General features: G+C 60.9%; 103 protein-coding genes (2 of these 103 cut by a window edge). 42 read left to right on the forward strand and 61 right to left on the reverse strand.

Annotation, left to right across the window (positions count from 1 at the left end):
- From otnK to ACO08A_RS01415, 3 genes are all read left to right on the forward strand, one after another.
- Positions 1-620: the 3' end of a 3-oxo-tetronate kinase gene (gene otnK / locus ACO08A_RS01405; RefSeq protein WP_422039490.1), read on the forward strand. It extends 664 nt beyond the left edge of the window; only the last 620 of its 1284 coding nucleotides appear in the window; the start codon falls outside the window, past its left edge; its stop codon occupies positions 618-620.
- A gap of 166 nt (positions 621-786) precedes the next feature.
- Positions 787-1857, forward strand: a complete 1071-nt coding sequence (locus ACO08A_RS01410; RefSeq protein ID WP_422039491.1) for an AbrB family transcriptional regulator — start codon at positions 787-789, stop codon at positions 1855-1857.
- Positions 1858-2066: 209 nt separating this feature from the next.
- Positions 2067-2738, forward strand: coding sequence for a substrate-binding periplasmic protein (locus tag ACO08A_RS01415; protein ID WP_422039492.1), 672 nt, complete (start codon positions 2067-2069; stop codon positions 2736-2738).
- 51 nt (positions 2739-2789) lie between these two features.
- Here ACO08A_RS01415 and ACO08A_RS01420 read toward each other — a convergent pair whose 3' ends face one another.
- The 6 genes from ACO08A_RS01420 to ACO08A_RS01445 form a co-directional block, all read right to left on the reverse strand.
- The gene (locus ACO08A_RS01420; RefSeq protein ID WP_422039493.1) at positions 2790-4214 is read right to left on the reverse strand and encodes a M20 family metallopeptidase; all 1425 of its coding nucleotides are present in this window, start codon (positions 4212-4214) and stop codon (positions 2790-2792) included.
- A gap of 159 nt (positions 4215-4373) precedes the next feature.
- Positions 4374-5372, reverse strand: coding sequence for an ABC transporter ATP-binding protein (locus ACO08A_RS01425; RefSeq protein ID WP_422039494.1), 999 nt, complete (start codon positions 5370-5372; stop codon positions 4374-4376).
- Entirely contained in the window at positions 5369-6343 is a 975-nt protein-coding gene (locus tag ACO08A_RS01430) for an ABC transporter ATP-binding protein (RefSeq protein ID WP_422039495.1), read from the reverse strand. The genes ACO08A_RS01425 and ACO08A_RS01430 overlap by 4 nt, the downstream gene beginning before the upstream one ends.
- Positions 6340-7257, reverse strand: coding sequence for an ABC transporter permease (locus ACO08A_RS01435; RefSeq protein WP_422039496.1), 918 nt, complete (start codon positions 7255-7257; stop codon positions 6340-6342). Before ACO08A_RS01435 ends, ACO08A_RS01430 begins: the two co-directional genes overlap by 4 nt.
- On the reverse strand, positions 7254-8231 hold the full coding sequence (locus tag ACO08A_RS01440) for an ABC transporter permease (protein WP_422039497.1): 978 nt from the start codon (positions 8229-8231) through the stop codon (positions 7254-7256). The genes ACO08A_RS01435 and ACO08A_RS01440 overlap by 4 nt, the downstream gene beginning before the upstream one ends.
- A 61-nt stretch (positions 8232-8292) precedes the next feature.
- Entirely contained in the window at positions 8293-9876 is a 1584-nt protein-coding gene (locus ACO08A_RS01445; protein WP_422039498.1) for an ABC transporter substrate-binding protein, read from the reverse strand.
- Between the two features lie 164 nt (positions 9877-10040).
- On the opposite strand from ACO08A_RS01445, the gene ACO08A_RS01450 reads away from it, so the two are divergent.
- Positions 10041-10952: a LysR family transcriptional regulator gene (locus tag ACO08A_RS01450; protein WP_422039499.1), complete on the forward strand. Its 912-nt coding sequence runs from the start codon at positions 10041-10043 to the stop codon at positions 10950-10952.
- Here ACO08A_RS01450 and ACO08A_RS01455 read toward each other — a convergent pair.
- The gene (locus ACO08A_RS01455) at positions 10949-12487 is read right to left on the reverse strand and encodes a M81 family metallopeptidase (RefSeq protein ID WP_422039500.1); all 1539 of its coding nucleotides are present in this window, start codon (positions 12485-12487) and stop codon (positions 10949-10951) included. The two genes, ACO08A_RS01450 and ACO08A_RS01455, sit on opposite strands and share 4 nt — an antisense overlap.
- Before the next feature lie 47 nt (positions 12488-12534).
- Here ACO08A_RS01455 and ACO08A_RS01460 point away from each other — a divergent pair, with 47 nt between their 5' ends.
- Complete coding sequence (locus tag ACO08A_RS01460; RefSeq protein WP_422039501.1) at positions 12535-13494, forward strand: succinylglutamate desuccinylase; 960 nt, start codon at positions 12535-12537, stop codon at positions 13492-13494.
- Positions 13495-13814: 320 nt separating this feature from the next.
- Complete coding sequence (locus ACO08A_RS01465) at positions 13815-15539, forward strand: adenylate/guanylate cyclase domain-containing protein (protein WP_422039502.1); 1725 nt, start codon at positions 13815-13817, stop codon at positions 15537-15539.
- Here ACO08A_RS01465 and ACO08A_RS01470 read toward each other — a convergent pair.
- Genes ACO08A_RS01470 through ACO08A_RS01490 form a run of 5 tightly spaced genes read right to left on the reverse strand, consistent with a single transcriptional unit; the run spans position 15536 to position 20601 of the window.
- Positions 15536-16102 (reverse strand): hypothetical protein, encoded by a 567-nt coding sequence (locus tag ACO08A_RS01470; RefSeq protein WP_422039503.1) that lies wholly within the window; start codon positions 16100-16102, stop codon positions 15536-15538. The two genes, ACO08A_RS01465 and ACO08A_RS01470, sit on opposite strands and share 4 nt — an antisense overlap.
- 23 nt (positions 16103-16125) lie before the next feature.
- Positions 16126-16746, reverse strand: a complete 621-nt coding sequence (locus ACO08A_RS01475) for a hypothetical protein (RefSeq protein WP_422039504.1) — start codon at positions 16744-16746, stop codon at positions 16126-16128.
- A 53-nt stretch (positions 16747-16799) separates the two neighbouring features.
- Positions 16800-18092, reverse strand: coding sequence for a hypothetical protein (locus tag ACO08A_RS01480; protein ID WP_422039505.1), 1293 nt, complete (start codon positions 18090-18092; stop codon positions 16800-16802).
- Entirely contained in the window at positions 18089-19387 is a 1299-nt protein-coding gene (locus ACO08A_RS01485) for a TfuA-like protein (protein ID WP_422039506.1), read from the reverse strand. The genes ACO08A_RS01480 and ACO08A_RS01485 overlap by 4 nt, the downstream gene beginning before the upstream one ends.
- Positions 19384-20601 carry a YcaO-like family protein gene (locus tag ACO08A_RS01490; RefSeq protein ID WP_422039507.1) on the reverse strand — a complete coding sequence of 406 codons (1218 nt, stop codon included), beginning with the start codon at positions 20599-20601 and terminating at the stop codon, positions 19384-19386. Before ACO08A_RS01490 ends, ACO08A_RS01485 begins: the two co-directional genes overlap by 4 nt.
- Before the next feature lie 341 nt (positions 20602-20942).
- Here ACO08A_RS01490 and ACO08A_RS01495 point away from each other — a divergent pair, with 341 nt between their 5' ends.
- A complete protein-coding gene (locus tag ACO08A_RS01495; RefSeq protein ID WP_422039508.1) occupies positions 20943-22337 on the forward strand; it encodes a M20 family metallopeptidase in 1395 nt (464 codons plus the stop codon).
- A gap of 34 nt (positions 22338-22371) precedes the next feature.
- On the opposite strand, the gene ACO08A_RS01500 is transcribed toward ACO08A_RS01495, so the two are convergent.
- The 3 genes from ACO08A_RS01500 to pcaQ form a co-directional block, all read right to left on the reverse strand.
- Positions 22372-22980 carry a ferric reductase-like transmembrane domain-containing protein gene (locus tag ACO08A_RS01500; RefSeq protein WP_422039509.1) on the reverse strand — a complete coding sequence of 203 codons (609 nt, stop codon included), beginning with the start codon at positions 22978-22980 and terminating at the stop codon, positions 22372-22374.
- A 22-nt stretch (positions 22981-23002) separates the two neighbouring features.
- Positions 23003-23491, reverse strand: a complete 489-nt coding sequence (locus tag ACO08A_RS01505) for a twin-arginine translocation pathway signal (RefSeq protein ID WP_422039510.1) — start codon at positions 23489-23491, stop codon at positions 23003-23005.
- A gap of 216 nt (positions 23492-23707) precedes the next feature.
- Positions 23708-24628, reverse strand: a complete 921-nt coding sequence (gene pcaQ, locus ACO08A_RS01510) for a pca operon transcription factor PcaQ (RefSeq protein WP_422039511.1) — start codon at positions 24626-24628, stop codon at positions 23708-23710.
- Between the two features lie 92 nt (positions 24629-24720).
- On the opposite strand from pcaQ, the gene pobA reads away from it, so the two are divergent.
- Genes pobA through ACO08A_RS01545 form a run of 7 tightly spaced genes read left to right on the forward strand, consistent with a single transcriptional unit; the run spans position 24721 to position 30650 of the window.
- Positions 24721-25890, forward strand: a complete 1170-nt coding sequence (gene pobA, locus ACO08A_RS01515) for a 4-hydroxybenzoate 3-monooxygenase (RefSeq protein WP_422039512.1) — start codon at positions 24721-24723, stop codon at positions 25888-25890.
- The gene (pcaD, locus tag ACO08A_RS01520; protein WP_422039513.1) at positions 25890-26690 is read left to right on the forward strand and encodes a 3-oxoadipate enol-lactonase; all 801 of its coding nucleotides are present in this window, start codon (positions 25890-25892) and stop codon (positions 26688-26690) included. The genes pobA and pcaD overlap by 1 nt, the downstream gene beginning before the upstream one ends.
- Positions 26674-27051: a 4-carboxymuconolactone decarboxylase gene (pcaC, locus tag ACO08A_RS01525; protein WP_319386563.1), complete on the forward strand. Its 378-nt coding sequence runs from the start codon at positions 26674-26676 to the stop codon at positions 27049-27051. Before pcaD ends, pcaC begins: the two co-directional genes overlap by 17 nt.
- A gap of 29 nt (positions 27052-27080) precedes the next feature.
- On the forward strand, positions 27081-27809 hold the full coding sequence (pcaH, locus tag ACO08A_RS01530) for a protocatechuate 3,4-dioxygenase subunit beta (RefSeq protein ID WP_422039514.1): 729 nt from the start codon (positions 27081-27083) through the stop codon (positions 27807-27809).
- Between the two features lie 3 nt (positions 27810-27812).
- Positions 27813-28433 carry a protocatechuate 3,4-dioxygenase subunit alpha gene (pcaG, locus tag ACO08A_RS01535; RefSeq protein ID WP_422039515.1) on the forward strand — a complete coding sequence of 207 codons (621 nt, stop codon included), beginning with the start codon at positions 27813-27815 and terminating at the stop codon, positions 28431-28433.
- 10 nt (positions 28434-28443) lie between these two features.
- A complete protein-coding gene (locus tag ACO08A_RS01540) occupies positions 28444-29283 on the forward strand; it encodes a 3-keto-5-aminohexanoate cleavage protein (RefSeq protein WP_422039516.1) in 840 nt (279 codons plus the stop codon).
- Between the two features lie 53 nt (positions 29284-29336).
- Complete coding sequence (locus ACO08A_RS01545) at positions 29337-30650, forward strand: lyase family protein (protein WP_422039517.1); 1314 nt, start codon at positions 29337-29339, stop codon at positions 30648-30650.
- Positions 30651-30655: 5 nt separating this feature from the next.
- On the opposite strand, the gene ACO08A_RS01550 is transcribed toward ACO08A_RS01545, so the two are convergent.
- From ACO08A_RS01550 to ACO08A_RS01585, 8 genes are all read right to left on the reverse strand, one after another.
- Positions 30656-32011 carry a TRAP transporter large permease gene (locus ACO08A_RS01550; RefSeq protein WP_421982103.1) on the reverse strand — a complete coding sequence of 452 codons (1356 nt, stop codon included), beginning with the start codon at positions 32009-32011 and terminating at the stop codon, positions 30656-30658.
- Between the two features lie 7 nt (positions 32012-32018).
- Positions 32019-32528: a TRAP transporter small permease gene (locus ACO08A_RS01555; RefSeq protein ID WP_422039518.1), complete on the reverse strand. Its 510-nt coding sequence runs from the start codon at positions 32526-32528 to the stop codon at positions 32019-32021.
- Positions 32528-33562, reverse strand: a complete 1035-nt coding sequence (locus ACO08A_RS01560) for a TRAP transporter substrate-binding protein (protein WP_422039519.1) — start codon at positions 33560-33562, stop codon at positions 32528-32530. The genes ACO08A_RS01555 and ACO08A_RS01560 overlap by 1 nt, the downstream gene beginning before the upstream one ends.
- 350 nt (positions 33563-33912) lie before the next feature.
- Positions 33913-35151, reverse strand: a complete 1239-nt coding sequence (locus ACO08A_RS01565; RefSeq protein WP_422039520.1) for a Tm-1-like ATP-binding domain-containing protein — start codon at positions 35149-35151, stop codon at positions 33913-33915.
- A 70-nt stretch (positions 35152-35221) separates the two neighbouring features.
- A complete protein-coding gene (locus ACO08A_RS01570) occupies positions 35222-36709 on the reverse strand; it encodes an aldehyde dehydrogenase family protein (protein ID WP_422039521.1) in 1488 nt (495 codons plus the stop codon).
- Positions 36710-36715: 6 nt separating this feature from the next.
- On the reverse strand, positions 36716-38239 hold the full coding sequence (locus tag ACO08A_RS01575; protein WP_422039522.1) for a tripartite tricarboxylate transporter permease: 1524 nt from the start codon (positions 38237-38239) through the stop codon (positions 36716-36718).
- Positions 38240-38246: 7 nt separating this feature from the next.
- Positions 38247-38786, reverse strand: a complete 540-nt coding sequence (locus tag ACO08A_RS01580) for a tripartite tricarboxylate transporter TctB family protein (RefSeq protein ID WP_422039523.1) — start codon at positions 38784-38786, stop codon at positions 38247-38249.
- 68 nt (positions 38787-38854) lie between these two features.
- Positions 38855-39790 (reverse strand): tripartite tricarboxylate transporter substrate binding protein, encoded by a 936-nt coding sequence (locus ACO08A_RS01585; RefSeq protein ID WP_422039524.1) that lies wholly within the window; start codon positions 39788-39790, stop codon positions 38855-38857.
- A gap of 212 nt (positions 39791-40002) precedes the next feature.
- On the opposite strand from ACO08A_RS01585, the gene ACO08A_RS01590 reads away from it, so the two are divergent.
- Genes ACO08A_RS01590 through ACO08A_RS01600 form a run of 3 tightly spaced genes read left to right on the forward strand, consistent with a single transcriptional unit; the run spans position 40003 to position 42877 of the window.
- Positions 40003-40857 (forward strand): IclR family transcriptional regulator, encoded by an 855-nt coding sequence (locus ACO08A_RS01590; RefSeq protein WP_422039525.1) that lies wholly within the window; start codon positions 40003-40005, stop codon positions 40855-40857.
- A complete protein-coding gene (locus ACO08A_RS01595) occupies positions 40847-41509 on the forward strand; it encodes an HAD-IA family hydrolase (protein ID WP_422039526.1) in 663 nt (220 codons plus the stop codon). The genes ACO08A_RS01590 and ACO08A_RS01595 overlap by 11 nt, the downstream gene beginning before the upstream one ends.
- Positions 41510-41521: 12 nt before the next feature.
- Positions 41522-42877, forward strand: coding sequence for an aspartate aminotransferase family protein (locus tag ACO08A_RS01600; protein ID WP_422039527.1), 1356 nt, complete (start codon positions 41522-41524; stop codon positions 42875-42877).
- Between the two features lie 357 nt (positions 42878-43234).
- Here the strand turns inward: ACO08A_RS01600 and ACO08A_RS01605 are convergent, their stop codons facing one another.
- On the reverse strand, positions 43235-43813 hold the full coding sequence (locus ACO08A_RS01605) for a hypothetical protein (protein ID WP_422039528.1): 579 nt from the start codon (positions 43811-43813) through the stop codon (positions 43235-43237).
- Positions 43814-43947: 134 nt separating this feature from the next.
- Positions 43948-44400 (reverse strand): homoprotocatechuate degradation operon regulator HpaR, encoded by a 453-nt coding sequence (gene hpaR / locus ACO08A_RS01610; protein ID WP_422039529.1) that lies wholly within the window; start codon positions 44398-44400, stop codon positions 43948-43950.
- A 102-nt stretch (positions 44401-44502) separates the two neighbouring features.
- Between hpaR and ACO08A_RS01615 the strand changes: the two genes are divergently transcribed.
- The 6 genes from ACO08A_RS01615 (at position 44503) to hpaH (ending at position 50541) form a co-directional block, all read left to right on the forward strand.
- A complete protein-coding gene (locus tag ACO08A_RS01615) occupies positions 44503-44889 on the forward strand; it encodes a 5-carboxymethyl-2-hydroxymuconate Delta-isomerase (RefSeq protein WP_422039530.1) in 387 nt (128 codons plus the stop codon).
- Between the two features lie 3 nt (positions 44890-44892).
- Complete coding sequence (hpaE, locus tag ACO08A_RS01620; RefSeq protein WP_422039531.1) at positions 44893-46404, forward strand: 5-carboxymethyl-2-hydroxymuconate semialdehyde dehydrogenase; 1512 nt, start codon at positions 44893-44895, stop codon at positions 46402-46404.
- Positions 46405-46467: 63 nt separating this feature from the next.
- Complete coding sequence (hpaD, locus tag ACO08A_RS01625) at positions 46468-47448, forward strand: 3,4-dihydroxyphenylacetate 2,3-dioxygenase (protein WP_422039532.1); 981 nt, start codon at positions 46468-46470, stop codon at positions 47446-47448.
- A 50-nt stretch (positions 47449-47498) separates the two neighbouring features.
- Positions 47499-48896, forward strand: coding sequence for a pyridoxal phosphate-dependent decarboxylase family protein (locus tag ACO08A_RS01630; protein WP_422039533.1), 1398 nt, complete (start codon positions 47499-47501; stop codon positions 48894-48896).
- Positions 48893-49744, forward strand: a complete 852-nt coding sequence (locus ACO08A_RS01635; RefSeq protein WP_422039534.1) for a fumarylacetoacetate hydrolase family protein — start codon at positions 48893-48895, stop codon at positions 49742-49744. Before ACO08A_RS01630 ends, ACO08A_RS01635 begins: the two co-directional genes overlap by 4 nt.
- The gene (hpaH, locus tag ACO08A_RS01640; RefSeq protein ID WP_422039535.1) at positions 49741-50541 is read left to right on the forward strand and encodes a 2-oxo-hept-4-ene-1,7-dioate hydratase; all 801 of its coding nucleotides are present in this window, start codon (positions 49741-49743) and stop codon (positions 50539-50541) included. The genes ACO08A_RS01635 and hpaH overlap by 4 nt, the downstream gene beginning before the upstream one ends.
- Before the next feature lie 51 nt (positions 50542-50592).
- On the opposite strand, the gene ACO08A_RS01645 is transcribed toward hpaH, so the two are convergent.
- From ACO08A_RS01645 to hmgA, 7 genes are all read right to left on the reverse strand, one after another.
- Positions 50593-53037: a methyl-accepting chemotaxis protein gene (locus ACO08A_RS01645; protein ID WP_422039536.1), complete on the reverse strand. Its 2445-nt coding sequence runs from the start codon at positions 53035-53037 to the stop codon at positions 50593-50595.
- 293 nt (positions 53038-53330) lie between these two features.
- The gene (locus tag ACO08A_RS01650) at positions 53331-53522 is read right to left on the reverse strand and encodes a DUF2783 domain-containing protein (RefSeq protein WP_422039537.1); all 192 of its coding nucleotides are present in this window, start codon (positions 53520-53522) and stop codon (positions 53331-53333) included.
- Positions 53519-55132: an FAD-dependent oxidoreductase gene (locus tag ACO08A_RS01655; protein WP_422039538.1), complete on the reverse strand. Its 1614-nt coding sequence runs from the start codon at positions 55130-55132 to the stop codon at positions 53519-53521. Before ACO08A_RS01655 ends, ACO08A_RS01650 begins: the two co-directional genes overlap by 4 nt.
- A gap of 23 nt (positions 55133-55155) precedes the next feature.
- On the reverse strand, positions 55156-55680 hold the full coding sequence (locus ACO08A_RS01660) for a DinB family protein (protein ID WP_422039539.1): 525 nt from the start codon (positions 55678-55680) through the stop codon (positions 55156-55158).
- A gap of 3 nt (positions 55681-55683) precedes the next feature.
- Entirely contained in the window at positions 55684-56634 is a 951-nt protein-coding gene (locus ACO08A_RS01665; RefSeq protein ID WP_422039540.1) for an MBL fold metallo-hydrolase, read from the reverse strand.
- 87 nt (positions 56635-56721) lie between these two features.
- Entirely contained in the window at positions 56722-57729 is a 1008-nt protein-coding gene (locus ACO08A_RS01670) for a fumarylacetoacetate hydrolase family protein (protein WP_422039541.1), read from the reverse strand.
- Positions 57730-57858: 129 nt separating this feature from the next.
- The gene (gene hmgA, locus ACO08A_RS01675) at positions 57859-59232 is read right to left on the reverse strand and encodes a homogentisate 1,2-dioxygenase (protein ID WP_421982076.1); all 1374 of its coding nucleotides are present in this window, start codon (positions 59230-59232) and stop codon (positions 57859-57861) included.
- A 223-nt stretch (positions 59233-59455) separates the two neighbouring features.
- Between hmgA and ACO08A_RS01680 the strand changes: the two genes are divergently transcribed.
- Positions 59456-59773, forward strand: a complete 318-nt coding sequence (locus ACO08A_RS01680) for a hypothetical protein (protein ID WP_422039542.1) — start codon at positions 59456-59458, stop codon at positions 59771-59773.
- 27 nt (positions 59774-59800) lie between these two features.
- Here ACO08A_RS01680 and ACO08A_RS01685 read toward each other — a convergent pair whose 3' ends face one another.
- From ACO08A_RS01685 to ACO08A_RS01695, 3 genes are all read right to left on the reverse strand, one after another.
- Positions 59801-60271, reverse strand: coding sequence for a DM13 domain-containing protein (locus tag ACO08A_RS01685; RefSeq protein WP_422039543.1), 471 nt, complete (start codon positions 60269-60271; stop codon positions 59801-59803).
- Between the two features lie 120 nt (positions 60272-60391).
- Entirely contained in the window at positions 60392-61867 is a 1476-nt protein-coding gene (locus ACO08A_RS01690; RefSeq protein ID WP_422041842.1) for a helicase HerA domain-containing protein, read from the reverse strand.
- A gap of 173 nt (positions 61868-62040) precedes the next feature.
- Positions 62041-62577 carry a DUF2867 domain-containing protein gene (locus tag ACO08A_RS01695; RefSeq protein WP_422039544.1) on the reverse strand — a complete coding sequence of 179 codons (537 nt, stop codon included), beginning with the start codon at positions 62575-62577 and terminating at the stop codon, positions 62041-62043.
- Positions 62578-62832: 255 nt separating this feature from the next.
- Between ACO08A_RS01695 and ACO08A_RS01700 the strand changes: the two genes are divergently transcribed.
- A complete protein-coding gene (locus tag ACO08A_RS01700) occupies positions 62833-63936 on the forward strand; it encodes an efflux RND transporter periplasmic adaptor subunit (RefSeq protein WP_422039545.1) in 1104 nt (367 codons plus the stop codon).
- Positions 63937-63951: 15 nt separating this feature from the next.
- Complete coding sequence (locus ACO08A_RS01705; RefSeq protein ID WP_422039546.1) at positions 63952-67101, forward strand: efflux RND transporter permease subunit; 3150 nt, start codon at positions 63952-63954, stop codon at positions 67099-67101.
- A gap of 102 nt (positions 67102-67203) precedes the next feature.
- On the opposite strand, the gene ACO08A_RS01710 is transcribed toward ACO08A_RS01705, so the two are convergent.
- The gene (locus ACO08A_RS01710) at positions 67204-67788 is read right to left on the reverse strand and encodes a nitroreductase family protein (protein ID WP_422039547.1); all 585 of its coding nucleotides are present in this window, start codon (positions 67786-67788) and stop codon (positions 67204-67206) included.
- A 363-nt stretch (positions 67789-68151) separates the two neighbouring features.
- Positions 68152-69078, reverse strand: a complete 927-nt coding sequence (locus ACO08A_RS01715) for a DMT family transporter (RefSeq protein ID WP_422039548.1) — start codon at positions 69076-69078, stop codon at positions 68152-68154.
- Positions 69079-69156: 78 nt separating this feature from the next.
- On the opposite strand from ACO08A_RS01715, the gene ACO08A_RS01720 reads away from it, so the two are divergent.
- The 3 genes from ACO08A_RS01720 to trhA all read left to right on the forward strand — a co-directional run bounded on the left by ACO08A_RS01720 (position 69157) and on the right by trhA (position 72227).
- Entirely contained in the window at positions 69157-70110 is a 954-nt protein-coding gene (locus tag ACO08A_RS01720) for a LysR family transcriptional regulator (RefSeq protein ID WP_422039549.1), read from the forward strand.
- 104 nt (positions 70111-70214) lie between these two features.
- On the forward strand, positions 70215-71567 hold the full coding sequence (locus ACO08A_RS01725) for an MFS transporter (protein WP_422039550.1): 1353 nt from the start codon (positions 70215-70217) through the stop codon (positions 71565-71567).
- 15 nt (positions 71568-71582) lie between these two features.
- Complete coding sequence (gene trhA, locus ACO08A_RS01730) at positions 71583-72227, forward strand: PAQR family membrane homeostasis protein TrhA (RefSeq protein WP_421982066.1); 645 nt, start codon at positions 71583-71585, stop codon at positions 72225-72227.
- Positions 72228-72236: 9 nt separating this feature from the next.
- Here the strand turns inward: trhA and ACO08A_RS01735 are convergent, their stop codons facing one another.
- Positions 72237-72935, reverse strand: a complete 699-nt coding sequence (locus ACO08A_RS01735; protein ID WP_422039551.1) for a L,D-transpeptidase — start codon at positions 72933-72935, stop codon at positions 72237-72239.
- Between the two features lie 256 nt (positions 72936-73191).
- On the opposite strand from ACO08A_RS01735, the gene ACO08A_RS01740 reads away from it, so the two are divergent.
- Entirely contained in the window at positions 73192-74259 is a 1068-nt protein-coding gene (locus ACO08A_RS01740) for a dipeptidase (RefSeq protein WP_422039552.1), read from the forward strand.
- A 351-nt stretch (positions 74260-74610) separates the two neighbouring features.
- The gene (locus ACO08A_RS01745; RefSeq protein ID WP_422039553.1) at positions 74611-75366 is read left to right on the forward strand and encodes a GntR family transcriptional regulator; all 756 of its coding nucleotides are present in this window, start codon (positions 74611-74613) and stop codon (positions 75364-75366) included.
- Between the two features lie 124 nt (positions 75367-75490).
- Here ACO08A_RS01745 and ACO08A_RS01750 read toward each other — a convergent pair whose 3' ends face one another.
- The 5 genes from ACO08A_RS01750 to ACO08A_RS01770 form a co-directional block, all read right to left on the reverse strand.
- Complete coding sequence (locus ACO08A_RS01750) at positions 75491-77116, reverse strand: ABC transporter ATP-binding protein (RefSeq protein WP_422039554.1); 1626 nt, start codon at positions 77114-77116, stop codon at positions 75491-75493.
- Positions 77117-77126: 10 nt separating this feature from the next.
- A complete protein-coding gene (locus ACO08A_RS01755; protein ID WP_422039555.1) occupies positions 77127-78251 on the reverse strand; it encodes an ABC transporter permease subunit in 1125 nt (374 codons plus the stop codon).
- Between the two features lie 11 nt (positions 78252-78262).
- The gene (gene oppB / locus ACO08A_RS01760) at positions 78263-79186 is read right to left on the reverse strand and encodes an oligopeptide ABC transporter permease OppB (protein WP_319386515.1); all 924 of its coding nucleotides are present in this window, start codon (positions 79184-79186) and stop codon (positions 78263-78265) included.
- 91 nt (positions 79187-79277) lie between these two features.
- Complete coding sequence (locus ACO08A_RS01765; RefSeq protein ID WP_422039556.1) at positions 79278-80864, reverse strand: peptide ABC transporter substrate-binding protein; 1587 nt, start codon at positions 80862-80864, stop codon at positions 79278-79280.
- A gap of 220 nt (positions 80865-81084) precedes the next feature.
- Positions 81085-81627, reverse strand: coding sequence for a BA14K family protein (locus tag ACO08A_RS01770; protein ID WP_422039557.1), 543 nt, complete (start codon positions 81625-81627; stop codon positions 81085-81087).
- Positions 81628-82123: 496 nt separating this feature from the next.
- On the opposite strand from ACO08A_RS01770, the gene ACO08A_RS01775 reads away from it, so the two are divergent.
- Complete coding sequence (locus ACO08A_RS01775; RefSeq protein WP_422039558.1) at positions 82124-83929, forward strand: ABC-F family ATP-binding cassette domain-containing protein; 1806 nt, start codon at positions 82124-82126, stop codon at positions 83927-83929.
- A gap of 581 nt (positions 83930-84510) precedes the next feature.
- Here ACO08A_RS01775 and ACO08A_RS01780 read toward each other — a convergent pair.
- The 4 genes from ACO08A_RS01780 to ACO08A_RS01795 form a co-directional block, all read right to left on the reverse strand.
- A complete protein-coding gene (locus ACO08A_RS01780; RefSeq protein WP_422039559.1) occupies positions 84511-85047 on the reverse strand; it encodes a GNAT family N-acetyltransferase in 537 nt (178 codons plus the stop codon).
- Positions 85044-85601, reverse strand: a complete 558-nt coding sequence (locus tag ACO08A_RS01785) for a helix-turn-helix domain-containing protein (protein WP_422039560.1) — start codon at positions 85599-85601, stop codon at positions 85044-85046. Before ACO08A_RS01785 ends, ACO08A_RS01780 begins: the two co-directional genes overlap by 4 nt.
- Before the next feature lie 453 nt (positions 85602-86054).
- Complete coding sequence (fabF, locus tag ACO08A_RS01790; protein WP_422039561.1) at positions 86055-87317, reverse strand: beta-ketoacyl-ACP synthase II; 1263 nt, start codon at positions 87315-87317, stop codon at positions 86055-86057.
- Positions 87318-87413: 96 nt separating this feature from the next.
- A complete protein-coding gene (locus ACO08A_RS01795) occupies positions 87414-87833 on the reverse strand; it encodes a MarR family winged helix-turn-helix transcriptional regulator (RefSeq protein WP_422039562.1) in 420 nt (139 codons plus the stop codon).
- A 138-nt stretch (positions 87834-87971) separates the two neighbouring features.
- Between ACO08A_RS01795 and ACO08A_RS01800 the strand changes: the two genes are divergently transcribed.
- On the forward strand, positions 87972-88535 hold the full coding sequence (locus tag ACO08A_RS01800) for an HdeD family acid-resistance protein (protein ID WP_319386506.1): 564 nt from the start codon (positions 87972-87974) through the stop codon (positions 88533-88535).
- Between the two features lie 255 nt (positions 88536-88790).
- Positions 88791-89909: a TauD/TfdA family dioxygenase gene (locus ACO08A_RS01805; protein WP_422039563.1), complete on the forward strand. Its 1119-nt coding sequence runs from the start codon at positions 88791-88793 to the stop codon at positions 89907-89909.
- Between the two features lie 449 nt (positions 89910-90358).
- Here the strand turns inward: ACO08A_RS01805 and ACO08A_RS01810 are convergent, their stop codons facing one another.
- The 4 genes from ACO08A_RS01810 to ACO08A_RS01825 all read right to left on the reverse strand — a co-directional run bounded on the left by ACO08A_RS01810 (position 90359) and on the right by ACO08A_RS01825 (position 94099).
- On the reverse strand, positions 90359-91057 hold the full coding sequence (locus ACO08A_RS01810) for a pseudouridine synthase (protein ID WP_422039564.1): 699 nt from the start codon (positions 91055-91057) through the stop codon (positions 90359-90361).
- Position 91058: 1 nt separating this feature from the next.
- Positions 91059-92075, reverse strand: a complete 1017-nt coding sequence (locus tag ACO08A_RS01815; protein WP_422039565.1) for a class I SAM-dependent methyltransferase — start codon at positions 92073-92075, stop codon at positions 91059-91061.
- An 87-nt stretch (positions 92076-92162) separates the two neighbouring features.
- Positions 92163-92741, reverse strand: coding sequence for a GDYXXLXY domain-containing protein (locus ACO08A_RS01820; protein WP_422039566.1), 579 nt, complete (start codon positions 92739-92741; stop codon positions 92163-92165).
- On the reverse strand, positions 92738-94099 hold the full coding sequence (locus tag ACO08A_RS01825) for a DUF2157 domain-containing protein (protein WP_422039567.1): 1362 nt from the start codon (positions 94097-94099) through the stop codon (positions 92738-92740). The genes ACO08A_RS01820 and ACO08A_RS01825 overlap by 4 nt, the downstream gene beginning before the upstream one ends.
- A gap of 384 nt (positions 94100-94483) precedes the next feature.
- Between ACO08A_RS01825 and ACO08A_RS01830 the strand changes: the two genes are divergently transcribed.
- The 3 genes from ACO08A_RS01830 (at position 94484) to ACO08A_RS01840 (ending at position 97123) form a co-directional block, all read left to right on the forward strand.
- Positions 94484-95494 (forward strand): ABC transporter substrate-binding protein, encoded by a 1011-nt coding sequence (locus tag ACO08A_RS01830; protein WP_421982050.1) that lies wholly within the window; start codon positions 94484-94486, stop codon positions 95492-95494.
- Between the two features lie 76 nt (positions 95495-95570).
- Positions 95571-96362, forward strand: a complete 792-nt coding sequence (locus ACO08A_RS01835) for an ABC transporter ATP-binding protein (protein ID WP_421982049.1) — start codon at positions 95571-95573, stop codon at positions 96360-96362.
- Complete coding sequence (locus ACO08A_RS01840) at positions 96359-97123, forward strand: ABC transporter permease (RefSeq protein ID WP_421982048.1); 765 nt, start codon at positions 96359-96361, stop codon at positions 97121-97123. The genes ACO08A_RS01835 and ACO08A_RS01840 overlap by 4 nt, the downstream gene beginning before the upstream one ends.
- Positions 97124-97220: 97 nt before the next feature.
- On the opposite strand, the gene ACO08A_RS01845 is transcribed toward ACO08A_RS01840, so the two are convergent.
- Entirely contained in the window at positions 97221-99842 is a 2622-nt protein-coding gene (locus tag ACO08A_RS01845) for a DUF3141 domain-containing protein (RefSeq protein WP_422039568.1), read from the reverse strand.
- A 9-nt stretch (positions 99843-99851) separates the two neighbouring features.
- Positions 99852-100616 carry an enoyl-ACP reductase FabI gene (fabI, locus tag ACO08A_RS01850; RefSeq protein ID WP_422039569.1) on the reverse strand — a complete coding sequence of 255 codons (765 nt, stop codon included), beginning with the start codon at positions 100614-100616 and terminating at the stop codon, positions 99852-99854.
- Positions 100617-101087: 471 nt separating this feature from the next.
- On the opposite strand from fabI, the gene ACO08A_RS01855 reads away from it, so the two are divergent.
- Positions 101088-103130: a hypothetical protein gene (locus ACO08A_RS01855; protein ID WP_422039570.1), complete on the forward strand. Its 2043-nt coding sequence runs from the start codon at positions 101088-101090 to the stop codon at positions 103128-103130.
- Positions 103127-104443 carry a hypothetical protein gene (locus tag ACO08A_RS01860; protein ID WP_422039571.1) on the forward strand — a complete coding sequence of 439 codons (1317 nt, stop codon included), beginning with the start codon at positions 103127-103129 and terminating at the stop codon, positions 104441-104443. The genes ACO08A_RS01855 and ACO08A_RS01860 overlap by 4 nt, the downstream gene beginning before the upstream one ends.
- A 60-nt stretch (positions 104444-104503) precedes the next feature.
- Here ACO08A_RS01860 and katG read toward each other — a convergent pair whose 3' ends face one another.
- Positions 104504-106675 (reverse strand): catalase/peroxidase HPI, encoded by a 2172-nt coding sequence (katG, locus tag ACO08A_RS01865; RefSeq protein WP_422039572.1) that lies wholly within the window; start codon positions 106673-106675, stop codon positions 104504-104506.
- Between the two features lie 272 nt (positions 106676-106947).
- Here katG and ACO08A_RS01870 point away from each other — a divergent pair, with 272 nt between their 5' ends.
- A complete protein-coding gene (locus tag ACO08A_RS01870) occupies positions 106948-107832 on the forward strand; it encodes a LysR substrate-binding domain-containing protein (protein WP_422039573.1) in 885 nt (294 codons plus the stop codon).
- Positions 107833-107856: 24 nt separating this feature from the next.
- On the opposite strand, the gene ACO08A_RS01875 is transcribed toward ACO08A_RS01870, so the two are convergent.
- The 4 genes from ACO08A_RS01875 to ACO08A_RS01890 form a co-directional block, all read right to left on the reverse strand.
- Positions 107857-109131, reverse strand: coding sequence for a serine hydrolase domain-containing protein (locus ACO08A_RS01875; protein WP_422039574.1), 1275 nt, complete (start codon positions 109129-109131; stop codon positions 107857-107859).
- Between the two features lie 1045 nt (positions 109132-110176).
- Positions 110177-110839, reverse strand: coding sequence for a class I SAM-dependent methyltransferase (locus tag ACO08A_RS01880; protein WP_422039575.1), 663 nt, complete (start codon positions 110837-110839; stop codon positions 110177-110179).
- A gap of 27 nt (positions 110840-110866) precedes the next feature.
- Positions 110867-111631: a class I SAM-dependent methyltransferase gene (locus ACO08A_RS01885; RefSeq protein ID WP_422039576.1), complete on the reverse strand. Its 765-nt coding sequence runs from the start codon at positions 111629-111631 to the stop codon at positions 110867-110869.
- Between the two features lie 2 nt (positions 111632-111633).
- Entirely contained in the window at positions 111634-111774 is a 141-nt protein-coding gene (locus tag ACO08A_RS01890; RefSeq protein WP_422039577.1) for a hypothetical protein, read from the reverse strand.
- Between the two features lie 84 nt (positions 111775-111858).
- Between ACO08A_RS01890 and ACO08A_RS01895 the strand changes: the two genes are divergently transcribed.
- Positions 111859-112776, forward strand: a complete 918-nt coding sequence (locus tag ACO08A_RS01895; protein ID WP_422039578.1) for a LysR family transcriptional regulator — start codon at positions 111859-111861, stop codon at positions 112774-112776.
- Positions 112777-112780: 4 nt separating this feature from the next.
- Here the strand turns inward: ACO08A_RS01895 and ACO08A_RS01900 are convergent, their stop codons facing one another.
- Positions 112781-113236: a VOC family protein gene (locus ACO08A_RS01900; protein WP_422039579.1), complete on the reverse strand. Its 456-nt coding sequence runs from the start codon at positions 113234-113236 to the stop codon at positions 112781-112783.
- 122 nt (positions 113237-113358) lie between these two features.
- Here ACO08A_RS01900 and ACO08A_RS01905 point away from each other — a divergent pair, with 122 nt between their 5' ends.
- Positions 113359-113970, forward strand: coding sequence for a LysR family transcriptional regulator (locus ACO08A_RS01905; protein WP_422039580.1), 612 nt, complete (start codon positions 113359-113361; stop codon positions 113968-113970).
- 6 nt (positions 113971-113976) lie between these two features.
- On the opposite strand, the gene grxB is transcribed toward ACO08A_RS01905, so the two are convergent.
- Together grxB and ACO08A_RS01915 are read right to left on the reverse strand one after the other, a co-directional pair.
- Positions 113977-114615 (reverse strand): glutaredoxin 2, encoded by a 639-nt coding sequence (grxB, locus tag ACO08A_RS01910; protein ID WP_422039581.1) that lies wholly within the window; start codon positions 114613-114615, stop codon positions 113977-113979.
- A 42-nt stretch (positions 114616-114657) separates the two neighbouring features.
- Positions 114658-115343, reverse strand: partial view of a YHYH protein gene (locus ACO08A_RS01915; protein ID WP_422039582.1) — the 3' portion only. Its footprint extends 310 nt past the window's final position; 686 of the gene's 996 nt are visible here — the last part of the coding sequence; its start codon lies off the right edge, out of view; it ends in the stop codon at positions 114658-114660.

The raw sequence follows: 115343 nt of genomic DNA on the forward strand, positions 1-115343 counted from the left end.
TTACCGGCAGCTCCGGTATCGCACTCGGACTGCCGGGCAATCTGATCTCCCGCGGACTGGCGCGGCGGAGTTGTTTCGAAGCGCCTGCCGTCAATGGTCCCGGTGCCATTCTTGCCGGTTCCTGTTCGGGCGCCACGCTCGGGCAGATCGCGCATCACGAGACACGCCATCCCGTCTATCCGATCGATGTCCCCGCTGTGCTGTCGGGGCACATAACCGCCGACACGTTGGTCAGTTTCATCACCTCGCATGTGGACCGGGCACCACTGATCTACTCGTCCGGGCGTCCCGAGGCCGTGAAAGCACTTCAGGAATCCTTCGGGCGTGAGGCGATTGCCGCACGGCTGGACGATCTGTTCGCGCGCACCGCGCAAACCCTGCTGCAGAAAGGGTACCGCCGGCTGGTTGTCGCCGGCGGCGAAACGTCCGGGGCGGTCGCGCAGGCGATCGCCCGGTGCCTCGGACACCCGGCCATGATGATCGGTGCCGAAATCGATCCGGGTGTGCCCGTGTTGACCCTCGGGAAAACGGAACCGGTCGCACTTGCGCTCAAGTCCGGAAACTTCGGCGCCGGGAATTTCTTCGAAAAAGCGCTTGCAGTCATGGCGGGTGAGCGATGACGCGCGAAGCGCAGACGACGCGTCAAGAGATGGCAACGTCTCCAGTAAAAAGCGTAAGGGACGGTTGGCGGAAAGCAGGTTATGAACTCGGCATCGGAAGAACCGTTCTGAAACCTGGCGGATGGCTGTATGGTGATGCCGACGGTGTGCTCAACAGCGAGATCGAATGCCGCTGACACTTAACAAACATGCCTGGCTCCGGTCTGCCGCGACCTGCGTTCTTGCCGGGCTCGCAGGCTGGATCGTTTCCCTGACAGGCCTGCCGCTCGGCTGGATGATGGGGGCCATGCTGGCGGTGGCCGCCGCCTCCCTGCTCAAGTTACCGGCGGAGCAGCCCACCGCACTCATGCCATATGTCAGGGCGTCGGTCGGAACCATGCTCGGAGCGTCGGTAACTGCAGGACTGTTGCTGTCGTTCCCCGAGTGGTGGACATCCCTCGTTTTCCTGCTGATCGCCCTTCTCCTGTCCGGTTCAATCAATTTCTTGCTCCTCAGCAAGCTTCTGCGGTTCCAAAAACCGACTGCCGTGCTGTGTGCCGCTCCGGGCGGAATCGCAGAAATGATCCTGCTGAGCGAACAGGCAGGAGCCGATCAGGCCAAGGTTGCCATCGTCCATGCCCTGCGCATCGCGCTTTCAATTCTGATACTGCCGCTCCTGATCGCATGGTTCATGCATGTGGACGTTCAGCGCAGCGCGGCCGGAGCCACCCCGTCGCTCTCGCTGATCGACACCGGCTGGTTCCTTGCCTGCATCGCTGCGGGTGTTGCCGCTGACCGGTGGACACGTCTGCCCGCACGGGTCATTGTCGTGCCCCTGATCGTGAGTGCCGCGCTGCATATATCCGGGGTGACGCATTTCGTCGTTCCCGAATGGGTGACCAACATCGTCCAGGTCTTCATCGGCATCAATGTGGGCGGACGCTTTCTGGGGATCTCGGCCCGCCAGCTCTCCCACGTGGTTGGTGCCGCGTTTCTCGTGATCAGCGTGCAGATCGCGATCGCGTTTTCGGCGGCCATCCTCGTTGCGCGAAACTCGGATCTTGATCCGCTTGCGCTCATGCTGGCCTATGCCCCAGGCGGCCTGGCCGAAATGTCGCTGATCGCGATCGCGATGGGCCGGGAAGTCGCCTTCGTCGGACTGCATCACCTGTTCCGGGTGATGGTTTCACTGGCCCTCGGCCCCTTGCTGTTGTCCCGACTGAAGAGACCGGCAGACAAAGTCGATAGGGACAACTGAGGGCAAAAGGCAATCGCTTCTGCAGGTTCCGGGAAGTGCGATATTCGTTGAAGCGACCGCACGTATTGCAGGAGGCCCGTTGCAGGCCGTCCCTGTCAAATCTTACAGTTGTGTTAGCACGTAAATCAAAATCGGCCTATTTCAGCTAGATTTCCGTTATGTCAGGTGCAACGCAAATCAGGGTTGGCCGAGAGCACAGGCGGCTGCAGATGATTGCCGTGGCGCTCTGCACCTGTCTGGTCTCTTCACAGGCAAGTGCCGAGAGGACCATCGTGCTCGCCCTTTCCGAAAACGTTCTGCCCGTCGAAGAAAGTGCGGAAATCGTGACGTCGGCCTACGCAGCGCTCGGCATTCGCGTCGAGCTCGTGCGCGCACCCAGATCAAGAACGCTGGTCCTGTCCTCGACCGGACAGGTGGATGGGGAAGTTGTCGCAGGCAGCGCGATCGAGGCGAGATATCCGTCTCTCAAGCGAGTCGACGTTCCGCTGATGACAGTCGAAGTGATGGTGTTTACCTGCAGCGAAGGCCTGTCTTCCAGCCCGGGAGCCGGCCTTGCCTCGAAACGGGTTGGCCGCCTTGCCGGTGCCGTTGTCCTTGAAAACCTCACGGAACGTTTTCAGGACGTCTGGGAAGGTGAAACCTTCGAGGAACTGTTCGACATGCTGAAACTCGGACGGCTGGACGCGGTTCTGGGTGCCCGGCAAGTGCTGGAGGCATACAGGGCTGAAAACGAGATCGGCTGCATCCGGGTGAGCGACGAACCGCTCCACAGCTTGCGGCTGTTTCATTACCTGCACGAAAAAAACGCCGACCTTATCCCGTCGGTCCGTTCCGCGCTGATGGAACATTCCGCCGAAAACGGCACAGGTCCGGGCCATTGAAACGCGGGCAGCGGCGATTTCAGGGCCGCATGCCCGCTTGTCGATGTGCCGCTACTGGTTGCTCATCGCCTTGAGCGGAGGCGTCACGTCGTCCGGGATCGGACAGGCATAGGGATCCCGTCCCAGCCTGGCATGGTGTGCGTCGATCGCGTTTTGAAGAACATCCTGATCCTCGAACAGGTCAATGGCGGTGCCGGCCATGATCTTTGCCGCATGGGTCATTCCCTTGTGCGCGGCCGGAGCCTTGCCCTGGGCCGTCAGTTGCCAGGTGTGAAAAGGCGTTCCCACGGCGCAGGTCGCGACACGTGCCTGCACGGTCGGTACCGCCCAGCTGACGTCACCGACATCGGTGGAGCCTTCCCCGCCCTCGCTGTGGCGGTCGAGCGGTGCAATGAAGTCGCAGAGGGCCAGATCCGGATTCACCTCCGCGCCGATCCGGCGGAACGAGACGGTGATGTTGTCCTTGCTCAAGGTGGCGCGGATTTTCTCGGCGAATTCCCGATCGTGATCGTCGAAATCGGGGGGGCCGAGCCGTTCCATGTTCCGTTGCATGGTCTCTTCCAGGGGCCGGTTGCCGATCAGGTTGGAAACGCCGCTCACCACGTGGGTCTCGACTTCGGTTTCCGTCATCAGGGCAGCGCCCTCGGCGATCTTGCGGACACGCGCGATCAGCCCGCGCAGTTCCGAAAGATCGCGCGCCCTGACGAGTTGGCGCACCGTCGCCTTGGATTGAACGACGTTCGGGGCAATGCCGCCTGCATCCAGATAGGCATAATGCACCCTCGCCTCGTCCGGCATGTGCTCACGCATGTAGTTGACGCCGACATTCATCAGCTCAATGGCATCGAGCGCGCTGCGGCCGAGTTCAGGCGCTCCCGCGGCATGCGCCGCTCGGCCGTGAAAGGTGAAATCAATGCGGGTGTTGGCCAGCGACCGCGCTTCGTTGACGGCGGTGAAGGTTGCCGGATGCCAGGAAATCGCAGCATCGACATCGTCAAAGACGCCCTCCCGCACCATGAAGGTCTTGGCGGCACCGCCCTCCTCGGCCGGGCAACCATAGTAGCGCACACGGCCCTTGAGACCCCGCTCCGCGAGATAGTCTTTCACGGCAGAGGCGGCCATGAGTGCCGCCGAGCCGAGCAGGTTGTGACCGCACCCGTGGCCCGGCCCGCCGGATTCGACCGGCTGATGTTCCGCAACGCCTGCCACCTGCCCCAACTCGGGAAGCGCATCAAACTCGCCCAGAATGGCGATCACAGGTCCCTCGTCGCCGGCCTCTCCGACAATCGCGGTCGGAATCCCGGCAATGCCTTCCTTGATCCGGAAACCTTCCTGTTCCAGCATCTTCTTGTGTTCGGCGACCGACTTGAACTCGGTATAGGCAATCTCCGGCTGATCGAAGACTCGATCGGAAAGTCCGACATAGTCGTCCCGGCGCGCATCGACCAAATCCCAGACCCGATCCGTGTTTTTCATTCTTTCCTCCAAATTCTGCCGATGCTTGTTGCAACGGTTTCAGGCCGTTCGATCGCTTAGGAAAAAGCTGTTCGAGTGCCGTTTATTCACTTCAGTGTGGGCGGACGCCCGACAAGCCGCAGCAGGTTTCTGTCCTGGCCAGCGCGGCGACCCGCGTGGTCAAATGTCTTTCCAGTAGTGGCACGCGACCTTGTGTCCCGCGTCTATGGCCTCCAGCATCGGCTGATCGGCACGGCACAGGTCTTGCGCATGCGGGCAGCGCGGGTTGAAGAAGCATCCGTCGGGCGGGTTAAGGGGCGAGGGAATTTCACCTTCAATGGGAGCGAAATCCCGCTTGCGCTGGTCCAGCCGTGGCGCTTCGGCCAGAAGCGCCCTCGTATAGGGATGCCGCGGCGCGTTGAAGATCTCCTCGGTCGACGCGCTTTCAACAATGCGGCCGAGATACATGATGGCCACCCTGTCGGCGATGTGTTCGACGACGCTCAGGTCATGGCTGATGAAGAGATAGGTCAGGCCGAACTCCTCGCGAAGATCCATGAACAGGTTGATCACCTGTGCCTGGATCGATACGTCCAGCGCCGCAATCGCCTCGTCACAGACGAGAAACTTCGGCTTCACGGCGAGTGCCCGTGCAATGCCGATCCGCTGCCGCTGCCCGCCGGAAAACTGGTGGGCGTAACGCCGCTTTAGAGACGGATCCAGCCCGACCTTGCGCATGATGTCGTCGACGTAGTCCGGCGCTTCGGACCCGGAGACAATACCATGGACCCGCGGGGCTTCCCCGATGATGTCTTCAACGCGCATTCTCGGATTCAGGCTCGCAAACGGGTCCTGAAAGATCATCTGAATGGCAAGGGTCGCCGCACGGCGGTCCGCCCCCGACATGGAAGCAACATCGTTTCCCTGGTAGAGCAGTTGTCCGGACGTCGGCGCGTGAATGCCGGCGACCACGCGGCCGAGCGTGGATTTGCCGCAACCGGATTCGCCGACGAGACCGAGCACCTCGCCCTCCCTGACCTCGAGATTGACCTCGTCAACCGCATGGACCACTTCTTCGCGTACGCCTGCGCCCAGCTTCTGTGCGATCTTTCCGGCAACATCGAGACGCTTGGCGAAGCGTTTGGAAACATCGCGGATTTCTACCAAAGGCGCCGTCATTCAGCTGCCACCTGTGACTGGGGGTGATAACAACGAAGCTCCCGTTCCGCCACGTGCTCGACGGCTGGCGGAACCTTGCAGGCCGCGCTGGCAAAACCGCAGCGCGGCGAGAAGGCGCAGCCTTCAGGCAGAGCCAGCATGTTGGGTGTCATGCCCTCGATCTGGAACAGACGCTCACCGCGTTTGTTGGCGGTCGGCACCGAGCCCAGCAGGCCAACGGTATAGGGATGGAGCGGATGATCGATGACATTGTCCGTCTGGCCCTGTTCGACGATCCGGCCCGCATACATGACCGAAATCCGGTCGGCCAGACCGGCGACCACCGCAAGATCGTGCGTGATCCAGATCATCGCGGTGCCTGTCTGCCGGGTGAGTTTCTGGGCCTCGTGGATGATCTGTGCCTGAATGGTGACATCGAGCGCCGTTGTCGGTTCGTCGGCGATGATCAGATCCGGTTTGTTCAGAAAAGCGATCGCGATGGATACACGCTGCCGCATTCCGCCCGAAAGCTGATGCGGATAGGCCTTGAGGCGTTCTTCGGGAGACGGAATACCGACGAGGCCAAGGGCATCCCGGCACCGCTCCCAGGCTTCCTTTTTAGGCACCTTTTCGTGGGCGAGGATCGCTTCCATCATCTGGCAATCGATACGCAGCACCGGGTTGAGCGTCATCATCGGATCCTGGAAGATCATGGATATCCGGTTCCCGCGGATCGCCTTGAGCTTTTCCTCAGGTGCATTGGCGATGTCCTCGCCGTTGAACCTGATCGCGCCTTCGACGATCCGGCCGGGCGGATCGATGAGCCCCAGAATGGAAAACCCGGTTATGGACTTGCCCGATCCGGATTCCCCGACAAGGCCCATGACTTCACCCTTGCTGACGGTGAAGTCGACCCCGTCGACCGCCTTGACCACGCCGGCATGGGTGAAGAAATGCGTTTTGAGCCCGCTCACTTCCAGAACAGCGGTCATTTTTTCAGCCTCGGATTGAGCACGTCGCGCAACTGGTCGCCGACAAGATTGATCGACGCGACGGTCATGAGCAGCGCGATCCCGGGAAAGACCGAGATCCAGTATCTGCCCGACAGCATGTATTCAAAGCCGTTGGCGATCAAAACGCCCAGCGACGGTTCGGTCTGCGGCAGCCCGACCCCCAGGAACGAGAGGGTCGCCTCGAGGGAAACGGCATGGGCCGTCTGCACGGTGCCGACCACGATCAGGGGCGCCAGGCAATTCGGCAGGATATGGCGGAACACCACCCGCGAACGAGACAGACCGAGGCATTGCGCCGCCTCGACATATTCCTTGCCGCGTTCGACAAGAGCGGTCGCGCGCACCGTCCGGGCATAATACGCCCATTGCGCCACGACGAGCGCGAGGATGATCTTGTCGACCCCCTTGCCCAGCGCCGCGACGAGCATGAGGGCGACGAGCGATGCCAGAAAAGACAGTTGCAGGTCGACAACACGCATGATGATCGCCTCCGTCCGGCCACCTGCATATGCTGCGATCAGCCCCACCGTCATGCCGATGAAAAGAGCGATCACCCCGGACGCCAGTCCGACGGAAATCGAGATCCTCAACCCGTAGAGGATCGCGGAGTAAAGGTCGCGCCCCGCGCCGTCGGAGCCGAGCCACATCGTATATCCGGCAAAAGCTTCCGACCCGGGGGGCAAACGGCCATCCAATACATCGACCTGCGCAAGATCGTAAGGGTTTTGGGGCGTGATCCAGGGGGCGAGGATCGCCAGCAAGACGATGACGACCAGAACAACGAAGGCGGTCGCAGCAATGCGGCTTTCGAAGAATTCGGCACGAAAGCGCTGGAAAGGCGTTTCGACCTTGGCGGCGGCCGGGCCTGCGGACTGGATTGCTGTGTCGGTCATGCGCCCTGGTCCTGAATGCGGACCCGCGGGTCCAGGATGGAATAGAGGATGTCGACGATCAGATTGATCAGGACAAAGAACAGGACCATGATCATCAGGTAGGCCACGACAACCGGACGGTCGAGCTGCAGGATTGCGTCGATCAGAAGCTTGCCCATGCCCGGCCAGGCAAAGATCGTTTCCGTGACAACGGAGAAGCCGATCAGGCTGCCGAACTCGAGCCCCATCACCGTGATCACCGGGATCATGATGTTCTTCATGACATGGACGAAAATGATGCGTTTGGTCGAAATGCCCTTGGCGCGTGCGTATTTGACATAGTCCTGCCCCATCGCTTCGCGGACACCGGCGCGGGTCAGGCGGATCGCAAGCGAAATTTTCAGCAGCGACAGGTTCAGCGCCGGAAGGAAGATGTGCCGGATACCGTCCCAGGTCGCCAGGCTGGTCTCGATCCCGAATATGGATGCCGTGTCCCCCCTCCCGGTGGAGGGCAGCCAGCCGAGTTCGACGGCGAAAAGGAGGATCAGCATCAGGCCGACCCAGAATGTTGGCAGCGAGAAGCCCAGTATGGACCCCGCCATGATGCCTTTCGACACCGGGTTATCCGGGTAGAGCCCCGAAAACAGTCCCAGCGGAATTCCGAGCACGATGGACAGGAAGAGCGCGCTGAACGCCAGTTCCAGCGTTGCCGGCATGTGGTGCAGGATCAGTTTTAGCGCCGGTTCGCCGAAGACGAAGCTGTCCCCGAGATTGCCCTGTGCCGCCCCCTTCAGAAACAGGAGGTATTGTTCCCAAATGGGCCGGTCGAGCCCGAGACGGCGGATGGCGGCTTCGATGTCGGCCTGATCGGCATCGGGGCTGACCAGCATGTACACCGGATCGCCGACGATGTTCACGCCGAAGAAGACAATCACCGACATCAGAAAGACGACGAAGAACGCCTGCATCAACCGCCGGATGACGAAAACAGTCATGGGATTTTCTCGGTTGGAAGAAGAACCGGGCCGCCGATGACGGCGACCCGGCAGGGAGGAATCATTCCTTCACGACACCCATCGCAAGGGTGTACTCGTCGGTCCTGGGCGTATATTTCAGGCCTTTCTTGGCCGCCCACGTGTTGACCTGGAAGTGCGTCGGGATGATCGCAACGTTCTCGATCGCCATTTCCGTCGATTGAGCGAGCAGGTCCTGACGTTTCTCGTCATCGACGGTCCTGAGTGCTTCCTCGATCAGAGCATCGATCTCGGCGTTGGAGTGACGGCCGCGGTTCGAGGACCCGAAACCCTTGTCCTTGTCGTAGGTGTGGATCAGGGACTTCAGAGGCGACGAAGCCTCGCCGGAACCGGCACCCCATCCAACCAGGATGAAGCTGAACTCGGGAAGACCATCGGCGCCGCCGCGCGATGCACGTCCGAAATAGACCGACCTCGGCATTGTCTCGACCGCGGTCTTGATGCCGATCCGGGTGAGCATCTGACCGATTGCCTCGGCAATCTTGGCGTCGTTGATGTACCGGTCATTCGGGCCGTGAATGGTCATCTGGAACCCGTCCGGGTAACCGGCTTCGGCGAGCAGCGCCTTGGCGGCTTCCGGATCATAGCCTTCAGGCTGCAGTTTGTCGGAGACACCGAAGAAGCCTTCCGGCAGCAGCTGTCCGGCAGGGATCGCGACCCCTTCCATGACACGTTCGACGATGGCGTCACGGTTGATGGCCTTGGAGATTGCCAGACGGACACGCTGATCCATCAGCGGATTCTTGATGTCGCTGCCGTCATTGCCTTTCACGAAGGGAGAGTTCTCGCGGAACTGGTCCATGTGAAGATAGATGACGCGGTTCGAAACACCCTGGCTGAGCTGGATATCGTCCTTGCCTTCAAGCGTCGAAATGTCCGTCGTCGGAACACCGGCGATCATGTCGACATCGCCGGCCAGCAGGGCCGCGACGCGGCTCGGGCCGGACTTGATCGGCCGGAATTCGACCTCGCTCCAGGTCGGGGCATCGCCCCAGTAGTCGTCGTTGCGCACGAGCGTGATGCTCTCACCGGGCTTGTAGTCGGAGAACTTGAACGGTCCCGTGCCGACGGCGGCGGTTCCTGCGTTGAAGTCTTCCGTTGCAGCCCCGCAACCGGCGCTGTCGGAAATGACCGGGATCGTGGAGATGTCGTTCGCCATCAGCGGGTAAGGCGCCTCGGTGATGGCATGAACGGTATAGTCATCGATCTTCTTGAAGGTCTTGCCCTTCAGATAGGTGCCGTAGCCGGAGGGCGAGTTGGGCACCTCCGGTGCGCGCTCCATCGTACAGATGACATCATCTGCATTGAAATCGCTGCCGTCGTGAAACTTCACGCCCTCGCGCAGCTTGAATTCCCAGGTCAGATCGTCGATCGGTTCCCAGGACACGGCGAGGCCCGGCGACAGGCGCTGCTTTTCATCCTGCGCGATGAGACGATCAAACAAATGGACCGACATGGCGTTGTTCGGTCCAAGGTTGTGAAAATGGGGGTCCATCGATGTCGGCTCCGAAGCCAGACCGATGGTCAGTTTTTCTGCTTGGGCTGCTCCGGTCGCGAGTGCCAGAGCACTCACCGTGACAGCGGCTAAAATCCTGAATCTTCTCATGGTTTCCTAACTCCCTCGGAAGGTGCGGTGTCCTTTTCCGGATATTTTGCCGCACGATGGAAAAGATGTTAGCTTGCAGAAAACTCATTGCCAATATTAAAATGTATCCATTTTTGCATAGGATAATTCAACTTTAGGACCTCCAACATCCGGAAACGCAATTCATGGCAGGCCATCGACACAGACTCCGCGAAATGGAAGCCCTGCGCGCCCTGGTGACAACAGGTACCACGCTCGCCGCCGCGCGCAGGCTTGGCGTTTCCCAATCCTCCGTCAGCCGCGCCCTCGGGCAGCTGGAACAGCGGGTCGGACGGAAGCTGTTCTTGCGCACATCCGGGCGGATCGAACCGCTGGCATCTGCCCTTCGGCTCAATGCGCAACTGGATCCGCTCTTTGAGACACTGGCCCGGATCGAAGGCGCCGAGTGGGCGGCGGCCGACGAAGAACCACTGCGATTGATCGTGCCGCCGACACTCGCCCACAACTTCATCATCCAGAGGGTGGCGGCCTTCCTCAAACAGAACCCGGGCAAGAGCCTGCAACTCGATATCCAGGCGACAGACGTCCTGGTGTCGGGCATTCTCGACCTGCGCTACGATCTCGGACTGACCAGCGCGATGATCCAGCGCTCAGGTGTCACGCTGGTGCCCTGGCGTCGTTCTCAAGTCGTCTGCGCGATGCCGAGCGGCCACCCCCTTGCGAAGAAGGACATCATCAGACCGGCGGATCTCGAGGACGTGGAGCTGATCGAGTTCCTGCGCAGGCTTGGAACCCGCGCGATTACCGAGCAGGTGTTCGCGCGCGCAGGCGTGCGCCCCAGAACGGTTGCCGAAACCGCCACGAACATGGCCGCGATCGAACTCGTCCGGGAAGGCCTCGGTGTCACCTTGCTAAACCCGTTCCCGGTCCTGTCCGGCGGCATGCCGAACATCACGGTCCGGCCATTCGACGCCCCGATCACCTACAACACCAGCTTCGTGCTCCCTTCGGGCCGTCAGCCTTCAGAACTCGCGCAGCAGTTCATGGAATACGTCAAGGTCACCACGCCACCGGATGAATATTCGGAGATTGTCTAGCCTTCGCCGCTATCGTTCCAGACCGTATCCGGATCCAGCGGGAAGCTGGGCCGGGGTATGAATTCGAAGGGCCAGCGCTCCAGCACCGGGCTCGTCAGCCCCGCCGTATCGATCTCGAAGACCTGCTCGGGTGCGAACCATCCGGAGAACCCTGCACGAAAATGTCCGCGGGACTTCACGACGACACACCTGGCGCGCTCGATTTCGAGCCCCAGCATATGGAAGAAAACCGGGTCGGCTGTCTGCGCCCGGTCAGAAATCACGACGACCCGAATGCCCCCAAGCTCAAGCGCGGCGCAGGGTCCGAGATGCATCTGCCGTCCGGCGGTCATGCCGCGTTCTCCGACAACATTTCCGTCGTGCAGCGCAAGAACCTTTGCCGGAGCCAAGAACCTTCGATCCCATTGCTCCCAGGCGGCCTTGCCGGCGTTGCGATTGAAGCAGGCGGTGAACTTGGCCCCCACCCCCAGCTTGTGGGCTTCCGCAGCAAGGTCTGGGTCGAAAAAAGACCCGTAGAGAACATTCCCGGCGCCACCGGCATGGAGCGCAGCAAGCAGTTCGGTGGTTCTGCCGGACCCGCCTCCGCCCGGATTGTCGCCTGCGTCCGAAAAGATGACCGGCGGCCCATCCGGATCGCAGGCCATCGAAACGGCCCGGTCCACGGTGCTCAGGGTTCTGACAAAGCTCTCGCGCTGCGACCAGGCGTGGTCCGCGATCTCGGCGGCCAGCTTTTGCGCCGTCTCCAGGTCATCGCGCGCCGTGACAACCACGCTCACGCCATTGTCCGGTGTGTCGGAGAAAATGAAATTGCCGAATACGGAGACATTCAGAATTGCGCCGCCCAGTTCCGCCTGACGCCGCTGGCCGTAGTCGATCAGCGCGCCGTAGGGCGCTTCAGCCGTCAGAAGGGCAACGGATGCCGGAACGATCGGCGGCTTTGCAAGTGCAATCTTCGGACGCCGGCCGGAGGCAAGGCAGCGCCTCAAGGAGAATGCGGCCTCTTCTCCGCGCTCGATCATGTCGACATGGGGATTGGTCCGGTAGCCGACGATCAGATCACAGGCCTCCGTCATCTTTTCCGAGATGTTTCCGTGCAGGTCCAGCGTGCTGATGATCAGGGTCCCGGGACCGACCAGGGCCCGAACCCGCGCCATCAGGTCTCCGTCCGGATCATGATTGTGTTCGGCAACCATGGCGCCGTGATTGCAGACATAGACCGCGTCGAGCGGCCCGGCGGCGGCAAGCTGGCTCTCGATGTTGCCCGCAATCGTCTCGAAGACGTTCTTGTCGACAGGCCCCGCCGGATGACTGGCCGCCAGGGTGCAAGGAACGGGATGCCAGGGGCCGGTGGCGTCCATCGCCCGGACGAATGCGGCAAATTCGGCGGCCAGCGACGGCGTCGCAGACCGGGCCTCGTCAAGAAGCGCCTTTCCGCCAAGCCAGGTCAGGGAACGGAAATCATGCTCATTTGCCGGGCGTGCAAACCTGTTCGATTCCAGTATCATGCCCAACAGCGCAACCTTGGGTTCCCTCACCGAAATTCCTCCGCGTATGGTTATCATCGCAAAAGGAGCACGATCCGATGGCCGAAATCAACATTCCGAACGAATACAAGGTTGAACTGACCCCGCCCGATCTGTCCCCTTACAAGACCGGCAATACCGGCATTCCCTATGTCTGGCGTTTCGAGAGCGGTGCTCCGGGGCCGAATGTGATGCTCAGCGCCATCGTCCACGGCAACGAGCCCTGCGGTGCGATCGCGCTTGACTGGCTGATGCAGCGAGACACGCGGCCCTTGGCGGGATCGCTGACGATGGCATTCATGAACATAGCCGCCTACGAGGCGTTCGATCCCGGGGACCCGAATGCGACGCGATGGATCGACGAGGACTTCAACCGTGTCTGGGACAAGGACGTGCTTGAAGGAGACCGCGACAGCGTCGAGCTTCGCCGCGCACGCGAGGTCCGTCCTTCGCTGGAAGACATCGATTTTCTTCTGGACATTCACAGCATGCAGCACCTGGCACCGCCGCTCATGATGTCGGGACGCCATGCACGGGCAAAAGCACTGGCGGCTGCCGTCGGCGTGCCGGAGAGGGTTGTCGGAGATGCGGGTCACGCGGCGGGCCGGCGCATGCGGGACTACGGCGCCTTCGATGATCCAGATGCCACGCAAACGGCGCTGCTGATCGAATGCGGCCAGCACTGGGAGGCACCCGCTGGTCTTCTTGCCCGCGAATCCGCGGCACGGTTTCTCGTGGCAACCGGTACCCTTCCGCAAGACATACTGAGTGAGTTTGCTCCCCCTTCGACGCCGCAAACGGCCTACACGGTCATCGAGGCGATCACCATCAAGAACGCAGAATTCGTTTTTGAAAGACCGTTTTCGGGTGGTGAAATCATCGCCGACAAGGGAACGGTGCTCGGATATGACGGCGGCAGACCCGTCTGCACGCCGGAGGACAATCTCATGCTCGTCATGCCGTCGAAACGCCTGTGGCAGGGACAAACGGCTGTCAGACTTGCACGGCGCGACCGCTAGTTTCGGGGCGCGCGCTCCGACAACAGCCGGTCAATCAACCTTGAATATTTCATCTATCAGTATTCACGCAATAGTAGCGCCTGCCAACCACAAATAGATACACGCAAAAGCAGACAACGCCTTCCAAAACAAAGTCTTTACCGATTTTTTCGTTGACTATGCGCCATTTTAAAATACGAAAATTCCGCCAAACATTACGTGATGCCGGACAAGTCAACGCTCTCTTTGCTTGCTGCCCGCAGTTTAATCTGGCCTGCTTTCCGGGATAGTGTTAGTTTTTATTGCATTTAAGAATTCATTGCTCTGGAGATGCGCCGCAGATGAAGCCTGTCTTGACTGCGATCCTATATGCGGATGCGGTGGGATATAGTGCACTGATCCGTCGTGACGAAATGCTCGGCATCAAGAGCATTCGCCATCACCTGCGAGAAATTGCAGATCTCATCAAGAGACATGGCGGTGAGCGCCGTGGTGGCGCGGGCGACAGCGTGCTCGCCACCTTTCCCAGCGCGCGGGCAGCCATGTCATGCGCGGTGGATATCCAGGAAAGAAAGCACAACCAGACGGACCTGCAGGACATACGCTTCCGGATCGGGATCCACACGGGTGATACGGTCGAGGCTGACGGTCAGCTGCACGGTGACAGCGTCAATATCGCAGCCCGGCTTGAACCGCTCGCACAACCCGGCGGTATCTGTGTCTCCGACACCGTGAGCAGCGAACTGCGCGGGCTGACGGACTTTCAGTTCGTCTCGCTGGGGCACCCGGAACTCAAGAACATGGGGCGGGATCTGGAGGTCTTCCGCGTGGTCGGCTTCGGCGACACGGATGCTTCAATCATCGTGCAATCAGACAGCCCGGACCAGACACTAGCCACCAGTAGCTTCCGGCCATCGGTTGCCGTGCTGCCATTCACCTGCGTAAGCGCGCGCGAAGACCTGGCTGCGCTTGCGGACGGCTTCGCCTCCGAGATCATCGGTTTCCTGACACGGTTCAGGGGTCTGGATGTCATCGCGCCGGGTTCTTCCGCGCTTGGGATCGTGACGCTGCCCGGCGACCTAATGCAGCGCCTGAAAGTGCGTTACACGGTCAACGGCAAGGTTCAGCTCACGGAACGGCGGATACGGGTCAAGGTGCATCTTTACGACGCCGAGCAGGACAAGGCCATCTGGACCGAGAGCTACGACCGGACATTCGACGATATCTTCGATGTGCAGGAAGAGATTGCCGAATGCGGAGCTGCCTCCATGGCCGTGCAGATCGAGGAAGCCGAACGCTGGCTTGCGCGGGCCCGCAATCCCGATTCCCTGAACGCTTACGCCCTGCAACTCCGGGCCAGCTCGGAAATTTTTCTGAACGAGCGGGAAACCTGCCAGGCGGGCATGAACCTGATCGGGCGCGCCCTTGAAATCAGCCCGAACTACGCCCGGTCCTATGCCGTGCTGTCGCGCGCCCATCACCTGGACTGGAAATACAGCTGGAGCAAGGATCCGGAAAAGAGTTTCCACGCGGCACACGAAGCCGCGGTGAAGGCGACGGTGGTCGACGGGTCCGACGCCAGGGGGCAGGCGGAGGTCGGCTCTGTGTCCCTTTACCGCCGGGAGCATGACCGGTCCCTTGCCGCCTATAAACGCGCGCTCGATCTCAATCCCTCCGACGCGGATATCATCGGGGAATATGCCGACACGCTGAAGCACGCCGGCGAAAAGGAAAAGGCGATCAAGCTCTTCGACCGCGCCATTCGCCTGAACCCCCTCCACGCCGATCGCTACAGGCGGGATCTGGCACACGCCCACCTCGTCAACCGCGACTTCGAAGCCGCGATCAAGACGGTCATGGAAATGTCGGACCCGACACAGGCTCTGCGCGTCCTGACCGCAAGCTCAGCCTATTTGGGCCGAATGGAAGACGCCAGGCACTGGGCCGAGGTTCTGCGCAAGAAATATCCCGGCTTCTCGGCCCGCGCCTGGGCGCATATCGTCCCCGACCGAGACCCCGCCGACACGGAAATATTTGTCGAGGGGCTGGAGCGGGCGGGGCTTTAGTCGACTCTTTTCGGGCAATCTGCGACCAACGTAAATTCGCAGTCATCTACAAATTCGTACGCACCGCTCTGTGTCTTTCTCCACGAACGCGCAACAGGGTTACTCAGGTTTCCATCATCATCTTTTGTCTTGTATGCTTCGAAAAACTTATCACCAAATCTAGTGCCACTACCAATTGCATCAATCGTAATCGGGAAAACGTATATCAGCGGATAATCCGGCGATCTTTCAGATGCAATTATTTCGAATTCGTCCATCTCTAGCGGACACGTACTGTCTTCCTGATCGCTTCTGCGCAAAATTCTTATGTACAATGTAGAGTTCGTTAACTTTGGCTCCTCGTTGATAGGCTCCTCAGGAACATGGAGCAACAGGACCATGTCGGATCCCCCTGTCTTTTTGGTAGGGTCCTCGGGGCAATCATAGATGTCATCCTCAACTGTGACCGATACAAACTCGTGGTCAGTTTCGGCAAGACACGTTTCTTCCGCAGGTGGATCCTCTTGCTGGTCCGCCTGACCCGCGTTGGCTCCATCAGGATTTTGGATGTTCTCTTCACACATTGCGACCTCCAAAAGTGTTTATTTTAATCTCCAGAACCTCGCCAACGGCGGCGTCGCGGCGGTGGCGGAGGTGGTGGTACATCGTCGCCGTCGCCCGCACCCATCGAACCGGAACGGATACTACCCAGTTCAGCTTCGAGCAAAACGCGCTCGAAAGTACCTGTTTCAGTGTCGAGGCGGATTGTGAAGTCAGCCCGATCATACAACCAAACCTTGATGTACGGCCCAAAGGAGGCTGTTTGACTGACCACACCTGAGCGGTCCGTGTAAGTCGGCATACGGCGTAAGAAGGGGTTTTCTCGACCATCAGCCCCCTCTCTGGTGAACTCAACAGGAGCACCTTTGCCATGAACCAAGAAGATTGCAGGGCGTACAAGGTTATAAAGTTGGTTTTGATACGAAAAGGCCATGATCCGAGCGAGACGTGCTTTGTTGCTGCTAAGCTGATTCACTAGGAAATCGTTTTCGCTCAGTCTCGGAGGGATAGGCCCACTCGGCAATCGGCCACCGTATGGTTTGATGCGCTTGCTCTTCGGTTTCCGCAAGACGATGTCCCACATTGGCCGACCAAAAAGCCGAATAGAGCTCTCACCAACGAGTGTGTCGTATTCACCTGACAATGGACCAGGTTTTTCATCAGCCATGTGTTACCTCCTTGCGAAGTGGCCCTAAGCGCCACGAGTTAAGTTTTTTCACCTCATTGATTCCGCACCGGGGCCAGCATGCGCGCCGAGTAGGCGTGGCTGTTCTCGTCGGGGGCGCGCAGTCTTGCGCCGACGCGGCTTTGTCCGATCCGGCGAAACAGGAAACTGTTGTCCAGCAGCCGTGACAGGCGTCCGCCCGTTCTTTCCCGGTCGATGTCGACCGTGATCCGGCGCAGATCGGAGAACGTGAAACTTTCCTTTTCAATGCGTTCCCAGATCGCGATCAGGTATTCGGCCGAAAGATCACGCACTTCCTCAAGCGCCTCTCGGAAGGCGTCAGGCGCGCGCTCGTAGGCGCGGTCGAAGCCGCGCTGCACGTGCGGTCGCAGGCCGGAATCACGCTCGGCGCGGTCGGCCAGATCCTCCAGCGCGGGCGGCACGGCGCCCATCTCCAGCAGGATCTCATGGTAGGTGTCGACGAAGATATCGAAAAAGGCCCCGATCAGCGGCTGCGCCAGCTGGTGCTCGTTTTCCCAGCCGTCGGTGAATTCGTCCAGCGTCCGGCTGTTGTTGGCAAGGCGGATCTGGGCCGAGGACGAGACTTCGCCGAACCGGCTGAACCGGTTGAACGTGTCGAGGTTGCCGCTGGTGTTTTCCAGAAGCTCGTCGATGACACTGTCGAAATGAAGCGATGCGATCAGCGCGACCCAGTCGGACGACATCTCGTGGAACGCTTCGAAGGCTTCGGGCACCGTGCCTGGCACGAACGGGCCGGTCATGGCGACCAGAATGGCGTGGCCGATCTCGTGGGCGATGATGTCGAAATTAAGCGCGTAGGGCAGCAGATGCCCGGTTTCGTCCCGCCGCGCACCGGTCTCCAGATAGCCGTACCCCATGTGGGCGTTCGCCCAGGTCTCGATCATCGAAAGCTCCAGCCTCTCGTAGTCGGACTGGAAGTGCCAGGGAATTTCCTCGCCGAGATACGCCTCCCAGACATCCAGCGTGAAGCGCACGGCGCCGAACAGATGCACGGCGGCGAAGGCAGGATCGTCTGGCGGGATGTGATCGAAGTGTCCGCCCGGCCCAGGGCGCGGCGGCGGCACGACAGGCCCGTCCCACGGCGGCAGGTACAGCGTTTCGCCGATCGGACCGGGAACAAGGCCGTAAGGCATCTCCTTGCCGACCGGATTGACGGCATACATGCGGTGATCCGACGGCCCAGGGCCCAAACTGCCCGCGGGGCTCGAAACCCTCACCGTCACCAGCCGGCCCGGCTCACCGTCGAGCGGGGGATGAGTATAAAGACGGAAGCGTGTTCCCTCTCGCTGACGCAACGTCGGTCTCATGCGGCGTCCTCCCGGGCACGGGCACGCTCGAATTCGCGCCTGAGAAGCCGATGCAGCGCCGCACGGTCCGGAAGGCCGAGGCTGCGCGCAAGGTTGTCCGCGTCGTCCGTCGGCAGGGCGAGCTTGCGCGTCTGGCAGAACCAGTCGAGAAGGTCACGCAGGTCGAAATCGGCGAAGGCTGCCGGAACGCTCATGCGCCGGTCACCGAGAAGTTCCGCCTTGGTTTCGGCGCGCTCAAGATAGTCTTCAAAGAGGCTGTCCGCCCGGAGTTCATCCAGCACGGCGGGCGCCAGCTCACGGGCAGCCCTGTCGAGCGCTTCCTCGAGTGCCTCGTCGGCGGACAGAAAGGCCGCAAGCCTTGCTTCGCAAGCGTCGTTTGCCTCAAGCCAGCCGTGGAACTGCGCCGCCGTGCCAAGGCCGAGGTCGGAGCGCAGCGCCTCGATCAGCTGGCCGTCCCGGTCCGAAGAGACGGTGTCGGCCGCCCTGCGTGCAAACGCCCGCAGCAGGCGCTCCCGATAGCGCACGGGATCCAGACGCAATTCGTCCAGCACGGCACGCTCGGTTTCGCTCAACCCGTCTTCAGTGTTCTCGTGGCGGGCTTCAAGGGATTTCCAGTGATGGGTTCGCTGCAGCTCGAATTCGGCGCGGAAAGGCGGCAGACCGGCGTCCATCGCCTCACCGAGGGCAGCAATCAGTTCTGCCGCGTCCGCCTTCTTTGCATCAACACGCCTGCGGCCAAGCGCCGAGACTTTCTCGCCAAGCGCCCCGGCACCCAAGGCATCACGAAGTGATTTCCAGGTGAGCTGCGCATAGGGAATTTCCCTTGCGGCGACCAGGATCTCCGCCGCCTCCCCTGCGGAAATGTCGCCTTCGCCCTGCGCAACCTTCAAGGTTTCGCGGATGTTCACCAGCGGCTCGTTCAACGCCGGATAACCGAGTTCCGCAGGCCCGTGCTGCACGGCAACCTCGTGATCGTCAACGAGCAAACCATCCCGGTACGCACGATAAATCCCGCCGATGCCGCGCATGCCGAACCGATCGCATTCCGCTGCACGAAGCGCTCCCATGCTGGCCGCTCCCCAGACATGCACGCCCTGCTCCAGTGCAAAGAGGATCTCCTTGTGCTGCACGGTCTGGAATTCCTGGAATCCGGCGTCCACGAGCGCGATGAGCTCAGCCCCGCGCCTAACGGCCCTGTAGACGTCGCCCGCAACTGCGGGCGGGCATTGTTCAACACCCTCCGGCAGGGCGACGTCGGCCGGCAAACTCGGCCCGATGAACATCACCACCTTCATTGGGCCACCTCGTATCCGAGCAGTCCCGGCGCAATCACCCTCACGACGGAAAATCGGGGATCATCCGACAAATCAACGGCCACGACCGGCCGGTGCCCGGCCCCGGACACGGCGGCAACCAGCAGATCGAGATCCTGATCGAGGCTGTCGGTCGCCAGATCCGGAAGATCAGCGAAGGATGTCTTGTCGCCCTGAACAGGTTCGGTCAGCCAGCGCGCCCGGATACCCTCGGCTGTGCCGAACTGCCCGCTCTTCAGGTCATCGCGCGCGCCCGAAATCCGCGTCAGCCGCGCCTGGGCCGCCTCGGTCAAAGCACGGCAGAGCGCAACAGACCGGCTGGCGTGGCAACCTGCGCCAAACCCGGGCGGGATCGACGTATTGCGGCTGTCGGCTATGGCTGCGACACAGGTGGCAATTCCGGTCTCGCCGGTTGCGTTCCAGACACGCACCGCGATCTCCGCGTCGCGGAACTGCTCCAGCAGACGTTGCGCGGACGGATCCTGCACGGACTGAAGATCGATTATGCGCGCCGCACGGACTTCCGGTGCAACCCTCGCAAGTGTTGCCGTGTCGTGCCGCTCAACGATTTCGCACACGCCGTGGATCAGGGCCTCTGTCCGGGTGCCCCCGGACGCCAGCCCATTCGTGGAAACGGGAAACTTGGTCCCGCGCACCTGCGCGTCGTCCGTGAAACACGTATGGACGAGATCGAAGGGAACGGCGACCGGTTCTTTCGTGGCCAGATCGGTTCCTTCGCACCAGAATATCGAGGCAGCGCCCAGCGGCCGGCCAAGGAACCCATCAAGTGCCGAAGGGTCCATGGCATTCGGAACCCTGTCCCGTGCTCCGAACAGAAGCGGCGCCATTGGATTTTCGGCATGCCAGAGTTCGATCGCCTCCATCACTCCGGACAGTTCAGCAGCCTCCCGGGTACATCCTTTTCCCTGCGCGACCGAGAGGCCCTTTGCATTCGGACGAATGACCGCAAAAACCTCAACGCCGATCCGATCGAGGCCGGTGATCCGCGCAACCCGGGTGATCCCATACTTGCCGAGTTCGCCTTCAAGCGACTTCAGCAGGTGACCGGGGTGATGGGCACGATGCGTACCTTGAAGGAAACCCTTGGAATCGTCGTGATCAAGGTTGCACTCGGGGTGAACGGACGGCTCTGCGCCCGTTGCAAGTGTCGCGATGCTGAGACTGTCACTCGCCATTCGACCCCCCGATCCGAAAACAGTATGACTTCCACTCCTGTAAACTTCAAGTTGAATGTAAATTTTAGATAAATCTGTTCCAGAACATATCTAATTTACAAATAGATAGAGACTCGTTCGGAAGCGTTTTTTGCCTCGACTCCTCGATTTTTTTCCTCTTCAGTTGCGAAAGGAATTTTTCAAACTCTAGGGAAAATTCAATTGCAACTGGCTTGTTCCGCTACTGCATCGATCTTGATGATCTGCTGTAATTGAATGACTTGGATATGACCCCTAATACGTGTATTTCAAATTGTTCGCAGGTCCTTAGAATTCATCGCATTGCCCGGAGGTTTTCATTTATGCCAACACGTGAGGCCGCGATCGAAGCGGCGGTGACCTATTTCGACGCGGGAGGGTTCAAGGCCGACCTGGCCGAGCAGGTGGCGATCCCGACTTCCAGCCGCGAAGAAGACCATCGGCACGATGTCCTGCGGTATCTGGACCTGATGCGCGCACGTTTCGAAGCAATGGGGTTTGGCGTTGAAATCCATCCCAATCCGGCCCTCGAACGCGCCCCCTTCCTGGTGGCAAAGCGCATCGAGGATCCGGCTCTGCCCACCCTGTTCTGTTACGGTCACGGCGACACCGTGCCCGGCGAGGAAGGGCGCTGGAGTGAGGACCGCGATCCATGGACGCTCGATGTCGCTGAAACAGCATCCGGCGAGCGCTGGTACGGCCGCGGCACTGCCGACAACAAGTCCCAGCATGCCATCAACATGGAAGCCATGCGCCACGTCATCGAAACGCGGGGCCATCTTGGATACAACGTCACGTTCCTCATCGAGACGGCAGAGGAAATGGGATCTGCCGGACTGTCCGACTTCTGCCGGGAAAACCGTGACATGCTCGCGGCCGATCTCCTGATCGCTTCAGACGGACCGCGCTTTTCAACCGACGGCCCGGATATCAAGCTGGGTACGCGCGGCGGTCTGAACATCCGCTTTCGACTGGAGTACCGCGAAGGTGGCCACCATTCCGGGAACTGGGGCGGACTGCTGGCAAATCCGGCGATCGTGCTGATGCATGCGCTCACCACCCTGGTCAGCCGGAACGGCCAGATCCTGCACCCCGGCCTGAAACCGGACCGCATCAAGAATTCCGTGCGCGAAGCGCTCGGCAGCATCACGGTCAGTTCCGGCCCCGGCGATCCGGAGATCGATCCGTGGTGGGGCGAACCGGGGCTCAGCAGCGCCGAGAAAGTTTTCGGCTGGAACACGTTCGAAGTTCTGTCTTTCATCACGGGCGATCCGGAAAGCCCTCAAAACGCCGTCCCGCCCTTCGCGGAAGCCATCTGCCAGATCCGCTTTGTTGTCGACACCGATCCGGATACCGTTCTGCCCCTGATCCGCAAGCATCTCGAAGACGAGGGATTTGAAGGCATCACCGTGGAACCGGCCCGGATGTTCATGCTGCGTGCCTCACGACTGGACCCGGAACACCCGGCGGTCGGCTGGGCGGTCAAATCCATGGAGCGCACGACCGGGAAACCGGTCACGGTCATTCCCAATGCAGGCGGTTCCCTGCCCAACGGCGTGTTTCTCAACATCATCGGCATGCCGACGCTGTGGGTGCCGCACAGCTACACCGGCTGCTCCCAGCACGCTCCCGACGAGCATGTCCTGCCGCACCTGATGAAGGAAGGGCTCGAGATGATGACCGGTCTCTTCTGGGATCTCGGCGACGGCTTTCCGTGACCATCCGCAGCGACGTCCCCCGCCGCGCGCGGTCTCAAGCACTTCGTTTCAGACGAAGCGGAAAAAGCTTCAGGTCGGCAACAACCTTGAGGAAGGCCACTATGGCGAGGGCGCAAAGCGCGACCTTGCTTGTCGTCTCCATCGTGCCCTCGATCAAAAGAGCATGGATCACCGTGCCGGCGACAATCACGAGCGCGAACGCTGTATGGGCCAACCGCCATGTGCGTGGCCGCACCCGCAGCTTCCGGCGAAACAGCGCGAGGAGCGCACTCAGGAACACTGCCCACATGGCGAGCACGCCCCATACGGAAAACGGTGTCGGTGAACGGAACAGCAAGGCGTCAACAACATCCGGCGGGCTGGTGATCCACAGGCCGGCAACATGGACGATCACGACGAAAACCAGAAGCACGCCGGTCCAGCGGTGAAGAACACGGCCGCGCGGTGCGGCAAGCCCGGGCAGATAACCACCGGCCAAAAGCGGCTGTAGGAGCAGAAGAATGAGCGCGACAATGCCTGCGAACCCGGCGGCGATATAGACCGGCTGGCGCCATTGCAACAGCGGGCTTTGCGCCGCTGCCACAAGCGGGACAAGCACGATCCCTGCAAGGGCAATCCAGATCAGGATCGCACGCAGCCGCATCGAGCTTCGCGTTCCCGATCGATCAGGCAGGCCGAAGCACGAAATGTGCTTCGAGACTGGTGTCTTTCGCGCTCGGCATGACGGGTCTCAGAAACACGGTCTCGAACTCGTCGCTGTCATAGGCCAGATGGGCATGGGGCTGTCCGAACGCCGGCACGATCTGGGGCATTTCGAGACGAAACACGCCGTTTTCGTCGGTCAGGGTCGCCCCGTGAGAGCGTGCATCGCGCTCATGTCCCTCGGTCGTGTGCGCCCAAATCTGGATACGCTGACCGGCAAGCGGTGCGCCGTCACCGGCGCGGCGCACCGTTCCGGACATCCAGAAACCGCCGCCGCCGATCCGGTCGACGATCGGTGCACCGGGCCGATAGTTGTTGGACCCACCGCGCATCGATCGTGTCGGCGCGAGGCCCTGGGCACGGGCAGGAACAATGAGGCCGGACATCCCGGTCACCGCAACAGCGCTACCTGCGGCAAGCAGCTTCCGGCGGGTGAACAGGTCGTTGGTCATCTGTGGTCTCCTATCGGACAGAAATTGCACCGCCGAAGTCTCTAAGGCGGTCTGTTCTCAGTGCTCAGATATAGTGCGATTGTGTCGATTTCCGAGACCGGGCCAACGGAACGTGCGGCACTGGGCTCACGGTTTCGTGAAGTCGCTTTGCAAGTCCCCGGCGCACGGCGCGTTTCCACTCGGGTTCGGTCAGCGCGCCGCCACCCGGATGCCGGTTCACGACGACAGAGACAACTCCTTGATGACCGTTTGCACCGCAAGCATGAAAATCTGCACCTCCGGCGTTTGCGGCGCGTTCGGCCGGGTCATGAGGCCCACTGGCCCCTTGGTGATATCGCTGTCGAAGGGCAGGCGGACCAGAGAGCCGTCCTCGGTCTCGGTCTGAACCACACCGGACGAAATGATCCAGACAGCGTCGGTCTGGCGGGTATAGAGCCGCCCGAATGCGCCCGAAACGCTTTCGATCCGGTGGGGGATCTCGCCAACGCCGTTTGCAATCATGAAGCGTTCGACCAACGGGCGGATTGCAGCCCCTTCGGGAGGATAGATCACGGGCCAGTCGACGATGCGCTTCACATCCGGGCTGTCAAGCAGCGGGTGCCCCTTGCGCACGACGAGATCGACCCGCTCGGAGTAGAGCTGTGTGAAGGAGACGCCCTCCATCGAATCGGGACGGCCCAGGCGCCCGATCACCAGATCAAGCTCACCCAGTTTCAGTCTTTCAATGAGAAAGCCGTGCGGCCCGTCCATGATCTTGACCAGGACGTTCGGCGCAAGCTCCGTGAATTCGCGGATCAGCGGCGGAATGAAGCTCGCGGCAACGCTCGGCAGCGCGCCCACCTTCAAGGTTGCACGTGCCTGCTCGCCCTCCTTCTCGACGCCATCCAGACCCTGCTGAAGGCTCGCGAGCGAAATCTGCGCGAAATGCAGAAAGACCTTTCCCTGCTTCGTGAGTGCGATGCCGGCCCTGTTCCGCGTCATGAGCGAGGCGCCGATGATTTCCTCCAATTCCTTCAGCGTCTTGGATATGGCCGGTTGCGTGAGCGACAGCTTGTCGGCGGCCAGCTTCAGGCTGCGTTCATGCGCGATCTCCACGAAACACTGGATGTGGCGGAACTTGATGCGGCGATCGATCATTTAGTTTCCAATTCGAGAAACAAAAAGGCGTGTTATCTCATTTTACTTCTCAATTTCGGACATTCAATATAGGAGGAACAGAGGAGGAAAGCATGCGCACTCAGGTTGTCATTGTAGGCGGCGGGCCGTCCGGTCTGCTGCTCGGACAGCTGCTCCACAAGCACGGCATCGAGACGGTCATTCTTGAGCGCAAAACGCGGGAGTACGTCCTTGCGCGCATCCGGGCCGGCATTCTTGAAACCGGGCTGGTCAACATGATGCGCGAAGCGGGCGTCGCGGAGCGTATGGACCGCGAGTGCTTCGTTCATCACGGGACGTGCATTTCCTACGAAAACGAGATGTTCGACATCAACTTTCAGAAGCTGATCGGGCAAAACGTCATCGTCTACGGCCAGACGGAGGTGACGCATGATCTTTACGATGCGCGGGCGGCGGTCGGCGCGAAGACCATTTTCGAAGTCGAGAATGTGCGGATTTGCGATGCGGACCGGGACGCGCCTTATGTCACGTTTCATGCAGACGGCGCCGAGCAGCGCCTCGACTGCGATTTCGTCGCCGGTTGCGACGGGTTTCATGGCGTCAGCCGGAAAACGATCCCAGAGACGGTGCGCAGGGAATACGAAAAGATCTTTCCGTTCGGCTGGCTCGGTATCCTGTCCGAGACGCCGCCCGTCCACGAGGAGCTGATTTACGCCAATTCCACGCGGGGATTTGCGCTCTGTTCCATGCGAAACGAGAACCTGTCGCGCTACTACGTCCAGTGCGAGCTCACCGACAAGGCCGAGAACTGGAGTGATGAGGCCTTCTGGGACGAGCTGAAACGCCGTCTGCCGGAAGCGATCGCGGAAAAGCTCGTCACCGGACCTTCCATCGAGAAATCGATCGCGCCGCTGCGTTCATTCGTGACGGAACCGATGCGCTGGGGACGCCTGTTCCTGTGCGGCGATGCTGCCCATATCGTTCCGCCGACCGGGGCGAAGGGACTGAACACTGCGGCATCGGACGTGCACTATCTCTCCGAAGCCCTGGTTCGGCACTATCGCGACAACGAAGACGAGGGCATCGAGCATTATTCCGAGAAGGCGCTGGCGCGGGTCTGGAAGGCGGAGCGCTTCAGTTGGGCGACGACCAATCTGCTGCACCGTTTTCCGGACCAGACGCCGTTTGACCTCAAGATGCAACGGGCGGAAATCGAGTCCCTTCACTACAACGAAATCGCGCAGAGATGGTTTGCGCAGAATTATGTGGGACTGCCCTACTGATGAACATCGCGCGGCTCAAGTCTGTCGACCTTCACTGGCGGGAGGATGGAGATCCGGCCGGTGTTCCGGTTGTCTTCGGCAATTCCCTGGGAACCGATCTGCGCCTCTGGGACAAGATCATCCCGCTGTTGCCGGCCTCGGGGCTGCGCCTGATCCGTTTCGACAAGAGAGGCCATGGTCTTTCCTCGTGTCCAAAACCGCCCTATTCGATGGAAGCACTTTGTGAAGACGCGGAAGAGTTATTGCAGCAGATCGGGATAACAAGCTGTATTTTCGTGGGTCTTTCCATTGGCGGCTGCATCGGACAACTCCTGGCCAGCCGCCGGCCGGACCTTGTGAAAGGCCTGGTTCTTTCCAACAGCGCGGCAAAAATGGGGACCACGCAAATGTGGGAAGAGCGGATCGAGCGCATTCACACAGGCGGCATGGAATCGATTGCGGACGCCGTGCTTCAACGCTGGTTTGGAGACGCGTTCCGCCGGACGGACGAGGCCATCTTGTGGCGTAACATGATGACCCGGACCCCGGCGGACGGCTACACGGGCTGCAGCGCGGCGCTTGCAGCAAGCGACCTCACCGCGTCCACGTCAAAGCTCACCTTGCCGGTTCTCGGGATCGGCGGCGAATACGACCTGGCAAGCCCGCCGGACATCGTCAGGGCGACGACGCAACTCATTCCGGGCAGCCGGTATGTCGAAATCGCCGATGCCGGGCATCTGCCTTGCGTGGAACACCCGCAGGATTACGCGGGCCATCTGATGACTTTTCTGAAGGAGGATCTCCATGTCGGAACGCTATGACCGCGGCATGGACGTACGCCGCGCCGTCCTGGGCGACGATCATGTCGACCGCGCGGAAAGCTGCAAGACGGAGCTGGACCGTCCCTTCCAGACCCTGATCACCGAGAGCGCATGGGGGAACGTCTGGTCATCCGACGGCATCAGCCCGCGCGAACGCTCCATGCTCACGCTTGCACTGCTGGCAGCACTCGGTAACTTCGAGGAAATTCCGATGCATATCCGGGCAACGCAGCGCACCGGAGCAAGCAAGCAGGATGTCCTGGAGGCCTTTCAACATGTGGCAATCTACGCCGGCGTGCCGCGGGCGAACCAGGCCCTTAAACTTGCCAAACAGACATATGCCGAGATGGAAGCCGAGTAGGCTCCGCCGGCATCTCAGGAGAGGAACCGATGCTCAAACCGGGTGAATACCACCAGCGCGACCGAGACCGCCAGCCGCCCGCCCTGACGCCGGACTACAAGACGTCCGTGTCGCGGTCGCCGCAATATGCCCTGATCAGCCTGGAGAACACGGTCTCGGAAATCACCGGGCCCGTTTTCGGACACAACGACATCGATCCGCTCGACAGGGATCTGCTGCACAACTACGCCAAGCCGGGGGAAAGCGCGATCGGGGAACGTATCATCCTGCACGGACGCGTCCTCGACGAGAACGCCAGACCGGTACCGAACACCCTGGTGGAAATCTGGCAGGCCAATGCCGGTGGACGCTACCGACACCGGAAGGACACTTACCTTGCCCCGATCGACCCGAATTTCGGCGGCTGCGGCCGGACGCTGACCGACGAAAACGGCTATTTTTGCTTCCGCACCGTGAAACCGGGAGCCTACCCCTGGCGGAACCGGGTGAACAACTGGCGGCCGGCGCATGTGCATGTGTCGATCTTCGGATCCGCATTCTGTCAGCGTCTCATCACCCAGTGCTACTTCGAGGGCGACCCCCTGATACCGATCTGCCCGATCGTCAACACCATTCCCGACCCGGACGCGATCGAGCAGCTCACGGCGAAACTGGACCTCAATGCGACCATCCCGCTCGACACGATTGCCTACAAGTTCGACATCGTCCTGCGCGGGCGCCGGTCGACCCTGTTCGAGAACCGCCTGGAAGGGAACTGAGACATGCCGCAGGAACTCTCCTATCTGAAGGAATCGGCGTCGCAAACGGCAGGTCCCTACGTCCATATCGGTCTCGCTCCGGGTGCGGCCGGTTTCGATATCTACGCGCATGAACTCGGCTGGGACATCGCCGGTCCGAATGCCAAGGGCGAACGCATCCGCGTCGAAGGCGTGGTGACAGACGGCATGGGCTCGCCCATCAAGGATGTTCTGCTGGAAGTCTGGCAGGCCAATGCGGACGGGAACTTTGCCCATCCCGAAGGCGGCGGTCCCGTTGAAGACGGGTTCCGTGGCTGGGGCCGTGTCATCACCGATTTCGACACGGGCGAATGGGGCTTCGACACCGTCAAACCAGGCCTCTGCCCTGGCCGCAGTGGAAGCGTTCAGGCACCGCATCTGAACCTTTGGCTGGTCTCGCGCGGGATCAACATCGGTTTGAACACGCGCATGTATTTTGACGACGAAACGGACGCAAACGCCAAGGACCCGGTGCTGAACCTGATTGAATGGGAGCGCCGCCGGGCGACCCTGATCGCAAAAAGAAGTGTACGGGACGGGAAAATCGTTTACCGGTTTGATATCAAGCTCCAGGGCGAGGACGAGACGGTCTTTTTCGACATCTGAGACAAGAACAATGACAAAACCCTGCATCATCTGCGCAGCCATCACCGGATCGGTGGCAAGAAAGGAAAACAATCCCGCCGTGCCGATCACGGTCGCGGAACAGCTGGAGAGCACGCACGAGGCCTTCGAGGCCGGAGCTGCCATCGTTCACGCACATGTGCGGAACGACGATCAGTCGCCGAGCTCGGATCCAGAGAAATTCGCGCGTTTGAAGGAAGGCCTGGAGAAGCATTGCCCCGGCATGATCATCCAGTTCTCGACAGGCGGGCGCTCCGGCGCGGGAGAGGCGCGCGGCGGCATGCTGCCGCTCAGGCCGGACATGGCGTCGCTGTCGGTCGGATCCAACAATTTCCCGACACGGGTCTACGAGAACCCGCCGGATCTTGTTGACTGGCTGGCCGGCGAGATGCGGACCAACAGCGTCAAACCCGAGATCGAGGCCTTCGATCTCAGCCACATCCATCAGGCGGCGGCGATGAACAGGGACGGCCGGATACCGGGCAGGCTCTACGTGCAGTTCGTCATGGGTGTGAAAAACGCCATGCCCGTCGACCGCGACGTCTTCGACTATTACATCAAGACGGTTGAGCGGTTGGTCCCTGATGCGGACTGGTGCGCAGCGGGCATCGGCGCCAATCAGCTGACTGTCAACGAGTGGTGCATCGCGGCCGGTGGCCACACCCGGACCGGGCTTGAGGACAACGTGCGCCTGGACCGGGAAACGCTTGCGCCGTCGAATGCAGCGCTGGTGAAGCGCGCCGCGGACCTTTGCGAAAAATACGAGCGTCCGGTCGCGACCTGGCGCCAAGCCCGCGAGATCCTGGACCTGCCACTCAGGGCCGCGGCTTGACGCTGCGCTCCGCCTGGCTCTCAATTGAGGGCAAATCCCAGTAGTTGAGAGCCATGCCCGTTTCCCTTTTTTCCAGCCAAATCCATTCCGGTCTCTTTGCGGACGCAGATCTCGCGCAAGTGTTCGGCGATGCCGGTGATATCGCGCAGATGGTCCGTTTCGAACAGGCGCTTGCCGTGGTCCAGGGGCGGCTCGGGATCATTCCCGCAGATGCGGCAGCAGGGATCGCCGAAAGCCTCCAGGAGGCCGCGCCGGACCCTGCCAGCTTGCGTGAGGGAACCACGGCTGCAGGCGTCCCCGTGCCTGCGCTCGTCGCCGAGTTACGCAAGACAGCCGGAGATGAAGCCGGGACGTGGCTCCACTGGGGCGCGACCAGCCAGGACGTCATGGATACGGTGCAGATGCTGCAGGCCAAGACCGCGCTCGATATCTTGCAGGCCCGGCTCGACCGCCTGATCGATACGCTGGAAGCGCAAAGCAACCTGCATGCGGACCGGTTGCTGGCCGGACGGACGCGCAGCCAGGTGTCAACACCGGTGACCCTCGGCTACAGGATCGCGCAGTGGGCTCATCCGCTGATCGATGCGCGCAACGAGATGGCCGCGCTCCGCCAAAATGCCCTCAAGGTCCAGTTCGGCGGCGCGTCCGGGGTGAATAGCGCCATTGCACCGGATGGCACGCGCGTTGCGGAGGCCCTGGCATCCGAACTCGGGCTCGGCGACGCACCTTCGTGGCACACCGACCGGACGCCGGTCCTGCTCCTGTCCGGCTGGCTGCAGCGCATTTGCGTTGCGCTTGCCAAGATGGCTGGCGACCTGATCCTGATGGGCCGCTCGGACATCAGCGAATTGGCCAGCGGAACAGGTGGCGGCTCGTCCACCATGCCGCAGAAATCGAACCCTGTTCAGGCGGAAACCATCCAGGTTCTTGGCCAGATCGCCAATCATGCGCACAGCGCTCTGGCCGCCGCCGCAGATCCGCTGGAGGAACGCGACGGAACGAAGTGGCCGCTGGAATGGATGATGCTGCCGCAGATGTTTCTGGCAGCGGGCTCGGCCCTCAATCATGCGCAGGGACTGTCGGACAGCCTGCGGCCGAACGAAACGGGCCTCGACGCGAGCCTGGCCGACAACCCGGAGATCATGGCCGAAGCGGCGAGCTTCGCACTCGCCAGGGCGGGCGTTTCACGATCCGAGGCGAAGGATCTGGTCGCCAGGGCCGCTGCTGAAAATGCTCCCTTCCCCGAAGCACTTGCCAAGCTCAGTTCCGCCGGGATCGACTGGACCGCGGTGCTGGACCCCCGCTCCGCGATAGACCCTTGCAAGGAAATGTCCCGCAGGATTTTCGCGAAACGTTCCGAACCCTAAAGCAACTATCTCAAGACTTGCGGCAGCCAGAGCGTGATCGCCGGGAAACTGACCAGCAGGATCACCCGGAGAACCTCCGCGCCGAAGAACGGCACGACGCCCTTGAAGGTCTCGATCATCGGCGTGTCGCGCGCGAGTGAGGAGATCACGAACACATTCATACCGACCGGCGGCGTGATCAGGCCGAGTTCCACGACGATAAGGGCCAGAATGCCGAACCAGATCTTCAGATCCTCGGTGCTCATGCCGAAGCCCGCACCATCCGCGCCCTGATAGATGCCGCCGTTGATCTCGACCAGTACCGGCCAGAAGAACGGGATCACGAGGAGGATCATGGAGAGGCTGTCCATCAGGCAGCCGAGGAAGATCAGCGCGATCAGCAAGATGATCAGAACCGTCATCGGTTCTAGACCGGAGCCCGCGATCCAGGCAGCCGTCTCCTGCGGCAGTCCCACGCGGGACATGAAGATCTTCAGGAGTTCTGCGCCCAGAATGATCAGGTAGATCATTCCGGACGTGCCGGCCGTTTCCTTGAGTGCCGCAACGAAGTCCGGACGGGATAGCTTGCGCTGCACCAGCCCGAAGAAAAGAACGAGAAACACACCGACCGCCGCCGCCGGAGTCGGATTGAAGAAGCCGAAATAGATGCCGCCGATGACAAGTCCGAAAATGACCAGGACGGGGATCATGCCGATGGTCGCCTCGACGAACTCGCTGCTGCTGGCGACGCCTCCCTTTGGACCGGACGCCGGTTTGATGGCGACATAGACCGCGATCGTCAGGAGAAAAAGGACAACGGCCAGAAGGCCCGGCAGGAACGCTGCCATGAACATGGTGACAATGTTCGCCTCGACGATGACCGCGTAGATGATCAGGACGACGGATGGCGGAATGAGGATGCCCAGCACGCCGCCGGCCGCCAGGGTGCCGGTCGCCAGTGCGCCGGAATAGTTGTAGCGGCGCAGTTCGGGAAGCGCGACCTTGCCCATGGTGGAGGCGGTCGCGAGCGAGGAACCGCAAACGGCGCCGAACCCGGCGCATCCGGCGATGGCGGCCATGGCCGTTCCGCCGCGCATCCAGCCGAGCCAGGCATTCGCTCCCCTGAAGAGGGCCTGGCTCAGGCCGATCTTGGAGGCAATCGCCCCCATCAGGACGAACATCGGGACGACCGACAGATCGTAAATGGAGAACTGGCCGTAGGCCAGGGTCTTGAGCTGGCTGAGCACGAGGGCCGGACCGTTCAGCATCATCGTGCCGACACCGCCGACCAGGATCATCGCATAGGCGATCGGTATCCGGATCGCGATCAGGAAGACGAGTACGGCCAGCGCACCGAGGCCGAGGACAAGAGCGTCCGTCATGCTGTGATCATCCTTTCGACAGAGCGCTTGCGTCTCGCAGCAGGGTCACAATCGCCGCGACGGCGAGCAGCGCGAGCGAGACGAGGATCGGAATGAAGGCGATCCAGTGCGGGATCTGCAGAATGGTGGTCGTGTAGTCGTATTCTTTCTGGTCGAGCATGCCGAAATACATGCGCCAGATCAGCAGGCTTGCGAACCCGAGCGCGACCAGAGATCCGAGCAGCGTGAAAAACGCGATCGTTCTCTTGGAAGCCCCAGAGGTGAAAATGTCCGCGGATACATTCGCTCCGACCAGCTGGCAATAGGGCAGGAAGGTGAACACCGCGACCGCCACGCCCATCTCGGTTAGCTCGAAATCGCCGGGAAACGGCTTTCCGAAAACCGATCCGATGATCGATACCATGTTCACGCCAACAACGGCCAGAAGCAGCAATCCCCCCAGGAGCGCCCAAACCGTGATCAGCCGGCTGGCAGCCCCGACAAGTCCGGAGCTGCCCTGTTGAATGTCATCCGTCATCAGTTGGACGCGTTGTTGGCAACAGCCGCCCTGGCTTTTCCAACCAGCGCGGTTCCGTCGATTCCCTTTTCGCCAACTTCCGCGACCCAGCGATCGACGACAGGTGCCAGGACTTCGTTGAAGGCGGCGGTTTCTTCAGGCGACAGCGTGATATGCGTGTTGCCGGCCTTGGTTGCGAGCCCGATGCCGAAATCATCGGCGCCGGCCCAGATGTTGCCGACTTCCTTGGCCCAGACCTCGTCGGACGCATCGCGGAACGCCTGTTTCACATCATCGGGCAACGCGTCCCAGCGGGCCTTGTTCATGGACACCTGGAAAACAGTCGTCCCGAAGCGTTCCTTGTCCGCGCCCTCGATCTGGTATTCCGTCTGTTCCTGGATCTTGAGCGGCGGAATGATCTCCCAGGGGATCATGGCCCCGTCGATGACGCCCTTCTGAAGGGCCGTCGGCAGTTCGGGAACCGGCATGGCCACCGGCGACGCGCCGAGCGCCTCGATCACCCAGGCACCCGTCCGTGTCGGAATGCGGATTTTCTTGCCTTCAAGGTCGGTGGGTTTGCGAACCTCGGTATCCGTCATGTGAATGCCCTGGCCTGCGTGAACATGCAGGAACATGACCTCGACACCCTTGTAGTCGTCCTTCAGATCGCTTTCGAAAAGTTCCTTCAGGGCAAGGTTCGTCGCGGCCGTATCGTTCTTGTGAACGCCGGGCAGTTCAAACACCTCCGAGCGCGGAAAGAGACCGGGCGTATACCCGTTCACCGTCCAGACAAGGTCAACGACACCATCGCGGACCTGGTTGATCAGTTCCGGCGGACGGCCACCGAGCGTCATGGCGGGATAGATCTCGATGGACACCTTGCCGCCGGAGTTCTCTTCGACCCGCTTTGCCCACGGCACCAGCATCTGCGCGTGCGCGGGCGCTTTTTCACCGATGAAGTGATGCAGCTTGAATTCGTGATCCGCAGCCGCTCCGGGCGTTGCACCCAGTGCCAGCAGGGCGGCGCCCAGAACCAGTTTCTTGAGATGTCTCATGTTCTCTCCTCCACTCGGATACCGGTTACGGATCCGTATTCTTATTCCTGCGTTGTTCTTGCGGCGAACCCTGACCTGAATTCACCTGGCTGCGCAACCGGACATCTTGTCCTTGATTTCCGGTCCGCCCCTCCCCTTCGCGGACGTCACGTTTTCATTTCGTGTGACTTTTCAACCAGACGAGAGGTATCACGGCCGCACCCGACCGCGTTAGCGCTTCAAAACATTCTCACTAATAGATTTCGGAATGTAAATTAAGATCTGAGCCCATATAGTTTCCGTTTTTGGAAACAAACACTACGATCTAGCTGTTCGGTGTCAACCCGGTCAAGGAACGCTCATGCGCCGGCTTAGCTTGGCTTCGCATCGATGACACCGCTTTCCACCCACCTGTCGAAGATCTCAAGTGCCGTTTCGCTGAACGCGGCGTCGTTGATATGTGCGTCGATCTCGACGAGATGAACACGCCCCGGAAGCACGGTGCGCGCTTCGTCAATGAAGGCCGCAAGCCCTTCCGGGTCATGGGCCTCCTGCCCGGGCCGATCCCATTCCTCGATGCCTCCAAGCGGAAGCAGGAACCGCGTTTCACCGGTGGCCTTTTCGAGCCGTTCTGCAAGGTCATGAACCCAGCGCCGGCGCTCCTCGGCATTGAACACCGAACTCTTGATAAGCCTGTTGTGCTCATGGAAGGGCCGGTCCGAATACTCCGGCGGGATGTCCTGCCAGCCGGCAAAGTCGACCAGATCGAGGGCACCGGGTGCAACCATCTGAGGCGTTCCGTTCCCGCCAGCGCTGGTCAGGCGGTCCGCTCCGCTGCTGACAAGCGATCCGGCCAGCAGGTTGCCGAATTCCTGCAGGCAGAAGTCCATCACGCAACAGAAGGCGCCTTCCTTCGCCAGCTTCTCAAACGCCATGCCGCCCATGCCGGTGGAGTGAAACACCGCAACTTCAAAGCCGCGTTGTTCGAGCGCAGGCTTCAACGTTTTCATGTAACTCAGGCAACTCGATCCGAGCGAGGTCATGCCGACAAGCGGCTTGGAATTGTCCGGCGGCTGCGCCGCCTTCGCGGCCCCGAGAACAGCTCCGGCAGCCTGTGCCAGCGACGACTTGCAGATCGAATTAAGGCCGTAAAGCCCGCCCGCCCAGAGAATCATCTGGATATCGGGCGTCAGGCGATCCGGCGGGATCAGCGGCGAAAAGCTGACGGTCGATACGATGAACTTGGGCACGCCGAGCGGCAGCGCCTGCGCGCAATCGAGCGCCAGATCGGTTCCCATGGTGCCGCCAAGCGCGATCATTCCGTCGATCCGCCCTTCGCGCCAGGCCTGCGTCACAAGATCGGCAGCGCCTTGAGACATGACACGGAAGGCCCTGTTTTCGTCACCCTGTGCGATCACCTCTTCGATCGTCATGCCACCGGCGCGTGCAACATCGTGCTTGGATATGTCCGTCGGCTTTTCCGGGTCTCCCAGGACGCTCACATCCATCGTGAGAACCCTGCCGCCCTGCGCTTCGATGCAGGACTGGATGAACTCCAGTTCCGCATTCTTGGTGTCGTAGGTTCCAATCGAAAGGATGGTCTTGGTCATGCTGACACCTCCTATTGCAGAACGGATGATTTGCGGGGAGAAAACCCGCGCTTCCAAGAGGCGCAGTTCCTCACAACTGGATCCAGGCGGTCTTGAGGTCGTGATACTTGTCGAGCGCGTGCAGCGACTTGTCGTGTCCGTTGCCAGATTGCTTGACGCCGCCCAGGGGTACGGTGAGGTCCGCTCCCCCATAGGTGTTCACATGGACGACACCGGCGCGAACGGCCGAAATCATGCGGTGGGCACGGCCGAGGTTCTGCGTCCAGATCCCGGCTGCCAAACCGAATTCGGTGCCGTTTGCGATGCGGATCGCTTCCGCTTCGTCCTTGAACGGCGTCACGGCCAGAACGGGACCGAACACTTCCTTTGTGGCGAGCGTATCGGTCGGTTTCACATTGGTCATGACAGTCGGCTGCATGTAGTAGCCGCCGCTCTCCTCCAAAATCCTGTCTCCGCCCGTCCGGCGGAGCGCACCTTCCCGTTCCGCGGTCCCGACGAATTTCAGATCAGCCTCCAGCTGAGGCAGGCTGTGCACGGCCCCGATCTGAGAGGCCAGATCAAGCGGATCACCGACGCGAAACGCCTCGGCATGCCCGCAGATCTCGGACACGAAGTCGTCGTGAATGTCTTCCTGCACGAGCAGCCGGGAGCCGGCGACGCAAACCTGCCCGGAATTGCGGAAGATCCCAGCAGCGGACACTTTTGCCGCCTTGGCAAGGTCCGGTGCATCGTTGAAGACGATGTTCGGTGACTTGCCACCCAGTTCCAGGTAGCAGCGTTTCAAGTTGGACTGGGCCGAATAGGTCAGGAGGCGGCGGCCCGTCGCACCTGAACCTGTGAACGCGAGCACGTCGACCTCCATCGACAGCGCGAGCGCCTCACCCGTCACGGCACCGGCACCCGTTACCACGTTGAAGACGCCTTCCGGAACGCCCGCTTCAACAGCCAGTGCCGCGATCCTGAGCAGGGACAGGGACGCGGTCTCCGCCGGCTTCAGCACGACTGCGTTCGCGGCGGCAAGCGCCGGGGCGACTTTCCATGCTCCGATCATTAGCGGGAAGTTCCAGGGAACGATGGCGCCGACGACACCAACCGGTGCGCGATGCACAAGCCCGAGAACGTTTTCTGCGGTCGGCGCGATCTCGCCGTAGACCTTGTCGACGAGTTCGGCGTAATAGCGGAACGTTGCGGCCGCAGACAGCGCCTCGGCCTTGTAGGCCATGTTGATTTCCGTGCCGTTGTCCCGGACCCCGAGCACGGTCAGCGCGAGCGCGTCTCTCTCGATCAGGTCGGCAAGCCGGTGAAGGATTTTCTTGCGGTGTGCCGGTGCTGTTTTCGACCAGCGCCCGTCCTCGAATGCAGCGCGCGCGGAGCTGATGGCGCGGTCCATGTCGGCGGCGGAACCGGCGGCAAGGCCGCAGATGCGCGTGCCGTCGATCGGGGAAATGACGTCCATCGTTTCACCGGACCGAGCGGGCTCCTTCCGGCCGTCAATGAAATGGCCCTGATCGGGGATGCCTGCCCGCCGCAGGGAATCGATCGCGCTCTGATCCAGCATTGAACCCTACCCTTGCTGCGTGGATGCTTCTGAATTCCTTGACGTTTCGTGTTCCCGCCGCGACTTGTGTTCCCTGATCACGGTCCTGACGTGCAGGATCAGGATGAGCAGGATCATCGCGAACAGGATGGCGGCGATGGGCCGGTCGACAAAATCGAGCGGCGATTTCACCCGCGCCATGGCGCTGCGCAGTTTCACTTCCATGATGCCGCCGAGCACCATGCCGAGGATGATCGGCACGATCGGGAGATTGAGACGTTTCAGAATGAGACCGAAGACGCCGAACGCGGAGGCAACGGCGCAGTCGGTGATCGAGTTGCGGAGCGAATAGACGCCGACAAAGGACAGCGTCAGGATCATCACGCCCAGGAAACGCGTCGGGATCTGAATGATCCTCAGAAGCAGGTTCGTGGACGACAGCAGGAAGGCCAGAACGATGACATTGAGAAGGATCAGCGCAATGTAGATCGCGATCACGAAATCGAGCTGGCCCTGAAAGAGCTGGGGTCCGGGAATGACGTTGTGGACGTAGAAGACCGACAGCATCATGGCGGTCAGGGCTTCACCTGGAATGCCGAGCGCCAGCAGCGGGATCATGGCCGCTCCGGGCACCGCGTTGTTGGCAGCTTCGGACGCGACCAGGCCTTCAGGCGAGCCATTGCCGAAGTCGTCCGGCTTTTTCGATGTCTTCTGGGCATAGGTGTAGGACAGGAACTGCGCCGTGAACTCGCCGACACCGGGGATCATGCCCATCAGCACCCCGAGACTGGAGGAGACGGAGGCGATGCGCTTGAAGCGGAACAGTTCGCTAAGCCCGGAAAAGAGGTTGCCGTCGACATGCGCCTTGCCGGGCTTGTGGTCCTTGTCGACCAGAAGCAGCAGCGCCTGCGAGATCGCGAAAAGACCGAGCACGACGACGATCAGGTTGATGCCGGAGGTCAGCCAGGTCATGTCGAAGGTGAAGCGCTTGGTGTATTTCACCGGCTCCAGCCCGATCGTGCTCAGGAAAATGCCGAAGGAGGCAAGCATCCCGGCCGCAAAGACCTGGCCGCGATGCGCGAGCACCACGAGGATGATCCCCAGAAGGGCTGCCAGGAAAATCTCCCGGCTGCCGAAATGCGGGGCGATCATCGCCAGAAGCGGCGACAGCAGGATGAGGCAGAGGACCGAAAAGATGCCACCGAAGAACGAGGCGGAATAGGCGAGCGACAGGGCGCGGTGGCCCTCGCCGCGCTTGGTCATCGGGTAACCGTCATAGGTTGTCAGCGCGTTGACGGCTGTACCGGGCGTATTGATCAGGATCGCCGGAATGGCTCCGCCATACATGGACGAGCCGTAGACGCCGAGCATCAGCGTCAGGCCGACGATCGGCTCGAAAGCGAAGGTTGCCGGCAGAAGGATGGCGATGGCAACCGCTGCACCCACGCCGGGCAGCGCGCCGATGATGACGCCGCCGATCGATCCGAGAAGCAGGGCGGCCAGAACCTGCCACTGGGACAGGATGGTGAGGCTTGAAAGAACCGTTTCCATCATCACCTCACAGGTAGGTCAGCGCGAAGGCTTTGAGGGGATCGGGGAAAGCCTCGTAGAGCTGTCCGGCGGGTATCTTGACCTGGAGAACGGCGCGGAAAATCACGGCAACGCACACGGCAAATGCGCTCGAAGCCAGCAGAAACCGGGGTGTCGCCAATCCGACGCGCACGGTCAGGAAACACGTGAACAGCACCGTTGACGGCAGGTAGCCGAGCAACGGCACGACGGCGACGTAGAGCAGAAAATAGAGCACGAATTCCAGCGACCGCAGCCAGAAGACAACTTCGAGCCACCTGCCGAGGATACGCGGAGAGCACAGAGAGCCGATGAAGTGGAGCAGCGCAAAAAGCGTCATGAAGATCAGTGACACGGCCGGCCAGAAACGCGGCTGCGCGAACCATTTCGTGCGCTTGACCCAGGAGGTCTCACCATAGATCTGCGACAGCAGAAAGATGGAAAACGCCAGAAACACGAGTGCAAAGACGATGTCTCCGGGGCGTCTGTGCCGCCGGAAAAGCTCCTGAAGTGTCTTGATATGCGCCATCGATCCCGACCCCTTGCCATGCAATTGCCGGGCGGCCGCAAGAAGCGCCGCCCGGACGAAGGAGTGGCTTATTCGCCGAGCAGTTCGGAGATCTTGCCGTTGACCTCCTTGTCGGAGGCAATCTGGGCGTTGGACGCGTCTGCATCCTGCCAGTAGATCAGAACACCCGTTTCACCGATCAGCTTCTGCGCCTCCGGCTTCTCGAGCGCCGCCTTTGCAGCGGTTTCGATCTTTGCACGGGCGTCCGCCGGTACGTCCTTGTGCACGAACAGACCGTTCCAGAGCGCGACGTCCAGATCGGGATTGAGTTCCGACACCCGCGGAACGTCAGGAATGATCGAAATGCGCTCGGTGCCGATGCTTGCGAGGATTTTCAGATCATCCTTGCACGGCAGGATCTGCTGCAGGGTCGTGTTGATCACGTCGACATCGCCCGAAGCGAGCGTGTTGCAGTTCAGCTCATCGAAAGCCGCGTCGCTGCCGAAATCGAAATCGGACGATGCGGCGAGCGCCAGCGTGATGCGCGTGGGCGGCAGCACCGAGCCGAAGTGACCGAGCGCGACATCGTTCTCCTTGGCATAGGCAACCAGCTCTTCCCACGTGGAATAAGGTGCGTCGCTGCCTGCGGCAATCACGAAGGGATAGGTCATGAAGATGCCGACCGGCTCGAACGGGTTGGGCGTCAGTTCCGGAATCCCGATGAGTTCACCGGCAATCGGAACGGCAGGGACGAAAGAACCGATGGTGTACCCGTCCGCCGGTGCCGTTGCGACCTCGACAGCCCCAGGGAACGGGCCGCCGCCACCGCCCGGCTTGTTCACGACAGCTGCAGGAACGCCGTACATTTCCTGGAACTCGTCTGCAATCAGCCGTGTCAAAACGTCCTCCAAGTCACCCGGAGGCCAGGGAACGATGAATGAAACGGGTTTTTCCGGATAGTCGGCCAACGCGGCGGTGATGCTCATTAGGCCGGCTGCAGTCAGGGCAATCGCATGCTTTCTCATTTGCTGGTCCCTCATCTGGTTTTTCTGCCGATCTTGCCGATCGGTCTTGATGATTTTTATTTGCTTTGTTAAAAGTTGTCATATTAAATAAATATATGTCAACCTCTAATCACGCAGCAACAGGGAGTTTCTCACGTCGACCGAAGGTTCAAATAATGAACCACAGGTCTCAAAATAATTATTGTTTCATTTGTAACTATCTGTCAAGATAAATGCATCACCGCACCATCGGCACAGCCGCAAAGCATGCCGATCAGGACAGGAAACAGACCGGAAATTCGATGGGCACCATCACCAAAGCACTCAACCTGCTGAACCATTTCTGCCCGGGCCGGGCGGAGATCGGACTGACGGAATTCAGAACGCTGAGCGGACAGGACAAGGCAACCGTCCACCGGCATCTGAACGAGCTCGCTGCAAACGGTTTCCTGGAGCAGAACCCGGTCACGCGCGGATACCGGCTTGGTCCGGCGATCCTGCGGCTGGCTGCCGTGCGTGAGCGTCTCTTTCCCGCACGAACCATCGTCGCCCCGATTGTGGAGAAATTGTCGTCAGACCTCGGCGAACTGGTGCACGTGTCGCTGCGGGACGGACTGCATCTCTCGCCGCTCATCCACCATGATGCCCTGATCCACGGCACGCGCGTCTATTTCGATGAGGCTGAACTGCTGCCGCTCCACGCAACCGCATCCGGCCATGCGATGCTTGCGTTCGGCCCGGAAGAGCTGCTGCCCGACGTCCTGAATGGCGACCTCCGGCCGTCAACCGCACACACGATCACTGATCCCGTCCGGCTGAAGGAAATTGTCGACGGCGTTCGGCTTGAGGGCATTGCTTTTGTCGACCAGGGCTTCGAGACGGACGTTTCCTCGTTTGCCGCACCACTGTTCGCGGATCAGCCGGAGGCTATCGGGACAATCGCGGTCGCCGTACCGACCATCCGGATGACGGACGATATGAAGCGCAGGATCAGGGACGCGCTGCCGGCAAGCGCAGCCGAGGTGACGGACAAGCTCGGCGGCGTCGTGCCTGCGCATCTGCAGAGGATCTGGGCCGATGCCGCCTGAAGCCGAAGCCCTTGTTCTGGATTTCGGCGGCGTGGTCACGCGGACGCTGTTCGAGACCCATGACCTGACCGAGGAGGCGCTCGGCCTGCCTGCCGGCACGCTCACCTGGAAAGGCCCCTTCGATCCTGGAAACGATCCTCTTTGGCGATCGATGCAGGTCGACGAGATTTCCGAGCGCGATTACTGGCACAGGCGCACCGAAGACGTTGCCAGGCTGACCGGACGGCCCTTCACGGAGATGTCGGATTTCGTCAAGGCGGCCCGCGGCGCCGACCCGGAGGCCGTGATGCGCCCGGAAGCCCTGGAAGCCATCGACCGCGCCCGGATGGCCGGCAAGAAACTCGCCATCCTGTCCAATGAACTGGACCTCTTTTACGGTGCGGATTTCCGCGAAAGGCTGCCTTTTCTGAAAGACTTCGACGTGATCGTCGATGCCACCTATACCAAGATCCTCAAGCCGGATCCACGCGCCTACGCGCTCTGCATTGAGGAGCTGAACGTTCCCGCGCGGGCCTGTGTCTTCGTCGATGATCAGCGCCGCAACATCACCGGTGCCGCCACCGCCGGCATGCAGACCGTGCATTTCGACGTGCTCGACCCCGGCGCCTCTTTCGCAGACGCGCTGCGCCTGCTCGCCCTGCCATCCAGTTAAAGGAGTTCCGCAATGAAGGAAGCCAATTTCCTGAAGGAAAACAATGCCCGCCACCTGTGGCATCCGATGGCGCATCCGGCTGACAGCCTTGCGAACCCGCCCGACATCATTGTCGGCGGCGATGGCGTTGAGATCGTGGATGTGGACGGCAAGAAGGTCGTCGATGCGGTCGGCGGGCTCTGGAACGTCAATCTCGGCTATTCCTGCGAGCCGGTCAAACAGGCCATTTCCGAGCAACTGGACAAGCTGCCCTACTACTCGATCTTCCGCGGCACCACCAATGACGCGGTGATCGAACTGAGCATGATGCTGAAGGATTTCTTCGAACCCGACGGCCTGAGCCGGGCCTTCTTCACATCGGGTGGATCGGACAGTGTCGAGGTCTCGCTGCGGCTGGCGCGCCAGTACCACAAGCTTCGCGGCGAGGCCGGCCGCGTCAAGTTTCTCAGCCTCAAGAAAGGCTATCACGGCACCCACACGATGGGTGCCTCGGTCAACGGGAATGCCAATTTCCGCACGGCCTACGAGCCGCTGATGCCGGGTTGCTATCACATCCCCTCGCCTTACACGTACCGCAATCCCTTCAACGAGACGGATCCGGAAAAACTGGCCCAGCTTTGCCTGTCGGCGCTTGAAGACGAAATCAGGTTCCAGGACCCGGGCACGATCGCCGCGTTCATCATGGAACCGGTGCTCGGGGCCGGCGGGGTCATCCCGCCGCATGAGAGCTTCATGCCCGGCGTTCGCGAGATCTGTTCGAAACACGGGATTCTGCTGATATCCGACGAGGTCATCACAGCCTTCGGGCGAACAGGCAGCTGGACAGGCGCCCGGCACTGGGGTGTGCAGCCGGATCTTCTGTGCTGCGCCAAGGCGATCACCAACGGCTATTTCCCGTTCGGGGCCGTCATGGTCTCGGACAGCGTGGCCGAGGCATTCGAAAACGATGCGTCCGGCAAGGGCGCGATCGGCTCCGGTTACACCTATTCCGGACACCCGGTCGGTGCGGCGGCTGCGATCGCCTGCCTGAAGGAGACCGAACGCCTCAACGTCAAGGACAACGCCGCAGCGCGCGGCAAGCAGCTTTTCGAAGGCCTTCGAAAGCTGTTCATGAAACACGAGCTGGTCGGCGACGTCCGCGGCGGCCACGGGCTGATGTGCGCGCTGGAACTCGTTTCCGACCGGGCGAGCAAGGCCCCGATCGACAAGGCCACCATCGGCAAGGTGCACCGCACCGCCTATGACAACGGCGCCATGATCCGCGTTTCGGGAAACAACATCATCCTGTCACCTCCCCTCGTTCTGAGCGAAGCGCACGTAGAGACGATCTTGACGGCACTCGACAGGGGACTGGCGGCGGCTGGCTGATCCTGATTACCCGGGACACTCCTATGGCCAGCCAGCTTTATTTAAGGCTGGCTGACCTGGAAAGTGCGTTAAACTTATGTGCTTGAGAAAGCGGCACAAACCCGTTCTTCCCCAAGTTGGAAACCCGAATTGTTTTCCGGATTTGTCGTCCCGGTTTGTCGCGCAAGCGGCAAGACCGGGACCCAGTACTCCGTGCGACCGGCGGCGTAGCAAAACAGCAAAACAAGCGCTTACCGGGTTCCGGCCTTCCGCTGCGCTTCAGCCGGAATGACAATAGAATTGATTTGAAACCGCCCAACAGGACTCATTTCGCGCTACGCCAGATAGCAGCGATCGCCTCTGCGAAAGCCATCGCACTCACGTTTCATTCGAATAAATCAGAGCGAAGTCGAGGGACCGGGAATAAAGAAACACCTTGTCCATTCCTCGTGTACTATAGGCGACCCAGGACCCTGGCTCTTGCATGGCCTGAAGGGCTTTGTCCACAACTCCGTCGGAAAAGCCGCAGTTTCGCATTCGCCGGGCATGATGTAGCGCCCGTTCTTCGGAGAGGGGTGTGCGGCGCCATGCCTCCTGTCCATTTGGCTGCATCTCGGGCGATCCATCGACTTCAGGCTGCCAATCTTTGTCGCCGGGCAATTGTGAAAAGGGCTGCGCCTGGGCATCTGGCTCCAAAGCGACAGCCATATGATCGCACCACCCGAAGACCGAAGATCTTTCAATTGTCGAGCGGTAGCTGACATGATTGTCAAGTTCTCTTGCGACTTCAAATGGCCATGCAAAGAGTTGTGCGTAGACGATCGCAAGGAGCGCAAATGGTGCACGCCCCCAAAAAAGGCTCATGATTGACGCAAGAAAGATGGGAAGAGAGAAAGCCAGGGCAATCAGTCCTGAAAAGCACATCAGGGCCTTTTTCGTAAGAGCAAGAATGTACATCTGGAAAGTGTTTCCTCACTGAGATCCAGCTCGGATACAAACATCCCCGATTGCATTTTTGTCCTAGAATTCGAGCATTTTCCGGTGCTCTTGCCGGCCTTTCGCAGCGACAATCGCGTGCCAGAAGGCCGTTCTCACAGCTTCTGGAAATCGTCCAGAATATCCAGAAGCTCGGACAGGCGCTTCCTGCCGATGACGTCCTCGATCCGCGCAGCGATCGCCTGCGCCTCGTCCAGCTTGTCGAGGATGATCTGCCGTCCGGCCTCGGTGATGGCGACGGTCTGTTTGCGCCGGTCCTTTTCGTCCGCCTGACGGGTGACGAGACCTTTTTCAAGAAGTGTCTGCACGATCCGTGTCTGGCTCGGAAGCAACAGGCACGCACGCTCTGCCAGCGAGGAGGCATCCTGCGGGCCGAATTCCTCAAGGACGCGCAAAATCCGCCATTGCTGCTCGGTGATGCCGCAGTCGGACAGCATCTCGCGAATGGGCCCCATGACCTTTTCACGCGCACGGATGAGCGCAATCGGGACGGAGCGTTTTGTCGACGGCAGCGCGCGGCCACCCTTCTTGTCCATGTCTTCGGTCATGTCCGGCTCATAACGATTTCTGGCTTAAATAGACACAAAAAGTTTGACATTTTCGACTTCATATATTTAACATCGCAACTATTATCTTGTTAAGGAACTGCGATGCCGCACATATCCATCGAATATTCCGCCAATCTGGAACAGCGCACGGATATTCAGGCCTTGTGCGATGTCCTGAGGTCCGAGGCGGCCGGCATCGAAGCCTTTCCGACACCGGGCATTCGCGTTCGTGCCTTGAGGGCCGACCATTTCAGCATTGCGGACGGCGATCCGAAACATGCCTTTGTCGACATTTCCGTTCGTCTGCGCGCCGGAAGACCCGACGACGTCAAAAAGGATGCGGTCAAGCGGTTGTTCGACGCCGCACAAACCTTTCTGAAACCCGTTCTTGAAACAAGTTCGCTCGCGCTTTCCCTGGAAATGCGTGACATCGACCCGGACCTGTCGCCCAAAACGGGCAGCATCCGCGAACATTTGGGGACCGCTTGAACCATGTCTGGCCTTAGTGAGAACATCGACAAGCTGAACGGATATCTTGCCCGTTTCACGGAGACAGGGATCCTCAACCAGATCGGCGGAAAAGCATGTCCAGCGCATTCCGGCGAAACCTTCGAAACGCATTCTCCGGTCGATGAGAGCCTGATCTGCAGCGTTGCCAAGGGCGGTGCTGCCGATATCGACGCCGCCGCAAGGGCAGCCAGGGCAGCCTTCCCGGCCTGGCGGGATATGGCGGCCGGTGAACGCAGGAAGATCCTTCACAGGATCGCGGACAAGATCGTCGAACGGGCGGAGGAAATCGCGCTGTGCGAATGCTGGGACACCGGCCAGGCCCTTCGTTTCATGTCGAAAGCCGCCCTGCGCGGTGCGGAAAACTTCCGGTTTTTTGCCGACAAGGCTCCGAGCGCACGGGATGGGCAGTCCCTGCCCTCGCCCACCCTCATGAACGTCACGACACGTGTCCCCATCGGTCCGGTCGGGGTCATCACGCCCTGGAACACGCCGTTCATGCTGTCCACCTGGAAGATCGCGCCGGCGCTTGCCGCCGGATGCACGGTGGTTCACAAGCCGGCGGAATTCTCGCCGCTGACCGCGCGCATCCTGATGGAGATTGCGGAAGAGGCCGGGTTGCCAGAAGGCGTCTGGAACCTTGTCAACGGTTTCGGGGAAGATGCCGGCAAGGCATTGACCGAACATCCTGATATCAAGGCGATCGCCTTTGTCGGTGAAAGCCGAACCGGGTCGATGATCATGAAACAGGGTGCGGACACCCTGAAACGCGTGCATTTCGAACTCGGCGGCAAGAACCCCGTCGTTGTATTCGACGATGCCGATCTCGACCGCGCACTCGATGCGGTGATCTTCATGATCTATTCGCTCAACGGCGAACGCTGTACGTCTTCGTCGCGGCTGCTGGTGCAGGAGAATATCGCCGACGCCTTCGAAGCGAAGTTGATCGAACGGGTCAATGCGATCCGCGTCGGTCATCCGCTTGATCCGCAAACGGAAGTCGGCCCGCTGATCCACAAGACCCATTTCGACAAGGTCACCGGCTATTTCAACCTTGCCCGGGAGAACGGCGCAACTGTCGCTGCCGGAGGTTCGCGGGTGGGCGGCACCGGCTATTTCGTCCGGCCGACCCTCTTCACCCGCGCGCACAACGAGATGGGCATCGCCCAGCAGGAGATTTTCGGGCCGGTGCTGACCAGCATCCGCTTCAAGGACGAGGACGATGCGCTGAAGCTTGCCAATGACGTGCAATACGGCCTGACCGGTTATGTCTGGACAAATGACCTGACCCGCGCGCTCCGCTTCACCGACGCCCTGGAAGCGGGCATGATCTGGGTGAACTCAGAAAACGTGCGTCACCTGCCGACCCCGTTCGGCGGCGTCAAGGCAAGCGGCATCGGCCGGGATGGCGGAGACTGGTCGTTCGAGTTCTACATGGAACAGAAGAACGTTGCCTTTGCCACCGGTCACCACAAGATCCCGCGCCTCGGCGCTTGAGGCATCACAGCCCAAACCAACAAACCCTATGCACCACCAACCGACACCCGACAGGACAGGAACATGCCGATCCCAGCCCCGAACCTTTACCCGCCCTTCAACATCGTGCGCCTGAGCCATGTGGAACTGGCGGTCACGGATCTCGCGAAAAGCCGGGCTTTCTATGTCGATACGCTCGGATTGCAGGTCACCGACGAAAGCGCCGACGCCATCTATTTGCGCGCGATGGAAGAGCGCGGCCACCACTGCATTGTCCTGCGCAGGTCATCCGCAGCCTGCGCCCGAGATCTCGGGTTCAAGGTCTACGATGAAGACAGCCTCGACAAGGCGGCGCATTTCTTTCAGGGCAAAGGCCTGCCAGTCGACTGGGTGGAGCGGCCGTTTCAGTCCCGGACGTTCAGGACCCGCGATCCGCACGGTGTTCCGCTGGAGTTCTACGCCAAGATGGACCGCCTGCCCCCAATCCATCAGCAATACGCGCTTTATCGCGGCGTGAAACCGCTGCGTATCGATCACTTCAACTGCTTCTCGCCGAATGTCGACGAGTCGGTCGCCTTCTACAACGAGTTGGGATTTCGGGTGACGGAATACACGGAAGACGAGGAAACCGGCCGGCTCTGGGCGGCATGGACACATCGCAAGGGCGGCGTTCACGACCTCGCCTTCACCAATGGCAAGGGGCCGCGCCTGCATCACACCGCGTTCTGGGTTCCGACACCGCTGAACATCATCGATCTCCTGGATCTCATGTCGACGACCGGCTGGGTTGACAACATCGAGCGCGGCCCGGGACGGCACGGCATATCCAACGCGTTTTTTCTCTACATCCGGGACCCGGACGGCCACAGGATCGAAATCTACTGTTCCGACTATCAGACCGTCGACCCGGATCTGGAACCCATCAAATGGGACCTGAAGGACTCGCAGCGCCAGACGCTCTGGGGCGCACCGGCGCCGAAAAGCTGGTTCGAGGAAGGCTCCGTTTTCGAAGGCACAGAGATCCAGGTCTCCAGTCTTGCCGCCCAACCGATTGTCGCGCCCTGATTTAGGCTCATAATCGCCCGATCGATTCACTGGTCGCCGAGGAGGAATTCATGGACTGGGACGCGTTCGCCCACTGGAGCAAGCATATCTCGGACTGGGCAGCGGATTATCACAAGACCCTGCCGGACCGCCCCGTGCGTGCGCAAACCTCTCCAGGTGACATAGCGGCGCAATTGCCCTCAATGCCACCCGAGACGGCCGAGGCCATGGAAGACGTCCTGTCCGATTTCGAGCGTATCGTCATGCCGGGGATAACCCACTGGCAGCATCCGCGCTTCTTTGCCTATTTCGCCGCAAATGCCGCACCTCCCTCCATGCTTGCCGAGATGCTGGTTACGACGATCGCCGCCCAGTGCATGCTCTGGCAGACCTCGCCCGCAGCAACGGAAATGGAGGGCGTCATGGTCGACTGGCTGCGACAGGCCCTCGGGCTGCCGGAGGGCTATACGGGTGTCATCCAGGACAGCGCGTCCTCCGCAACTCTGTCGGCGGTTCTGACGATGCGGGAACGCGCGACGGGCTATACCGGCAACAGGGACGGTCTGTCGGCTAAGGGCAACCTGCGCATCTACTGTTCCGATCAGGTGCACAGCTCGATCGACCGTGCCTGCTGGGTTGCCGGCATCGGCCAGGAAAACCTGGTCAAGCTGCCGGTATCCGGCCCGCGCTATGCGCTTGACGTGGATGCGTTGCGCGTGGCCATCGCCGACGATCTCGAGGCAGGCCAAAAACCCGCGGGAATCATCGCGATCACGGGCGGCACCGGTGTCGGAGCGTCGGATACACTCGGTCCCGTTCTGGATGTTGCGCGCGAATACGATCTCTACACGCATCTGGATGCGGCCTGGGCCGGCGCGGCCATGATCTGCCCGGAACTGCGCGAAGACTTCTGGAAGGGCGTGGACGGCTATGACAGCATCGTCTTCAATCCGCACAAGTGGCTCGGCGCCCAGTTCGACTGTTCCATCCAGTTTCTCGCCGACCCGCAGCCGCAGCTCAACACGCTGAAGATCGAGCCCGAATACCTCAAGACCTCGGGCGATGCGGTCACTAACTACTCGGAGTGGACGATCCCCCTCGGCCGCAGGTTCCGGGCGTTGAAGATCTGGTTCCTGATCCGCTCCTACGGACTCGAAGGGCTGCGCGCACGTATCCGCAATCACGTCAGATGGTCGGGCGAACTCTGTGAGCACATTCGGGGCCTGGAAGGGTTCGAGATTGTTACGGAGCCCATCCTGAGCCTGTTTTCCTTCCGGTGCCCAGGCGATGACAATGACCAGCAGCGCCTCGTCGACGCTCTCAATGATGACGGCCGCATCTACATCACCCAGGGTGCCTTTGAAGGCCGCAAGGTGATCCGGTTCCAGGTGGGCCAGTTCGATACGACGCGGGAGGATGTCATGATGGCCGGAGACGTCATTGAAGATGTCTGGAGGAAACTAGCGTGAATTTTGCGACCTATTCGGCAAACGGCAATACCTATTACGGGGCGGTCGCTCCGGAGGGCATGATCGCGCTGTCGCCGCACTTTCCGCACTGGCCGACGCTCCATGACGTCGTTGCCGGCGGCGGTCTGACAGCCCTTGCCGAGGCAGCGAACGCGCACCCCGTTACCCATACCGACTACACTCACGAAATGGTCCTGCCGAACGCTCCGCGCATCCTTTGCGTCGGCGTGAATTTTCCCGACCGGAATGCCGAATACAAGGATGGCAGCGCGCAGCCGAAATACATGTCGCTGTTTCCGCGTTTTGCGAGCGGTTTCACAGGCCACGAGCGCCCGCTGATCCGCCCGCCGGAGAACCACACGCTCGACTATGAAGGCGAAGTCGCGATCGTGATCGGAAAGAAAGGCCGGCGCATCCGGCCCGAGGACGCGTATGATCACATAGCGGCGCTAACTCTGTGCAACGAAGGCACCATCCGCGACTGGGTGCGGCACGCAAAGTTCAATGTCACCCAGGGCAAGAACTGGGACAGGTCCGGCGCGATGGGACCCTGGCTGGTCCCATTTACAGATGCCGCACAGCTGGACGAAGCCCGGATCCTCACCCGGGTCAACGGCGAGGTTCGCCAGGACGACTATCTGAAGCGCATGATGTTCCCGATCCGCGAGGAGATCGCCTACATCTCGACCTTCATGACCCTGCAGCCCGGAGACATCATCGTCACGGGCACGCCAACGGGTGCCGGCGCGCGCTTTGATCCGCCGCGCTATCTGAAGCCGGGGGACGTCGTTGAAATCGAGGTCGAGGGGATCGGGACTTTGCGGAACGGTGTCGAGGACGAGCAATGACACCTGAAGACCATGCCCGCGCAGCAGCTGATCTCCTCGAAGCAGAAAGAACAGGACGGCAGATCGGCCTCCTCTCCCTTCGTCATCCTGACATCGGCATGGATGATGCCTATGCAATCCAGAATGCCATCCATGTGCAGAAACTTGCCGAGGGGCGGCATGTCATCGGCTGGAAGATCGGCCTGACTTCGAAAGCGATGCAGTCCGCCTTGAAAATCGATATCCCGGACAGCGGCATCCTGTTCGACGACATGGCATTCGACAGTGGCGCGACCGTGAGGCAAGGTCGGTTCATTCAGCCGCGTATCGAGGCCGAAATCGCGTTTGTCATGACTTCGGAGCTTGGCGGTGAAGATGTGACGCGCGACGACGTTCTTGCCGCGACCGGCCATGTCGTCCCGGCTATCGAAATTCTGGACACCCGCATTCTGCGTTCCGATCCTGACACCGGCAAGGTGCGAACCGTCCATGACACGATCAGCGACAACGCCGCAAACGCGGGTATCGTTCTCGGAAAAGAACGGCACGCCCCTGATGCGTTTGATCTGCGCTGGGTCGGGGCGCTTGTGTTCCGTAACGGCGAGATCGAGGAAACCGGACTCGGTGCCGGGGTGTTGAACGACCCGGCTGAAAGCGTTGCCTGGCTTGCCCGGCGCATGGCCGGATACGGTCAGAAAATCGAACCCGGTCACGTTGTCCTCTCCGGCAGCTTCGTCAGACCCGTCGAGTGCCCGCCCGGGTCCGAGATCCATGCCGACTTCGGTGTGTTCGGATCCGTGGATATCCACTTCGGCTGAACAAAAAAAAGGCGGCCCGGAGGCCGCCTTGAGTCGAGTTGGAGGCCCGCGTCACGCGGAGGCGACGCGTTCCAGGAAGGTTTCAATGCCCTTCTTCAAATCAGTGCTGCGATTGCTGAGATCGCCGGAGGCGGCAAGCACGTTGCCGGACACCTGCCTGGTCTCCTCGACCGCATCGGAAAGACGGGAAATGTTGCTTCTCACGGCCAGCGTGCTTTCGGCAGCGCGCTGAACGTTGCCCGAGATCTCGTTGGTTGCCGCTCCCTGCTGGGAAACGGACGACGAGATGCCCTGCGTGTAGCCGTTGACCTCTTCCATGGTGTCGGAGATGGAAGCGATCGCGGTCGCGGCATCCGTCGTGGAATCCTGAATGGTCTGGATCTGCGACGAGATTTCCTCGGTTGCCCTTGATGTCTGCGTTGCCAGTTCCTTGACCTCGGCCGCCACAACCGCAAAGCCCTTGCCGGCTTCGCCGGCCCTGGCCGCTTCGATCGTTGCGTTGAGCGCGAGAAGGTTGGTCTGTTCTGCGATCGCCTGAATGAGGCTGACCACTTCGCCGATCTTCGTCGCCGCTTCGGCAAGGTTCTGCACCTTGCCGTTGGTCTCGTGCACGGCACCGGTCGCCTTGGTGACGATCTCGGAGGAGCGGGTGACCTGATCGCCGATTTCCGCGATCGAAGCGGACAATTCCTCCGCCGCGCTTGCGACGTTTTCAACGCTGTTGGACGCATCGTCACTGATCCGGGACGTATCGCTTGCCTGCTCTGCGCTGCTCTCGGCAATCCCGCCAAGCGCGGCCGCCGTTTCGGACATGCCTGCGGCTGTCTCATCCATGGCTCCGAGGAGCTCCTGCACTTCCTGTCGGAAGCCGTCGATCAGGTTCTCGATTTCAGATTGCCGCGCATTTTGCTCCTGCTGATGCGCCCTGGTCTCGTGTTCCAGCCGGACGCGATCCTTCGCATTTTCCTGGAAAATCTTAACGGTCCGGCTCATGTCGCCGAGTTCATCGCGTTGGTCGGATGCGGGAATGACCACATCGGTGTCACCGTCCGCGAGCCGCGCCATGGCAGAGGTCAAGGCGCGCGTCGGCCTGGTGATGACAAGCGAGACGACATAGGCCAGCAGTCCGCCGACAACGACCGCTGTCACGAGGGCGAGCGCAATGAACCAGAGTGCGCTGTTCGCCCTCGCATATGCGCTCGACGACTGCGCCTCGGCCAGTCCGGTGATCACATTGCGGACGTCGGCGGAAATCGCAATCAGCGCTTCCCGCTTAAGCTCAAAAGCATCTGTCGCTGCGACCATACCTGCGAATTCGGTTTCGAACGCGTCGACCTCCTGATCGATCCTGGCAACCGTGTCGCCGATCTCGGGAAATGCCGCACTGTCGGCCTTGAGGGTGTTGGCGAGGTTTCTGATGATGCCGATCCGCGTGTTGACCGCGTCGGCGCTCATCGATTCAAACCCTGCAAAGAACTCCATTGTTGCCGATCTGATTTCAAGAGAAGCACTCAGGAACTTCGACGCGTTTACATTCACGAGATCGACGATGCCGAGTTTCGATTGAGCGGTCGCAGCCGTTTTCTTGGCCGTGTCGGCGGCTTCATAAACGGCCTTCCTGAGTTCCGACGCCTGAAGATGCAGGGTCGCAAGATCAGCAGCGATCTTCTTGGCGACATCCTTCGCAACCGCACCTGCCGCGCCGTCCGCACCTTCGGTACTAGGCAATTGGTCCGCGATCGCGCCCGTGGCGGCGGACAACCCTTTCAAACTCGCGGGATCAACACCGTCCACCTTGAGTTTGGCCGACTTCTTCGCAGTCTTGACGAGCGTTGCAAGTTCCTCGCGCGCCATCTGCGCGTCTTTTTCCGGCAGGTCTCCGAAGAGCGCGGCCTTCTTGATCGACGCGCTCAGCTCCGTCGATGTGTCTTCTATGTGAGACAACATGCGTCCGACCTTGTCGGCGCGGTTGCGCGTTCCGGACGCCTTCTTGGCCGCGGCTCCAGCCTCGCGTTTGATTTTTGACATCTGCTCGGAGATCTCAACGGCGAGCGTTTCAAGCCCAAGCGCGGACTGCAGCAGCTTGTCGACCTGTACCTGGCGGCCATCCACTGCGGATACCACCCCCTCGAATTCCGTTCCAAGGCGGCCGACCAGTGATATGGCCTGCGTTGTCGGGTTCTGCGCCGTGCTGTTGCCGTACGCTTTGTTCAGGACCTGCAGGGATGCCTCGAGATTTTCGATCTGGCCGTTGGCCGCAACCGCCAACGCCGCGCTCCCGCCGGAGAGATACGCTTCCTGCGCCTGCGCCACCTGCTGCAACCCGGCCATGGAGGCGGTTGCCTTTGCGCTGATATCCGACTGGGTCCGCAAACCCAGGATCGCCACCGTTCCGACGGCACCGACAGCCGCTGCCACCAATATCATCGTGAGAAATCCGCCACCGACCTTGGTCGCGAAGCGCGCGTTCTTGAGTGGTGTAAGTAACCTGGACATCGTATCCCCCAACACTTTCAACGAGTAAGTGTCGGAGCAGATAAACAATTGATGAAGATAAGGAATTTACTGCGAGGGCTATGAGGGTAAATTAAATGGAGCCCGAAAATCCATTTCTTTGCAATCGGATACTCGGTAAAATTGTTTAAGGCGTTCGCCCCCAAAATAAATAGCAGCGCCTAAAAATGCGGTTGATGAAACACGCATTGCCACCATTGGTTTTGATTATCCGCCCAGTGTGCGATTCGCTTGCCGCAGCCCGGGCCGTCCGGGAGCGAAAAGAGACAAAATGCCTATTTCCGTTTCGCCGCGTCGAGCAGTTCCCTCAGAACATTTGCGTCCGCGATATGATTGGCCATCAGGAGAATGAGACGTGCGTTGTAAGCATCGCTCTCCGCCTTGCTGAGATCTTCATGCGCTGCGAGCAAATCGGCGTAGAACGCGTCCGGGGTTTCCAGTTTCGGTGCGGTTAAGTCAGGTGTCATTGTCCTTGCCATCCCGTTGCAATTCTCAAAGCGGTCGCGACGTCTTTTTCGGAATATTCTAGCCAGCGTGCGGCAACATGCTGATCCGGACGGATCAGGTAGACCGCTCTTTCAGATGTGCCCAGGTAACGGTTGTTTAGTTCCGGACCGACGGCGTCCTCCGGGATCGACAGGCCTTCAATGACGATCCCGCCCGTTTCCAGACGTTCCGGGACATCGATACCGATCCCGAGGAGCAAGAACGCGCCGCCGAGATCCTCAAGAAGCCAGCCGTCGCCGATGGGGGCGTCCACGGCGGGACTTCCGGGCCGGGTGCGTTCGGGAAGCGTGGCCGCGTCGGGACCGTTCAGGGGCGACCCGTCGTAGACGCACGGAACCGACAGCCGCCCGGAATTGACCAGCGGGCGCGCGAATGCGTAGTGCTCGGACAGATCCAGGACGGCGTCCCTGAAGATCCGGCTCATCTCTGATTTCGGCGTGATGAAATCCGTCGAGCGGGAGCTTTGCAGGATGTTCTCGTCCGCGCCGTGCTCACGTTCGAACGTGTAGCTGTCGAGCAGCGTTTCGGGCGCCTTGCCGTTAAGAACCAGTTTGAGCTTCCAGCCGAGATTGTCGACATCCTGAAAACCGGAATTGGCTCCGCGTGCGCCGAACGGCGAGACCTGGTGCGCACTGTCACCGGCGAAGATGACCCGCCCATGCCGGAACTCCTCCATGCGGCGGCACTGGAACGTGTAGATCGACACCCATTCCAGATCGAACTCCACGTCCTCGCCGAGCATCTGCTTCAGCCTGGGAATGACGTTTTCGGGCTTCTTTTCTTTTTCCTTGTCGATGTCCCATCCGAGCTGCAGGTCGATGCGCCAGACGCCGTCCGGCTGTTTGTGCAGCAGCGCCGACTGGTCCTTGTTGAACGGCGGGTCGAACCAGAACCAGCGTTCGGTCGGAAAATCCGCCTTCATGACGACATCGGCAATCAGGAAATTGTCCTCGAACACCCGGCCGACAAAGTCGAGGTCGAGCATGCGGCGTGCCGGTGAATTGGCGCCATCGCAGGCAATCAGCCAGTCGGCTTCCAGATTGTAGGCGCCCTCGGCCGTCTCGATGGTGACAAGCGTGTGGTCGTCATATTGGTGCAGGTTCTCGACACGGTTGCCGCCCCGGATCTCGACCGGCTTGCCTTCAGCCTGCAGCGCCCTGATGCGTTCGACCAGATAGAGCTCGCAGTAATATTGCTGCAGATTGATGAAGGCCGGACGCCTGTGACCGGCTTCCGGGAGCAGATCGAAATTATAGACCTGGCGGTCGCCGAAATAGACCTTGCCAAGGTTCCAGACGACCCCTTTTTCGACCATTTCATCGCCGCAGCCGAGCCGGTCGAATATCTCGAGAGACCGTTTGGCGAAGCAGATCGCGCGCGAGCCGACGCTCACCTTGTCGTTGTCGTCGAGGACGAGTACCGGCACATCCGCCTGCGCAAGATCAATCGCCATGGCCAGACCGACAGGCCCGGCACCGATGATGACGACCGGATGGCGAACGGGCGCAGGCGCATCCTGATCAGGGCTGTGCCTGTAGGGGTAAAGCGGCACTTCGAAAAGCTTGGTCACAGATGAACCTCCCAGTTCACGCGTCACATGAGTTTGGCCGCCACCGGATGGCGGCCAAACTCAAGAAAGAAGTCGTCAAGCTGCGGCGCCTTCACGCTCGTTCCGGCCAGCATGGCGTGCACCTGGCCGCGGTGGTGGACCTGGTGCTGAAAGAGATGCAGAAGCGTCGCGCCGATCGTTTCCCGATGCACACCGTTGGCACCTCTTTCATGCAGAACCGTTCTTTTCAGATCCGCTTCCGTGAGAGCGTCGCAGAACCGGATCAGCTTCCGGTCTTCGAGCGCCTGCGCCGTCATGAGCGCGTCCGCCGTTTCCAGATGCGGTGTCTCGTAGACCGTCAGTCCCCTGCCTTCTTCGCAAAGCGCATCGAGATAGTAGCGGTCGACCTCCCAGATGTGATTGAGGGTCTCGCGAATGGACGGAAAGAAGTTCGTCCGTTCCGCCTCGAATTCGCTCTGCGAAAGGCTGCAACAGGCGTCATGGAGCCGTTCATTGGCATAGGCATTGTTGCGGGCCATCAGCCTGAGGTGTTCAGGAAACGCGCTCACGGGTCAGCCCTGCAGATCCGCCCACATCTTTGCATCGCGCTCCGCCGTCCAGATACGCGGCGTGTCGATGTCCTGGGCTTCGTCATAGGCGCGGGCGACATTGAACGGCAGGCAATGCTCGTAGATGGCGTAGTCCTTGAACTTGGCATCGCAGGCGGCACGGCAGGCGTCCCAGGCTTCCTTCAGAGACCCGCCGCGCTTGGCAACCTTCGCCACCGGCTCATAGGTCGAGCGGACGAAATCCGCCGTTGAATCGAGCGCCGCATTGACCATGTCGGATCCGACGAGGGCATCGCCCCTTCCCGGCGCGATGGCGTCGAGATCGAACTTGCGGATCTGTTCCAGTGTTCCCGGCCAGTCGCCGAAGTGACCGTCGCCGCAATAACAGGCCGAGTGATACTCCACGATATCGCCGGTAAACATGACATTGGCGTCCGGCACATAGGCGACGATATCGCCCGCTGTGTGCGCACGGCCGAGGAACATCAGGTCGACCCGGCGCTTGCCGAGATAGACCGTCATGCGGTCATTGAAGGTCGTGGTCGGCCATGTCAGACCCGGAATGCTCTCGTGGCCCTGGAAGAGACGCGGAAAGCGCTCGAATTCGCTCGCCCAGTCCTCCTTGCCGCGCTCGGCGACCATGGAGCGCGCCTTCTCGCTCATGATGACGGTTTGAGCGCCATAGGCGGACGCTCCCAGGACGCGCACGGCGTGATAGTGGGTCAAAACGAGATGGGTGATCGGCTTGTCGGTGACGGAACGCACCTTCTCGATCACCTTTTCGGCCAGGCGCGGGGTCGCCTGCGCCTCGATGATCATGACACTGTCATCGCCGATGATGACGCCGGAATTCGGGTCGCCCTCGGCGGTGAAAGCCCAGAGATCCCGGCCGATTTCGGTAAAGGAGATTTCCTTTTCCGCCATGTCTCCGGCGGATGCGAATTGCTTGCTCATGTGACCTCCCGGGGCCAATTTCCGTTTGTGTGCGGCACCGGTGTGGCACCGGCGTCTCATATGAAATCCAGTCGCAGGGTTCCTGCGTCAGCCTTTTTCAACTGTCTGTTCGATCGCTCCAAAGATCGAATGCCCGTCCGCGTCCAGCATCTCGATGCGGACCGTGTCGCCGAACTTCATGAAAGGTGTCTTTGCCTGACCGTCATTGATGGTTTCGATCATTCGGATCTCGGCAATGCAGGAATAGCCGACACCGCCTTCAGATACCGGTTTGCCGGGTCCGCCATCAAGCTTGTTGGAAACGGTGCCGGAGCCGATGATCGTGCCGGCGCCGAGGTTGCGCGACTTGGCGGCATGGGCAATCAGCTGGCCGAAATCGAAGGTCATGTCGACACCGGCCTGAGCCCGGCCGAACGGCGCACCGTTCAGATCGACGTTGAGCGGCAGATGCAGCTTGCCGTCCTGCCAGGCATCGCCAAGCTCCTCAGGCGTGACGGCGACGGGCGAAAACGCGGAAGACGGTTTCGACTGGAAGAAGCCGAAGCCCTTGCCGAGTTCGGCCGGGATCAGTCCGCGCAGCGACACGTCGTTGACGATCATCACCAGTTGGATCGAATTCCTGGCCTCCTCTGGGCTGATGCCCATGGGAACGTCACCGGTGACAACGGCAATCTCGCCCTCCATGTCGATGCCCCAGGCCTCGTCGCGCATGCGGATCGGATCGCGCGGCGCGAGAAACGTGTCGGACCCGCCCTGATACATCAGCGGATCGGTCCAGAAACTGTCCGGCATCTGCGCACCCCTGGCCTTGCGGACCAGTTCGACGTGATTGACATAGGCGGAGCCGTCCGCCCACTGGTAGGCACGCGGCAGGGGCGACAGGGCGTCATGCTCGTGAAACCGGATGGTCGGCACGGCGTCATGCGACAGGCTTTCGGCGAGCAGCGCCAGCTTGGGTGCAACGGCATCCCAGTCATCCAGTGCGGCCTGCAATGTCGGTGCGATGTGGCTTGCGTCCGTGCAATAGGTCAGCCTCTCGTTGACCACCACCAGCTTGCCGTCCCGGCTGCCATCCTTGAGCGTCGCCAGTTTCATGAATTTCTGCTCCTTGTGCGTGTCGGCCCCCTCCGGCCAACAGAATTTTCGCCTTCCAGGGCCCCGGCGGCACACCGCCGCTTTCGTGTTTCAAGGCCCGTGCCCCGGCCAAAGGGCCGGACCGGTTTTTCAACCCTTGTTCCAGGTTCCTTCCGGGGTCCCGTCGAATTTTTTCTCCAGGCTGTCCCAGCAGTCAATGTAATCGTCCTGCAGCGGCGCTTCGCTTGCGGCGAATTCCGTTAGGTGTTGCGGGAACCGTGTTTCGAACATGAACGACATGGTGTTGTCGAGTTTTTCGGCCTTCAGATCCGCGTTGGACGCGCCTTCAAAGGCATTCTTGTCCGGCCCGTGCGGGATCATCATGTTGTGCAGGCTCATGCCGCCCGGAACGAAGCCCTGCGGCTTGGCATCGTACTGCCCATAGATGTTGCCCATCAGCTCCGACATGATGTTCTTGTGGTACCAGGGCGGGCGGAACGTATCTTCCATCACCATCCAGCGCTCCCGGAACAGGACGAAATCGATATTGGCGGTACCCGGCACTCCGGACGGCGCCGTCAGAACGGTGAAGATCGACGGGTCCGGGTGATCGAACAGGATCGCGCCAATCGGGCAATAGTTCCTGAGATCATACTTGCAGGGCGCATAGTTGCCGTGCCAGGCAACGACGTCGAGCGGCGAGTGCCCGATCTTTGTCTGGTGAAACTGGCCGCACCACTTCACGGTCAATACGGAGGCAACCTCGCGGTCCTCGAAGCAGGCGACCGGCGTCTTGAAATCGCGGCGGTTCGCCATGCAGTTGGCCCCGATCGGTCCCCTGCCCGGCAGCTCGAATTTCTGGCCGTAGTTCTCGCAGACGAAACCGCGCGCCGGGCCTTTCACGACCTCGACCCTGTAGACAAGGCCACGCGGAATAATGGCGATTTCCTTGGGCTCCAGCTCGATCACGCCGAGTTCCGTACAAAAGCGCAGAACACCTTCCTGCGGCACGACCAGAAGTTCGCTGTCCGCGGAAAAGAAGTACTCGTCTTCCATGGATTTCGTGACGAGATAGATGTGGCTCGCCATGCCGACCTGGGTGTTGACGTCGCCCGCCGTGGTCATGGTGCGCATGCCCGTCAGCCAGGAAAGCTCCTCCTCGGCATGCGGAACCGGGTCCCAGCGATACTGGCCAAGCGAGATCACGTCCTCGTTGATGTTCGGCGCGCTTTTCCAATAGGGCAGCTCAATCTTTTCAAACCGGCTGGTGTGCTTCACCGACGGACGGATGCGGTAACACCAGGTTCTCTCGTTCTGATGGCTCGGGGCGGTGAACGCGGTGCCGGATAGCTGTTCGCCGTATAGCCCGTAGGCGCATTTTTGCGGGCTGTTCATGCCCTGCGGCAGGGACCCCGGCAGCGCTTCGGTTTCAAAGTCGTTGCCGAAGCCCGGCATGTAGTCGAAGGCTCCGGAATTGTGCCCGTTTCCAGTCAAATCCCGCGTGCTGTCCGTTCTCTGATCCATGATGTCCTCCCGGTCCGGGGCCAAATTAGTTACATATGTAACCAATTTGATATGCAAGTTCAAGAACCATCGGATAGGAATTTTCAGGCCACTGATTTTGCTGAGATTTCCCGCTCGCCGCCGCATCCCCCGTCCCAATCGTCGCGGAATCTGAGGCGCGCCGTCTTGATCAAAAATCGCATTTGAGTTAAATAGAACAAATCAAGAACATTTGAGGTGAGCAATGCAGTTTGTCAGCCCCTTGCAAGGTCAGTATTCCGCTATCCTGCGATCTGAGGCAGCCAGCCGGGAATTGCCGCCGACGACCGATGTCACCCGGTCGGAGGTCACGCAGATGATCGCCTACCTGCGCAAGGCGAAGGACCGAGCGGTTGAGATCCGCGACCGCGCACCGGCGGGCAGCTACATGGAAAACGTTCTGGCCCGGACCATCGACGGCATCACCCTGGAGCTTTCACAGCTGGAATACCTTCTTGCGCTCAAACCTGTCGAAGTGGACCCGTCTGCAGATGCCAAGCGCCGCATGAGGCCGGCGATCTGATCCTTTTGGTTCTTGGCGTAAGGCGTCTCAGCGGTATTTTGCGGCGGTGATGAACTCGCCGAATGCCTCGCACCAGACAAGGACGGTCGTATAGTCGTCGATGCTCACATCCGGCGGAACATCAACGATGAAGCCGTCGAAGGTCTTGATGTCGCCAAGTTGCACCGCCGTATCCTTGAGATCAAGGAAACCTGCTTCGTCCTCAACGAACTCCTTGACGAGATAAAGCTTGTAATCGGGACCGGGAGACAGTTCTCCCGTGTGCACGATCCGATCCGGCGAGAGACTGACCGTGCCCTCGCCCCAGTGCAGGAAGTCGCTGCCTGCAAGGTCCCTTGTCAGGCTCACCTCATATTGCGCGCCCTGGGCCGCCTCCGCCAGAACAGCTTCGTCCGGCCCCTGCGGTTCTGTCAGGATCGGCAGGAAATAGACGCCGAGAGCGAAACCCGCGGCCAGCATGGCGCCATGGGAGCACAGAAGCAGAATCAGCCGGATCATCCTGGGTCCTCTTGATCAATTGCACGTGACTTAGCTGGGAAACACGACGGCCGGTTCAACACAAGGCTGAATGACATTTTCGTGGCTTCCGGTTTATTGCAAACCTCGCAAGAGGTCAGTCTAGGCTGCTGCCTCGTCGCCCGGGGCCGTCTGCCAGCCGAGATCGGTCAGAGTCACGATCCGATTGCCGCGCAGATCCGTCGCGCAGACGAGAAATCCGCGTTCTTCCATGTGGCTCAGGAGCCAGCGGGCCCGTCCCGGGGACCGCGTTCCGTAGGCGGTGGCGATCTCGATGTTGCCGGGGCACGGCGCCTTGGCCAGTGCGGCCTTGGCAAGAAGCAGGTAGACGCCGCGCATGTCGTCGGGCAGTTCGCCCGCGATCAGTTCCGCCTGTGACCAGGCACCGTCATCCATCTCGCCCTTCTCGATGCCCGCACGGGCAACCGAGAGCTTTTCCCGGAAAGCCTGCAGATCGGGCGGTCCGCCTGCGAGCTTGGCAATCCGGCAGCGGACCTGAAAGTCCTGGTAGAGCGTTGCGATCGGCTGAAAGGCCGCCTCCTCGTCTTCCAGAATACCGGCGATGATCTCGGCGATCTTTTCTTCCCGTTCGCCGAAGTCCAGCAGGCTGTCCGCCTGCGGTTCGGCGTCGTCATTCGCCTGTTCGGCACTGGAAAGCCTGTCCAGAACCTCGCCGGTGGAGACGGTGGGTTCCAGGAAGCGGGGTCGTGACGGTGGTGCCTCGCCCACTGCGGGGGTGAAGATCAGATCCTTGGCATCTTCCTTCGGCTGCTCCGGCAACGGCATCAGCTTCGGACTGCCGCCGCGCCCCATGGTCTCCACCGGACCGATCCTGATGGGAACGGGACGCCGCGACAGGGCCGGGCCGAGCGCGATGAAATTGCCCCTGTCGAGATTGCGGAAGCTCTCCGCCTGCCGCCGCTCCATTCCGAGAAGATCGGCCGCACGTGCCATGTCGATATCGAGAAAGGTTCTGCCCATCAGGAAGTTGGACGCTTCGGCGGCGACGTTCTTGGCAAGCTTGGCGAGGCGCTGCGTGGCGATGATGCCGGCCAGCCCGCGCTTCCGGCCCCGGCACATGAGGTTGGTCATGGCTCCGAGCGAGCGCCGGCGCGCTTCTTCCGTCACCTCTCCGGCGGCTGCCGGGGCGAACAGCTGCGCCTCGTCGACGACGACGACCATCGGGTACCAGAGATCCCTTTCCGCATCGAACAGGCCGTCGAGAAAGGTCGCGGCCGCCTTCATCTGGCGGTCCGCGTCGAGGCCTTCCAGGTTGAGAACGACGGAAACGCGGTGCTGGCGGACCCTTCCCGCGATCATCTGCAGATCCTTTTCGGTGCCGACCGCGTCGACGACGACATGACCGAACTTCTCGGCCAGCGACACGAAATCGCCTTCCGGATCGATGATGGCCTGCTGGACCCAGCTTGCGGACTGTTCGAGCAGACGGCGGAGCAGATGCGACTTTCCCGACCCGGAATTGCCCTGAACGAGAAGGCGCGTTGCCAGCAACTCTTCCAGATCGAGCCCGGCGCGCGCGCCGCTCGTCATTTCCCCGATATCGATCTCGACCGTCATGCACACATGATCAGCGCGTTGAAGCGCTGCAATCACTCCGCTCCTGCTCAGCTACTGTCCGCGAGTCAGCACGATTCCGAAATCATTGCAAAGACCGCAGGGGCGAAAACCGGCGTTTTCCCGTACTTCCTCGGTCCGGCAAGAAAAGCCGGCACAATGGCGCGCGGGGATGTTCAGGCTGCCTCGGACAATTCCTGGCGAACCGCGTTATCCAGCACCGAGGAAGCGATTTTCTTGTGAAACGGCAGGATCAACGCAAGGTAGGCGTGGCCGAAGAGATTGTGCCGCTTGCAGCAGGTCGAGGCATAAACGCGCGGCGTCGGCCATTCGCTGCGGAAGATCGACAGCCTGAAATCCTGGTGCCAGTCATCCTCGCCGAGAACGATCTCGTTGTCGCTGACCTGGTAGATCCTGAAGAAGCCGATCCTGTCTCCAGGCTCCCGCTCCGCGACCGGTTTGCCGGACTGTTCGAGCGCGAGTGTCGTCGTGGTCTTCAGCCCGAGCGGCTTCACCAGTGTGTCCCGAAGCGACAGCAGCGCGTTCATCCAGCCAATATCGGCCATCAGCATGTGATCGGCCAGAACACGTATGTCTGCGTTGACGAGATCCTCGCGCCCCTTGAGCGACACGGAAAAGACATCCATGAAATCCCGCGACGAATAATAGGTGTTCAGGCTGCTTTCCGCCGGCAGCTTGTCGGACATGCTCATGACGAATACCCCACTTGTTTCATCGGTGTGGTCTAGCAGATCCGGCGCCCTGTTTCGCCGCGCCGATTGACACACCCGGCGCACCATCGTAACCGGCTGCGATTGTGGATACGCGCAGCCTCAACCCGGCACATCCTAAAATTGTGGATCAGGCCTCAGCCCCACGAAAAATTAAAGTTATTTCAATCGCCCCACCGCGCTTTCCGGTTATGATGCCTTCAAACGACAGAAGACAAGACTTCGGCAGGAGGCGTCATGAAAGCTGCGAAGGTGATGTTGGGGATGGCTGTTGCGCTTGCAGGCGCGCTTCCGGCCGCCGCGCAGGAGAGCGGCTCCGCCGCGCAGAAAGTCACGGTCGCGAAGGTTCAGATGATCACGCCGAACAACAGTTCGCGCTATGTCGGACGGGTCGAGGCGACCAAGACAGTCGATATCGTCGCGCGGGTGGAAGGTTACCTCACGGAGCGCAAGTTCACCGAAGGCGGTTTCGTCAAGCAGGGAGACCTGCTCTACGTCATCGAGAAGGATCTCTACCAGGCAAGCGTAGACCAGTCCAAGGCGACGCTCGAAGGCGCGCAGGCGACGCTGAAGAATTCCCAGATCGAGCTGGAGCGCCAGCGCCAGCTGCTCGCCAAGGGCGATGTTTCCCAGGCCACCTATGACAGCGCCAAGGCGACCATGGACGTCGATCAGGCCAATGTCGACGAGGCGCAGGCCAACCTTGAGACCGCGGACATCAATCTCAGCTACACCGACATCAACAGCCCGATCGACGGACGCATCAGCAAGACCAACGTGAATGTCGGCAATCTGGTGGATTCCAACACCGGAACGCTCGCGACTGTCACGAGCGTCGATCCGATCTATGTCAGCTTCTACATGGGTGAAAAGGACCTGATCAAGGACCGCGAAGCCGGTCTCATCGGCAACGACTCCTCGACCCTTCAGGTCGGCCTGACCCTGACCGATGGCACAAAATATCCCAGTGACGGAAAGATCACCTATGTGGGGACGTCGGTCGAGGAAGGCAGCGATTCCATCGAGCTGCGCGCGACGTTCGACAATCCGAAAAACATCCTGATCCCCGGACAGTTCGTCAATGTCACGGTCGACAGCAAGAACCAGACGGCGGTGGCGGCGATCCCGCAACCGGCGATCCAACTCGATTCCAAGGGCCACTATGTGTACGTCGTCGGCCCGGACAACAAGGTGGAGCGCCGGGACGTGGTTCTGGGCCGCCAGTCCGGCACGCTCTGGGAAGTCACGTCCGGCCTCAAGGACGGTGAACAGGTTGTCGTCTCAGGTCTGCAGCGGATCGGTCCGGACATGACCGTCGATCCCGTCGAAGCCAAAAGCTAAAAGAGACGATCGATCATGCTGTCCAGATTCTTCATCGACCGTCCGAATTTCGCGCTGGTTCTGTCCCTGATCGCCTCGCTGATCGGGGTGATCGCCATCATCCTGATCCCGATTGCGGAATATCCTGATGTCACCCCGCCGCAGGTGGTGGTGAACGCCCAGTATCCGGGGGCCGATTCCGAACTGATCGAAAAATCGGTGGCGATCCCGATCGAGGAACAGGTCAACGGCGTCGACGACATGATCTACATGTCCTCGACAAGCTCCAATGCCGGCACCTACCAGCTCACGATCACGTTCGAGGTCGGCACGGACCCGGATATCGCCGCGGTGAACGTCCAGAACCGGGTCGCGCTGGCGGAGCCGACATTGCCGACAGCGGTCAAGACCCTCGGCGTTGCCACGCAGAAGCAGTCCGCCAACATGCTTCAGGTGATCAACCTCGTCTCCCCGGACGAGAGCCGCGACGCCATCTTCCTGAGCAACTACGCGACGATCAACATGCAGGACCGCCTGTCGCGCCTGCCCGGCGTCGGCAGCGTCTCCCAGTTCGGCCCGCTGGACTACAGCATGCGGGTGTGGATGAACCCGGACCAGATGTCCGCGCTCAATCTGACGGCCGCCGACCTTTCCAACGCGATCCAGGCCCAGAACACGGAGGCGACCGCCGGCCAGATCGGCGGCGCGCCGTTCGCAGGTCCGACCGACCTGCAGTTCACGCTGAAATCCCAGGGGCTTCTGGAGACGACCGAGCAGTTCGGCGATATCGTCGTTTCGGGCGACGCCTCGGGACAGCTGGTGCGGCTGCGCGACGTGGCCCGGGTGGAACTCGGCTCCAGTTCCTATTCGGCCTATTCGGCGCTCAACAACAAGCCGGCCACCTCCATCGCGATCTACCAGAGCCCGGGGGCCAACGCGCTCGACGTGGCGACTGCCGTTGCCGCCGAACTGGAAAAGATGAAGGCGGGTTTCCCGGAAGGCGTCGACTACGAGCTTCTCTACGACATCACCAAGGCTGTGAAGGCCTCGATCGAGGAGATCCTGACGACCCTGGCAATGACCACGGCGCTCGTGGTGTTCGTCGTGTTCATGTTCCTGATGAACTGGCGCGCGGTCATCATTCCGGCCGTTGCCATTCCCGTTTCGCTGCTGGGAACGCTCGCGATCCTCTACCTGATCGGCTTCTCGGCCAACCTCATCACCCTGTTCGGCATCGTCCTGGCGATCACGCTCGTGGTCGACGATGCCATCGTCATCATCGAGAACACCGAACGCATCATGAGCGAAGAGGGTCTTGCGCCGCGCGAGGCGACCCTGAAGGCCATGAGCCAGGTCACCAGCCCGATCGTCGCGACCACCTTCGTGCTGCTGGCGGTGTTCGTACCGGTCTGTTTCTTTCCCGGCATCACCGGGCAGATCTACCTGCAATTCGCGCTGACCATCACCGTCGCGTTCTGCCTGTCGGCCGTCAACGCGCTGACGCTGTCCCCCGTCCTGTGTTCCATGCTGCTGCGCCGCTCGGACACCAAACCGCCGCGTATCCTGGGCTTCTTCGGCACTTTCGTCGACAAGGTGCGCGACGGCTATGTCTGGCTGGTCCGACGCATGATCCGGCACGCATTTCTTTCGCTGCTCATTCTGGTTGGCGCGATTGCCGCAACGGTTTTCATGTTCCGCGAAACGGCAACCGGCTTCATACCGCTTGAAGACAAGGGCGTGCTCTTTGCCAATGTCCAGCTGCCGGACGGGGCGTCCCTGCAGCGCTCCGATGCGCTGGCCAAGGAAATGACCAAGGCCATGCTCGAAGTGGAAGGCGTGAGCGACGTCATCTCGGTCACCGGCTTCAGCATCATCGCCGGCGAAGGGTCGAACTACGTGACCCTGATCCCGATCCTTGCCCCCTGGGACGAGCGCAAGACCAAGGCGACGCTGTGGTACAACATCCTCGGGACGCTGAACGAAAAGCTGTCAGCCTTCGAAGGCGCGATTTCCTTCGTATTCCCGCTGCCGCCGATTGACGGCCTCGGCATCTCCGGCGGCATCGCCGCGCAGATCCAGGACGATGCGGGGGCGAGTGTCGTGGACCTCGGCGCGGTGACGAACTCGGTTTTATCCGCCGCCAACCGGGATCCGGTGTTCCGGCAGGTGTTCAGCTCGCTCTCGGCCAACACGCCGCAATACGAGGTCGATCTCGACCGGGACAAGGCGGAAGCGCTCGGGGTCAATATCAGCGACATCTTCACCGCGCTGCAGGCCAATCTCGGCTCCTACTACGTCAACAACTTCATTCTGGACAGCAAGATTTTCTGGGTGATCCTTGCGTCCGATTCCGAATACCGGCAGACGCTGGACGATGTCGGCAACATCTATGTGCGCGGATCCTCCGGCGACATGATCCCGCTCAGCACGCTGGTCAGCCTCACGCCGGTCGTCGGGCCGCAGAGCGTCACGCGCTACGACATGGCCCGCTCGGCCGCCGTTCAGGGCCTGACCAGCACCGGCCACAGCACCGGCGACGGCATCAAGGCGTTCGAGAAGGCGGCTGCGGAAGTCCTGCCGGACGGGTATTCCATCGAGTGGACCGGCATGTCGCTTCAGGAAATCGAGGCAGGCTCCTACGTCATCTACATTTTCCTGCTGGCCTTCCTGTTCGCCTATCTCTGCCTGGTGGCCCAATATGAAAGCTGGCTGCTGCCGATTGCGGTGATGCTGTCCGCCGTCTTCGCGGTCTGCGGGGCGATGATCCCGCTCTACCTGATCGACGTCCTCAACAACAACATCTATGCCCAGATCGGCATGGTGCTCCTGATCGGTCTCGCCGCCAAGAAGGCGATCATGCTGGTCGAGTTCTCACGCAACTGCCGCGACGAGGGCATGAGCATCGTCGATGCCGCGATCAGCGCCGCCCATACCCGGTTCCGCCCGGTGACCATGACGGGCCTCTGCTTCATCGTCGGCGTGCTGCCGCTGGTGTTCGCCTCCGGCGCCGGCTCCGCCAGCCGCGTCTCCATCGGCCTGCCGGTCTTCGCCGGCATGATCCTCGACAGCACCATCGGCCTGCTGATGATCCCGGTTCTCTACGTGGTGGTTCAGCGGATCCGGGAGAAGTTCGGCCGCAAGCCGGCGGAAACGGGCGAGGATGTGAAGGCCGGGTCGGGGGCTTGATTGGAGCCTGCTGCCTAATGGCAAATGAACGATGAAAGCAAGAAGGGCGAGAGCCGGATTGCCGAACTCGCCCCTTACCGTTCCCGAACTACAGCCTCGGTCTTACCCCCACCTCCCCTCAAACGCGATCTCGCCCAGCGGCTTGCGGGCGCTTGGGACCTCGCGGGCGCGTAAGGTTTCCGGCAGGTCCTCGACCCGGCTGCGCTTGCCGATGGCGATGGCGATTTCGGCCTTGAAGCGGGGCGGGACGCCGAGCTGATCGTGGATTTCGTCGCGTTTGATCCCGGCCATGGCGTGGGTGTGATAGCCCATTTCGGTTGCCTGCAGGGCCGCATTGGCCCAAGCAGCACCGGCATCGAAGGAATGGGTGCCGCTCTTCCGGCTGGGTTTGCCGTCCTTGCCGTCGACTTCCGTGTCGGAGAACAGGAACAGCAGCGCGGAGGCATGCTGCGCCCAGTCGAGATTGAACGGGTTCAGGAGGTTGAGAAGCGTGTCCCAGCCCTCCCCGCCGCGCCGGGCGTAAACAAAGCGCCAGGGCTGGATGTTGAAGGCGGACGGGGCCCAGCGCGCGGCTTCCAGGATCGTTTTCAGATCCGCGTCCGGCATCTCGGACCGGTCGAAGGACCGGGGTGACCAGCGGTTGACAATGAGGTCGTGAACGGGGTGGTCGGGATTGCGGGCAGTCATCAGTCTTCTCTCCAAAACGCTTCCGGGCTTCTCATACCAACCGTCATAGATAGAAACCCATTTCACCGGGATTATTTTGCCACAAGGCAAGGCGCGGTTTGCGCGCTAGTGCCGGCACTTCAAGCAAATCGCAACGCAGCATTGGGGCAAAAGAACCCGGCCTCCGGTGGCATGAAACCGGCCATCGGCTGCGTTGCGGCGCTTGCCCGATGCGCCGGCATCGCGCTGCGCACCACGCCTGGCCGAGTGGACCGGTTTGATGCCATGAAATGGGTTCTATCTATGAAGGTTGGTATTTAAACGGGTCGCGCAGGAGATAGTCACTTTTTATCTTTATATCAAGATACTTTTTATTGGGATAAATTAGCCGGCCTGGATCGCCTGCCGTTTGCCTGCCGGCTCAGGGGCCGGAGCGGGTGCGGGCGCAACGAGGATGGCGGAGAGCACAAGCACCGCGCAGACAAGTTCCACCAGCCCGAAGGCCTCGCCGAAAATCAGCCAGCCGATCAGGAACATGGTCGGCAACTCGAAACTGCCCGCAGCCGCGGTTCTGATCGGCCCGATCTTCTGACAGGCGATCGTGTACATGATCTGCGGGATCAGCGCGGTAACGAGGCCCATCAGAACGATCAGCCAGAGTTCGTTGAAGGAGGACGGCAAGACCGAGCCACCGCCCTCGAAGAGGGCAAGCGGCAAAAGGCCTGCAATGGCTCCGATCAGGGTGCAGACGGCGCGTTCCATCGGATTGAGATCGCCGCCCATGCCGCTCAGGACGACAATCAGGAAGCCGAAGGCGATCGGCGCGGGAATGGCCCAGATGAGGGCCGAAAGCGCCTCGGGCGACAGCGTTGCCGGGTCCAGGAGAAGAGCTGCTGCGCCAAGCACAAGGCCGATCGCCGCGAAGGTTCTCCAGGTGAGAGCCTGCCGCAGAAGGACCAGTGCGAACAGGGCCGCGAAGGCCGGATAGGACATGTAAACGACACCGACGGCGGCAAGCGGCGCCTTGCTGATCGCCTCCAGATAGCCGATGACGCTGAGCCCGACGACCGCCCCGGCGCCCGCAAGCAGCAGCGCCTTGCCGCGTTTGTGCCGTTCTCGCGGCAGGAACGGCAGCAGGACCAGCACCGAAATGGCGTATCTGTAGAGTGCGATGGTCGCCGGACCTGTGCCCAGCCCCTGCAGTTCGCGCACGAAGACGGGCACGAGACCGAAGCCGACCGCCGTCACGACAATGACAAGCGTGGCGGCGGCGGGCGTGAGTTCGAAACGGGGCACGGTGAAGACTGACATGTTTCTTCGATAGCGCGCCTTTGCACATAAATAAAATTCTTAGTTTTCATTCTCTTCATGAAATGATTTCATGGGTGAATGATACCGAAACTTGCCATTCATCACCTCACCCTGCTTGCCGCCCTCAGTGAGACCGGCAGCATGACCGTTTCCGCGTCGCGCCTCGGCATCACCCAGTCAGCCGCCTCGCACAGGTTGCGCGAAGCGGAACGCAGGATCGGAGTGTCCCTGGTTCAACGGGGAGATGCCGGGCTGCAGCTGACACCGGAAGGCGAACGCCTCAGGCGGCTGGGGGACAGCTTTCTGGCCGAGCTTTTCCGGCTGGAACAGGACATCGAAGCCTCCGCGCAGGAAAAGCGTCTGCTGGTCCGGCTGGGCCAGGCAACCTACAGCCGCTACCACTGGCTGCCGGCCTTTCTCGACTATCTTGAACGGGAAGACCGGCGCCTCACGGTGGATCTGTCGGGAAACGCGACGGCGCGGCCGCTTGCCTCCCTCATCGACGGGTCGGTCGATGTCTCGCTTGTCTTCGGCCGCGCGCCCGCGCAGGGCCAGTTCACGTCTTCGAAGCTGGGGCCCGATCCGATCGTCGCCGTCATGTCGGCCAATCATCCGCTGGCCGGCGAGCCCGTGGTCAACAGCATCAACATGGGCGATGAGCGCTTCTTCGTCTATCCGCTGACGGCGGAACCGGGATTTGACTGGACCGCGCTGCTGGGCGCACCGGTCGAGCCGTTCCGGCGGATGACCGCGATGCCGACCCCGGAAGCCGTCATCGACCTTGTGCGGGCCAATTTCGGCGTCGCCATCTTCAGCCAATGGGCCATCGAACCGGAACTGGCCGACGGTACGCTGGTCGCGCGTCCGATCGCGGAGGAAGGCATCTCGCTCGACTGGTGGTGCGTCAGGCGCAGCTCCGACCCCGATGACGGCCCGGCGGCCCGGCTTTCCGACGCGCTGGTGTCCTGGAGCCGGCGGTCCGACCGGGCCCTGTCGACGCTCGGTTTCGGCGGAGGCGCGCCAGCCGGCTGAGGCCGATGCCAAGAAACTGCTTTGCGCCGCTCCCGATGCTGACCTAAGCTGCGGGAAACGTTTTTGTAAAAGATGATTGCGAACGACAGGGAGACGATTGTTACATGGCCCTAGCCGAAAAGGAGCGCAAGCGCGGCCTGGTCCTGGCGGTGGGCTGCCTCGGCGGTCTGGTGATGCTGGACGAAACGGTTCTCGGCGTGTCGCTCCCCGCCATTCGCGAGCATTTTCATCTTTCGGCGACCACGACACACTGGATCATCAACGCCTACATGCTGGCATTCACCTGCTTTGCGGCCGTCGGCGGCAAGGCGATCGATCTCTTCGGGTTCCGGCCGACCCTCATTGTCTGCAGCGTGATCTTCGCCGTTGCAAGTCTTGTTGCCGGTTTCGCCGACAGCATCGCCATGCTGATTTCCATGCGCGTCGTCCAGGGACTTTGCGCCGCAGTGATGTTTCCGATGACGCTTGCCGCCGCAACCCTGACCTTCGACGAGAACGAACGCGGCCGGGCCATCGGCACACTTGCGGCAATGGCGACCATTTTCCTTGCCGCCGGACCGCTGGTCGGCGGCATTCTGACGGACTTCCTGTCGTGGAGATGGGTCTTCTGGATCAATGTCCCGATCGTTGCGGCCGGAAGCGCCCTCGCCTGCATCCTGTGGCGCAATCCGGAGCACCCGCGGCCGCGACCGGTCGTCGATCCCATTGGCCTGGTTCTGCTGCTCATCGGCCTGACAGCGCTCATCTTCGGATTGATGGAAGGTCCGGATTTCGGCTGGGTCTCGCCCGTCATCATCCCGACCATTCTCGGCGGCATCGCGTTCCTCGGCATTTTCATCTATTTCGAAGCGAAGGACGACAAGCCGCTGATCGACGTGCGGCTGTTCAAGCTGCCGCCGTTTCACGCCAGCACGCTGATTATTCTCCTGACCCAGATGAGCAAGATCGTGGTTGCGATCTACGTGCCGCATTTTCTGCAGCTCGAAATGTCCTACAGCGCGCTTTGGGCTGGCATCGGAACGGTGATCGCAGTGCTGCCCATGCCGATCCTCGCCGCGCCTGCGGGCAAGTTCTCCGACAAGTACGGCTCCCGCAAACCGGTGCTTGTCGCCATGGCGCTTCTGTCCGTTTCAACGATCCTCATCGGCCTCATGATGCTCCTGGACAATTACTGGCTGCTGGCACCGGCACTGCTCCTGTGGGGCATTTTCCTCCCCGTTGCGATGATCCCGACCGGGCGCATCACCGCCAATTCCGTGCCGCGGGACAAGCAGGGCGAAGTCAGCGGATTGATCATCACGGCACGCCTCGTCGGCGGAACGCTCGGCGTGACCCTCGGCAGTGTCCTCCTTGCCATGGGAGCGGATTTCACGTCGATCTTCGTGACCATGGGCGTTCTGCTCGCCCTCTCCTGCGCCTACAGCTCGATTGCGCTGGAACATGATGACGCCAAGTGATCGGAGACCGCCCGGATGACGGAGTTCAGACCGCAGAGCCTCGCAGAGCTGATCGCCGACGGTGCAATCCATGTGATCGGCATCTGCCTCGGCCTGACCGCGACCGTCATCCTTGCGGTCACGCTCTGGCACAACGATGACCCCACCCGCCAGGTCACGGTGATGATCTATGCCGCCTGCCTGATGGCAATGCTGATCTGCTCCGCGCTCTACAACATGCTCGCCAAGGACCACAAATCCGGCATCCTTCGGCGGCTGGACCATGCCGCGATCTTCCTCATGATCGCCGGCACCTATACGCCGCTTGCCGCGGTCATCATTGGCGGCTGGACCGGCGGCATCCTGCTGGCGACGGTGTGGACCGGCGCCATCACGGGCGCGATCCTGAAACTGGTGCGCCTTTCAAAGGCGGAGAAACTCTCCGTGCCGATCTATCTCGGTCTCGGCTGGGTGGTTGTCTTCGCGGCCAATCCCCTGATTGAACGCGCGTCCATGTTCGGGCTTTGCATGATCCTGGCCGGCGGTCTGCTCTACACAATTGGCACCGTCTTCTACGCCTGGAAACGGCTGCCGTTCCAGAACGCGATCTGGCATGCCTTCGTGCTCGCCGCAGCGGTCTGCCACTTCGGCGCCGTTCTGCACGATGTCGCGCTGACCTGAGAATAGGGCCTAGGCCGCGTCCGCGTTCGGGTCCTCACTCAGGACCACGACCTTGGTCCTCAGCGGCACGCGGTTGAACAGGTCGATCACGTCCTGCTGCCACATCCGGATGCATCCCGAGGAAACGCTCTTGCCGATCGAAGACGGTTGGTTAGTGCCATGGATACGGTAGAGCGTATCGACCGGTCCCTGCCAGAGATCCATCGCGCGGGCTCCCAGCGGGTTCTTGAGCCCCGGCGGATAGCCCTTTTCCCAATAGCGTTCGAGTGACGGCTTGCGCGCGATCATCTCGCGTGGAGGGCGCCAGATCGGGTGCTCGCGCTTGACGCGCACAAGGGCCTCGCCGGACCAGTCGAAGCCTGCGCGGCCGACACCGATCCCGTAGCGTAACGCCTTCTTGTTGCCGAGTGTCCAGTAGAGGTAGTTGTTGTAAGGGTCGACGATGATCGTTCCCGGCATTTCACGGGTCTTGTACTCCACGACCTGGCGCAAGTAGCTCTCGTCGAAATTCTTGTAGTTGATCGCCGGCCAGGTGAAATCGCCGTCCGGCAGCGCCGCATAGGCAGATGCGTAGTCGAAATCCTCGTCAGGCAGCTCCGCCTGATCGGGCAGCCCGACAGCCGTTTGACAACCGGCAAGCGCCCCGCCAGCCAGGAGCAGGCTTCCCGTCAGGATCGAGCGGCGTGACAACCCAGGTCTTTCCACCAATTCCGTATCCTCGTTCACCAACGGCGCGCGCGCCGCGTAACATATCAACAAACCGGCCCCCTTCTTGGGCCAGCTTTGCACGAGTTTCAAGTCACATTCGCTCCAGATTCAATACTCATTCATCCCCGCCGGTTCATTCAAATGAACAGGTCCTGACCCGGGAGCCTTACAATCCGCGTCTGATTGACTAGATTGATATCTGAAGATTCCATTTCCCTTCCGCCTTTCGGCCTGCCAGCAACTTCAAGGACACTTCGTGCAAAACGAGACTTCACCGCGCCGGTTCCCGGTTTTCGACGGCCATAACGATACGCTGCTCAAACTGGAGATAGACGCGATCAAGGGGACCGAGCGCAGTTTCTTCGACCGCTCGGAAAGAGGGCATATCGACGCCGTGCGCGCCAAGGAGGCCGGATTTTCCGGCGGCCTGTTCGCCATGTTCGTCCCCTCGAACCCGGACCAGGACTTCTCCAAGCCCTTCAATCCCAACGATCCCGTCAATTTTCAGGAAGTTCCCCAGAAGCAGGCCCTCGACTTCACGATGCGGATGCTGGAGCGTGCCGAACAGATCGAGGCCGCGTCCCAGGGTGATGTCGTGATCTGCAGGTCCGCGGAAGAGAACCTGGCGGCCGTCGAGGCCGGCAAATTGGCCATCAGCCTCCATATCGAAGGCGCCGAGGCGATCGACACCGGCTTTCTGGCTCTTGAAGACCTCTACAATCGCGGGCTTCGGTCGCTCGGGCTGGTGTGGAGCCGGGAAAATGCCTTTGGCTCCGGCGTACCGATGGCCTTTCCGGCCTCTCCCGACACAGGTCCGGGGCTGACATCCGCCGGACGCGCGCTCGTTCAGGAATGCAACAAGCTCGGGATCCTGCTCGATGTTTCCCATCTCAATGAAAAAGGCTTCTGGGATCTGGCGGGTATCACGGACAGGCCGATCGTCGCCAGCCATTCAAACGTTCACGCCATTTGCGAAAGCAGCCGCAACCTGACGGACAGGCAACTGGACGCCATCAGGGAAAGCGAAGGACTGGTCGGCGTCAATTTCCACGTCGCCTTCCTGCGCCCGGACGGAAAACACCAGAAGGACACGCCGCTTGAGACCGTCGCGGATCATGTCGCCCGTCTTGTCGACCATCTTGGCGCCGATCACGTGGGGCTCGGTTCCGATTTCGACGGTTGTCTGCCGCCCGAAGGTCTGAGCGACGTGACCGGTCTGCCGTCCCTCTTCGACGTGCTGCGCGAACGGGGTTTTGACGATGCGACGCTGGAAAAGATCGCCTACCGAAACTGGATCTCCATGCTTGAAAAATCGGCGGAGTGAGCAGAGACGATCTGCGGAAGGCCGGACGAGACCGTCAAATCGGTCAAGGCTAACGGGCGCCGAGTCGCGGGCTGCGCGGTTTTCATCAGTACTTTTACCGCTCGCGAAATTGTCAGTTGAGATCGGCGAAAATGCCTGGACAGGCGCTCCGCAAACGGACAAGCAGGTCCACATGGACCGAAATTGACGGCGCTTGCCGCGCTTATCGGCAAATTTGACCACCGAGGCCCATTGACCATGCGCGCAAAGGTGGCAGACACTCGGCTGAGCGGGAGACACTTGAAAACAATCCCGTGTTTGGCCTCGAGGCAATGCAACAAAAGAAATCGACGCCGGTGTGGGGGCAACGACGTGACCATTCGAAGTGCTGCGAACAATGCTTCGCACGAGAAAGACGCATTCGGCGAGAAGCGCGGCCGAAAATCGGAATCCGTCTTTCAGGACCTGAAGGGCCGCATTCTGACCGGCGAGCTCAAGTCGGACAGCGCAATGACGGAGCAGTCCCTGGCACAGGAATATGCCTGTTCACAGAGCACCATCCGGGAAGCCCTTATGCTTCTGCAGGAATGCGGTCTGGTCGTTCGGAAGGGATACCAGGGCACTTTCGTGACCGATCCTTCCGTCGCCGAGGCGATCCTTCTCCTGCGGCTCAGAATCAATACCGAGGTGGCGGGCATTACCGAAGCGGCCAAGGTGATCACGCCGGAGCAGGTCGCGGAGCTGCGGGACCTTGACCGGCAGTTCATGGAAGCGCGCAGCCAAAGGGATATCTATAGCTGCGCGGAGATCGACCGGGAATTCCATTTGCAGATTTTCAGATTTGCAGGAATGTCCGCGCTGGAACCAATACTGGTCAGAACCCTGGTCATGCTCCAGAAGATCACGCTGGCGACGCCGAGACCGGACGATGCCTGGACCCATCCGAACATCGTCAAGCACAACCGTATCCTGGACGCGCTTGAAGCCCGGGACATTGATGCGGCTGTCAGCGCGCTCAAATCGCATGTCTTTTCAAGCGTCACCCTGCTGGCGCCGCAGTTCTACGGGCAGGATACGGCCAAGCTGCAGGCGCAGCACGAACCCGACCTCATCCCGGCATCCCTTTAGGACTTTTCTTGTGCCCCGGGCTACGGCCTCATCCATGGGAGGTGGGTCCTGACCCTAGTCACCTGAGTTTGAAGTTCGCTTCGCAGACTGCTGCAGCAATGATGCGAACTTCAAATTCACCGCACTAGGCCGTTTCCCTCATGTGCTTCTGGGTCAGCATTGCGGCTCCGACCAGTTCCTTCGTGTAGTCCTGTTTCGGGTCTTCGAAGATCGCGTCCGCCGGACCGGCTTCAACCACCTTGCCGCGCTGCATTACCATGACCGTGTCCGACAGGGCCCTGACAACGGCAAGATCGTGGGAAATGAACAGGTAGGTCAGTCCGTGTGCCGTCTGCAGGTCGCGCAGTAGCTCGACAACCTGCTTCTGGATGGTGCGGTCAAGAGCCGAAGTCGGTTCGTCCAGCACCACGAATTCCGGCTTCAGAACCATCGTGCGCGCAATCGCGATGCGTTGACGCTGACCGCCCGAGAATTCGTGCGGGTAACGGTTCCGCATCACCGGATCGAGAGAGACTTCTTCCAGCGCCTGGCAGGCGCGCCTGTCCCGGTCCTGTGCGCTGAGTGACGGTTCATGTACGAGCAAACCTTCGGAGATGATCTGGCCGACGGTCATCCGGGGACTGAGCGAACCGAACGGGTCTTGGAAAATCAGCTGCATGTCCTTGCGCAGGGCGCGCATGGCGCTCCGGTCCAGCCCGGAAATCTGCTTGCCGTGAAAGACAACGCGCCCGCCGGCCGGCAACAGGTTCAGGATCGCACGTCCGAGCGTCGACTTGCCGGAACCGCTTTCGCCGACGATCCCGAGCGTCTGTCCCTTGCGCAGGGAAAAACTGATGTTGTCGACCGCCCGCAGCACGTGTTTGGGCTGAAGGAAGCCGGAATCCAGTTCAAACTCCACCTCGACCTTCTGTGCCTCCAGCAGAACCGGGGTGCTGTCCGGCACCGGCGGCTTGTGTCCGGTCGGTTCCGCATCCAGCAGCATCTTCGTGTAGGGATGCTCGGGCTGCGTGAAGATCTTCTGCGTGTCGCCGTTTTCGACGACGTCACCGGTCTTCATCACATAGACCCGGTCCGAGATCCGGCGGACGATGCCCAGATCATGCGTGATGAAGATGACCGCCATCCCGAGACGCTTCTGCAGATCGCGAAGCAGATCGAGGATCTGCGCCTGCGTAGTGACATCAAGCGCCGTGGTCGGCTCGTCGGCAATCAGGACATCCGGGTCATTGGCGAGCGCCATGGCGATCATGACGCGCTGGCGCTGGCCGCCCGACATCTCGTAGGGATACGCCTTGATCTTGCGCTCCGGTTCTGGAATGTTCACCAGCTTCAGAAGCTCCAGCGCCTTCGCCCTTGCCGCCTTCCAGGACAGGCCCCCGTGAACGACCATGGGCTCGGACAACTGACGGCCGATGGTGTAGAGCGGGTCGAGCGATGTCATCGGTTCCTGAAAGATCATGGTGATCTTCTCACCGCGGACCTTGTTCAATTGCGCGACAGACAGACCGAGAATGTTGCGCCCTTCGTAGATCACCTCGCCCTGCGTGCGGCCATTGGAGGCGAGAAGCCCCATGGCCGCCATCATGGTCTGGCTTTTTCCCGAGCCGCTTTCCCCGACAATCGCCACTGTCTCGCCGGCCTCGACATGAATATCGACGCCGCGCACCGCGTTCACTGTCCCGGTCGCGGTTTCGAAATCGACTTTCAGGTCCCGGATGGCGAGGACGGTTTTCTGTGTTTCGTTGCTCATGCCGCTCTCCTCACCGGTCTTTCGGATCCAGCGCATCGCGCAGGCCGTCGCCGATGAAATTCAGCGCGAACAAGGTCGATGTCAGGAAGATGGACGGGAAGATGAGCATCCAGGCCGCGCCCTGAAGGTTGCGCGCGCCCTCGGAGATCAGGACACCCCAACTCGTCATCGGCTCCTGGATACCGAGGCCCAGGAACGACAGGAAGCTCTCTAGAAGAATGACTTTCGGCACGAGCAGCGTCATGTAGACCACCACCGGGCCCAGGGTGTTCGGGATGACGTGCCGGCGCAGGATACCGCCGTCGTCGACACCCATGGCTTCGGCAGCCTGAACGTATTCCTGGCGTTTGATCGTCAGCGTCTGTCCGCGCACGATGCGGGCCATGTCAAGCCACTCGACCGCACCGACCGCGATGAACATCAGGATGAAGTTCCGGCCGAAAAAGACCACCAGCATGATGACGAAGAAAATGAAGGGCAGCGAATAGAGGATGTCGACAACGCGCATCATCATCTGGTCGACGCGCCCGCCCATGTAACCCGATGTGGCGCCGTAGATGACACCGATCGAAATGGCGACCACGGTGGCCAGCAACCCGATCGTCAGGGACACGCGCCCGGCGATGAAGGTTCTCGTCATCATGTCGCGGCCGTTCGCATCCGTGCCGAAATAAAAGTGCATGTAGTTGATGTCGGCGCGTATCGTTGCCGAAAGGCCGTCGCCGGCAAGGTCGGTCAGCTGCGTGTCCTTAAACAGGTTGCTCCGGTCGAAATAGCGCGTGGCACGCGGGTCGATCTCGCGTTTGGAGGTCACGTTGGCAACGACCGTATCTCCCTCCCGCTCGTAGCTCTCCACGGTCATGCGGGCCCGCTTGGCCACCGACATGAAAGCCGGCTCGACCTGTTCCGGCCGCGGATAGGCCTCGAGGCTCGCTGGAACCTTGACGTAGTCCCGGTAGACCGTATCGAACTGGTGCGGCGACAGGACCGGACCGAGGATCGACAACAGTGCAATCGCCGCGAGCACGACCATGCTCACGACGGCCGCCCGGTTCGCCAGCAGGCGGTCACGAGCGTCGTCCCACAGGGAGCGACCTTTTTCGGGAACCGTGTTGTTATCTGCCGTAATCGTCATGGCCGGCCCCCTCAGTCGTAGCGCACGCGCGGATCAAGCAATGCGTAAAGCAGATCCACGATGAGGTTGAAGAGAATGACGAAACAGGCAACGACGACGACCGTTCCCATCACGAGCGTATAGTCGCGGTTGAGCGCACCCTGGACGAAATACCGGCCGATACCCGGAATTCCGAATATGGTTTCGATGACGACAGAGCCTGTCAGGAGCGCGGCGGCTGCCGGCCCGAGATAGGAGACGACCGGGAGGATGGCGCCGCGCAGGGCGTGAACCACGATCACCATGTATCCGGTCAGGCCGTAGGCTCTTGCCGTACGGACGTGATTGGAGCGGAGCGCCTCGATCATCGACCCCCGGGTCAGGCGTGCGACCACGGCCACCTGCGGCAAGGCAAGCGTGACGACCGGCAGGATCACGTTCACGAACGCGCCTCCGTTCCATCCGCCCACCGGCAACCAGCCCAGCCAGACACCCAGGATCAGCGTAAGGATCGGCGCCACGACGAAATTCGGAATGGTGACGCCAAGGGTCGCTGCGGCCATGACCGTGTAGTCGGTCGCCTGGTTCTGACGCAGGGCTGCAATCACACCAAGCGTTCCGCCGACGACCAGTGCCAGGCACAGGGCCGACAAGCCGAGCTGGATCGAAATCGGCAGGCTCTGGGCGAAGAGTTCGTTGATCGAAAAATCACGGAAGTAGAAGCTCGGTCCGAAATCCAGCTGCGCGATGCTCTTGAGGTAGAGCAGGTACTGGTTCCACAGCGGTTCGTCGAGGTGATAGATCTTGTTCAGATTCTCCATCACCTTTGCCTCGAGCGGACGTTCCAGGTCAAAAGGTCCGCCCGGCGCGATCCGGATGAGGAAAAAGGAAATTGTAACGATCAGAAAGAGGGTCGGGATTGCGCTGAGCAATCGACCGAGCACGTAGCGGTGCATAAGCTCTGCCCCTGTTGGTGTGCCGGCGGTCTTCCGGTGCCGCCTTTGCAAAGAACCGGCAGGAAATCTCCTGCCGGTTCCAGTGTTGCGGTTACTCGGAAATGCTCATGAAGCGTGTCGGGTGAACGTTGAGGAGATTGTCCTCAAATCCGGACACCTTGTCGGACACCATGTTCATGGAACCGTAGTACATCAGCGGAATGAAGGGCAGATCCCGCATGAACATTTCTTCGGCCTGCTTGAGGATCTCCGCGCGTTTCTCCAGATCGATCGTCGCTGCGGCCTCATCCATCAGCGCATCGTATTCGGGGTTCTCGTAGCGCGCGTAGTTGAAGCCGGTGTTGTCGCTCTCGACCATGAATAGGAAGTTCTGCGGGTCGGAATAGTCGCCAATCCAGCCGGCACGGGCGATATCGAAGTCCTGACGGTCACGCAGCATGGCGTAGTGCGTCTTGGTGTCGGTGTTCACCATGGAGACTTCGACGCCAAGCGGCTTCCACATGTCGGCAATTGCGACGGCCGTGTTCTTGTGGTTCTCGGACGTGTTGTAGTTGATCGTGAGCTTCACCGGATTGTCCGGTCCGAAACCGGCTTTCTCCAACAGCTCCATCGCCTTTTCTTCACGATCGATCTGGGACATATCCATGTAGTCGGCAAAAGCGGGTTCGCCGTAGTTGCCGATGCCCGGCGGTACGAACGAGTAGCCGGCGACCATGGTGGAGCCCCAGATTTCATCCGCCAGGAACTCGCGATCGACAGCCATCGACAGCGCCTGACGAACCTCGGGGCTGCTCAGCGTCTCGTCTTCGTGGTTGAGCGCGTAATAATAGGTGCCGAGATAGGGCGCGACACGGAACTGATCGCCCAGGTTCTCCTTCATGAAGGCAACCTGTTCGGTGGGCGCATCGTTGTTGGTGTGCAGTTCACCTGCCTGGAACCGGCGCAGGGCCGCACCGCGATCTTCGGTCGGATAGAAGAAAACCGTGTCGATCTGCACGTTTGCCGCATCGTGGAAGTTCGGGTTCTTGACGGCCTTCACGTGTGCATTCGGAATGAATTCCGCGAGCACGTAGGCACCGTTGGTGACAATATTCTCCGGCTTCACGAAGTCCGTGCCGTGCGCTTCAACGGTGGCCGGATGAACGGGCAGCCCGGTCTGGTGCGTCAGCTGCTCGATGAAGTAGGGTGTCGGTGCTTCAAGCGAAATCTCAAGCGTCTTGTCATCCAGGGCCTTCACGCCGATTTCTTCCGGTGCGAGTTCGCCCTTGTTGACCTTTTCGGCATTCTTGATCGGGTAGAGGATATTGGCGTATTTCGCGCCTGTCTCCGGGGTCATGATGCGCTGCAGGGAATAGACGAAGTCGCCGGCAACGACCGGGTCGCCGTTCGACCATTTGGCGTCATCACGCAGCGTGAAGGTATAGACCGTACCGTCGTCGGAGATAGTCCAGTCGGTCGCAACGCCCGGAATGACCTTGCCGGCGGCATCATACGCCACCAAGCCTTCATAGAGGTCACGCAGGATATGCGCTTCGTAGGTTGTGGACGTCTTGTGCTGATCCAGTGTTTCCGGATCGGCCGTGTTGCCACGATGATAGACCACCTCGGCAAACGCGGTCAGAGATGTGGCAGCCATCAAGGCAGCCGCAAGCGCCGTCACACGCATGGACTTGAACATATCGCTCTCCCCTCTTGGGTTATAGTTGCAGCTTGAAACGATAGCGGACAAGATTCCACGCTCTTTACGCGCAATCAAGCATTCCCCGGCGGCATATTTCAACTACCGGGAAAGAAAGGCGATGTTTTTGCAGTTTTCGCGAAGATGCAGGAAAAATTTTCTCCACCTTCACGGCATCGTTATACCGACCGCTAAACGGGTGCGAAATTAAATTACAATTCTAACGGCAGAAACGATATTTTCCGCTGTAGGCCAGATAGGTGCCCGTGTTCGGATTGAAGGACTTGAACTTCCGAGAACAGTAAGCGACCCACTGAGGCGTGAACGGAGCGAGACCGGTCTTGGTGTAGGGCACGCGCCGGGGCTGGCCGACATAGCCTCCGCGTGGGGCAACGTAGACCCCTCTGGGTGCAATATAAAGCGGCGGCCTGTAGCGTGGCGCGACATAGCGCCGGGAGCGATACGGATAAGCGCGCCGGTCATAGGGGTGGTAATAATAGGGCGGGCCGTAGGGCCGGAACGGAGGTCCGGCAAACCCGCCGCGATAGCCGCCATAAAAGACGCCGCCACGATAGCCTCCGGTTCCGAACGCGAAGCCGACACCTCCGGTTCCTATGTAGAACGAATCGGCCTTGGCGGCTCCCGGTTGGACAGCGGCCGTCAGCCCGGCTCCGGCAAAAGCCAGCGCCATCGCAAGACCGAGTGACCTCAGTTTGCGTGCGAAATTCCCGGACTTCACGGGACCCTTGATCAGACAAAACATCTTCAGTCTCCTTCCGGCATTTCAGCCGGCAAATGGACGATAGGCCCCTGACCACGCGTTAGCTTAACCCATTTCCCGGCAAAAATCCGACAGAAAGCCATCAAAAATCCCGGAAGTCCTTTTCTGGCTCTCATTTATGGGTCCATCGCCTGGACTTGGCCGGTTTGGCGCTTGCGCGGCCGGGACAGGACCAGTAATACCGACCTTCATAGATCGAAACCCATTTCATGGCATCAAACCGGTCCACTCGGTCAGGCGTGGTGCGCAGCGCGATGCCGGCGCATCGGGCAAGCGCCGCAACGCAGCCGATGGCCGGTTTCATGCCACCGGAGGCCGGGTTCTTTTGCCCCAATGCCGCGTTGCGATTTGCTTGAAGTGCCGGCACAACCACGCAAACCGCGCCTTGCCTTGTGGCAAAATAATCCCGGTGAAATGGGTTTCTATCTATGGCGGTTGGTATAAACCAAGCGCCGTTCTTCACAGACCAAGGGAAACCATGGCCCCGCCCCTTCTGATACTGCGCGACGTTCAGCTGACCTTCGGCGGCACGCCGCTCCTGACCGGCGCGGACCTGTCCGTGTCCGAAGGTGACCGCATCTGCCTGGTCGGACGGAACGGGTCAGGAAAATCAACGCTGCTGAAGATCGCGGCAGGCCAGGTCGAGATGGACAAGGGCGAACGCTTCTTCCAGCCGGGACGCACAGTTCGCTACCTGCCGCAGGATCCGGATCTTTCCGCCTATGCCTCGACGCTCGACTATGTCAACGAAGGCCTGACCGAGGGGGACGATCCCTATCGCGGCGCCTACCTTCTCGAGGTGCTCGGTTTGAACGGACGGGAAGATCCAAAGTCTCTTTCCGGGGGTGAAGCCAGGCGCGCCGCGCTTGCGCGTACCCTCGCGCCGGAACCGGACATCCTGCTCCTGGATGAACCCACCAACCACCTGGACCTGCCGGCGATCGAGTGGCTTGAGACGGAGCTGAAGAGCCTCAAGTCGGCGCTCGTGCTGATCTCGCACGACCGGCGTTTCCTGGAAAATCTCTCGCGCGCGACGGTCTGGATTGACCGGGGCGTGTCCCGGCGCATGGACAAGGGCTTTGCCCATTTCGAGACCTGGCGAGACGAGGTCTTCGAGCAGGAGGAGATCGACCAGCACAAGCTCGCGCAGAAGATCAAGCGCGAGGAGCACTGGATGACCTATGGCGTCACCGCCCGGCGCAAGCGGAACATGCGCCGGGTGCGCGAACTCGCCGACCTCAGGAAACAGAAACGCGAGCATCGTGGGCCGCAGGGCACCGCCAAGCTCAATGCCAGCGATGCGGAGGCCTCCGGCAAACTGGTCATCGAGGCGAAGCACCTGGCCAAATCCTATGGCGGACGCAGCATCGTCAAGGATTTCTCCACCCGCATCCAGCGCGGTGACCGGATCGGTTTCGTCGGCCCCAACGGGGCGGGCAAGACAACACTCCTGAAGATGCTGACCGGCGAGCTTGAACCGGACGCCGGAACCAACCGGCTCGGCACCAGCCTGGAAATGGTCACGCTCGATCAGAAGCGCGAGAAGCTCGACCTGACGGATACGCTCTCCGCGGTATTGACCGGCGGACGCGGGGACATGGTGTCCGTCGGCGACGAGAGCAAACACGTGATGTCCTACATGAAGGATTTCCTGTTTTCGCCCGAACAGGCACGAACACCGGTCGGTGTCCTGTCCGGCGGCGAGCGGGCACGGGCGATGCTGGCGCGAGCGCTGGCGAACAAGTCCAACATGATGGTGCTCGACGAGCCGACCAACGATCTCGACCTTGAAACGCTCGACCTCCTGCAGGAACTTCTGGCGGACTACAGCGGCACGGCCCTGATCGTGTCGCACGACCGCGATTTTCTCGACCGGGTGGCCACCTCCGTGATCGTTTCGGAAGGAAACGGCGTCTGGCGTGAATATGCCGGCGGCTACACCGACATGCTCGCCCAGCGCGGCGAAGGTGTCACGGCCCGGAAGGCCGAGAAAGCCGCGCCGGCAAAGAAGGAAAAGCAGAGTCCTTCAAACGGTTCGGCGGAAAAACCTAAAGCAAAGTCGAAGCTCACCTTCACCCAGCAGCATCTTCTGAAAACCCTGCCGGACACGATCGAGCAACTTGAAGTGAAGCTCGAACAGCTTCAGGGCGAAATGAACGACCCGCAGCTTTACGCGAAGAACCCGGAGAAGTTTGCCAGGCTCTCGCAGCAAATCACTGACCTTGCTGCGGAAAAAGACGCAGCGGAAGAACAGTGGCTCGAGCTGGAGATGCTGAACGAGTGAGAACGGCGCGCGGAGCTACCAGTCGCTCATCATCAAGACAGTGCACCTCTTAAAGTAGATTTTCTCTTCTTTTCAATCCTGGGATTAGATGCTGCGCGCTCGACGGTCCAACTCAAGAGACGTCAGTCGCAGGAAACGAAAACACTGTGCTTAGCCTGAAATCAGTTTCTTTTGTTCTTTTGTGTGTCTTGCTGATCAGTTGCCAGTCCAGCAGCGAAAATGGCACATCTGAAGTATCGTTTGCCCAGAGCAATTGCGAAAAGTCCAAGGCAGCGGGGAACTACAACACCGTGGAGGGCCGCGCGGTGTCCAATCTCATTTGCTCGGGCAAAACCTTTCCTGACTACAAGACATACAGCACGGCTGCATGGCGTGAAATGACCCGCCAGGACGGGTGCAAGCAGGCAACCGGAAAACTGTGCGAGGACTAGTTCTCCTACAACCGTTTCACCTTCGATGCCCTGCCTATTGGCGACGAAACGGTATGGATGCCATGGTCGCGCCTTGGCATGGCCGGAAGGGAAGAGGTTTGGACAGTGTCCAGACTGCCGGGCATCGATTGCGCGCAGCCCAAACGTCTCTCAACGCAGATCCTTGTAAAAGACGGTTGTCGCATCGAGATTTCCGTGGCTGCCATAGGCGTAGTCGGGAATGATGCCGACTTTCCGGTAGCCGCATGTGGGGTAGAGCGTTTCCGCGCGATCGCCGGTGACGGTGTCGAGCACCAGCAGCCAGCGGTCCAGTGACAGGGCAAGGCCGTCGATTGCCGCCATCAGCCGGCGCGCCAGGCCCTTGCGCCGATGGTCCGGATGGACCATCAGCTTGGCGACCTCGGCCCGGTGGCCACCATTGTCCTGCGGGGCCAGCGCCAGCATGACGACGGCGGCGATCGCTTCCTTGTCCCGGGCGACCATCAGGAAGGCTCTGCCGTCTTCCACGGCCGCCACCTGTTCCCGCCAGAAAGCCTCGGCCTTTTCCTGACTGAGCGGCAGGATGAAACCGATCCCCGCCCCGTCCTCGACGCAAGCCCTGAGCAAGGCTCCAAGAGCACCGGCGGATGTTTGAATCTCCGTTGCGGACAACAGAAAGACAGGAGGTTCGGGTCGAAATCCGGTCATGGCGTGATCACCGTCAGGAAATAGCGGGCCGGCTTCGGACCCGGTGCGTGGTAGGCGTTGGGGGCATTCAGACGGAAGCGCAGGCAGTCCCCGGGTGCGAGGTCATGGCGCGCATCGCCAATGGTCATCACGAGTGCGCCCTCAAGCAGCACCAGGTGATGTTCCAGGTCAGGCAGGGGCGGGACGGAATAGGAAATCGTAGCGCCCGCTGGCAGTTCGCCCTCGATCACGCTGCCGCGGAAACCGCTTGAAGCGGGCGACACGCTGCGCCGGCGAAAGCCGGTTGCCGGGTCTTCCCAAAGCGGCTGATCTGCCCGCGCAATCCTGGCGTCATCGGCAGGTGCGCCGAAGCCGAACAGATCCGCCATCGTGATGCCGAAGGCACGAGCGAGCTGTCCGAGCACGACGGCCGTCGGGCTGGTATCGCCGCGCTCGATCCGCGAAAGCGTTGCCCGGCTCACGCCGGACCGTTCCGCGAGTTCTTCCAGTCGCCAGTCACGCGCCTTGCGCAACCCCGCGATCCGCCCACCGATGTCAGGTTCCGTGTCAGTCATTGGATTTTCCCATTAATGAGATTTATCTCATATATGGGAAAAAACTGATCGCCAAGCCTGATTTTTCATCAGCGCTGGTCATGCCCGTTCTTCCAGACGCCACCAGTACGGTCTCGAAGGATGGACCGCGCCCTTGGTATCTGCCGCCGATCCCTCGAGACGGGCCCTTGGCCCTCCTCAGGATGAGAAATGTTCTGGGGCCAAGGTCCGCAAATTCGCCTCCTTGATTTCAGCTGTCACTGCCAGACCTGATCTGGCAATCCAAGCCCTTGCCTCTCAACGGTGACAGGCCTTGCAGCCGGACAGGGAATGGCATGGCTGCCATGGTCAAGCCATGGCATGACCTGGAAGGCGAGAGGTTTGTATGGGGTTGCCCCCTCCTGCGTCACCCTGGACAAGCGAGCCGGAAACCCGGTTGCCCGCCACAGGGCACGCTTGTCAGACCGCCACTTGTCAGATCCTGGAAAATACCGCGCTGGCATTGACGCCGCCGAAACCGAACCCGTTGGTCAGGACATGATCGACCTGGCGGCCGATCGCGCTGCCGGGCACCATTTCGAACCGCGCCATGGCTTCGTCGGGCATTTCCAGATTGCGTGAAGGCGGCAGCTGGCCGGTTGTCAGCGCCATCACGCAGGCAACCGCCTCCACAGCTCCGGCAGCCCCGAGCAGATGGCCGAACATGGACTTGGACGAGGACACTGCCAGGTCCTTGCCGCGCCCTTCAAACAGCGTCGTCAAGGCCGCGATTTCCGCCGCATCGCCGACCGGGGTCGAGGTCGAGTGCGCATTGACATAGCCGATGTCGCCGGCTGTCAGCCCTGCCGTCGAGACCGCCTTCTTCATGGCGCGCAACCCGCCCTCGCCGTCCGGAGAGGACGCGGTGACATGAAAGGCGTCGGCGGTGGTGCCATAGCCCTTCAGTTCCGCAAGAATGGTGGCACCCCGCGCCTTCGCGTGTTCCATTTCTTCCAGGATCAGAATGCCGGCCCCTTCCCCCATGATGAAACCGTCCCGGTCCTGATCGAACGGCCTTGAGGCGTGGGCCGGGTCGTCATTGCGCTTGGAGGACATCGCCTTGGCGGCGCAGAACCCGGCATAGGACACCTTGTCAATGCAGGCTTCGGTCCCGCCGGCGACCATGACATCCGCTTCCCCGGACCGGATCAGCCGGGCGGCGTCGCCGAGCGCCTGCAGGCTCGCCGCGCAAGCGGTGACCGGCGCGCCGATCGGGCCTTTCAGGCCGTAGCGGATCGACACCTGTCCGGCGGCGAGGTTGGCGAGAAACGAGGGCACAAGAAAGGGCGACGCCCGGCGCGGTCCCTTTTCATCAACCAGCCGGGTCCCGGCGGTCATTGCCGGAAAGCCGCCGACACCGGTCGCGATGATCGTGCCGGTCCGTTCCTTTTCTTCCGGTGATTCCGGCTGCCAGCCGGACTGCGCGAGCGCTTCCTGAGCCGCGCCCATGGCGAAATGGATGAACCGGTCGGAGCGTCTTTGTTCGCGCGCATCAAGAACCGCGTCAACATCGAACCCGAATTCGTCCTCGTCCTTCGAGGGAACCTCGCCGGCGACCTGGCAGGCGAGATCGCCCGGATCGAAGTGGCTGATCCGGCGGATCCCGTTCGCGCCTGATGTCACGCGTTGCCAGAAGCCGTCCAATCCTGTCCCGAGCGGCGAAACGATTCCCATACCTGTTACGACTACCCGGCGCATCACTACCTCGTTCTGTCTGGTGCTGTCAGCGCCCGGCCCGTTGCCGGACCCAGGCCCTGTTCAAGGCTCTTCAGAAACTGATTCAAAGAGCAGGCTTCATAGTTGCGAAAGTCTTTGCAACACATTGATTGTCTTTAGGAACTCTTCCGTTCCAAGAAGTTCTTCGACGTCTTTTTGCGCTCTCCGCCACAGTGGAAGGGCTTCCTGCAGCAAGGCTTCACCCTTGTCCGTGACACTGAAACACTTGGCCTTTCCGTCCGCTGCCAGAGCCGAGACAACCAGGCCGTCACGCTCCAGGAGCGCGACATTGCGCACCAGGGTCGTCCGGTCCATCGACAGCCGCTCGGCCAGGTCTGCGGTGCTCCGCTCCCGAACCTGCCTGATCGCGACCAAGACCGAAAACTGGCCGGCCGTCATCCCGACCTTGCGGGCCAGACGGTCATAGTGCCGGCTGACGGCCCGCGCCGCCTTGCGCGCATTGTCGAGAACGCAAAGTGAGAAGTCGTCTTCTTCCATGCCACGTTGTGTGCATATACACATCAAATGTCAAGCCCGGTAATCCCCAGCCCTAACCGACCGGAATGTCATCAAGATTTTGTGATTTCCTGCGAAGCGGTTACGGTGCGGGAGCAACCGGAACGTGAGGAGGTCAAAATGGCAGATGCGGTTCAGGCTGTTGAAGACATGAAAGCGAAAATCCAGGAGAACTGGGGCTGGTTCCTGGCTCTCGGCGTGGCACTGGTCATTGGCGGGATCATCCTGATCGCAGCGCCGCTCGCAACGTCCATTGCCGTGACGATCCTGATCGCTGCGGTCCTGTTCGTCGGCGGTCTCGTGCAGATCTACAATGCCTTCAAGACGCAAGGTACGACCAGCTTCATCTGGAATCTGATCACGGGCATCATCGCGGTGATCGGCGGCGTCGTGATCTACCTTAACCCGCTCGCGGGGACCTTCGCACTGACCCTCGTGATCGCCGCGATCTTCGTGGCCCAGGGCGTCAGCCAGATCCTGCTGGCATTCAAGCTGAAGCCGCATGACGGTTGGGTCTGGGTGCTCATCGCCGGGATCGTCTCGCTGCTGGCCGGGATCATGATCTGGATGGACCTGCCGGGCTCCGCCGCCTGGGCCCTTGGCTTGATCGCCGGCATTTCCGTCCTGGTCAACGGCTGGAGCTATATCGCCATTGCGCTGGCGGCCAAGGCATCCAAAGGCTGAATTTACCCGGCCCGTGCAATGACTTAATTCTTATCCGCGCCCGGCAATTTCCTGTTGCCGGGCGTTTTTATCGGTGGCATCTTGCGGCGCAGTTGTTCCTCGAAGGCGATGCCTTCCAACCGGCCTTTTCGGATGCTTTCAATTCTCGGGCGCAGTCCCGGCAATCCGCATAACAAAGCCTACTGGTGGTGGCCGCCTCCCGCCCGCCGTTGATGATTGTCCAGTCTCCCTGAAACACATCAACGGATCTCATTCATGACAACTGCAAATCTGCGCGGTGAAGACCGCGTGCTCAATGTCGTCTGGCCGAACGGCACCAGCGCCGACTTTCCCTTTCTGTGGCTTCGCGACAATTGTCCGAGCGGCTTTCACCCGGACACGCATGAACGCCAGTTCGACCTGACCAGTATCTCGCCGGATCTGGTTGCCAGCGGCGTTTCCGTGGACGGTGGCAACATCGTCATCACCTGGGATGGCGAAGCCCACACCAGCCGCTTCGATCCGGAGTGGCTCTTCAACCACCGGCCAGGCATCGGCCTTGAAGACCCGGCAAAGGTGGAGCCGATCCACTGGCGCGGTAACATCCCGCAGGAAGATCTGCCCCGCGCAGACGCAGCAGCACTGATGTCGGACGACACCGCCCTGCTCGGCTTCCTGATCGAGGCCAAGCGGACCGGCCTTGCCTTTGTCGATGGCATGTCCGGCGACGCGGATGCCGGCATGGCCATGGCACGGCGGATCGGGTTTCTGCGGGAGACCAATTTCGGCACGACATTCGAGGTGATGTCCAAACCGAACCCGAACAATCTCGCCTATACGTCGCACGCCCTGCCGCTGCACACGGACCTTGCCAACCAGGAACTGCCTCCCGGGTTCCAGTTCCTGCATTGCCTTGCCAACGAAGCTGAAGGAGGCGGCTCGACCTTCTGCGACGGGTTCGCCATTGCCGCCGATCTGCGCGAAGAAGATCCGGAGGCGTTCAGGCTCCTGTCGCAAACGCCGGTGCCGTTCCGCTTCCACGATCAGGACTACGACATCCGGCGTCATCACACCGTGATCGATCTGGATCCGTTCGGCAACATGCAGGAACTGCACTTCAATGCGCATCTTGCCGGTATTTTCGATCTGCCGGCCGCCCTCATGGAGCCTTACTACCGGGCCTACCGGAAGGTGATGCAGATGACGCGATCCCAAACCTATGTTCTGACGACGCGTCTCAGGGGGGGAGAAATGGTGATCTTCGACAACCGGCGCGTGATGCACGGACGTGCGGCCTTCAACCCCAACACGGGCTTCCGCCATCTGCGCGGCTGTTACGTGGACCGGGGCGAATTCGACAGCCGCATCCGCGTTCTCAGCAGAGACAACAGCTAGCCGGGAATGCGCATGACCGCCCGGGCTTCTGTTGGAGGGCCGGGCGGCTTGATTGTCGCGCAGCCGGGAATGCAGCGGGGATCCCTGTCCCGAATTTCCGGTGTTCAGAGCCGAAAAGCGAGTAGGCCCCGGATCTGCGCGTTGCTTGTCCGGGGCGACCAAATGGGAAGACGTATTTCGCCCATCACAATGGGCCTGTTTCGCTGAGGTTATCAATCCTCGACCTCATCCTGAGGAAGGCCGCAGGCCTGTCTCGAAGGATGGGCAAATGAACAGAGATGCCAGCCGCCCATCCTTCGAGACAGCGCTAGCGCGCTTCCTCAGGATGAGGATATTCAATTCAATCGTCACCCCGGACAAGCGCAGCGCAGATCCGGGGTCTACTCGCCTTTGTGCTTGCGCTGAGCGGATGATTGACTGCTGAAGTCAGGCAGCAGATGCGCGGTACATCACGAGAAGATGAGCGCTATTTCCTCTTCTGAAACCACTTTCCAGCCGCCCTCGTCCACACCATCCAGCCCGAGGGAGCCGATCCTGCTGCGCTTCAGCTCTGTCACATGGTTGCCGGTCGCGGCGAACATGCGGCGGACCTGGTGATAGCGGCCCTCATGCAGGGTCAGGCGTGCGGCCCTTTCGTCGATGACCTCCAGTTCGGCCGGCTTCAGTGGCTTTTCCTCGCTTTCCAGCATCATTTCCCCGGACGCGAACAGACCGGTCTCGGTCCCGGTCATCGGACGGTCGAGCGACACGTCGTAGACTTTCGGCACCTCCGATTTCGGCGAGATCACCTTGTGCAGGAAGGTTCCGTCATCGGTGAACAGCAGCAGGCCCGACGTTTCCTTGTCGAGGCGCCCGATTGTCGAAAGCGCGGGTTTGCGCACGCGAAACCGGTCAGGCAGGAGATCGTAGACCAGTCGGCCCTGGTCCTTGGCCGAGCAGGTGTAACCGACCGGTTTGTTCATCAGGATCACGACGCCCTGGGCCGGGTCGAGCGGCTCGTCATCGAACAGGATATCTTCATGCGCGGTCCTGCTGTCCGCCTTCAGGCGGTTGCCGTCCTTGTCGGTGACCCAGCCATTGCGGATTGCGAGCTGCATTTCCTTGCGGCTGCCGTAGCCGAGATTGGCGAGAAGCTTTACCAGCCGCATGTCATCGCCCTCCCTTTGCCTTCACAGCCCTGATCACCTTGTATCCGCCCTCATCGGCCAGCTGCGTGACATCCGCAAAAACGGCTGACAGCGTTCTTTCGTATGGCAGATGACGATTGGCAACCATGTAGAATTCACCGCCGGGGCGCAGACCAGCGGCAGCCGCCTTGATGAAACCCTGCCCGACATCGGCGCGGTCGGCCTTGCCGGTCTGGTGAAACGGCGGATTGGAAACGATGAAATCGTAAGGCCCCTCGATGCCTTTCGTGACATCGCACCAGATACCGTTCATGGTCCTTTTGCCCTTGAACGCCGACAGGTTGTTTTCCGCGAGATCAAGCGCGCGCTTTTCGGCTTCATAGAGATCGATCGCAGTCACCTTGGGCGCTTTTTCAAGAACCGTTCTAGCCAGGTATCCGAATCCGGCGCCGAGGTCGGCCCCGCGTCCCTTGAGCGTCTCGGGAAGCATTCCTGCAAGGAGTTTCGACGCCGAGTCGATGCGATCCCAGGCGAAGAGGCCGGGCCTGCTGAAATAGGCCCCGTCCAGGACTTTCCTCGGCGCATCAAGCTCACGCCACTGCCGCAGGAGCGCCGTGTCCACCCGGCCCTCATGCACCTGTCCCCAGACGGCCCGGCACTTGCTCTTGGTGAGTTTGTCGACCTCCCCGATCAGATCCGACAGGTCCTTTTCAACCGTCTTTGCTCCCTCCGTGTTGGGGGCACAGGCGATGACAAGCCCGCCCGCCTTTGCCCGCGAAACGGCCTCGGCGAGCTGCGCCCGCGCCTCCTGTCTCTGCCGCCCGGGCAGGACAAGGACGGCGTCAAACTGTCCGTCCGGCGCTTCGGCAGCGACCTTGAAACCGGACTTTTCCAGAGCGTCCCGGTCGGGTGCGAAGCTCTGTACGCATGTGAGGTCCAAGTCGTTGACGGACGCCAGCGCGCGGCCTGCGCGCGCGCGCAGAAACAGCACCGATGCCGACCTGTCGAGGTCGACGGCTTCGGTTTCAAGAGGCAACATCAGCGTCTCTAACGCAGGATCGGACATGAAGGACTTTCGCAGCTGTTTCGGATCAATGCTGGCTCATACAGCCAGCCTTGCCCGCCGTCAAAAACTACCGTCCGACTTGAAGACCTTGCCGTCGACCAGCAGGTTCAGCGGCAAGGAGCGGCCGTCCCCGGCGATCGCCACTTCCAGCAGGACCCGGCTGGTATCGAGCCTTTCGATCTCGCGGCCTTCTCCCTCGGGCAGAAAAAAGGCATCGATGCCGTAGTCGATCCAGACCGTCTCCGCGGTGCTGGACCTGACACGTCCCGCAATCGCGAGTTCGCCGGATTGCGGGCGATCCGGTGAAACGGAAACCGGACGCGCAGCGCCCTCGCCCTCCTGTTCAAGCGTGACAAAGACCGTTTGACCGGCCTTGAGGCTCTCCGCCCCCTCCATGGTTCTCGGAAGTCGTCCGATCGCCAGATTGATGATGACGTAGTCTCCCCTGAGGAGATCCCTCGGATCGACCGGAACCAGCTCCAGGGGCACCACAGCGCCCGACATCTGCACGTCGAGCCGGTCCACAAGCGGAACGGAGATCAGGGCAAGCTGCAGTAGCGCCAGAAGGCCCCACTTCAGGTAGGTGAGCGGGACACTTGAACGCCGGGCCAGGCCGGCGTCTGCCGGGACATCGCTCATGACGGGGCCTCCCGTTTACCCGGTTCGACGGGTGCGGACGGTGCGCCGCTTCTGAAGACACGTGCAAGCCACAGCGCAACGCCGAGCAGGAGGACACCCGCCACCAAGAAAAACACGGATTGCCCGAGCAGCGTCCCGATCGTGACCTGCAGAAGCCAGAGTGCGACCGCCGTAAGCCCGAGATAGGAGCACAGCATCCAGTAGCGATTGTTGAACCATGTGGCGAGGGCACACAGTCCGACAAGCGCCGACATGGATGCGGCTGCCAGCACGAGCGTGTTCGATGTGACCACCGGCATCAGGACGGCGAGAAGCGCCAGGCCGGTTGCACCGAACAGCGCCTGCGCCTTCGCGGTCTTGTAGGACAGCAAAAGCCCGGCAACGAGAAGAGCGACGGCGGCAGCAAGCGGGACAAGCGCCGGCACCGTCCAGATCGCGGCACCGTCGACATCCGATGCGAGTTCGGGAACCACGATGAGCGCGGCGACAACAAGCGCGTTCAACACCAGAAACCCGGCATCCTGCAGGGACCGGCTCATCAGCCAGCGGCCATGCGAACGCGCCGGCAACTCGCTGTTCCACTTCACGAAAAGATCGGCGATCGGATCGATCAGCACCATGAGCACCGCCAGTCCGCCAGCGCCTGCGAGCGACATGGCAAGCGCAAACCCGTCACCGGCAGAGTGCAGATCGGCGGATTCGGCCAGCCATCTGCCAAAGGTCACCCACAGCAACAAAATGGCAAGCCAGCGCGACAATCTGGCGGGAGCGAAGATCGCGTGGGCAAACACCGCAATCAGGATCGCAAGGCCGATCAGGTCCTGAATTGTTGTCGTTTCCCCCAGATCGGCGCGGCTGAACTGCCAGGTCAGCGCGGCGACCGCGGCCACGGTCAGCGACGCTTTCGATCCGGTGAACCAGGCCGCCGCCAGAGCGCCCATGCAGACGAGAAATGCACCTCCGGCCCAGTCCTCGGGCAAATGAAACATCTGCCCGACAAGAGCCATGCCGCCGACGAAAACAAGGGTTGCAAAGCCGGTGAGAAGGTCGGCAATACCCTTTCGGCCTTTCGTGGCGGCCCGTGCCGCCGCCAGATGGCTGGCAACGAGCAGCACCGTTATCCCGACAAGCTTTACGGTTTTCGGAATGACAGCCCAGTTGGCCGCGATAAAGGCGAACAAGGCCAGGGCAACGCAGATCATGCCGATCCCGGCCAGCGCCATCGGCAGCCGCGACCGTCCGTCCTCGCGCTCCTGATCGCGCAGGATCGAGGCGGCACCGGACGAACTGACCCATCCTTTCGCCACCCAGTCTTCCAGGTCGTCTTTCAGTCTTTTCCTGTAAGCCCAGTCGAACATCGATTTCCGTCGGAAGCGCCTTGTGTTGTTCGGGTGAAACTTGAATGTGATAGCAGGCCCGGTCGATTCAACAGGGCCCTGGTTGGGGGTTGGTGCGGCCTCAACAGAATAAGGTGTCACCACGCGGGTTCGCAAACAGGTATTTTCATGCTGATCCTTGCCGGACCGAAGCGCGCGCGGTGAATCGCGGAGTGCCGGTTTCCGTCAGAAACGTCAGGTGTTTCCAGCGTTCCAGGACCAGCGGCGAACAATCCCGTCCCGTTGTCCCCGGCGTAAATTTCAACAGGCGATTGACTATATTGAAGGCACACAAATATCGTGCTTGATTTTTGTGCAAGCACCTTTCACACTTCGCCGGAAAAATCGAAAACACAGGGGAACAACATGCGTCTTTTGAAAAGCGCCGCGCTCGCATTGATGATCAGTGGAGGCAGCGCGTATGCCGAGACCGATATCAAATTCACACTGGACTGGAAATTCGAAGGCCCGTCGGCGCCCTTCTTCATTGCTCTCGACAAGGGCTACTTCAAGGACGAGGGTCTGAACGTGACCATCGACAGCGGCGCCGGTTCGCGCGAATCGCTGCCGCGCGTCGCGACCGGGACCTATGACATGGGCTTCGGCGACATCAATGCGCTCATCAAGCTGATGGACGAACAGCCGGATCTCAAGGTCAAGGCCGTCATGATGGCCTACGAAACACCGCCGTTCGCCGTGATCGGCCGCAAGAGCCAGGGCGTTACGGAAGATCCGAAGTCGCTTGAAGGCAAGACACTGGGCGCCCCGCCGCCTGATGCCGCTTTCGGACAATGGCCCGCCTTTGTGGATGTCGCCGGCCTCGACACCAGCGGCATCACCATTGAGAATGTCGGCTTCCCGGTTCGCGAGCCGATGCTGGCGCAGGGACAGGTGGACGCGATTTTCGGATTCTCGTTCTCCTCCGTCCTGAACCTGAAGGCACAGGGTGTTCCGGAGGACGATATCTCACTGATCCTCATGGGTGAAAACGGCCTCGACCTCTACGGAAACGTGGTCATCGCCAACACCGACTTCGCTGCCGAGAACCCGGATGCGGTCAAGGGCTTCGTCAAGGCTCTGACCAAGGGCTATCTCGACGCGATCGCCGATCCGGCCGCCGCCATTCCCTATGTCATGAAGCGGAACGAAGTCCTCGATGAAGCCGTCGAAGTGGATCGCCTGACGATGGCCGTCGAAGGTTCGATCGCGACACCGGCCGTCAAGGAAAACGGCTTCGGTGGCGTCGACATGGAAAAACTGGCGAAATCCATGGAGTACCTTCAGACATCCATGGGTGTCAGCGATACGCCGCCGAGCCCGGAGAAGGTTTTCGACAGCAGCTATCTTCCTCCCAAGGAAGAACGGATGGTCAAGTAATCCCACCGCTTCTCCTCAAATCAATCGCTTCTGCGGTCAGCATGATGACCGCAGGAGCCCTGTTTCGGACCTCGTCTTGACCGGATTTGTAGACCTCAGAAACGTGCGCCTGTCCTACGGCCAGGCAGCCGATGCGACCCTTGCCCTCGACGGATTGGACATGAGCATCCAGGAAGGTGAGTTCGCGGCCGTCGTCGGCCCGTCGGGCTGCGGAAAATCAACGCTCATGAAACTCGCCACCGGGCTGATCAACCCGCAGGAAGGAACCGTCGAAGTTGCCCACCAGGAGGTGTCGGGACCGGTTTCCATTGCGGGCATGGCCTTCCAGAACCCGTCGATGCTGCCCTGGCGCAGCACGATTTCCAACGTGATGCTGCCGCTGGAGATCGTCCAGCCGCACCGCGCCAACCTGCGGCGTGAAAAGGCGGCCTACACGGCAAAGGCGGAGGAACTGCTCAAGCTTGTCGGCCTCGGCGGATTCGGAGAGAAATTTCCCTGGCAGCTGTCCGGCGGCATGCAGCAGCGCGCAAACCTCTGCCGCGCGCTCATTCACGATCCGGCCTTGCTGATGCTCGACGAACCCTTCGGCGCGCTGGACGCCTTCACGCGCGAGGAACTCTGGCAGGTCATGCGCGACCTGCATGCGGAAAAAAGCTTCACGGTCATCCTCGTCACCCACGATCTCAGAGAAGCCGTTTATCTTGCAGACACCGTTTTCGTCATGAGTGCGCGACCGGGCAAGATCATCGAGCGGCGGGAAGTCTCCTTCCCCCGGCCCCGGCCGATCGACCTGATCTACGAGGCGGCGTTCAATGACATCGTTCACGACCTGAGGGCGCTGATCGCGGAAGCGAGGGTGGCGGCATGACCTCTTCGCGCTGGATCGCTCTCGCCCCCTGGCTTTGGACGATCGGACTGTTCCTGGTCTGGGAACTGGCGGTCAAGATTTTCGATCTGCCGGTGTTCATTCTGCCGGCGCCGACGGACATCTGGGCCGCGATCGTGAAATACTGGTCGCCGATCTGGAAGAATTCCGTGCAGACGCTGTTCACCACCGTTGCCGGCTTTCTGCTCGCCGTCGTCGGTGGACTTGCGCTCGGTCTTGCCATCGGCTGGAGCCGTGCGATCTATGCCGGTCTCTACCCGCTGATGATCGGCTTCAACTCCATTCCGAAGGTCGCGGTCGTTCCGATCCTGGTGATCTGGTTCGGCATCGGAACCATTCCGGCTGTGCTGACCGCGTTCCTGATCGCGTTCTTCCCGATCGTTGTGAATGTCGCCACGGGTCTTGCGACCATCGAACCGGAGATGGAAGACGTCCTGCGCGCGCTCGGCGCCAAGAAGCTGGACATCATGCTGAAAGTCGGCATTCCGCGATCGATGCCCTATTTCTTCGGCTCGCTGAAAGTGGCGATAACGCTTGCCTTCGTCGGCTCGGTCATTTCGGAAACCGTGGCCGCAAACTCCGGCATCGGACACATGATGCTCGCTGCGCAATCGCAGTTCAACGTTCCCCTCGTATGGGCCGGACTTGTCGCGCTCGCGGTGCTTGGCATCGTGATGTATGCGATCATGGCGTGGCTGGAACTACGGATGACCGGCTGGGCGCACCGCGGCAACAGGTCCTAGGGTCAGGACCCATTTCAGAGCCTCTTTCCGGGGAACACCACAAGGGGGCTCTGGAGGGGCGTCCGAGAGGCCCGGACGCCCTTTTTTTGACTTTCGCTTATTCGGCAGGTTCTTCGGACTTGCGCGCAGACGTGCCTTGTTTGCGGCCGGTGGCCGGCTTGGAAGCAGCCGCCTTGCGCGTGGCGGCTTTTCGTGCCGCAGGCTTGCGCGGTGATGCCTTCTGCGCCGTCCTCGTCTTTGCCGCGGCGGCTGCGGGTTTCCTGACCGGCGCCTCGGTGACAGCCGGCTCGATATCCGCGTCCGCTTTCGCCGGAGTAGCGCTCTCTGCCAGCGGGTCTTCGGTGATGTTGCCGGTCGCGGGCGGCAGCCCGAGCACCTTGTGGAAACTCTGAAGCATCTCCAGCGTGTGCGGCGTCATCTCGTCGATATCGCCCGGGATGTAACGCACGACCTTCGCCGCAAGCTCACGCTCCTCCTTCGATTTCAGAAGCTTCGGCAATGACGACAAGGCGCGCTCCGGCGCGAATTCGACGATCAGCGTCTGCTCCTGGAGCATGAAACTGCGCTCGTCCGGTGTAAGCGACCTGAAGGGTTCGTCCTGGGTGAGGACACGTGAGGACCGTTCCAGCCTGTCCCGGCGCACATTGCCGCGGCTCTCGGCGAGCAGGATCAGCATCCGGACAACCGCCTCGCGGAAACCACCCTCCTCGACATGCATCAGGGCGGCCTGGACCGGCGGCAGGCTGCGCAGTTCGTCCGCATGCTTGAGCGTACGGCCCGGCTGCTTCGTTCGTCCGAACCAGCGCATGTAGGGCGATCCCCAGATGGTATAGAACAGGTTCTCATACATGGTGTCGCGCAGGTCACGGAACAGATCCATGGATTGCTCGATCATCGCCGCGTTGACCCGTTCCAGTTCCACGAAGGGATTGTCGGATGCAACCGGTTGACGCTCGGCCTTCGCTTTTTCGGCCCAGCCCGGGAGCGCGCTCAGGAACGGGTTCATGCTGGAAAGGAGCTCCCGCTGCAGCCGCAGGGGATGGGTGCGCCGCCGCAAATCCGCGCTCTGCTCGGTTACACCTGCCTGAACGAACGGGCGCACGCACACGTCGTAGAACTCGGCCTGCTGTTCGGACGCCCTTGCGACCGCGGCAAACGGAATCTCGTCTTCGCGGCCATCGTCGAGCGCGCGCAGGTCATCCATGCCCCGTTCGTGGAAACTGACGGTGAATTGGCGGTCGAGCAGCTCGCCCTCGTAGTCGTCGATCGACATCTCGTAGAGACCCGGTGGCAGCGCCTCGATGGTCTTCAGAGTCGAGGTCACTTCCGTGTGCTCCTTCTTGGCAATCTTGGAGGACACGAAAATTCCGAGGTGACCGACCTGGTCATGAACCATGTAGATGATCCGCTGGCCGCGGATCGCGATTTCCCGCTCGTCCGCGTAGGTGTCGAGGATCCAGTTCAGCGCCTGCTGCGGCGGGGTGATGTTGTCGCCGAAGCTGGCAAAAACGATAATGGGCGCGCGGATCTGCTTGATATCGACATTCCGGCCCGGCTCGAGCTGCGCTTCGTTCTTGGACAGGCGGTTGCCGACGAAAAGCTGTTCGACGATCCACTTCATTTCCGCCTCGTTCAGCAGGAAATAGCCACCCCACCAGCGCTCGAATTCGAGGAAGCGATGCGGCTCCGTGTCGACCTTGGCATAAAGGTCGTAATACTTGCCGAAATAGTTTCTCGCCGGATTGAGGAGCTCGAAATTCTGGACAATGTCCGCTCCGTCAAACACGCCGTGCCCAAGGTCGGAGTAGAACATGGCGTTGTAGGTTCCGCCCAGAATGCCGCCGTTGTAGCGCATCGGATTTTCGCCGACCCGCCCCGCCCAGGTCGAAACCGGCGCGCCGTTGAGAATGATCGGACCGGTGAGATCCGGGTTTGTCGCGGCGAGCAGCAGCGTTGCCCAGCCTCCCTGACAGTTTCCCGTGACCACCGGGTTGGGCGCCTCGGGATGCAATTCCTTCACCTTGCGCACGAACGCGGCCTCGGCGCGCGTGACGTCGGCGAGCGTCTGGCCCTTTTCCGGCATGCGCTTGAAGGCGACAAAATAAACGGGGTGACCGTCCCGGAGAGCGACCCCGACCTGACTGTCCGGCTTGAAACCGCCGATGCCCGCACCGTGTCCGGCGCGCGGATCGATGATGATATAGGGCCGTTTCCATGGCTTGGGATCGCGGCACGGGGTGTTTTCAGGCGGCCTGATCTTCAGCAGCATGTAGCAGCAGGGATGCGGCAGATCCGCGCCGTCCAGCACCAGATCATAGTCATAGATCAGGACCGGCGGGCATCCAGCCTCCTCGTGCTCGATGAAATTGTCGCCGCGCTGACGCAATGTGTCCATCGTGAGCACGACACGCTGAGCCGCATCCTTCCAGTAACTCTCAAAAGCGTTGTAGAGCGCGCCTTGCGTCTGCGCCTGCGTGAGGTCTTCAAACGCTTTGCCATAGGCCGTCAGGCTGTCCTGCCAGCGCTGCTTGTGCACATCCGTGATGTGGGTCAGATGCTTGGTGAGGCCGCGCCCCATCAATTCCGCCATGTTCGACATCTCGGCCGCCTGGGCCTGCCATGCGGTGATGCGCTGCGAAGGTGACCAGGCGGTCGCATCTTCCAGGGAATGCAGAAACTCGTTGTGGCCCTTTTCGAGCGCGTCGAAAATGTCCTTCATGAGGACCTCCTATCCAACAATGCTGTAGCCGCCGTCGATGAAGTGAATGCCGCCCGTGACGTTGAAGGCTTCACGGCTCGCAAGAAACGCGGCATAGGCACCGACATCGTCGATCGTTGCAAGGTGATGTGTGGGCGCACGCTCGGCGGCGTCATTGAGAAGTTCGTCGAACTCCGCGATCCCGGATGCCGCTCGTGTCCTCAAGGGTCCGGGAGACAGTGCGTGCACCGATATCCCCCTTGGCCCCATCTCGGCCGCCGCGTAGCGGGTCGCGGCTTCGAGCGCCGCCTTGACCGGCCCCATGACCCCGTAGTTCTCGACCACCTTCTGCGCGCCCATGAACGAGACCGTCATGCAGGTGCCCCCGTGCGGCATCAGGGGCTCGGCCCTGCGTATGAGCCGCAGAAACGAGTGGACGGAAATGTCCATCGCCAGGGAAAACCCGTCCGCGGAGCAATCCACGACACGGCCATGAAGGTCTTCCTTCTTCGAAAAGGCGATGGAATGCAGCAGCGTGTCGAGCTTGCCCCATTTCTCGTCGATCGCGGCGAAGAGGGCATCCGCTTCGCCTTCATCGCGCACGTCGAGCGGTGCGATGATGTCCGCGCCAAGCTCTTCGGCCAGCGGACGCACATAGGGCTCCGCCTTCTCATTGAGATAGGTGATCGCCAGGTCGGCCCCCTGCTCACGAAAGGCTTTCGCACAGCCATACGCGATGGACTGGTCGTTGGCGACCCCGACCACAAGGGCCTTGAACCCCGTCAAATCAAACATGACTGTCAGCTCCTGACGTCAAAACAGACTGGAACCGGCCTGAAGCCGGACGAGACCTCCCGTCGTTTCGGCCGCAACCTGAAACTCTTCGCACTGCAACATGATCACTGTGACGACACAATGACTTTCCGCAAAATAGGTGATTGTGCGTGGTGGATGTTATCGCGAAATTTACTTACTTTAGGTTAGTTTAAGCAATACAACCGGCATACAACTTCAATTTGAAAATAATTAAAGCCTTGTTATTTTGGAAAAAAGGCTCATCTTAAATTATGGTTATGTTGTGATTTCAACTCAATCTGTGTTAATTAAACAGAAAAATATATTAGACTTGAGGACCGCGTCATGAAGAAAGTTTTGATTGTCCTTCTGCTATTGTCCGGCAGTTCTGCACCAGGCTTTGCACAGACAGCGTGTAACCCGGCAACGCAATATTGCCGGTAACACGGCAAATGTAGACTGGCACCGGACATGCCCGACCTCGTCGCCCTGCTATTTGGCGCGCTGATCATCGGCGTGTTTTCCTACGAGCGTTTCAATAAGGCGACTTATGGCAGCCGAAGGCAACTCGAACGCCTTGTCGACCTGCTGACGCCCGACAAGCTTCGGGCGCGCAAGACGGTTTTTCACGCGTATACGTTCTACGCGCTGACAATGCTGCTCATCTACTTCTTCCTGTGCGCCTACGCAGAGGTCATCCCCTATCTCGGGGGACCGGACATCCTGGCCGATACGGTCGGCGCCAGCCAGCTGCCGACCGCACCGACCGAGGAAGCGGCCGGTTCCACGGTCGGTTTCGTGCCGCTCAGCAACAACGAGAGCGTTTTCTGGGCCCAGCCGCTGTCGAGCGAAACAGGCCCAGCCGAAAAACGGAACTTTCTCGACATCGGCATCGACCCGTCCATCTCGCTCACGATCGCACTCATCATCGTCGGCCTTGCCCCGACCTTCCCGATCCTGCAGCGTTTCGAAGACTGGATGCGCAGTGCGGCGCACCGGCTGGCAGGCATTCCGACGCGCGTCATCGGCGCGGGCGAGGATCTTCAGCGCAACTCGATCCAGCTTCGTGATGAAGGCGACGAAGACAACGACATTCCGAAAAACAGCCTGCTGATCCCGCGCGGTCATTGGGAACGCATCCGGCACTATTCGCAGGCTGCCGGCGGGCAACTGGCCGATCCTCAGGATTTTCACGAGGATCTTGACCTCATTTTTTCCATTTCCTCGTGGATCCTGGACCGGAAACTCAAGCTGGCGAATGCCAGCCAGCGCGAAGAATTCGACAAGCTCGAAGCCGCCCTGACACGGCGCCGGGACGTCCTGCTGCTGGAGCTCGATGAAAAATCGAGCTACCAGGCCGGTGAAACTGCCGCGGTCCCGGAGAAAGCCGATGCGACAGCAGAAGCCGAAACTCCCCAGGAAGGAAACGGTTCAGGAGAAAACCCGGCGGCCACCGAGAAGAAACGTGCCAGCTGGGAACGGCTGGCCGAAGAAGCCGATCACCTCGCCGATGACCTCTGCATCTTGCTGGCGCTCTATGTCGAGCATGAAATCATCATCCCGGATTCAGGCGCTCAACGGCTTGAGAAAAATGCCACCAGTTCGGTCAGGCAACAGATCCTTGCGAAGAAGAAGCTCGAGGCCTTTTTGAGCGATCTGTTCAATGAGCATGCGGGCCCCGTACACTCCCGCTCACACGCGATGCTGACGATCCTGTGGTCCGCTGGTATTACCGTCTCGCTCGCGCTTGCCTGGAGCGTCTTTCCCGGTCCATATGAAACCGCGCTTCAAAGCGGCTCCGCGGGGAGCCCCTACTGGCGCGCGCTCGGATATGCCACCACCTCTTTCAACAGCTTCTGCGTTCCGATCATCATCGCCCTTGCGCTGCGCGACGGTGCACGCCAGACCCACCGCTGGCGGAACATGTCGCAGGCGCACTGGACGAAAAGACTACCGCAGGCCGCGGCACTTGTCTTCGTTTCCTGGGCAGTTGCGACACTCTTCATCATTGGCCTGGTTCTCTGGCGTTCGGCCATTGAATCGGGCGGATGGGAAGAAAACCAGCGCACCGTCTGGGCGACGCTGCAGGCATCCTTCGAATACAATGCGCCAACCCCTCTGAGAGGCGCAGTCCTTGCCCTGATCCTCGTCGTTCTGCTGGATGCAGCAACGTCATTGTCCCGAGCCGAAGTGTCGCAAAAGACGATGGCCTGGAGCCGGGGCTGGGCAATCCGGGCAGCAATCCTCATGGGGCTGTGCGGCGGCGCTACCCGTTTCCTCACGTCCTGGGCGTCCGCGCTCAACCGGTCGGCAGAGCAGCCGCAACTCGACGCGATCGACCATGGCCTGATCGCCTACGCGGCAATCTATTCCGCGATACTCGGTTTCCTTGTGGTCTTCTGCGTCGCCGAGGCGCTCCAGAACCAGCGCAGGCGGCAATCAGGGGTGAGCACAAAATCAGGACCGCTCGTCGGCCAGACGTCGACAAAGTCCAGATCGGCAGCGTCGTCATGAAGTGGCTGATTTGTCTTTCCCTGGTTTTCGTGCAGGCTTTCGCTGTCACCTGGACGGCATCCGCAGACGAACACGCTGCACCCATCAAGATGGCCGTTCGCACGGATACACGCCCCTTCATCTGGAAGAACACTGCCTCGGACGAATTTCTGGGTTTTTACTGGGACATCTGTACGGAGGCGATCTACCGCGCAGGCTACCAGGTTGAGACTGTCGAAATCAGCTCGGCGGAGCGGATATCCATTCTAAACACCGGCCGGACCGGTCCGGACGATGGCCGGAAAGCAACAGCCAAAATCGCATCTCTGAAAGGCGAGCTGCCCGCTGGCAGTAAAGCGAAGCCCGCGTCCACCGAAATTGATTTTCTGTGTGACCCGACCACGATCACGCTTCAGCGCATGCGCAGCTTTCCGATCGAAAAGAAGACGCCCATCCTACATTTTTCTCAGATCGTCTTTGTCGCCAACAGCTCCTTCGTGAAGTCCAAGCAGGGCAAGGACATCACCAAGAACGAAGGCAAATTGCCAGAAGACGGGCCGGAACCGACATGCGACTGCATCCTTCCCTGGATTGACCATCTCGGTGCCACAGCGCGCGGCGAGCCGTCTCCCGCGCACAGTTGCAAGACCCCCTGGTGGCCGGAAAAGACAGAGGAACAGGCCGACACTTCCGCGGACGACGACGCAACCGGTACCGAAGGAGAGCCCCAGACCAAACAGGCAAGTTTCTGGGACCGGTTCAAGATCGAGTTTCAGTTCGTTCCGGCAACACCCCTGCAGGTCAAGACCGAAGGGCCCAAGGACTATGAAATCTGGGGGTACGTGGAAGGTTCGACGATCGGCGATGCGCTCAATACGCTGCTGAGCAAGCCGCCCAGGAACCGGATCGGAGCCAAGATCGTCTGTTCGCGCAGCTACACCTCGCATACGGCAGCGGCGCGGGCATTCTGCAACGGGAACCTGTCCCGCTACTATGGCGATCTCGACATCGTGCAGGCCTCGCTTGCGGACCAGCGCAACCAGACCCGGACGGAATGCGCCATGGATCCGGCGCCGTCGGGCACCGGCCGCTACGAGCCCTACGCCTTCGTCATTTCATCGAGAGAACATCCGGGCTTGCCGGAAAAAATCGATCTCGCCCTTTACAGCATGTTTCAGGACGGCACGATCGAGCGCCTGTTCGCCGGCCATTTCCCGGACACCCAGATGTCCGACTTCCTCAACACGCTCTTCCGGATCAACAGCATTCCCGCCGGGACCATCGTGGTGGAAGGCGCTGAAGACGAACAGTCCGACGAGACAGCTCAGAACTGAAAAAGCCGGCCCCGCGATCGCGGGGCCGGCCTTCATTCGCATGCGCCTCTGTGCGTAATCTTACGCCAGATCGAAACGGTCCGCATTCATGACCTTGGTCCAGGCGACAACGAAGTCCTTGACGAACTTGGCCTGGTTGTCGTCCTGGGCGTAGACCTCTGCATAGGCGCGCAGGATCGAGTTGGAGCCGAAGACGAGGTCCGCGCTGGTCGCCGTCCATTTCAGCGTGTTCAGCTGGCGGTCCCGGATCTCGTAAGTTCCGTCGGACGCCGGCAGCCAGCTGTTGGACATGTCGGTCAGGTTGACGAAGAAATCCGTCGTCAAAGCGCCTTCGCGGTCGGTGAAGACACCGTGCTTGGAGCCGCCGTGGTTCGCGCCGACGACGCGCAGGCCGCCGACGAGAACCGTCATTTCCTGCCCCGTCAACCCGAGCAGCTGCGCCCGGTCGAGCATCATTTCTTCAGGGCTGACCGCGTAGTCTTTCTTTTCCCAGTTGCGGAAGCCGTCCGCAAGCGGTTCCAGAACCTCGAAGCTTTCCGCGTCGGTCTGCGCGTCGGTCGCGTCACCACGGCCTGCGCTGAACGGGACGACGGTGTCGAAACCGGCGGCCTTGATGGCCTGCTCGACACCGACATTGCCGGCCAGAACGATGACGTCGGCAAGCGAGGCACCGCTCTCCGTCGCGATCGGCTTAAGGGCAGCGAGTACTTTGGCGAGCCGTGCCGGTTCGTTGCCTTCCCAGTCCTTCTGCGGGGCAAGCCGGATGCGGGCGCCGTTGGCACCACCACGCTTGTCGGAGCCGCGGAACGTGCGGGCGCTGTCCCAGGCAGTGGCGATCATGTCGGCAGCGGAGAGACCGCTTGCGGCAATCTTCGCCTTGACCGCATCGACGTCGTAGGAGGTCGATCCTGCCGGGATCGGATCCTGCCAGATCAGGTCTTCAGCCGGGACGTCCGGTCCGAGATAGTTGGCACGCGGACCCATGTCGCGGTGGGTCAGCTTGAACCAGGCGCGGGCAAAGGTGTCACGGAAGTAGGCTTCGTCTTCCATGAACTTGCGGCAGATCTCGTTGTAGACCGGGTCCATTTTCATGGCCATGTCGGCATCGGTCATCATCGGGTCGTGGCGGATGGACGGGTCGGTCGCGTCGACCGGCTTCTCGCCTTCCGGCATGTCGACCGGTTTCCACTGCCATGCGCCTGCCGGAGACTTCGTCAATTCCCATTCATAGTTGAACAGGTAGTCGAAATAGCCCATGTCGAATTTCGTCGGCTCTTTCGTCCAGGCGCCTTCGATACCGGAGGTGAACGCATTGGTCGCCTTGCCGTCCTGGCCGGGGTTGGACCAGCCGAGACCCTGTGCTTCAACGCCGGTCGCTTCCGGCTCGACACCGATCTTGTCGACGGCACCGCGGCCATGCGCCTTGCCGACGGTGTGGCCGCCACAGGTGAGCGCAGCCGTTTCCTCGTCGTTCATGGCCATGCGCCTGAAGGTTTCGCGGATATGCGCGCCGGTCTTGACCGGGTCCGGGTTGCCGTTGACGCCTTCCGGGTTCACGTAGATCAGTCCCATGTGAACGGCTGCAAGCGGATTTTCCAGCGTCGACGCATCGTCCAGATCGTCATAGCGGTTTTCGGACGGCGCCAGCCATTCCTGCTCTGATCCCCAGTAGACGTCTGTCTCCGGACCCCAGATGTCCTCGCGGCCGAAGCCGAAGCCGAAGGTCTTGAAGCCCATGGTCTCGTAGGCCATGTTGCCGGCCAGGATGATCAGGTCGGCCCAGGACAGGGCGTTGCCGTATTTCTTCTTCACCGGCCAGAGCAGACGGCGTGCCTTGTCGAGGCTGGCATTGTCCGGCCAGGAGTTGAGCGGCGCGAAGCGGATGTTGCCGGAACCGGCACCACCACGGCCGTCCTGCATGCGGTAGGAGCCCGCCGAGTGCCATGCCAGGCGAATCATGAGCCCGCCGTAGTGACCCCAGTCAGCCGGCCACCAGTCCTGGCTGTCGGTCATCAGGGCGCGGACGTCGGCCTTGACCGCTTCATGATCCAGACCCTTCGCGGCTTCGCGGAAGTTGAAATCCGGATCCATCGGGTTGGTCCGGGCACCGTGCTGGTGCAGAATGTCGAGGTTGAGCGCATTCGGCCACCATTTCGTAACCGGCTTGTCCATCGACGTGTTCCCGCCGTGCATGACCGGGCATCCACCCGCTTTGTCGACTTTTGCGTCCATATTCCTCTCCAATTCGAGTCCCGGTGCGACGCACCGCACTTACACAACTCCGATCCGGTGACAGCATTTTGACAGTTCGCGCTTCCATGAGCGCGCTGACGATCCAGATGCTGGCAGGTGGCCGGAGAACTCCGTGATCTGTTACCAGACCGGTCCGTGTGCCTACATTTAAGGTGCAGATCACGCGTTTCCAGTCTGGTGTGATTCTAAACTAGCAGAGCCTATCGATCAGAAGAAGTTGAATTTACTGATCGCTTTGATAGGATTTTCTTATGATAAATATCACGCTGAAACAACTCCGTTATTTTGAAGCCCTGGCCCGTCACGGGCACTTCGGCAAAGCGGCGGATGCCTGTGCGATTTCGCAACCGGCCCTGTCGATGCAGATCAAGGAAATGGAGGAAGCGCTGGGTGCGTCCCTGATCGAACGCGGCCCCCGGCAGGTCAGGCTGACGCATTTCGGCGAAGTCGCCGTCGAGCGTGCCCGCGACATCCTGCGCGCCGCCGAAGAACTCGGCGATCTGGCCCGGGCTTCGCGCGACCGGCTTGTCGGGCGGCTGCGTATCGGCGTGATCCCGACGATCGCGCCCTACCTGTTGCCGCGCGTCATCGGGGCCTTGTCCGATCAGCATCCCGAGCTTGAGATCCACGTCCGTGAAACGGTGACCCCCAAACTCATTCAGGAACTCGGCGAGAGCAAGCTGGACACGGCAATCGTCGCCCTGCCCGTTTCCGAAGGATCTCTCGCGGAGACGCCCCTGTTCAGCGAGGCCTTCATGCTGGTCCGCTCGGCCAGCGATGCGGACGCGCCCATGCCCAGCGCCGACAGACTGCGGGAAATGCGGCTTTTGCTGCTTGAGGAAGGCCATTGCTTTCGCGACCAGGCGCTGTCCTTCTGCAACCTTCCGTCCGGCCCGCCGCGCGAAGTGCTGGATGCCAGTTCCCTGTCCACGCTGGTCCAGATGGTCAGCGCCGGCATGGGGGTGACGCTCATTCCGGAAATGGCCGTTCCGGTCGAAACCCGTTCGGCATCCGTCTCCGTGTGCCGTTTCGAAAACCCTGAACCAACGCGGACCGTTGGCATGGTCTGGCGCAAATCCAGCCCGCTGGCCGGTCAGCTTGGCGAAATCGCGGAGATCGTCAGGACCTGCTGCTAGGGCCAGGGCCCAAGGCGGCAGCCGTCACAGGCCGCTGGTCGCGTCCAGAAGCGCCGGGACGACTTCGAGGAAAAGAAGCGTGTTCATCCGAACGGTCTCCGTCTGCGGATAACCGCCATTCATGGCGATGACGGTTCCCGTTTCCTTTTCCATGACCAGCACCTGGCCGTGAATTCCGATGAAGACCATCATCTTGTGGCCCTTGATGTTCAGGATCCTGATCTGGTCCTTGTACCAGCCGTCGGACGCAAGAGCGGCCTCCTTGCCGACGGACCAGGCTGCCCTGACCCGGTCGTTGCCTTCCCAGATTGCATCCAGGAACGACTGCGGCACGATCTGCTCACCGAGATGGTTCCTGCCGTCATTCAGGAACATGCGGCCGACACGCGCCAGGTCGCGCGTGCGCATGTTCAACCCGCCGGAAGCCACCGTGTAACCGCGCGGATCGGCCATCCAGTAGGCGTTGCCTTCGGCCCCGAGCCTTGACCACAAACGCTCCTGCATGAACGCGGCAAGGCCGGTTCCCGTCACCTTTTCGGTCACGAGACCCAGCAATTCCGTATTCGGATCCTGATACTGGTAATGGGTCCCCGGTTCGTATTTCCGCTCGGACAGGGTCTGCAGATACTCGTTGATGCCCGACAGACCGCTGTCGTTCGGGCCGTTCCATTCCTGCGACTGCGTGAATTTCGGGTCCCAGGACATGAACGGCGGCGTGGGGATATCAAGCCCGGAATTCATGTCGGCGACATCCTGAACCGACACACCGCCAAACGCGGTCGCGGCATATTCCGGAAGGTAGTGTTCCACGGGTTTGCTCATGTCGAGCAGCCCTTCGGCGGCCGCGATGCCGGCCAGTGTCGCCGTGAACGATTTGGTCACCGACATGTCGAGATGGGTCGAAGCCGACGTCATCCCGTCCCAGAAATGCTGATGCAGCAGCCGATCGCCCTTCAGCACCACCATCGAATGATTGAGCAGCCTGTCGCGCAGGATTGTCTGCAGGTCATGGACGCCATCGGCATCTCTGGCAGTCAGAGCCGCGAGATCAAGCGCCCCGGTCTCGTCCCGCCATTGTTCGGGCGCGACCGCATCACCGGCGCTGATTTCGTAGTGCCTTGTGAACCGGTAGGCCTGCGGAAACGTGACCGCGGCGAATTCGCCGCTGTCCCAGTTCTCCTGCGTGATGCCGAATGCTGCAACCTGGTCCAGAAAACCGGCGTCCGGAGGAAGGAGGTCCGCGGAGACTGCGGCTGCCGACACCGTCATACCAATCGCAAATGAAAGCGTTCTGAGCATGAGTAAGGCCTCCAAGATCCGGGATAGATGCTCTGTAAGGCGGAACGGTAATGCCGGAACCACAATCCTGCAATGCGTTCGATGCCCTGATTCACGCCAACCGGTCTCCAAGGCCGGCAGTTTTTGCACCTGTCAGAAATGAAGGTGTTTTCCCCGTCATCAACTCTTTGATTTGAACAGATGGGAAGTCCAACGTTTCTGCCTATCCCGAGGAGCAAGCTCTGGTGCGTTTCGAAGGATGGGCGATTGGCGTCCTGCCGGGCGGCCCATCCTTCGAGACAGCGCTGACACGCTTCCTCAGGATGAGGTTGTTCCTCTCGCCCTTCACGTCCCGGCGGCAAGCTTGACGCACCGCTGTCCGGTTTAACCTGAATTGATCCAGTGAGGCAGTCTGCAGCCAATGAACTTTTCATTCCGGCTGAAGCAAAGCGGAAGGCCGGAACCCAGCAATCACCTGTTTCTTCTTCGCGCAATCTCGGGCCATTTGGAGTAATGGTTCCCGGTCTTGCCGCGTTTGCGGCAAACCGGGACGACAAATCGGGGAAAACAATTCCGGAACTTTCACTGGCCGTCCACGGCTTTGCGTGGCAGACCGCGTCCCGGCATCTGTCCTTCCTTTCGGGTCATGTCATGGCTTGACCATGGCATCCATGCCGTTCCATTGTCGGCTACGCGGTCTATCGCCATGGAGACGCAATGGCATGGATTGCCAGATCAAGTCTGGCAATGACGCGCGATGGCGCAATTGCCCGTTTGCCGGTTCGATTTCGAACAAATGCCTCAATCTTCAAAACAGGGCTAGCGCTCGTCGCTATCGTTCGATAGCACCCCGTCGGCAATCGTGCTCCAAGCCGTTCCGCCCCTGCATTATCCACCGTCATCCCGGCCAAGCGCAGCGCGAGCCGGGATCGGGGAGCCGCAGACTTTAGCGATTATTGAACGTCCCGTCCCCCAAAACAGCCGTTCCCCGGCCCCGGGTCTCACGTTGTTCACCCGGGGGCGACGGTGGAACAATTGCGGCCGCTGTCCGGGGAGAAACCATCGCCTAGATCTTCCTGGCAACGACAAAGCGGCTGCGCGGTTCCGGATAGGTACCGGTTTCAATGATGTCAAAACCGGCCTGGCCGATCAGGTCTTCGACCGCGGCAAAGGTATAGGAACGCACGAACGGGGCCTTGCCGAAAAGCTGCATCACCTTGATCATCGGCACGAACAGCCAGGCCTTGTCGCCGAGGCAGACGGTTTTTGAAATAAAGAGGCCGCCCGGCTTCAGGAGACCATGGACGCGGGCGAGCAGGTCTTCGGGATTTTCCACCAGGTGCAGAAAGTTGAAGCCGAGGATGGCGTCATAACCCTTGCCGTTGTCGACTGCTTCACTGAAGGCGTCGGCAACCGCAAAGCGGAGCCCGGCCGGAACGTTGTTTTCCTCGCTTGCTGCGACAAGCTTCTCGTCGGCGATCCGGATCATGCCAGGCGCGAAGTCCGTCGCCAGATAGGACGATACGTTGCCGGCCAGAAGAAGCGCCGTCGAGCCGGTTCCGCAGCCGAGTTCCAGGACGTCGTCGGTTGGCCCCAGATGCTCCACGGTGCGTGCGAGCGTCTTTTCGTAGGCCCCCTGATCCTTGATCGGCGAGCTTGCATATTTGTCAGAGATCTTGTCCCAGAACCGGGTCGAGGGTGTCATGTCATTGGTCCAGGTGATGGTCATGGTCTTTCTTTCCTATCATGTCGGGCGTCAGGCTGCGGCCATCGCGATGCCGGGCGCTGTGTTTTCTCTATCGGCAGGCTTGCGTCCGACGACGGCCGTGCTCCAGAACCGGGTCCAGCGCCGGGCGCCAACCTGCAGCGTTGTCAGTTGATCCAGGCCGCGCTGCCGCAGCTGCTGCTGCACCATCGCCGCGTCGAACCGGTGCGTCCGCCACTTCAACTGGACGAACGTTCCAAGGAGTGACTTGCGGGTTGTCACCAGCAAAAGGCTGCCGCCGGGTTTCAGAACCCGGCACATTTCCGCAAGCGCCGTTTCGGGTTTTGCGAGATGTTCAAGCGCATGCGCGCACATCACGAAATCAAAGCTGTCACTGTCGTAGGGCAGCGCGGAAATGTCGGCGAGATCCGCGCGGCAGCCGATACCGGCGCCCTGAAGATTGGCGGATGCCTCCTGCAGCATGACCGGCGAGATGTCGACTGCCGTCAGATCGAACGCACGCGGCATTTCCCTTGCCAGCGCCAGCGACATGGCACCGGTGCCTACCCCGCAATCGAGCACCTTCACGGGTGCCGCATCGCCTTCGTTCAAACCGGCAGCCACCTGGCCCAGCAGGTCGCGGTATGCGGAGGGAAAGCCGAGCCGTCCGATCTTGCGATCCCAGCACGGGGCACAGGCGTCATAGGCCGCGCGCAACTGGTCGGTCCCGAAACTGTCCCGACTGACGGCAATCTGCCAGGAGCCGAGCCGGCGTTCGAAAACCGGGATCTGCGGAGTGTGATGTTCAAGTGTCATGGTCACTCCCCCCGGCCGCCGCGCAGACCGATCCGGCTCAGGATGTCGCGGCCGATCGCCCGGCCACCGCCAGGCGAGGCCACAAAGTCGAGACAGGCAATACAGATTTTCAACAACACCACGGCGAACGAATGCGGACACATGGGGAACTCCTTTCGAGCGCTTGTTACCCCCAACGCAAGTGAATAGAAATTGCCGAAATCTCGTTAGGTGATATACAAATTTGCATGAACTGGCAGAGCATCACATTTGACTGGAACCAGGCGCGCGCTTTTCTCGTGACCGCCGAAGAAGGGTCGCTCTCGGCAGCCGCCCGTGCGCTCGGGCTCACCCAGCCGACCCTGAGCCGGCAGGTCGCCGCGCTTGAAGAGACTCTCGGCGTGACACTGTTCGAGCGGGTCAACAAAAGCCTTATATTGACGGAAGCGGGAGTTGAGCTCGCCGAACACGTGCGCAGCATGGGCGAAGCGGCGAGCCGGGTGTCCCTGGCCGCGTCAGGACAGTCCCAACAGATCGAGGGGCTGGTCACCATTTCCACGACCGACGTCCTGGCCGCTTATGTCCTGCCGGACATTTTCAAGGATCTGCGGCGCAAGGCGCCCGGCATCGAGATCAGGGTCATATCTACGAACAGCCTGAGTGACCTCCGCCGCCGGGAGGCCGACATTGCCATCCGCCATGTTGCGCCGGATCACCCCGAGCTTTACGCACGAAAGCTGCGAGATGCGAACGGGCGGATCTTCGCCGCCCGCTCCTATCTCGAACGGTTCGGACGGAAGCTGACGACGGCCGATGCTCCGCAGCTCGATTTCCTGGGATATGAAGACAACGAGCAACTGATCGGTTACCTGCGCGCGCTTGGTCTGGACGTCACGCAGGCCAACATCAAGATCAGTTCACCGAACCTGCTTGTCGCCTGGGAATATGTGCGTCTCGGGTTCGGCCTTGGTGTCGGTGCCGACGAGATTGCCGCCCGTTGCCCGGAAATCGTCCCGGCATTTGAAGATGTGCCCGCCCTCAGTTTCCCGATCTGGCTCGTAACCCACCGCGAACTGCACACCAGCTTGCGCATCCGTACCGTGTTCGATCATCTTGCAGACGGACTGCTTGCGGCCGGACATGAGCGCCGGGCAGATTGCGCGTAGGGCTTCACTGGCCGGCAACCACGCGATGCACACCCGAGGATTCAGGTGCTGAATCACGCGGATGAATGTCGGCAAAGATCTCGATCGCGTTGTTTTCCGGATCCCGGAAGAACAGCGTGCGATGCGGAAAATCCTGGTTTGTCGGCGGTTCGATGATATCGACGCCCTTTTCCTGCAATGTCTGAAAGGCAATATCCACGTCCGCCGGCGGCACCCTGAAACTGACTTGCACGCTGGCGGATACTGCTGGAACCGGCGGACCGTCATAGGATCGGCCGCGCGGCCGGAGCCCCAGGAACTGGCTTCCCACCCTGAACGCGATCCAGTGACCTTCTTCCTGTTCTTCGATCTCGAAGTTGAAAATATCCTTGTAGAAGGCTTTCATTCTGTTCAGATCATCACACAGGATGATCACGTAACCAATGCTTCGGATTGCACGAAGTCCACTGAGTTCATTCATGTTCCAACCTCCTTTGTTGCCCGGATTGGATTAGCTGCCGACGATGCGATCCTTCAACTCAGATGTGCTAACGCACAGGGATAGAATTTCTCTGTCTCACAGACCGGCACGGATCAAACGACATGACCTACCGACTTCCGTCCCTGAACACCCTGCGCGCCTTCGAGGCCGCCGCGCGGCACCTCAGTTTCAAGACTGCGGCAAGTGAACTGGGTGTCACCGCGGGCGCGGTCAGCCAGCAGATCAAGAAGCTTGAAGCATCGCTCGGCGTCATCCTGTTTCGCCGCTTGCCAAACGGACTTCTGCTCACCGGTGCAGGGGAAACGTATTTGCCGGCCATCACGAGGGTTTTCGACGACCTGACCCGCGCGACCGAACAGATCGCGCCGGACATCAACAGCAGAAAATTCGTGATCGGTGTTTCCCCGTCCGCCAGGTCCCTGCTGCCGGAAAGCTGGCCTCACCGACGCGATACATTGCATCACCACGTGCGCGAATGCATCGAAACCACGGATATCAATCTGCTTTTGAACAACGAGCTCGACTGCCTTGTCAGAGCCGAGAGCGGACCCTACCGGGACCTTACGCTTGTGGTCATAGCGAACACACGGGACGGGCCCGACCTGCATTTTGTCTGCAAACCCGGAACGGCGGAATGCGCGCAGTCGAAGGCCATATTGAAGGATCTGGCCCGGCACCTGGCCGCGCCGCGGGACCGGCCTGCGGACGCCTGAAACACCTCAAATCGCGGGAAGCAGGGAAAAACCTGTCCGGGCCATCAGCGTTTCGAAATAGGCCCGCACGTTGGCCGGAAACTCCAGCTCCTTGACGACGGCGGCGGACCGCAACAACGGCAGCAGGCGAATGTCGTCCCTTGACAACGTGCCGTTCACAGCCCCCGGACTACTGATTTCACTGTCCAGTTCCTGCAGCACGGGCTTCAGGTCACGGATGAATTCCCGCGTCCTGGCTCGGAGCGCGACAAAATCTTCATAGACCTTGAGCTTGCGGACCATGTAGTGGTCATGCGCTGCGATCGTTGCCATTTCCGGCAGCCCGAGCAACGGGTAACGCGGCATGGTGAGATAGGGGGTGATCTTCAAAATGCGATCGCACAGGCCGGCGATTTCGGGACGCTCCATTCCGGTCAGAAGAGGAGCGCCGATTGCCTCGATGTGATCGACCATGTCCATGCTCTCCAGCATGGGCGATCCATCGTCCAGGACCAGGATCGGGATAACGCGTCTGCCGACAAGAGAGATCATCGCCTCGCTGTCGTCATCAAGCACCACCTGCTCTTCCAGCGGAATGCCCTTGAGTGCTGCAATCATGCGCACGCGAAAGCAGAGCGAACAGTGCTCGAACATGAGAAGTTTCATGACGTATCCACTTCACAACAGGGCATTGGAACATCGGTGCGGTCAGCGCGGTTTGTCGAACGAGGCATGCGGCGTGCCGCGCAGACAGGCGACGATCCAGGGATAGGCGTCGGTCACATAGTAGGCATAGCGGCCGTTGATCGTCATGCCGTTGCATTCATCCAGGTCGCCGGCGCCGGTGAATTCATAATCCGAGCGATAAAGCCCGTTATAGACGCCCCCCGGATTGCCGTCTCCCGACGGACGGTTTCCAGCCTTCAAAGTGTATCCCGGCACGGCCTTTCTGACGGTCCCGGTCCCGTCCTTGAAATAGGAGCCGTAAACCGGAAATCCGTCCGCTGCAAAGCCGATGAGAGGCGACCCTTCCGGACCCGGATTGTCATCAAAAAGCGCGTTCGGATTGCCGTGGTAGTGATAGCGGCCGTCCGGCTGGGTATGGGCGTGGTGATTGTCTTCGGCAAAGGTCGCCAGGGGCGACATCGGGTCAAGCAGCCAGGGATCGTCGGCGCGGCAGCCGGCGAGGACGTTGCCGTCGGCGTCGGCCTGCGGGCTCGACGGCCGGTAGCAGCCTGCAGACTGGATGTCGACCACGGCCCCGTTCAGAAGCACCGCGTCGAATGTCGTGTGTCCGAGTTCGGAAATCTCGCCTGTGAATTCCGGTTTGCGCGCAATGAAGAACGTGTGGCCGATCGCGGCAACCTCGGACGCGAAGTCGCGCCTGGAGTCGC

Source organism: Roseibium sp. (genome assembly GCF_965232425.1).
Taxonomy (GTDB): Bacteria; Pseudomonadota; Alphaproteobacteria; order Rhizobiales; family Stappiaceae; genus Roseibium.

Coding starts and splice junctions, on each gene's coding strand:
- ACO08A_RS01700 (WP_422039545.1), top strand. CDS start 62,833: ATGAAAGCTGCGAAGGTGATGTTGGGGATGGCTGTTGCGCTTGCAGGC.
- ACO08A_RS01560 (WP_422039519.1), bottom strand. CDS start 33,562: ATGAGACATCTCAAGAAACTGGTTCTGGGCGCCGCCCTGCTGGCACTG.
- ACO08A_RS01815 (WP_422039565.1), bottom strand. CDS start 92,075: ATGTTGCCTCTTGAAACCGAAGCCGTCGACCTCGACAGGTCGGCATCG.
- ACO08A_RS01410 (WP_422039491.1), top strand. CDS start 787: ATGCCGCTGACACTTAACAAACATGCCTGGCTCCGGTCTGCCGCGACC.
- ACO08A_RS01695 (WP_422039544.1), bottom strand. CDS start 62,577: ATGAGCATGTCCGACAAGCTGCCGGCGGAAAGCAGCCTGAACACCTAT.
- hpaH (WP_422039535.1), top strand. CDS start 49,741: ATGACACCTGAAGACCATGCCCGCGCAGCAGCTGATCTCCTCGAAGCA.
- ACO08A_RS01690 (WP_422041842.1), bottom strand. CDS start 61,867: ATGACGGTCGAGATCGATATCGGGGAAATGACGAGCGGCGCGCGCGCC.
- ACO08A_RS01555 (WP_422039518.1), bottom strand. CDS start 32,528: ATGACGGATGACATTCAACAGGGCAGCTCCGGACTTGTCGGGGCTGCC.
- ACO08A_RS01710 (WP_422039547.1), bottom strand. CDS start 67,788: ATGACTGCCCGCAATCCCGACCACCCCGTTCACGACCTCATTGTCAAC.
- ACO08A_RS01800 (WP_319386506.1), top strand. CDS start 87,972: ATGGCAGATGCGGTTCAGGCTGTTGAAGACATGAAAGCGAAAATCCAG.
- ACO08A_RS01770 (WP_422039557.1), bottom strand. CDS start 81,627: ATGTTTTGTCTGATCAAGGGTCCCGTGAAGTCCGGGAATTTCGCACGC.
- ACO08A_RS01570 (WP_422039521.1), bottom strand. CDS start 36,709: ATGCTGGATCAGAGCGCGATCGATTCCCTGCGGCGGGCAGGCATCCCC.
- ACO08A_RS01905 (WP_422039580.1), top strand. CDS start 113,359: ATGACCTACCGACTTCCGTCCCTGAACACCCTGCGCGCCTTCGAGGCC.
- ACO08A_RS01430 (WP_422039495.1), bottom strand. CDS start 6,343: ATGACCGCTGTTCTGGAAGTGAGCGGGCTCAAAACGCATTTCTTCACC.
- ACO08A_RS01540 (WP_422039516.1), top strand. CDS start 28,444: ATGACAAAACCCTGCATCATCTGCGCAGCCATCACCGGATCGGTGGCA.
- ACO08A_RS01785 (WP_422039560.1), bottom strand. CDS start 85,601: ATGACTGACACGGAACCTGACATCGGTGGGCGGATCGCGGGGTTGCGC.
- ACO08A_RS01680 (WP_422039542.1), top strand. CDS start 59,456: ATGCAGTTTGTCAGCCCCTTGCAAGGTCAGTATTCCGCTATCCTGCGA.
- ACO08A_RS01670 (WP_422039541.1), bottom strand. CDS start 57,729: ATGAAACTGGCGACGCTCAAGGATGGCAGCCGGGACGGCAAGCTGGTG.
- pcaD (WP_422039513.1), top strand. CDS start 25,890: ATGAACATCGCGCGGCTCAAGTCTGTCGACCTTCACTGGCGGGAGGAT.
- ACO08A_RS01665 (WP_422039540.1), bottom strand. CDS start 56,634: ATGAGCAAGCAATTCGCATCCGCCGGAGACATGGCGGAAAAGGAAATC.
- pcaH (WP_422039514.1), top strand. CDS start 27,081: ATGCTCAAACCGGGTGAATACCACCAGCGCGACCGAGACCGCCAGCCG.
- ACO08A_RS01685 (WP_422039543.1), bottom strand. CDS start 60,271: ATGATCCGGCTGATTCTGCTTCTGTGCTCCCATGGCGCCATGCTGGCC.
- ACO08A_RS01870 (WP_422039573.1), top strand. CDS start 106,948: ATGATAAATATCACGCTGAAACAACTCCGTTATTTTGAAGCCCTGGCC.
- fabI (WP_422039569.1), bottom strand. CDS start 100,616: ATGTTTGATTTGACGGGGTTCAAGGCCCTTGTGGTCGGGGTCGCCAAC.
- fabF (WP_422039561.1), bottom strand. CDS start 87,317: ATGCGCCGGGTAGTCGTAACAGGTATGGGAATCGTTTCGCCGCTCGGG.
- ACO08A_RS01880 (WP_422039575.1), bottom strand. CDS start 110,839: ATGACCATCACCTGGACCAATGACATGACACCCTCGACCCGGTTCTGG.
- ACO08A_RS01445 (WP_422039498.1), bottom strand. CDS start 9,876: ATGAGAAGATTCAGGATTTTAGCCGCTGTCACGGTGAGTGCTCTGGCA.
- ACO08A_RS01860 (WP_422039571.1), top strand. CDS start 103,127: ATGAAGTGGCTGATTTGTCTTTCCCTGGTTTTCGTGCAGGCTTTCGCT.
- ACO08A_RS01705 (WP_422039546.1), top strand. CDS start 63,952: ATGCTGTCCAGATTCTTCATCGACCGTCCGAATTTCGCGCTGGTTCTG.
- ACO08A_RS01645 (WP_422039536.1), bottom strand. CDS start 53,037: ATGTCCAGGTTACTTACACCACTCAAGAACGCGCGCTTCGCGACCAAG.
- hpaD (WP_422039532.1), top strand. CDS start 46,468: ATGCCGATCCCAGCCCCGAACCTTTACCCGCCCTTCAACATCGTGCGC.
- ACO08A_RS01505 (WP_422039510.1), bottom strand. CDS start 23,491: ATGACCAACGACCTGTTCACCCGCCGGAAGCTGCTTGCCGCAGGTAGC.
- ACO08A_RS01810 (WP_422039564.1), bottom strand. CDS start 91,057: ATGCGGCTGGTAAAGCTTCTCGCCAATCTCGGCTACGGCAGCCGCAAG.
- ACO08A_RS01775 (WP_422039558.1), top strand. CDS start 82,124: ATGGCCCCGCCCCTTCTGATACTGCGCGACGTTCAGCTGACCTTCGGC.
- ACO08A_RS01605 (WP_422039528.1), bottom strand. CDS start 43,813: ATGTACATTCTTGCTCTTACGAAAAAGGCCCTGATGTGCTTTTCAGGA.
- ACO08A_RS01755 (WP_422039555.1), bottom strand. CDS start 78,251: ATGACGATTACGGCAGATAACAACACGGTTCCCGAAAAAGGTCGCTCC.
- ACO08A_RS01840 (WP_421982048.1), top strand. CDS start 96,359: ATGACCTCTTCGCGCTGGATCGCTCTCGCCCCCTGGCTTTGGACGATC.
- ACO08A_RS01795 (WP_422039562.1), bottom strand. CDS start 87,833: ATGGAAGAAGACGACTTCTCACTTTGCGTTCTCGACAATGCGCGCAAG.
- ACO08A_RS01550 (WP_421982103.1), bottom strand. CDS start 32,011: ATGACGGACGCTCTTGTCCTCGGCCTCGGTGCGCTGGCCGTACTCGTC.
- ACO08A_RS01585 (WP_422039524.1), bottom strand. CDS start 39,790: ATGAGAAAGCATGCGATTGCCCTGACTGCAGCCGGCCTAATGAGCATC.
- ACO08A_RS01820 (WP_422039566.1), bottom strand. CDS start 92,741: ATGAGCGATGTCCCGGCAGACGCCGGCCTGGCCCGGCGTTCAAGTGTC.
- ACO08A_RS01630 (WP_422039533.1), top strand. CDS start 47,499: ATGGACTGGGACGCGTTCGCCCACTGGAGCAAGCATATCTCGGACTGG.
- ACO08A_RS01580 (WP_422039523.1), bottom strand. CDS start 38,786: ATGGCGCATATCAAGACACTTCAGGAGCTTTTCCGGCGGCACAGACGC.
- ACO08A_RS01465 (WP_422039502.1), top strand. CDS start 13,815: ATGAAGCCTGTCTTGACTGCGATCCTATATGCGGATGCGGTGGGATAT.
- ACO08A_RS01615 (WP_422039530.1), top strand. CDS start 44,503: ATGCCGCACATATCCATCGAATATTCCGCCAATCTGGAACAGCGCACG.
- trhA (WP_421982066.1), top strand. CDS start 71,583: ATGACGGAGTTCAGACCGCAGAGCCTCGCAGAGCTGATCGCCGACGGT.
- ACO08A_RS01460 (WP_422039501.1), top strand. CDS start 12,535: ATGGCCGAAATCAACATTCCGAACGAATACAAGGTTGAACTGACCCCG.
- ACO08A_RS01830 (WP_421982050.1), top strand. CDS start 94,484: ATGCGTCTTTTGAAAAGCGCCGCGCTCGCATTGATGATCAGTGGAGGC.
- pcaG (WP_422039515.1), top strand. CDS start 27,813: ATGCCGCAGGAACTCTCCTATCTGAAGGAATCGGCGTCGCAAACGGCA.
- ACO08A_RS01715 (WP_422039548.1), bottom strand. CDS start 69,078: ATGTCAGTCTTCACCGTGCCCCGTTTCGAACTCACGCCCGCCGCCGCC.
- ACO08A_RS01435 (WP_422039496.1), bottom strand. CDS start 7,257: ATGACCGACACAGCAATCCAGTCCGCAGGCCCGGCCGCCGCCAAGGTC.
- ACO08A_RS01425 (WP_422039494.1), bottom strand. CDS start 5,372: ATGACGGCGCCTTTGGTAGAAATCCGCGATGTTTCCAAACGCTTCGCC.
- hpaE (WP_422039531.1), top strand. CDS start 44,893: ATGTCTGGCCTTAGTGAGAACATCGACAAGCTGAACGGATATCTTGCC.
- ACO08A_RS01780 (WP_422039559.1), bottom strand. CDS start 85,047: ATGACCGGATTTCGACCCGAACCTCCTGTCTTTCTGTTGTCCGCAACG.
- ACO08A_RS01805 (WP_422039563.1), top strand. CDS start 88,791: ATGACAACTGCAAATCTGCGCGGTGAAGACCGCGTGCTCAATGTCGTC.
- ACO08A_RS01475 (WP_422039504.1), bottom strand. CDS start 16,746: ATGGCTGATGAAAAACCTGGTCCATTGTCAGGTGAATACGACACACTC.
- pcaC (WP_319386563.1), top strand. CDS start 26,674: ATGTCGGAACGCTATGACCGCGGCATGGACGTACGCCGCGCCGTCCTG.
- ACO08A_RS01765 (WP_422039556.1), bottom strand. CDS start 80,864: ATGTTCAAGTCCATGCGTGTGACGGCGCTTGCGGCTGCCTTGATGGCT.
- ACO08A_RS01500 (WP_422039509.1), bottom strand. CDS start 22,980: ATGCGGCTGCGTGCGATCCTGATCTGGATTGCCCTTGCAGGGATCGTG.
- ACO08A_RS01725 (WP_422039550.1), top strand. CDS start 70,215: ATGGCCCTAGCCGAAAAGGAGCGCAAGCGCGGCCTGGTCCTGGCGGTG.
- oppB (WP_319386515.1), bottom strand. CDS start 79,186: ATGCACCGCTACGTGCTCGGTCGATTGCTCAGCGCAATCCCGACCCTC.
- grxB (WP_422039581.1), bottom strand. CDS start 114,615: ATGAAACTTCTCATGTTCGAGCACTGTTCGCTCTGCTTTCGCGTGCGC.
- ACO08A_RS01450 (WP_422039499.1), top strand. CDS start 10,041: ATGGCAGGCCATCGACACAGACTCCGCGAAATGGAAGCCCTGCGCGCC.
- ACO08A_RS01895 (WP_422039578.1), top strand. CDS start 111,859: ATGAACTGGCAGAGCATCACATTTGACTGGAACCAGGCGCGCGCTTTT.
- ACO08A_RS01575 (WP_422039522.1), bottom strand. CDS start 38,239: ATGGAAACGGTTCTTTCAAGCCTCACCATCCTGTCCCAGTGGCAGGTT.
- ACO08A_RS01875 (WP_422039574.1), bottom strand. CDS start 109,131: ATGCTCAGAACGCTTTCATTTGCGATTGGTATGACGGTGTCGGCAGCC.
- ACO08A_RS01545 (WP_422039517.1), top strand. CDS start 29,337: ATGCCCGTTTCCCTTTTTTCCAGCCAAATCCATTCCGGTCTCTTTGCG.
- ACO08A_RS01750 (WP_422039554.1), bottom strand. CDS start 77,116: ATGAGCAACGAAACACAGAAAACCGTCCTCGCCATCCGGGACCTGAAA.
- ACO08A_RS01480 (WP_422039505.1), bottom strand. CDS start 18,092: ATGAGACCGACGTTGCGTCAGCGAGAGGGAACACGCTTCCGTCTTTAT.
- ACO08A_RS01470 (WP_422039503.1), bottom strand. CDS start 16,102: ATGTGTGAAGAGAACATCCAAAATCCTGATGGAGCCAACGCGGGTCAG.
- ACO08A_RS01485 (WP_422039506.1), bottom strand. CDS start 19,387: ATGAAGGTGGTGATGTTCATCGGGCCGAGTTTGCCGGCCGACGTCGCC.
- ACO08A_RS01845 (WP_422039568.1), bottom strand. CDS start 99,842: ATGAAGGACATTTTCGACGCGCTCGAAAAGGGCCACAACGAGTTTCTG.
- ACO08A_RS01890 (WP_422039577.1), bottom strand. CDS start 111,774: ATGTGTCCGCATTCGTTCGCCGTGGTGTTGTTGAAAATCTGTATTGCC.
- ACO08A_RS01825 (WP_422039567.1), bottom strand. CDS start 94,099: ATGTTCGACTGGGCTTACAGGAAAAGACTGAAAGACGACCTGGAAGAC.
- ACO08A_RS01420 (WP_422039493.1), bottom strand. CDS start 4,214: ATGAAAAACACGGATCGGGTCTGGGATTTGGTCGATGCGCGCCGGGAC.
- ACO08A_RS01885 (WP_422039576.1), bottom strand. CDS start 111,631: ATGACACTTGAACATCACACTCCGCAGATCCCGGTTTTCGAACGCCGG.
- ACO08A_RS01490 (WP_422039507.1), bottom strand. CDS start 20,601: ATGGCGAGTGACAGTCTCAGCATCGCGACACTTGCAACGGGCGCAGAG.
- ACO08A_RS01900 (WP_422039579.1), bottom strand. CDS start 113,236: ATGAATGAACTCAGTGGACTTCGTGCAATCCGAAGCATTGGTTACGTG.
- ACO08A_RS01595 (WP_422039526.1), top strand. CDS start 40,847: ATGCCGCCTGAAGCCGAAGCCCTTGTTCTGGATTTCGGCGGCGTGGTC.
- hpaR (WP_422039529.1), bottom strand. CDS start 44,400: ATGACCGAAGACATGGACAAGAAGGGTGGCCGCGCGCTGCCGTCGACA.
- pobA (WP_422039512.1), top strand. CDS start 24,721: ATGCGCACTCAGGTTGTCATTGTAGGCGGCGGGCCGTCCGGTCTGCTG.
- ACO08A_RS01565 (WP_422039520.1), bottom strand. CDS start 35,151: ATGACCAAGACCATCCTTTCGATTGGAACCTACGACACCAAGAATGCG.
- pcaQ (WP_422039511.1), bottom strand. CDS start 24,628: ATGATCGATCGCCGCATCAAGTTCCGCCACATCCAGTGTTTCGTGGAG.
- ACO08A_RS01590 (WP_422039525.1), top strand. CDS start 40,003: ATGCATCACCGCACCATCGGCACAGCCGCAAAGCATGCCGATCAGGAC.
- ACO08A_RS01495 (WP_422039508.1), top strand. CDS start 20,943: ATGCCAACACGTGAGGCCGCGATCGAAGCGGCGGTGACCTATTTCGAC.
- ACO08A_RS01600 (WP_422039527.1), top strand. CDS start 41,522: ATGAAGGAAGCCAATTTCCTGAAGGAAAACAATGCCCGCCACCTGTGG.
- ACO08A_RS01720 (WP_422039549.1), top strand. CDS start 69,157: ATGATACCGAAACTTGCCATTCATCACCTCACCCTGCTTGCCGCCCTC.
- ACO08A_RS01855 (WP_422039570.1), top strand. CDS start 101,088: ATGCCCGACCTCGTCGCCCTGCTATTTGGCGCGCTGATCATCGGCGTG.
- katG (WP_422039572.1), bottom strand. CDS start 106,675: ATGGACGCAAAAGTCGACAAAGCGGGTGGATGCCCGGTCATGCACGGC.
- hmgA (WP_421982076.1), bottom strand. CDS start 59,232: ATGGATCAGAGAACGGACAGCACGCGGGATTTGACTGGAAACGGGCAC.
- ACO08A_RS01440 (WP_422039497.1), bottom strand. CDS start 8,231: ATGACTGTTTTCGTCATCCGGCGGTTGATGCAGGCGTTCTTCGTCGTC.
- ACO08A_RS01650 (WP_422039537.1), bottom strand. CDS start 53,522: ATGACACCTGACTTAACCGCACCGAAACTGGAAACCCCGGACGCGTTC.
- ACO08A_RS01415 (WP_422039492.1), top strand. CDS start 2,067: ATGATTGCCGTGGCGCTCTGCACCTGTCTGGTCTCTTCACAGGCAAGT.